This window comes from Paenibacillus sp. S29, assembly GCF_049319765.1.
In the GTDB taxonomy this organism is placed as follows: Bacteria; Bacillota; Bacilli; order Paenibacillales; family Paenibacillaceae; genus Paenibacillus; species Paenibacillus polymyxa_B.
In genome coordinates this window covers 115,344-230,686 of sequence record NZ_JBMOUI010000002.1, presented here as the reverse complement: position 1 = coordinate 230,686, position 115,343 = coordinate 115,344, and the positions used below count along the sequence as shown (strand labels likewise).

At 45.7% G+C, this 115,343-nt stretch carries 99 protein-coding genes, 1 pseudogene and 1 other annotated feature (1 of these 101 only partly in view); of the genes and pseudogenes, 22 read left to right on the top strand and 78 right to left on the bottom strand.

Going from position 1 to position 115,343, the window contains the following annotated elements:
* Positions 1–15: 15 nt before the first annotated feature.
* Positions 16–597 carry a YqhR family membrane protein gene (locus ACL9RM_RS04005; RefSeq protein ID WP_039270930.1) on the bottom strand — a complete coding sequence of 194 codons (582 nt, stop codon included), beginning with the start codon at positions 595–597 and terminating at the stop codon, positions 16–18.
* Between the two features lie 286 nt (positions 598–883).
* Between ACL9RM_RS04005 and ACL9RM_RS04000 the strand changes: the two genes are divergently transcribed.
* From ACL9RM_RS04000 to ACL9RM_RS03990, 3 genes are all read left to right on the top strand, one after another.
* Entirely contained in the window at positions 884–1,885 is a 1,002-nt protein-coding gene (locus ACL9RM_RS04000; RefSeq protein WP_039270929.1) for an ABC transporter substrate-binding protein, read from the top strand.
* Between the two features lie 175 nt (positions 1,886–2,060).
* A complete protein-coding gene (locus ACL9RM_RS03995) occupies positions 2,061–3,053 on the top strand; it encodes a DUF1385 domain-containing protein (protein ID WP_254325369.1) in 993 nt (330 codons plus the stop codon).
* Between the two features lie 7 nt (positions 3,054–3,060).
* Complete coding sequence (locus ACL9RM_RS03990; RefSeq protein WP_039270926.1) at positions 3,061–3,381, top strand: hypothetical protein; 321 nt, start codon at positions 3,061–3,063, stop codon at positions 3,379–3,381.
* 119 nt (positions 3,382–3,500) lie between these two features.
* Here ACL9RM_RS03990 and ACL9RM_RS03985 read toward each other — a convergent pair whose 3' ends face one another.
* The 3 genes from ACL9RM_RS03985 to mntR form a co-directional block, all read right to left on the bottom strand.
* Positions 3,501–4,490, bottom strand: coding sequence for a patatin-like phospholipase family protein (locus tag ACL9RM_RS03985; protein WP_039270925.1), 990 nt, complete (start codon positions 4,488–4,490; stop codon positions 3,501–3,503).
* Positions 4,491–4,585: 95 nt separating this feature from the next.
* Positions 4,586–6,328, bottom strand: a complete 1,743-nt coding sequence (locus ACL9RM_RS03980; RefSeq protein ID WP_250268737.1) for a family 10 glycosylhydrolase — start codon at positions 6,326–6,328, stop codon at positions 4,586–4,588.
* A 136-nt stretch (positions 6,329–6,464) separates the two neighbouring features.
* Positions 6,465–6,890, bottom strand: a complete 426-nt coding sequence (mntR, locus tag ACL9RM_RS03975; protein WP_007430946.1) for a transcriptional regulator MntR — start codon at positions 6,888–6,890, stop codon at positions 6,465–6,467.
* 251 nt (positions 6,891–7,141) lie between these two features.
* Here mntR and splB point away from each other — a divergent pair, with 251 nt between their 5' ends.
* Positions 7,142–8,206, top strand: a complete 1,065-nt coding sequence (splB, locus tag ACL9RM_RS03970; protein WP_039270921.1) for a spore photoproduct lyase — start codon at positions 7,142–7,144, stop codon at positions 8,204–8,206.
* On the opposite strand, the gene ACL9RM_RS03965 is transcribed toward splB, so the two are convergent.
* From ACL9RM_RS03965 to adhE, 8 genes are all read right to left on the bottom strand, one after another.
* Positions 8,199–8,915 (bottom strand): cytochrome c biogenesis CcdA family protein, encoded by a 717-nt coding sequence (locus ACL9RM_RS03965; protein WP_250262059.1) that lies wholly within the window; start codon positions 8,913–8,915, stop codon positions 8,199–8,201. The genes splB and ACL9RM_RS03965 overlap by 8 nt on opposite strands.
* 165 nt (positions 8,916–9,080) lie before the next feature.
* Positions 9,081–11,099 (bottom strand): methionine--tRNA ligase, encoded by a 2,019-nt coding sequence (gene metG / locus ACL9RM_RS03960; RefSeq protein WP_250268738.1) that lies wholly within the window; start codon positions 11,097–11,099, stop codon positions 9,081–9,083.
* A gap of 414 nt (positions 11,100–11,513) precedes the next feature.
* Positions 11,514–11,804: a membrane protein insertion efficiency factor YidD gene (yidD, locus tag ACL9RM_RS03955; RefSeq protein ID WP_061829057.1), complete on the bottom strand. Its 291-nt coding sequence runs from the start codon at positions 11,802–11,804 to the stop codon at positions 11,514–11,516.
* A 1-nt stretch (position 11,805) separates the two neighbouring features.
* Entirely contained in the window at positions 11,806–12,297 is a 492-nt protein-coding gene (locus ACL9RM_RS03950; protein WP_013310843.1) for a Fur family transcriptional regulator, read from the bottom strand.
* Positions 12,298–12,550: 253 nt separating this feature from the next.
* Positions 12,551–14,773: a copper amine oxidase N-terminal domain-containing protein gene (locus ACL9RM_RS03945; protein WP_250268739.1), complete on the bottom strand. Its 2,223-nt coding sequence runs from the start codon at positions 14,771–14,773 to the stop codon at positions 12,551–12,553.
* Between the two features lie 219 nt (positions 14,774–14,992).
* Positions 14,993–15,751 carry a pyruvate formate-lyase-activating protein gene (gene pflA / locus ACL9RM_RS03940; RefSeq protein WP_013310845.1) on the bottom strand — a complete coding sequence of 253 codons (759 nt, stop codon included), beginning with the start codon at positions 15,749–15,751 and terminating at the stop codon, positions 14,993–14,995.
* A gap of 51 nt (positions 15,752–15,802) precedes the next feature.
* Complete coding sequence (pflB, locus tag ACL9RM_RS03935) at positions 15,803–18,064, bottom strand: formate C-acetyltransferase (RefSeq protein WP_061829055.1); 2,262 nt, start codon at positions 18,062–18,064, stop codon at positions 15,803–15,805.
* A 328-nt stretch (positions 18,065–18,392) separates the two neighbouring features.
* The gene (gene adhE, locus ACL9RM_RS03930) at positions 18,393–21,005 is read right to left on the bottom strand and encodes a bifunctional acetaldehyde-CoA/alcohol dehydrogenase (RefSeq protein ID WP_250268740.1); all 2,613 of its coding nucleotides are present in this window, start codon (positions 21,003–21,005) and stop codon (positions 18,393–18,395) included.
* A gap of 258 nt (positions 21,006–21,263) precedes the next feature.
* Between adhE and ACL9RM_RS03925 the strand changes: the two genes are divergently transcribed.
* Complete coding sequence (locus ACL9RM_RS03925; RefSeq protein WP_013310849.1) at positions 21,264–21,980, top strand: Crp/Fnr family transcriptional regulator; 717 nt, start codon at positions 21,264–21,266, stop codon at positions 21,978–21,980.
* A 140-nt stretch (positions 21,981–22,120) separates the two neighbouring features.
* On the opposite strand, the gene ACL9RM_RS03920 is transcribed toward ACL9RM_RS03925, so the two are convergent.
* From ACL9RM_RS03920 to ACL9RM_RS03885, 8 genes and pseudogenes are all read right to left on the bottom strand, one after another.
* Positions 22,121–22,888, bottom strand: coding sequence for a DODA-type extradiol aromatic ring-opening family dioxygenase (locus tag ACL9RM_RS03920; RefSeq protein ID WP_250261059.1), 768 nt, complete (start codon positions 22,886–22,888; stop codon positions 22,121–22,123).
* 741 nt (positions 22,889–23,629) lie between these two features.
* Positions 23,630–23,974, bottom strand: a complete 345-nt coding sequence (locus ACL9RM_RS03915; protein ID WP_071641521.1) for a winged helix-turn-helix transcriptional regulator — start codon at positions 23,972–23,974, stop codon at positions 23,630–23,632.
* Between the two features lie 246 nt (positions 23,975–24,220).
* Positions 24,221–24,952 (bottom strand): ThuA domain-containing protein, encoded by a 732-nt coding sequence (locus ACL9RM_RS03910; protein ID WP_250268741.1) that lies wholly within the window; start codon positions 24,950–24,952, stop codon positions 24,221–24,223.
* 20 nt (positions 24,953–24,972) lie between these two features.
* Positions 24,973–25,941, bottom strand: a complete 969-nt coding sequence (locus tag ACL9RM_RS03905) for a sugar phosphate isomerase/epimerase family protein (RefSeq protein ID WP_061829051.1) — start codon at positions 25,939–25,941, stop codon at positions 24,973–24,975.
* A 77-nt stretch (positions 25,942–26,018) separates the two neighbouring features.
* Entirely contained in the window at positions 26,019–27,101 is a 1,083-nt protein-coding gene (locus ACL9RM_RS03900) for a Gfo/Idh/MocA family protein (protein WP_061829050.1), read from the bottom strand.
* Positions 27,094–27,861: a sugar phosphate isomerase/epimerase family protein gene (locus ACL9RM_RS03895; RefSeq protein ID WP_235309528.1), complete on the bottom strand. Its 768-nt coding sequence runs from the start codon at positions 27,859–27,861 to the stop codon at positions 27,094–27,096. The genes ACL9RM_RS03900 and ACL9RM_RS03895 overlap by 8 nt, the downstream gene beginning before the upstream one ends.
* A gap of 18 nt (positions 27,862–27,879) precedes the next feature.
* Entirely contained in the window at positions 27,880–28,050 is a 171-nt protein-coding gene (locus tag ACL9RM_RS03890; protein WP_233903743.1) for a hypothetical protein, read from the bottom strand.
* A 2-nt stretch (positions 28,051–28,052) separates the two neighbouring features.
* Positions 28,053–28,345, bottom strand: a pseudogene (locus tag ACL9RM_RS03885) (Gfo/Idh/MocA family protein); the annotation flags it as partial.
* 166 nt (positions 28,346–28,511) lie between these two features.
* Between ACL9RM_RS03885 and ACL9RM_RS03880 the strand changes: the two are divergent.
* Positions 28,512–29,330 carry an AraC family transcriptional regulator gene (locus ACL9RM_RS03880; RefSeq protein ID WP_061829048.1) on the top strand — a complete coding sequence of 273 codons (819 nt, stop codon included), beginning with the start codon at positions 28,512–28,514 and terminating at the stop codon, positions 29,328–29,330.
* Positions 29,331–29,414: 84 nt separating this feature from the next.
* On the opposite strand, the gene ACL9RM_RS03875 is transcribed toward ACL9RM_RS03880, so the two are convergent.
* The 5 genes from ACL9RM_RS03875 to ACL9RM_RS03855 all read right to left on the bottom strand — a co-directional run bounded on the left by ACL9RM_RS03875 (position 29,415) and on the right by ACL9RM_RS03855 (position 33,789).
* Entirely contained in the window at positions 29,415–30,899 is a 1,485-nt protein-coding gene (locus ACL9RM_RS03875; RefSeq protein ID WP_250268742.1) for an alpha-N-arabinofuranosidase, read from the bottom strand.
* 320 nt (positions 30,900–31,219) lie between these two features.
* Complete coding sequence (locus ACL9RM_RS03870; protein ID WP_029517224.1) at positions 31,220–31,498, bottom strand: hypothetical protein; 279 nt, start codon at positions 31,496–31,498, stop codon at positions 31,220–31,222.
* A 97-nt stretch (positions 31,499–31,595) separates the two neighbouring features.
* On the bottom strand, positions 31,596–31,916 hold the full coding sequence (locus ACL9RM_RS03865) for a hypothetical protein (RefSeq protein ID WP_250268743.1): 321 nt from the start codon (positions 31,914–31,916) through the stop codon (positions 31,596–31,598).
* 72 nt (positions 31,917–31,988) lie between these two features.
* Complete coding sequence (locus ACL9RM_RS03860) at positions 31,989–32,933, bottom strand: Gfo/Idh/MocA family protein (RefSeq protein ID WP_250268744.1); 945 nt, start codon at positions 32,931–32,933, stop codon at positions 31,989–31,991.
* A 166-nt stretch (positions 32,934–33,099) separates the two neighbouring features.
* Complete coding sequence (locus ACL9RM_RS03855) at positions 33,100–33,789, bottom strand: TerC family protein (protein WP_025722249.1); 690 nt, start codon at positions 33,787–33,789, stop codon at positions 33,100–33,102.
* A 352-nt stretch (positions 33,790–34,141) separates the two neighbouring features.
* Here ACL9RM_RS03855 and ACL9RM_RS03850 point away from each other — a divergent pair, with 352 nt between their 5' ends.
* Entirely contained in the window at positions 34,142–34,759 is a 618-nt protein-coding gene (locus tag ACL9RM_RS03850; RefSeq protein ID WP_250268745.1) for a TVP38/TMEM64 family protein, read from the top strand.
* Positions 34,760–34,940: 181 nt separating this feature from the next.
* Positions 34,941–35,912: a peptide-methionine (S)-S-oxide reductase MsrA gene (gene msrA / locus ACL9RM_RS03845; protein WP_250268746.1), complete on the top strand. Its 972-nt coding sequence runs from the start codon at positions 34,941–34,943 to the stop codon at positions 35,910–35,912.
* Positions 35,913–36,016: 104 nt separating this feature from the next.
* On the opposite strand, the gene ACL9RM_RS03840 is transcribed toward msrA, so the two are convergent.
* On the bottom strand, positions 36,017–36,820 hold the full coding sequence (locus tag ACL9RM_RS03840; protein WP_323873182.1) for a lipid II flippase Amj family protein: 804 nt from the start codon (positions 36,818–36,820) through the stop codon (positions 36,017–36,019).
* Between the two features lie 151 nt (positions 36,821–36,971).
* Here ACL9RM_RS03840 and ACL9RM_RS03835 point away from each other — a divergent pair, with 151 nt between their 5' ends.
* Positions 36,972–37,172 carry a hypothetical protein gene (locus ACL9RM_RS03835; protein ID WP_250268748.1) on the top strand — a complete coding sequence of 67 codons (201 nt, stop codon included), beginning with the start codon at positions 36,972–36,974 and terminating at the stop codon, positions 37,170–37,172.
* Between the two features lie 134 nt (positions 37,173–37,306).
* On the opposite strand, the gene ACL9RM_RS03830 is transcribed toward ACL9RM_RS03835, so the two are convergent.
* Positions 37,307–38,011: a YitT family protein gene (locus tag ACL9RM_RS03830; RefSeq protein WP_013310869.1), complete on the bottom strand. Its 705-nt coding sequence runs from the start codon at positions 38,009–38,011 to the stop codon at positions 37,307–37,309.
* Between the two features lie 460 nt (positions 38,012–38,471).
* Positions 38,472–39,362, bottom strand: coding sequence for a DMT family transporter (locus ACL9RM_RS03825; protein ID WP_250268749.1), 891 nt, complete (start codon positions 39,360–39,362; stop codon positions 38,472–38,474).
* Between the two features lie 302 nt (positions 39,363–39,664).
* On the opposite strand from ACL9RM_RS03825, the gene ACL9RM_RS03820 reads away from it, so the two are divergent.
* The 4 genes from ACL9RM_RS03820 to ACL9RM_RS03805 all read left to right on the top strand — a co-directional run bounded on the left by ACL9RM_RS03820 (position 39,665) and on the right by ACL9RM_RS03805 (position 43,949).
* The gene (locus tag ACL9RM_RS03820; protein WP_069289864.1) at positions 39,665–40,066 is read left to right on the top strand and encodes a hypothetical protein; all 402 of its coding nucleotides are present in this window, start codon (positions 39,665–39,667) and stop codon (positions 40,064–40,066) included.
* Positions 40,067–40,283: 217 nt separating this feature from the next.
* On the top strand, positions 40,284–41,747 hold the full coding sequence (locus ACL9RM_RS03815) for a spore germination protein (RefSeq protein ID WP_069289865.1): 1,464 nt from the start codon (positions 40,284–40,286) through the stop codon (positions 41,745–41,747).
* The gene (locus ACL9RM_RS03810) at positions 41,740–42,831 is read left to right on the top strand and encodes a GerAB/ArcD/ProY family transporter (protein ID WP_250268750.1); all 1,092 of its coding nucleotides are present in this window, start codon (positions 41,740–41,742) and stop codon (positions 42,829–42,831) included. The genes ACL9RM_RS03815 and ACL9RM_RS03810 overlap by 8 nt, the downstream gene beginning before the upstream one ends.
* Positions 42,828–43,949 (top strand): Ger(x)C family spore germination protein, encoded by a 1,122-nt coding sequence (locus ACL9RM_RS03805; RefSeq protein WP_250268751.1) that lies wholly within the window; start codon positions 42,828–42,830, stop codon positions 43,947–43,949. The genes ACL9RM_RS03810 and ACL9RM_RS03805 overlap by 4 nt, the downstream gene beginning before the upstream one ends.
* A gap of 14 nt (positions 43,950–43,963) precedes the next feature.
* Here the strand turns inward: ACL9RM_RS03805 and ACL9RM_RS03800 are convergent, their stop codons facing one another.
* A complete protein-coding gene (locus ACL9RM_RS03800) occupies positions 43,964–46,489 on the bottom strand; it encodes a transglycosylase domain-containing protein (RefSeq protein WP_250268752.1) in 2,526 nt (841 codons plus the stop codon).
* Between the two features lie 216 nt (positions 46,490–46,705).
* Here ACL9RM_RS03800 and ACL9RM_RS03795 point away from each other — a divergent pair, with 216 nt between their 5' ends.
* Positions 46,706–47,974, top strand: a complete 1,269-nt coding sequence (locus ACL9RM_RS03795; protein ID WP_250268753.1) for a DNA polymerase IV — start codon at positions 46,706–46,708, stop codon at positions 47,972–47,974.
* Positions 47,975–48,127: 153 nt separating this feature from the next.
* On the opposite strand, the gene ACL9RM_RS03790 is transcribed toward ACL9RM_RS03795, so the two are convergent.
* The 4 genes from ACL9RM_RS03790 to ACL9RM_RS03775 form a co-directional block, all read right to left on the bottom strand.
* Positions 48,128–48,415, bottom strand: a complete 288-nt coding sequence (locus ACL9RM_RS03790) for a stage VI sporulation protein F (protein WP_061829033.1) — start codon at positions 48,413–48,415, stop codon at positions 48,128–48,130.
* A gap of 111 nt (positions 48,416–48,526) precedes the next feature.
* Positions 48,527–50,575 (bottom strand): ATP-dependent DNA helicase RecG, encoded by a 2,049-nt coding sequence (gene recG / locus ACL9RM_RS03785; RefSeq protein WP_069289870.1) that lies wholly within the window; start codon positions 50,573–50,575, stop codon positions 48,527–48,529.
* 1 nt (position 50,576) lies between these two features.
* A complete protein-coding gene (locus tag ACL9RM_RS03780) occupies positions 50,577–51,446 on the bottom strand; it encodes a DegV family protein (RefSeq protein ID WP_235309509.1) in 870 nt (289 codons plus the stop codon).
* A 49-nt stretch (positions 51,447–51,495) separates the two neighbouring features.
* Entirely contained in the window at positions 51,496–53,280 is a 1,785-nt protein-coding gene (locus ACL9RM_RS03775; RefSeq protein WP_254325351.1) for a DAK2 domain-containing protein, read from the bottom strand.
* Between the two features lie 508 nt (positions 53,281–53,788).
* On the opposite strand from ACL9RM_RS03775, the gene rpmB reads away from it, so the two are divergent.
* The gene (gene rpmB, locus ACL9RM_RS03770) at positions 53,789–53,977 is read left to right on the top strand and encodes a 50S ribosomal protein L28 (RefSeq protein WP_013310881.1); all 189 of its coding nucleotides are present in this window, start codon (positions 53,789–53,791) and stop codon (positions 53,975–53,977) included.
* 224 nt (positions 53,978–54,201) lie between these two features.
* Here the strand turns inward: rpmB and spoVM are convergent, their stop codons facing one another.
* The 19 genes from spoVM to ACL9RM_RS03675 form a co-directional block, all read right to left on the bottom strand.
* A complete protein-coding gene (gene spoVM / locus ACL9RM_RS03765; protein WP_010345573.1) occupies positions 54,202–54,282 on the bottom strand; it encodes a stage V sporulation protein SpoVM in 81 nt (26 codons plus the stop codon).
* A gap of 390 nt (positions 54,283–54,672) precedes the next feature.
* Positions 54,673–55,341: a ribulose-phosphate 3-epimerase gene (gene rpe, locus ACL9RM_RS03760; RefSeq protein ID WP_250268755.1), complete on the bottom strand. Its 669-nt coding sequence runs from the start codon at positions 55,339–55,341 to the stop codon at positions 54,673–54,675.
* Positions 55,342–55,345: 4 nt separating this feature from the next.
* Positions 55,346–56,263 (bottom strand): ribosome small subunit-dependent GTPase A, encoded by a 918-nt coding sequence (gene rsgA, locus ACL9RM_RS03755; protein WP_250268756.1) that lies wholly within the window; start codon positions 56,261–56,263, stop codon positions 55,346–55,348.
* A 73-nt stretch (positions 56,264–56,336) separates the two neighbouring features.
* Positions 56,337–58,616 carry a Stk1 family PASTA domain-containing Ser/Thr kinase gene (gene pknB / locus ACL9RM_RS03750; protein ID WP_250268757.1) on the bottom strand — a complete coding sequence of 760 codons (2,280 nt, stop codon included), beginning with the start codon at positions 58,614–58,616 and terminating at the stop codon, positions 56,337–56,339.
* A complete protein-coding gene (locus tag ACL9RM_RS03745; RefSeq protein WP_069289875.1) occupies positions 58,613–59,389 on the bottom strand; it encodes a Stp1/IreP family PP2C-type Ser/Thr phosphatase in 777 nt (258 codons plus the stop codon). Before ACL9RM_RS03745 ends, pknB begins: the two co-directional genes overlap by 4 nt.
* Positions 59,390–59,395: 6 nt before the next feature.
* Complete coding sequence (gene rlmN, locus ACL9RM_RS03740) at positions 59,396–60,436, bottom strand: 23S rRNA (adenine(2503)-C(2))-methyltransferase RlmN (RefSeq protein WP_013310887.1); 1,041 nt, start codon at positions 60,434–60,436, stop codon at positions 59,396–59,398.
* Between the two features lie 187 nt (positions 60,437–60,623).
* Complete coding sequence (rsmB, locus tag ACL9RM_RS03735) at positions 60,624–62,039, bottom strand: 16S rRNA (cytosine(967)-C(5))-methyltransferase RsmB (RefSeq protein WP_061829025.1); 1,416 nt, start codon at positions 62,037–62,039, stop codon at positions 60,624–60,626.
* Complete coding sequence (gene fmt, locus ACL9RM_RS03730; RefSeq protein ID WP_250268758.1) at positions 62,036–62,995, bottom strand: methionyl-tRNA formyltransferase; 960 nt, start codon at positions 62,993–62,995, stop codon at positions 62,036–62,038. Before fmt ends, rsmB begins: the two co-directional genes overlap by 4 nt.
* A 6-nt stretch (positions 62,996–63,001) precedes the next feature.
* On the bottom strand, positions 63,002–63,499 hold the full coding sequence (gene def / locus ACL9RM_RS03725; RefSeq protein ID WP_235309507.1) for a peptide deformylase: 498 nt from the start codon (positions 63,497–63,499) through the stop codon (positions 63,002–63,004).
* Positions 63,500–63,631: 132 nt separating this feature from the next.
* Positions 63,632–66,208, bottom strand: coding sequence for a primosomal protein N' (priA, locus tag ACL9RM_RS03720; protein WP_250268760.1), 2,577 nt, complete (start codon positions 66,206–66,208; stop codon positions 63,632–63,634).
* Positions 66,208–67,512, bottom strand: coding sequence for a bifunctional phosphopantothenoylcysteine decarboxylase/phosphopantothenate--cysteine ligase CoaBC (gene coaBC, locus ACL9RM_RS03715; RefSeq protein ID WP_250268761.1), 1,305 nt, complete (start codon positions 67,510–67,512; stop codon positions 66,208–66,210). The genes priA and coaBC overlap by 1 nt, the downstream gene beginning before the upstream one ends.
* 90 nt (positions 67,513–67,602) lie before the next feature.
* Positions 67,603–67,806, bottom strand: a complete 204-nt coding sequence (gene rpoZ, locus ACL9RM_RS03710; RefSeq protein ID WP_013310893.1) for a DNA-directed RNA polymerase subunit omega — start codon at positions 67,804–67,806, stop codon at positions 67,603–67,605.
* 122 nt (positions 67,807–67,928) lie between these two features.
* The gene (gene gmk / locus ACL9RM_RS03705) at positions 67,929–68,501 is read right to left on the bottom strand and encodes a guanylate kinase (protein ID WP_061829021.1); all 573 of its coding nucleotides are present in this window, start codon (positions 68,499–68,501) and stop codon (positions 67,929–67,931) included.
* Between the two features lie 14 nt (positions 68,502–68,515).
* A complete protein-coding gene (remA, locus tag ACL9RM_RS03700; RefSeq protein ID WP_005548256.1) occupies positions 68,516–68,776 on the bottom strand; it encodes an extracellular matrix/biofilm regulator RemA in 261 nt (86 codons plus the stop codon).
* Positions 68,777–68,832: 56 nt separating this feature from the next.
* Complete coding sequence (locus tag ACL9RM_RS03695; protein WP_250268762.1) at positions 68,833–69,720, bottom strand: YicC/YloC family endoribonuclease; 888 nt, start codon at positions 69,718–69,720, stop codon at positions 68,833–68,835.
* Positions 69,721–69,755: 35 nt separating this feature from the next.
* On the bottom strand, positions 69,756–71,642 hold the full coding sequence (locus tag ACL9RM_RS03690) for a bifunctional homocysteine S-methyltransferase/methylenetetrahydrofolate reductase (protein WP_250268763.1): 1,887 nt from the start codon (positions 71,640–71,642) through the stop codon (positions 69,756–69,758).
* A gap of 147 nt (positions 71,643–71,789) precedes the next feature.
* Positions 71,790–72,812 (bottom strand): hypothetical protein, encoded by a 1,023-nt coding sequence (locus ACL9RM_RS03685; RefSeq protein WP_250268764.1) that lies wholly within the window; start codon positions 72,810–72,812, stop codon positions 71,790–71,792.
* Between the two features lie 396 nt (positions 72,813–73,208).
* Positions 73,209–74,042: a diaminopimelate epimerase gene (dapF, locus tag ACL9RM_RS03680; RefSeq protein ID WP_250268765.1), complete on the bottom strand. Its 834-nt coding sequence runs from the start codon at positions 74,040–74,042 to the stop codon at positions 73,209–73,211.
* A gap of 109 nt (positions 74,043–74,151) precedes the next feature.
* Positions 74,152–76,950, bottom strand: coding sequence for a calcium-translocating P-type ATPase, SERCA-type (locus ACL9RM_RS03675; RefSeq protein ID WP_250268766.1), 2,799 nt, complete (start codon positions 76,948–76,950; stop codon positions 74,152–74,154).
* A gap of 229 nt (positions 76,951–77,179) precedes the next feature.
* Between ACL9RM_RS03675 and ACL9RM_RS03670 the strand changes: the two genes are divergently transcribed.
* A complete protein-coding gene (locus ACL9RM_RS03670; protein WP_061829015.1) occupies positions 77,180–78,925 on the top strand; it encodes an Rqc2 family fibronectin-binding protein in 1,746 nt (581 codons plus the stop codon).
* 93 nt (positions 78,926–79,018) lie between these two features.
* On the opposite strand, the gene ACL9RM_RS03665 is transcribed toward ACL9RM_RS03670, so the two are convergent.
* From ACL9RM_RS03665 to ACL9RM_RS03625, 9 genes are all read right to left on the bottom strand, one after another.
* The gene (locus ACL9RM_RS03665) at positions 79,019–79,888 is read right to left on the bottom strand and encodes a PHP domain-containing protein (RefSeq protein WP_250268767.1); all 870 of its coding nucleotides are present in this window, start codon (positions 79,886–79,888) and stop codon (positions 79,019–79,021) included.
* Positions 79,888–80,844: a selenium metabolism-associated LysR family transcriptional regulator gene (locus ACL9RM_RS03660; protein WP_250268768.1), complete on the bottom strand. Its 957-nt coding sequence runs from the start codon at positions 80,842–80,844 to the stop codon at positions 79,888–79,890. The genes ACL9RM_RS03665 and ACL9RM_RS03660 overlap by 1 nt, the downstream gene beginning before the upstream one ends.
* A 210-nt stretch (positions 80,845–81,054) precedes the next feature.
* On the bottom strand, positions 81,055–81,492 hold the full coding sequence (locus ACL9RM_RS03655) for a hypothetical protein (RefSeq protein ID WP_023989315.1): 438 nt from the start codon (positions 81,490–81,492) through the stop codon (positions 81,055–81,057).
* Between the two features lie 230 nt (positions 81,493–81,722).
* Positions 81,723–81,983 carry a YlbG family protein gene (locus ACL9RM_RS03650; protein WP_023989316.1) on the bottom strand — a complete coding sequence of 87 codons (261 nt, stop codon included), beginning with the start codon at positions 81,981–81,983 and terminating at the stop codon, positions 81,723–81,725.
* 39 nt (positions 81,984–82,022) lie between these two features.
* Positions 82,023–82,463 carry a YlbF family regulator gene (locus ACL9RM_RS03645; protein WP_061829012.1) on the bottom strand — a complete coding sequence of 147 codons (441 nt, stop codon included), beginning with the start codon at positions 82,461–82,463 and terminating at the stop codon, positions 82,023–82,025.
* Positions 82,464–82,571: 108 nt separating this feature from the next.
* Entirely contained in the window at positions 82,572–84,596 is a 2,025-nt protein-coding gene (locus ACL9RM_RS03640; protein WP_235309497.1) for a helicase-associated domain-containing protein, read from the bottom strand.
* A gap of 6 nt (positions 84,597–84,602) precedes the next feature.
* Positions 84,603–86,423 carry a DNA repair helicase XPB gene (locus tag ACL9RM_RS03635; RefSeq protein ID WP_250268769.1) on the bottom strand — a complete coding sequence of 607 codons (1,821 nt, stop codon included), beginning with the start codon at positions 86,421–86,423 and terminating at the stop codon, positions 84,603–84,605.
* A gap of 177 nt (positions 86,424–86,600) precedes the next feature.
* On the bottom strand, positions 86,601–87,029 hold the full coding sequence (locus tag ACL9RM_RS03630) for a CBS domain-containing protein (protein ID WP_023989320.1): 429 nt from the start codon (positions 87,027–87,029) through the stop codon (positions 86,601–86,603).
* An 84-nt stretch (positions 87,030–87,113) separates the two neighbouring features.
* Entirely contained in the window at positions 87,114–88,319 is a 1,206-nt protein-coding gene (locus ACL9RM_RS03625; RefSeq protein ID WP_250268770.1) for a M20 metallopeptidase family protein, read from the bottom strand.
* 249 nt (positions 88,320–88,568) lie between these two features.
* Between ACL9RM_RS03625 and ftsW the strand changes: the two genes are divergently transcribed.
* Entirely contained in the window at positions 88,569–89,828 is a 1,260-nt protein-coding gene (gene ftsW / locus ACL9RM_RS03620; protein ID WP_061829008.1) for a putative lipid II flippase FtsW, read from the top strand.
* A 224-nt stretch (positions 89,829–90,052) separates the two neighbouring features.
* Here the strand turns inward: ftsW and ACL9RM_RS03615 are convergent, their stop codons facing one another.
* Complete coding sequence (locus ACL9RM_RS03615) at positions 90,053–90,418, bottom strand: Asp23/Gls24 family envelope stress response protein (protein ID WP_013310912.1); 366 nt, start codon at positions 90,416–90,418, stop codon at positions 90,053–90,055.
* 192 nt (positions 90,419–90,610) lie between these two features.
* On the opposite strand from ACL9RM_RS03615, the gene cax reads away from it, so the two are divergent.
* Positions 90,611–91,681, top strand: coding sequence for a calcium/proton exchanger (cax, locus tag ACL9RM_RS03610; RefSeq protein WP_061829007.1), 1,071 nt, complete (start codon positions 90,611–90,613; stop codon positions 91,679–91,681).
* A gap of 141 nt (positions 91,682–91,822) precedes the next feature.
* Here the strand turns inward: cax and ACL9RM_RS03605 are convergent, their stop codons facing one another.
* The 5 genes from ACL9RM_RS03605 to ACL9RM_RS03585 form a co-directional block, all read right to left on the bottom strand.
* A complete protein-coding gene (locus ACL9RM_RS03605) occupies positions 91,823–92,113 on the bottom strand; it encodes a YlaN family protein (protein WP_007431028.1) in 291 nt (96 codons plus the stop codon).
* Between the two features lie 141 nt (positions 92,114–92,254).
* Entirely contained in the window at positions 92,255–92,497 is a 243-nt protein-coding gene (locus tag ACL9RM_RS03600) for an HPr family phosphocarrier protein (RefSeq protein WP_061829006.1), read from the bottom strand.
* Between the two features lie 89 nt (positions 92,498–92,586).
* On the bottom strand, positions 92,587–93,702 hold the full coding sequence (locus ACL9RM_RS03595; RefSeq protein ID WP_069289891.1) for an aminopeptidase: 1,116 nt from the start codon (positions 93,700–93,702) through the stop codon (positions 92,587–92,589).
* Positions 93,703–93,778: 76 nt separating this feature from the next.
* Positions 93,779–94,603, bottom strand: a complete 825-nt coding sequence (locus tag ACL9RM_RS03590) for a hypothetical protein (RefSeq protein ID WP_165177530.1) — start codon at positions 94,601–94,603, stop codon at positions 93,779–93,781.
* 218 nt (positions 94,604–94,821) lie between these two features.
* The gene (locus ACL9RM_RS03585; RefSeq protein ID WP_250268771.1) at positions 94,822–96,807 is read right to left on the bottom strand and encodes a sensor domain-containing diguanylate cyclase; all 1,986 of its coding nucleotides are present in this window, start codon (positions 96,805–96,807) and stop codon (positions 94,822–94,824) included.
* A 435-nt stretch (positions 96,808–97,242) separates the two neighbouring features.
* Between ACL9RM_RS03585 and rpsD the strand changes: the two genes are divergently transcribed.
* Entirely contained in the window at positions 97,243–97,842 is a 600-nt protein-coding gene (gene rpsD / locus ACL9RM_RS03580) for a 30S ribosomal protein S4 (protein ID WP_013310919.1), read from the top strand.
* Positions 97,843–97,919: 77 nt separating this feature from the next.
* Here the strand turns inward: rpsD and ACL9RM_RS03575 are convergent, their stop codons facing one another.
* Both ACL9RM_RS03575 and tyrS read right to left on the bottom strand, forming a co-directional pair.
* Positions 97,920–98,789, bottom strand: coding sequence for an AraC family transcriptional regulator (locus tag ACL9RM_RS03575; protein ID WP_250268772.1), 870 nt, complete (start codon positions 98,787–98,789; stop codon positions 97,920–97,922).
* A 201-nt stretch (positions 98,790–98,990) separates the two neighbouring features.
* On the bottom strand, positions 98,991–100,244 hold the full coding sequence (tyrS, locus tag ACL9RM_RS03570; protein ID WP_250268773.1) for a tyrosine--tRNA ligase: 1,254 nt from the start codon (positions 100,242–100,244) through the stop codon (positions 98,991–98,993).
* 66 nt (positions 100,245–100,310) lie between these two features.
* Positions 100,311–100,577 (bottom strand) — a binding site (T-box leader).
* A 135-nt stretch (positions 100,578–100,712) separates the two neighbouring features.
* Here tyrS and ACL9RM_RS03565 point away from each other — a divergent pair.
* Positions 100,713–103,736, top strand: a complete 3,024-nt coding sequence (locus ACL9RM_RS03565) for a transglycosylase domain-containing protein (protein WP_250268774.1) — start codon at positions 100,713–100,715, stop codon at positions 103,734–103,736.
* Between the two features lie 123 nt (positions 103,737–103,859).
* On the opposite strand, the gene acsA is transcribed toward ACL9RM_RS03565, so the two are convergent.
* A complete protein-coding gene (gene acsA, locus ACL9RM_RS03560) occupies positions 103,860–105,575 on the bottom strand; it encodes an acetate--CoA ligase (protein WP_250268775.1) in 1,716 nt (571 codons plus the stop codon).
* 239 nt (positions 105,576–105,814) lie between these two features.
* Here acsA and ACL9RM_RS03555 point away from each other — a divergent pair, with 239 nt between their 5' ends.
* Positions 105,815–106,447, top strand: a complete 633-nt coding sequence (locus ACL9RM_RS03555) for a GNAT family N-acetyltransferase (RefSeq protein WP_250268776.1) — start codon at positions 105,815–105,817, stop codon at positions 106,445–106,447.
* Positions 106,448–106,459: 12 nt separating this feature from the next.
* On the opposite strand, the gene ACL9RM_RS03550 is transcribed toward ACL9RM_RS03555, so the two are convergent.
* The 4 genes from ACL9RM_RS03550 to ACL9RM_RS03535 form a co-directional block, all read right to left on the bottom strand.
* Positions 106,460–107,158, bottom strand: coding sequence for a 5'-methylthioadenosine/adenosylhomocysteine nucleosidase (locus ACL9RM_RS03550; RefSeq protein ID WP_061828997.1), 699 nt, complete (start codon positions 107,156–107,158; stop codon positions 106,460–106,462).
* A 114-nt stretch (positions 107,159–107,272) separates the two neighbouring features.
* Entirely contained in the window at positions 107,273–108,280 is a 1,008-nt protein-coding gene (gene ccpA / locus ACL9RM_RS03545) for a catabolite control protein A (protein ID WP_061828996.1), read from the bottom strand.
* A 107-nt stretch (positions 108,281–108,387) separates the two neighbouring features.
* On the bottom strand, positions 108,388–108,729 hold the full coding sequence (gene ytxJ, locus ACL9RM_RS03540) for a bacillithiol system redox-active protein YtxJ (RefSeq protein WP_061828995.1): 342 nt from the start codon (positions 108,727–108,729) through the stop codon (positions 108,388–108,390).
* A 101-nt stretch (positions 108,730–108,830) separates the two neighbouring features.
* Positions 108,831–109,277: a hypothetical protein gene (locus tag ACL9RM_RS03535; RefSeq protein WP_250268777.1), complete on the bottom strand. Its 447-nt coding sequence runs from the start codon at positions 109,275–109,277 to the stop codon at positions 108,831–108,833.
* Positions 109,278–109,616: 339 nt separating this feature from the next.
* Between ACL9RM_RS03535 and ACL9RM_RS03530 the strand changes: the two genes are divergently transcribed.
* Positions 109,617–110,153 (top strand): type 1 glutamine amidotransferase domain-containing protein, encoded by a 537-nt coding sequence (locus tag ACL9RM_RS03530; protein WP_023989335.1) that lies wholly within the window; start codon positions 109,617–109,619, stop codon positions 110,151–110,153.
* 249 nt (positions 110,154–110,402) lie between these two features.
* Here the strand turns inward: ACL9RM_RS03530 and ptsP are convergent, their stop codons facing one another.
* The 4 genes from ptsP to aroA all read right to left on the bottom strand — a co-directional run.
* Positions 110,403–112,148, bottom strand: coding sequence for a phosphoenolpyruvate--protein phosphotransferase (gene ptsP / locus ACL9RM_RS03525; RefSeq protein WP_250268778.1), 1,746 nt, complete (start codon positions 112,146–112,148; stop codon positions 110,403–110,405).
* Positions 112,145–114,028: a glucose PTS transporter subunit IIA gene (locus ACL9RM_RS03520; protein WP_250268779.1), complete on the bottom strand. Its 1,884-nt coding sequence runs from the start codon at positions 114,026–114,028 to the stop codon at positions 112,145–112,147. The genes ptsP and ACL9RM_RS03520 overlap by 4 nt, the downstream gene beginning before the upstream one ends.
* A 304-nt stretch (positions 114,029–114,332) precedes the next feature.
* Positions 114,333–114,767, bottom strand: coding sequence for a CoA-binding protein (locus ACL9RM_RS03515; RefSeq protein WP_061828991.1), 435 nt, complete (start codon positions 114,765–114,767; stop codon positions 114,333–114,335).
* Positions 114,768–114,800: 33 nt separating this feature from the next.
* Positions 114,801–115,343: the end of a 3-phosphoshikimate 1-carboxyvinyltransferase gene (gene aroA, locus ACL9RM_RS03510; protein WP_061828990.1), read on the bottom strand. Its footprint extends 750 nt past the window's final position; the window shows 543 of its 1,293 coding nt (coding positions 751–1,293); its start codon lies beyond the right edge, outside the window; it ends in the stop codon at positions 114,801–114,803.

The window sequence follows — 115,343 nt, the reverse complement described above, 5'->3', positions numbered from 1 at the left end:
AAGTTTTTGTTACGTTCAGCCCTCAGCTTTCTCAGGCTCGCGCTTTCTTTCATCCGTATACTCGACAGCAACCGTATATCCGATAAATAGTCCCCACAGCATAAACACACAAATTTCCGTATATAAGGAATTCCATGTTAACCGATTAGGAGGATTCATCATCCCTAGCTTAGGACCTGTTAATACAAATAAAACAACCCACCAAATCAGGCCATATACAATTCCGGGTAAAGGACCCTTAAATCTGCGCAGCAACAGAGTGTACACCAGTGAAGCTACGACGGATAATGCAATAAAAAACAGTAGCCCTACCAGGTGCCCCGCCATGGTGTTCATAAACGAATGCTTGAAAAAAGGCTCTGCGAGAAAGCCAGGCGCTACTACCGTAAAGTGCAACTTATAAAACAGCCAGCGCAGCAATCCCCAGAGCACACCCGCAAAAAAACCCAACTCAAGTGCAAAAGGAATGAGAGGCGTATGTATTTTGCCTGACTGCTGTCTGCCTCCACCACTGTCGTTATGATTACGTTGATCCTGAGATTCGCGAGACTGTTCCTGTTCATGGCCTATCTTGGGTATAGAGTAGGTTTCACTCATGTTGTTTAATCCCCTTTCAAGATGCAAACTTTTTTCATGGTAAAGACTATTGCAATCGAAGATGCATGTACTTCCATGGGATTCTGCATTCCCATTTTGCTAGGTAGTATGCTCAAAAGGAGGATATTTTAACAATGAACCGGAATGCAGAATAATAGCAGCTTACCAGTTAAGCGTTCGGACCCGTTTTTTGCATTGACAAAATTTCAATCCTCTATCATAATATAATGATGAAAATGATAATCATTATCATTTTCTAAAAACATATATACGGGAGAATGCTTCTATGAAAAAGGGACTCATTGGCATTTTATTATTAATGGTTTTTACGCTCACTTTGGCAGGTTGCGGAGCAGCCGACAAAGCATCGGATAAAGATCAGGCACCCACGTCGGGTAGCAAACCGACTGACACAGCGACCGGTCCTGTGACGGTAAAGCATAATCGTGGTGAGATCACGCTCAACAAGCCCGCACAGCGTGTCGTAGTACTGGAATGGACATTTACAGAGGATTTGATTGCATTGGGCGTTCAGCCGGTTGGTAATGCTGACAATGCCAACTACAAGGTGTATGTGACACCGGAGGCGGCTCTGGACAGCAGCGTGGTCGATGTCGGTACGCGTAACGAGCCGAACCTGGAGGCGATTGCTGCATTGAAGCCGGATCTGATCATTTCCAATGTTGATGGGAATGAAGCTATCTATGATCAACTCAAGGCCATCGCTCCGACGATCGAATATAATCTGAACGATGGTAACGGCTACGATCATGATAAAATGATAGAAATTTTTAATAGCATCGCAGTCGCTCTTGGAAAAGAAGAAAAAGCTAAGCAGGTGCTTGCCGAACTGGACCAGCATTATGCTGAAGCCAAAGAAAAGCTCGCCGCTGCTGGCAAGTCGGATTATCATTATATACTGACACAGGCTTTCACTTCGCAAAATGCGGCCAGCCTCCGTATGTTTTCGGATAATTCAGTCGTCGTGGCAACACTGGCGAAGATCGGTATGATTAATGATTGGAAACCGAGCAAAGTTGAACAGTATGGCTTTTCAACTGTAGGCATTGAAGCTCTGTCTGCCGTTCAGGATAGCAACTTTATCTATATTGTGCAGCCGGACGATAATGTTTTCGGTGCACCTATGAAAAATAATTCGGTTTGGAACGGTCTGAATTTCGTTAAAGAAAAACGTACCTATTCACTGAGCGGTACGACATGGACATTTGGCGGCCCTCTCTCTTCAAAAGGGCTGGTTGACCAGGTTGTCGGGGCGATTACGCAATAGGTTGTTTCCAAATATTCATTCGGTTTTATAATGATTAGCATTTATGTGAGCAGTCTGACGCTCCATAAATGCTTTTTTTATAAGCCTGTGGTTACATCAGTTTCATCTAACTAGATATTCCCTTCCAAATTCGATACAATATACAAAAAAGCATGTATTAAGAGAGGTGAGACGGTTGTCACAAGCATCCAAGCCTGTGAGCTACGGCGGTCAGGCAGTCATTGAAGGTGTCATGTTCGGCGGCAAGCGTGTCAATGTCACGGCAGTTCGCCGCAAAACTGGCGAAATCACATATTTGGAAGTACCACGCAAGGAGCAATCCTGGGTATCCAAATTCCGCAGAATTCCTTTATTGCGGGGGATTGTAAGCATCATCGACTCCAGCGCCAAAGGTACCAAGCATTTAAACTATTCAGCCGATGCGTATGCTGATGATGAAGTAGATCCGGAAGAACGCGCTGAGCAAAAGAAAAAAGAAGAATCTCGCTGGAGTCTGAGTATGATGATCGGTGTAGCGGCAGTCGGGATTATCTCCTTTTTGTTCGGCAAAATTGTGTTAACCCTCGTTCCGGTTGTTGTAGAAGACTTCCTGTTCGACGGCTTGTTTCACAGTCAAATTTTGCATAACCTCGCCGAAGGAGCTATTAAGCTGATTCTGTTACTGGCTTATTTATGGGGTATTTCCCAAACTCCGTTAATTAAACGATTGTTTCAATATCACGGTGCAGAGCATAAAGTAATTACTGCATTCGAAGCTGGGGAAGAACTAACTCCGGCCAATGTACAGAAATACAGTCGTCTACATTACCGCTGTGGTAGTAGCTTTATTATGCTGACTGTGATCATCGGGGTGCTTGTCTATTCCTTATTTACCTACGATAGTCTATGGGAACGTATGGGGCAACGGCTTTTACTACTTCCGATCGTACTGGGGCTTTCTTTTGAATTCCTCAAGCTAACCAATGCCCTTCGTGAAATTCCGGTACTTCGTTATTTAGGTTACCCCGGTCTGTGGTTGCAACTACTTACCACCAAAGAACCGACTGATGATCAAGTGGAGGTATCTATTGCCTCATTTAAGCGTATGCTTGAATTGGATGCTGAGTTGGAAAATGTACCTGTAAAGGAGACCTTCAACAGTCCGGTCCTTGATCCTGTGAAAGGATGAGTGAATAATGAACAGACATGCCGTTATTTTCTGGCTTACCCTTGCTTTGGGTGCATATGGAATTGTGGATATGCTATGGAGAGGAAGCTGGGGCTTTCTCATAAGTTTACTAATTCCCGTCCTTGTTTTTGCAGTTATATTTCTGCTATACAAATACCTGCCAGGACAACGTAGCCGTACTCCCAAAATTAAACCCTCTGTGCGCACCATGGCCAAAACAGCCAACGCACGTAAGCAGCAAACTACAGGCAAGCGCAAAGCGTATCCTTTTCATGTGATTGAGGGTTCCAAGGGAAAAAATGAAGAAGAACAACCTAAATATCATTAATGATAATCACATCCTTTAAAATGTAGCACAAAGGAGCCATCACCCGCGTATTCAAATATGACCGGGAAGAGGCTCCTTTTTTACACCCTTTTAAATTAACTTTAACTGCGAGTTAGTGTTTATTTCATAGCGTACATGGTATCCTTCATCAATTGATACTTGCTATACTGCTGCTGGTAAGAAGTAATGCTCCATTTGTGGAAAAAAGCATCCCCAGCCTGCACACCGGAAGCATACAACAAATCACTTTGCTCTGTAGAAATGTTAAATTGTGCAGTGCGTATACCCAATGTTGGAATCTTAATTGTCCGATACCGATTCTCCTGCTCAATATATCGCTCATCGTGTGCTGATAGCATGGTATCAAAAATAGCCTGCAGCATGGTCAATGGACCCCGTATATAAGAAACTTTGGTCTCCGTACCCGTTTTGCCCACCATTTGAAACCCTACCGTTGGAATCGTTTTGGCCTCACGTTCATTTACAGGCTCATCAAAAAGCCACAAAGGCAAATTGCTTAGTAAAGCCCCATCAACTACAAATACAAATTGCTGAGAAAAAGTCTTTCCCTTGGCAAGTGCAGAATCAAGCCTTAACATAACAGGATCAAAAAAATAAGGGATACTTGTGCTCATCCGAATGGCTTTAGCTACCTCCAGTGAAGAGGGATTGATACCAAAACGTTTGATATCCTCAGGAAGCACCAGAATGCGTCCATTCGTAATATCTGATGCAATAATGCGCAATTTTCCAGGAGGTAAATCCGCGAACGTACGCACTCCCTTAGCTCGTAACAGCTCACGTACCCAGTGCTCCAGTGCCTCCCCTGAGTAGAGCCCTTTTTTAAGAAAGATACGAGCTGCTGGTCCAACCCACTTAATATTGAACACTGGAGAACGTCGTAACAACTTGACCAAGGGGGTTTTCTCAATTACGGCTTTCATTTCATCCGCAGAGTATCCCGCCGCCAATAAAGCAGCTACAATAGAACCTGATGATGTACCTGCCAAACGATTGAATACAATTCCATGCTCCTCCGCAGCCTTAACTGCACCCGCCAGCGAAATTCCCTTAACCCCTCCACCCTGGAACACAGCATTGATCAGCATAGATCAAAAAACCTCCGTTCTCTTGGGAGTAAGCAGTTCTACTGCTTATGTATGAGAACGGAGGCCCAAATAGAACCTATATGATCCAATTTATATCACATTTGATAATAATTTTGAAGAAGCTGAATGAGTCCGTATGGATTTTTACGCAAATGCTGTGCACTAAAGTAAATATCGCCTCTGACCTGTTTATAATTTTCGTTCAGTTCAAGCTGCTTAATTAGCTCTTGAGCCGTTTGCCAGCCCTTTTCAGGGGTGCCGATCTTATACGGAGAATGACCGATATACAGCTTAACATCTGTGTTTTTGACCTCATTGGACCACCATGCGACAAGCTTGTCATATCCCGCCGCCGGGAAACCGATACTCCAGTAAATTTGTGGAGCTATATAATCAATCCATTCTTTGTTAATCCAGGTTCTTACATCCGCAAACGTCGTATCGTACGCTGTAACGCCTGCCTTCGTGTCTGAACCCGTTAAATCCTGAGATTTGTTACGCCATACCCCAAAAGGACTAATTCCAAATTGAACTTTAGACTTGCTGCCATGAATACTTTTGCCCAAATCGCGGACAAAACTGTTCACATTATCTCTCCGCCAGTCGCCCTTGTTAGAGATTTTGTTGGCATTATATGCTTTGAAGGTCGTATCATCATCAAAAGTCCCGCTGTAAGGATAAAAATAATCGTCCAAATGCACGCCGTCAATATCATATCCGTTCACGACCTCCATAATCGCCGCAATGACATGCTGACGTGCAGCCGGAATTCCTGGATTGATGTATAATTGGCTACCATTCTTAACAATCCAGTCCGGGTGTTGATTAGCCACATGGTTTGCAGCCAAACCGCTGGTTGTTCCTGTAGAATTCGCACGGAATGGATTAAACCAAGCATGAAATTCCATCCCTCGCTTATGCGATTCGCTAATCATAAATTTCAAGGGATCATAGCCTGGATTTTTACCTTGGGTGTTGGTCAAATACTTGCTCCATGGTACGAGACTCGAGGGATAGAGCGCATCACCGCTGGCACGAACCTGAACAAATACCGCATTGATGCCCATCCCCTGCAAATCATCGAGCATTTTAGTAAACTCCTGCTTTTGCTTCTCGGAGCTGCTTCGGGCAGCGGAAGAAGGCCAATCTCCATTAATGGTAGAAATCCATGCTCCACGCATGGAAGTTGAAGCCTTTACCTGAACAACATTTGCCTGCGAAGAACTTGAACCCTCCTCACTAGTAGACGTTGACGGTGAAGTGACAACCGCCTGCTCATCATCGATAGCTCCCTGATCTGTACTTACACTATCCTGATTGCTAGATGCAGACGTATCTGATATGGAGCCGCTGCTTCCCGCAGAAGTGTCCCCGCCAGTAGAGACACCTTCCTTACCACTGCTTAACGTAATGACTCGCTCTGAAGCTTGCCAATCTACTTTTAATCCCAACTCTTCCCCAACAAAACGCAGTGGCACCATGACTCTCCCGCTTGTCATACGTGCAGATGCATCCAGTCCAACTGACTTGCCATTCACCGTAGCGCTTTTTGCACCGTTCTCCATAGATATATTTTTGTTCTGTGCTGTAATCGTTACCGTACCGGACGATTCTGACCAGTTGACCTGAGCGCCCAATCCCTCACTAATCACTCGCAAAGGAACCATCGTAACATTGGCTCCCTGTACAATATACGGTGACGCGTCACTTTGCAGGGACTGTCCGTCCAATATAATTTCAATATCACCAGTTGGAGCTGCTTGAACTCCAGGAACGATGGCAGTCTGCACTGCTAAGAGTAGACCTGTAGCCAACGCCACTATTTTCTTTCGATTCATATTATTACAATCCTCCGCTAACCCTGTTAATTTTAACCCCTATCTTGTCCTGCTATATAATGGATAGACGCTAATAACCGGATATTTGTTGCGGTCGGGACAAATAAAAAAGCATCGTCCGTAAGGACAGATGCTTTTAGGAATCTCCACTCAATTCCTTGTGTATGTCATGAAGCTGGCGCAAGCGATCTTCATCCCGGCGAAAATATTCGACCAATGTTTCGATACGGGTGATGGAATCCCAGCTCAGATGATGCTCAATACCTTCCACATCTTTATATATCAGGTCCTTGTCAACCCCAATCATATCCAGAAATTGCTCTAATAACTGATGGCGATCAACCAACCGTTTGCCGACCTTTTTCCCTTTCGGTGTCAAAATCAGTCCCCGATACTTCTCATATACAAGATAATCGTCCTTATCCAACTTCTGAATCATTTTGGTGACAGACGAAGGATGCACCTCTAACCCCTCTGCGATATCCGAGACACGAGCATAGCCCTTCTCATCAATCAGTTGGTAAATGCGTTCCAAATAATCTTCCATGCTTGGCGTTGGCACTTGTTTCCCTCTTTTCTGTTATTGAACGGGCGCTTACCGCCTTCATTTCCTGCGTTAAACCTACTATGTAATGATACATGTTATCATTGCCCATTGGCAAGTCTCATCCCTTCACTCACAGCTATTGCCACGATTTGTTCAATTTAAGCCGGGCACACTAATATCGTCGTCCTGTATCGTTTATTTCTGCGGCAAAATGTTAAAGTTGGACACCAGAGCACTGTGGATTTATTTCGAAAGGAGCGTTAGCCATGTCTACGCTTGAGCGTACTCCTGTCCAAACCAGAGGAACCAAGCCATTTTTGCCTGACCTGGTGTTTTTCGAGCCAGACGCACTGAATTATCCCAAGGGCCAGCGTATTATGGATTGGGTTAAAGCCAAGGATATTCCGTATCGGATGACTACCTCTCACAACCGAATTACCAATTTACCAGGTGAAACTGAAGTTGAAAAGTACCGAATGGCAAAAAAAACTTTGGTAGTCGGTATCCGTAAAACGTTGACTTTTGACCAATCCAAGCCCTCTGCCGAATACGCTATCCCCATTTCGACTGGCTGCATGGGGCACTGTCACTACTGTTATTTACAAACAACCTTGGGAGCAAAACCGTATATTCGTGTATATGTCAACACTGACGATATCTTATCAGCAGCTAAAGCTTATATCGAGGAGCGTGCGCCTGAAATTACCCGTTTTGAAGCAGCTTGTACCTCCGATCCGGTTGGTTTGGAGCATATCACCGGAACGCTTGGAGACTTGATTCGTTTCATGGCAGATGAGGAATTTGGTCGTCTGCGTTTTGTTACTAAATATCATCATGTTGATCCATTGCTGGATATTAAACATAATGGTCATACTCGCATCCGCTTTAGCATTAATTCCGATTATGTAATTAAACAGTTTGAACCTGCAACTTCACGCTTCGAGGAACGTATTGAAGCCGCGGGCAAAATCGCACGAGCCGGTTATCCACTGGGGTTCATCATTGCACCCATCATCTGGTATGACGGCTGGGAAGAAGGCTACGGCGAGTTGCTGCGCAAATTGGGAGAAACCTTACCCGAGCATGCTACAAAAGATTTGACGTTCGAATTAATTCAGCATCGCTTCACCAAAACATCCAAAGCTGTCATCGAGAAACGGTATCCGAAAACCAAGCTGGAGATGGACATAGAGAAACGCAAGAAAAAATGGGGCCGCTGGGGACAAAACAAATATGTTTATCCCGATGAACAGCAAAATGCACTACGAGAGTTTATCACAGAGCGCATTTTTGAACATTTCCCTTTAAGTCGTATTGAATATTTCACATAACTAGCATCCAATCTGGGGTAATCCGTTGTAAAAATAGCGTTACATCAGTCATATGATCTGTTACCAGTAAAATGCCAGTGATAACAAGTAGTATGCCACCTGTTTTGATTAGGATGGAGGTATAGCGAGAGGATAGTCGAACAGAGCCTGCCAGCAAAGCTAATACAAAAAATGGAATCGCAAAGCCAAGCGCATAGCCTGTAATCAGCTTGAACCAAATGTGATGCTCTACTGCCGCCAAAGCGATAATAGCTGTTAGCATGGGACCAATACAGGGCGACCAGCCTGCCGCAAACCCAATTCCGATCACAAAGGAACCGGCATACCCGGCAGGCTTCCATGTCCAGCGAAGCTTATGCTCCCTCATTAGAATCAAAGGACGCACCACACCAAGAGATACCAGTCCCATTAGTAAAATAAGTAACCCTGCTACCACTCTTAGCGTATCCCCATAATTGGCAAACCATTCTCCAAGCAACCCGACACTTGCACCCAGTGAATAGAAAACGACCGAAAAGCCCAATACAAAAGCAAGTGTATGTCCCATCGTACGATAACGAACCTCGGCCTTGTGCCGTCCTTCAGCCAGTTCACGAGCAGACATCCCTGTCATATACGATAAATAAGATGGATACAGCGGTAAACAACACGGTGAAAAAAAAGAAACCAGTCCGGCTACGATCGCCAACCCGGCGTTGATATTTGTCATCATATACCCTCCCACCTGTCTTAAGTGAACACGAACAAACAAGCCCTGCCTACTAAAACATACGTGTAGCGGGAGCAAAATATGATGCAAGCCAAAAAGCGCATGCCCAGGAAGAATGATTCCCGGACATACGCTCATTACGTTCTTTTATTTTTACATAGCGTACTACTTTACAACTGCACCATTCGGCATACCTTCCGGTACGGTGGCCAGCGTAAGCTGATCTCCATGTGATGCTGCCAAAATCATACCTTGCGACAGCTCTCCCCGAAGTTTTACTGGCTTAAGATTGGTCACACAGATCACCTTGCGTCCAATGATATCTTCAGGCGTATAAAACTTCGCAATCCCTGATACTACTTGCCGCTGCTCATAACCAAGATCAAGTTGGAGCTTCAACAGTTTATCGGCCTTCTTCACAGGCTCGCAGGCGACAACCTGAGCAACGCGCAGTTCTACCTTGGCAAAATCCTCAATGCCAATCTCTTCCTTTGCCTCCGGCGCTTCCTGGCTCTCCTCAGATGCATTCTGCGGTTGAACTTGTGCTGTAGCTTCTTCCGGTTTCTTCCCCCCAGTCATTGCTTCCACGATAAAAGCAACCTCTTGCTCTGAATCCAGACGCGGGAAGATCGGATTACCTTTGACCAGCTGCGTTCCTTCCGGAATACGACCAAACTGCTTGCCACTATCCCATGTAGTCAGCTCACCTTGGCTAATACCGAGCTGTTCCCAAATTTTATGAGGAGCACGGGTTAAGAATGGCTGGAGTAAGATGGAAGCGATGCGCAAGCTTTCTACCAAATGCAACATAACAGATGACAATTCGCGACGTTTTCCCTCATCCTTAGCCAAGTTCCATGGTTGCGTCTCGTCAATATACTTGTTGCTGCGGCTAATAAATTGGCTTATCGCCGTTAATGCCACGGAAAACTCCATGTTTTCCATGGCTTCTTCTACTTTGCTATAAGTCGATGTTGCCATGTCTTCCAAAGCTCCGTCGAATGCTGTTACATTCGCTTCATAAGCCGGAACCTTGCCATCAAGATATTTATCTACCATCGCCACGGTACGATTCAATAAGTTGCCCAGATCATTTGCCAAATCCGAATTAACTCGATCCACAAAACTTTCTGGTGTAAATGTTCCGTCTGCCCCAAAAGGCACCTCGCGCAGTAAGTAGTAACGAAGTTGGTCCAGACCATAACGGTCAATCAATGTCACCGGGTCTACAACATTGCCTTTTGATTTCGACATTTTACCGTCTTTCATGAGCAGCCAACCATGTGCAAATACTTTTTTAGGCAACGGAAGATCCAGCGCCATCAGCATGATCGGCCAATATATCGTGTGGAACCTTACAATCTCTTTACCTACGATATGCACATTTGCAGGCCAGAATTTATCATACAACTCGGTATTGGAGGAGCCATAACCCAAGGCTGTGATGTAGTTGGAAAGTGCGTCAATCCACACATACACAACATGCTTCGGATCCCCCTTCACCTTAATGCCCCAATCGAAGGTAGTACGTGATACAGCCAAATCCTCCAGACCCGGCTTGATGAAGTTATTGATCATCTCTTTTTTACGTGATTCCGGCTGGATAAACTGTGGGTTCTCTTCATAAAATTGCAGCAACCGATCAGCATACTTGCTCATACGGAAAAAGTAACACTCTTCCTTGACCAGTTCTACAGGGTGTCCACTATCCGGGCTTTTTCCTCCAGCCACATTACCTTCAGCGTCCTTCACCACGTCAACCAGCTGAGTTTCTGTGTAGTACGTCTCGTCAGGGATGCTGTACCAACCTTCGTATTCTCCCTTGTAAATATCGCCTTGCTTCAGCAAACGATCAAAAATTTCCTGTACGACAGCCTTATGACGTTCCTCCGTAGTACGGATAAAATCGTCATTGGAAATGTCGAGCTTCCGCCACAGTTCTTGAATACCTGCCACAATATCATCTACGAAACGTTGCGGCGTTTTGCCTGCTGCACTCGCTTTCTGCTCTATCTTCTGACCATGCTCATCCGTTCCTGTCAAATAGCGCACTTCATAACCACGTAGCCGCTTGTAACGGGCCATTGCATCTCCCGCAACCGTCGTGTAAGCATGACCTATATGTAGCTTGTCGCTCGGATAATAGATCGGTGTCGTAATGTAAAATGTGTTCTCATTGGACATGTATGTTGCCTCCTGTTTTGTTCACGGCAGCTCGATAAGATCTGCTGACATGATGGTACTCCAATTCATGAATTTGGCACAAATTGGGCACAAAAAAGACCCCCGCCCCTATGGGACGAGAGTCACCTCACGCGTTACCACCCAATTTTCCTGTATCCTCGCAGACTACAGGCTTCACCGGTCACATCTGACCGCCCATTAACGCTGGAACACGCCTCCCCCTTACGCTTGCCTCCCAAGCACTAATAACTGTGGCAAATACGCTCGAAAAAGGTTCCTCCAGGACCATATTCAGGCTTCGCTCCAGACCGGTTTGCAGCTAACCCCGGCTCTCTGTACTGGACGGTTTACCCTACTCATCCCTTCGCAGGAAAACAATATTAACCAAAATATAACCAAATCCGCATAGCGCTGTCAAGTCAGACCCTTCTTGGAGTGGGTAGCCAAACGATCTTCGCTAGACCTATCTGTTCCCTTTTTTGCAGGAGGGACCAAATCTACGCCGCCCGGATGAAAGGGATGGCACTTGGCTATACGCTTAGCAGCAAGCCATGAACCTTTGAGCGCACCATGCACCTCTACCGCCTCCAGCGCGTACGCCGAACACGTTGGATAGAACCGGCAGGTAGCCGGCTTTAACGGTGAAATATAGGAACGATAAAACTTAATCGGAGCCTGTACCACTCTGCGTGTGGTGATTTTCATTTCAGTAGCCCCCGTGGCTGTGAGTGTGACTGCTCGTCTGTCTGAATCCCCCATCCGAATTACTGTCAGTATGCCCATTCTTCTGTTGACAATCTTTGCAATAACCAAAAATTTCAAACTTGTGCTCGACGATTTGGAATTGATCCGTTGTATCTGTCATTTGCATTGGGCAAAAAGAAATCGGTAATGTTTTCTGACAGCTCAAGCAAATCATATGGTGATGGTGATGATGCTCATTACAGCTCACCTTAAACTTCATTCCATCCTCAAAAGATACCTGTTCCAACACACCCAATTCCTGCATTACACGCAGATTACGATAAACCGTATCAAAGCTAAGTCCACTGTACTTCTTACCCATATATTCATAAACGTCTTTGGGGGACAGATACCCTTCATTCTCGGAAAATAACGTGGCCAACGTCTTGCGCTGATCTGTAATACGCAGCCCCTGAGCGGACATTGTTGCAATAATCTCATCCTTTGTCAGCATGCGTTTCACCCTCCCCTGTCTGTAGTTTCAGGTTTTCTGATGCAGGCTTAGGCTTGCATCTATTTATTATACCACGATTAAAGTCAATATTATAAGAGATATTCGTATCTATACATAAGAAAAAGACGCTCTCCGGCGCTACGATTAAATTCGCAGCAGGAGAACGCCTATATTCTGCAAGTGACATCGACTTTTAAACGGTGAATGACGAGACCCAAGGTCTAAGCCGGTATACAGCACCGGTTATTTCATATTAATTTTTAATAGCTGGCAAAGGCATAACTACTACGGAAACCGGCAAGTTACTTCCTGCAGCAGCAGTGAAATACATCTCTACACTTTCCTCGATATGCCCTGTGCGATACAGCACACTCATCTCATTTGGAGCCCATACTGCGCCGTTCGTCGGGATACCCACAACCTGATTGTTTACCATCGCATAGCCGGAATATTCGCCTCCACGCGGGTTGAACGTAATCAGTGAATACGGCGCTACACGATCCAATTTAACTTTATATACAACACCAAAATTACCAGCATTGGAAGCAGAAGAGCCGTCCAGACCGTCCGTACCAATCAGGTTCGGATCTACCTTATTATCACCAAGAACGATACGTTGAGCTGTTTTACCAACCTCTTCGGTATAATTGAGCGTGATATCCGAATTAGCATACGTTCCACGGTTATGAATACCGTCCTTAGGCAGTTTTGCCAGAGTAGGCAGTACGGTCATAGGATCTGCATTCGCATCCACCATAATGACCGTATATTGGATTGGTTGATCCGTGTATAGATCGGACAATAGAGAAATGACCTGCTTTTGCTTCATTTTTTTCTCGTTCAAATCCTGCAAAATAATACGGCTTTCACCCGGATTCAGAACCGTACTAGAACGTTTGCTTCCATCTATCATAGATTGAAAATATTTTTGAATTGAAACTTTACCCGCTGCCGTTGCAAATTCAGATGGTCCAGCAAAACCGGAATTTTCGACATTCAGGTTGGTAGCAGTAATATTGTTGTTTGTCGCAATCACGTACATTTTCACATCTCGACCCGTTTCATTCACATGATGGACGAGTATGCGCGTGCTGCCTGATCCGGTTTCCTGATACACAATTCCGTCCTGAAATACACGTTCCGGGCTGTTAGCACGGATCAAAAGACGCGGTGAGGATGTACTAGTCAAAGGAATGGTAGCCATGGTAGGCACCTGACTGCCGTCTACTGTATATTTATCACCAAATGGTGTGAAGATTTTATTGAAATCATCTTCGTTGTACAACAGTTCATTCGTAATTTTAATTGTTTCACTTTTGGTACCTGTTGCGCCGTGCTTATCAGTCACGGTGAGCGTGATTGTTACATCACCTGGTTGGAAGAAGGCAAGTTTCTTATTCTCCCAATCACGCTTAGTGATAGCATTCTCATCATCTGTACTCAGGTCAGTAATGGTGATTTTCTCACCCATCTTGTACTCTTTTTTATCAGTTGTAAACAGAGCCACTGGCTGCTGATTTGGTGGTCTTACTGTAATTGTAACTGAGTAAGGATCACTCCAGTTCCCAGCAGAGTCAAGAACAGAATAGGTAACTACATATGTACCCGGCTCCTGAAATACGTCCTGCTTACCTTCCCAACGTTGGTTCACAATGGGTAGACCTGTAGGAGAAGATTCCTTCGTCAAATACGTAACTTGGGTTTCGCCCGCATAGATATCTTTTTGTTGAACCGTGAAGGAAGCTTTAGGTTTCTGATTCAAATCCATGATAACTTGTTTAGTCGTATTATTCACAGTATAAGGAATATTTAAGGCCTGTGTAATCGAGGTCAATGGCACCATAAATACGTTCTTTTGCTGAAAAGCCGGTCCCTTCATTTGTCTGGCTTCACCGTTAACCGTATAAACCTTGCTGTCTGTTTTGAAGCGCATGACATTTGTTCCTTGTGTGATTACGGTTTCTTTGGTGGCAGTGTCATAACTAAACTGCAATCCGACACGGCTGACAAGTGAACGGATAGCTACATAGGAAACTCCGTCCTTCACGGTCATCGGCTGAGTTGCTGTGTACACCTGTCCGTTTTGTTCCATTTTCGCGCTGTTTAAGTACAAAATCAATTGATTAGCACCTATGGATGTTGGAGCTCCACCAGGATTGGTGATCGTTCCGTCTCCACCGTATACATCATTGGAAACGTTCGATCCGTTGGTTGTATCCGTAGGCAGGCCAGTCAATGGATCATTGGATACGCCTGTGTTATTAGGTGTCACCATGTCATTTTGTGTGCTAGTTCCATCTTGATCTCCGATGCTATTCTGAACGCCTGAATCAGCAACATTGGCCTGAGCCTGCTGTGCGCTAACCGAATCGGTGGATTGAACGGTTGTTGATGCTGCTTCTGCTCCTACAGGGGCTACTGCGGCCACCTGAGCTACCGCAAGGGCGGTGAGCATGGTCCATTTCTTGAAATTCATTGTCTGTCTCCTTCTATCACCAAATTATTATCATTCCCGTAAAAAGTCATACTATTAGACGCGTCAGTTGTTAAAAAGTTTCTGGAAATTTTGCTGATCATGAAAAAAAGGGAACTTTCTCCTGTGACTGCAAAAAATTCAACAACAAAAAACCGCCGCCCATCTGACCTGATGTGGCGGCGGCTTCATTACTAGGAAATAGCTTTTGAGCCATTTACATTATGATGGACGACAGACAGCATTCTTTCCAGCAGTCTCCAGACGACCCTCTTCAATGAGTCGGTAAGCACGTTGAACTTCTTCATCTGTAGGAGATGGAACTCCCTCCAACGGATACTCCTTACCAAGCATTTCCCATTTGTAAACACCCATTTGATGGTAAGGTAAAATTTCGAATTTCTCGACTCCGTTCAACGTTCCGATAAACCGTCCCAAATTCAATAAATCTTGCTCGTCATCATGAATACCCGGTACAAATACGTGTCTAATCCACATTTTGCGCCCTTGCTCAGACAACCAGCGAGCCGTACTCAGCATACGGTCGTTAGACTTGCCTGTAAGCTTAATATGCTTGTCATTGTCAATATGCTTAATATCCAGTAGCACCAAGTCTGTTACGTCCAGCAGTTCATGGATACGGCCCGCGTCATTAAATCCGTTACTGTCCAGTGTCGTGTGCAAATTCCACCGACGTTTCACTTCTTTGAACAGCTCTGCGACAAAATGAGCTTGCAGCGTCGGTTCTCCACCGGATACGGTCAATCCGCCTCCTGAAGAACGGTAATAGGCTAAATACGGCTCAATCTCAGCCAATACCTCCTCCAACGTCATCGGATTACCTTCATTCAAGGCCCAAGTGTCCGGGTTATGGCAATATTGACATTTCAACAAGCATCCTTGCATAAAGAGCACGAAGCGGATGCCGGGACCATCGACGGTCCCGAAGGTTTCCAATGAGTGTATGTGACCTTTCAACATGTTGCATCATCCTTCCCGCATCCGCTATGCGTGCGTCATTGTAATACTTATTTACATTGTACCGTGGAAAGTACGGTTAATAACGTCCAATTGTTGTTCACGAGTCAGCTTGATAAAGTTAACGGCATAACCGGAAACACGAATCGTAAGCTGTGGATAGTTTTCTGGGTGCTCCATTGCATCCAACAGTTGTTCGCGAGCAAACACATTGACATTCAGATGATGTGCGTGGCTTCCAAAGTAGCCATCCATCATCGAAACAAGGTTTGTTTTGCGTGTTTCTTCTTCTTTACCCAGTGCTTTAGGCACGATGGAGAAGGTGTTCGAGATACCATCCAGACTGTGTTCATAAGGCAATTTGGCTACGGAACTCAGAGATGCCAAAGCACCTTTTTTATCACGGCCGTGCATTGGGTTTGCCCCTGGTGCAAACGGTTCGCCTGCTTTACGTCCATCTGGTGTTGTACCTGTTTTCTTACCGTACACCACGTTGGAAGTAATAGTCAGTACAGATTGAGTAGGAACCGCATTACGATAAGCTTTATGCTTGCGAATCATGCTCATGAAGCTTTCTACCAGTTCCACAGCGATGTTATCTACACGGTCATCGTTGTTACCATAGCAAGGATATTCGCCTTCGATTTCAAAGTCAACGGCAATCCCTTTTTCGTTACGGATTGGTTTAACTTTTGCAAATTTAATGGCACTCAAGGAGTCGGTAGCAACTGACAGACCCGCAATACCACAAGCCATGGTACGGAGAATATCACGATCATGCAACGCCATTTCAATGCGTTCGTAGCTATATTTATCATGCATGTAGTGAATAACATTCAAAGTGTTCATGTACAGTTTTGCCAACCATTCCATCATAGGTTTGAAGCGGCTCAACACTTCTTCATAATCCAGAACTTCACCTGTAATGGCTGGGAATTCAGGCCCTACTTGAACGCCAGATTTTTCATCTTTACCACCGTTAATTGCATACAGCAGAGCTTTAGCCAAGTTGGCACGAGCACCAAAGAATTGCATTTGCTTACCGATTTTCATTGCCGATACACAACAAGCAATACCATAATCGTCTCCATAAATTGGACGCATCAGATCGTCATTTTCGTACTGAATGGAGCTAGTTTCAATAGAAACTTTCGCACAATACTTTTTGAAGCCTTCAGGCAATTTTTCCGACCACAGTACAGTCAGGTTCGGCTCCGGTGCAGGTCCCAGATTGTAGAGGGTGTGCAGGAAACGGAAGCTGTTTTTAGTTACCCGAGTTTCTCCAGTTACGGACATACCACCAATGGACTCAGTAACCCAAGTTGGATCTCCACTGAACAGTTCATTATAGTCAGGTGTGCGCAAGAACTTAACAATACGCAATTTCATAACAAAATGATCGACCAGTTCTTGAGCTTGTTCTTCTGTCATTGTACCCTCTTCCATATCACGTTGAGAGTAAATATCAAGGAAGGAAGATACACGTCCTAAGGACATTGCTGCACCATTTTGTTCTTTGATTGCTGCAAGATATCCAAAATATACCCATTGGAAAGCTTCTTTCGCATTGTTAGCAGGTTTGGAAATATCAAAACCGTGCTCAGCAGCCATTTGTTTCAGTTCATTCAAAGCACGAATTTGTTCGGAAATTTCCTCACGAAGACGAATTACGTCTTCTTCCATGGAATCAACTTCAAGGCTTTTCAGTTGCAGCTTTTTATCTTGGATCAAGAAGGCTACACCATACAAAGCTACACGACGATAGTCACCGATAATACGACCACGACCGTATGCATCTGGCAGACCAGTAATGATACCAGCTTTACGGGCTGCTCTCATTTCATCTGTATAAGCGTCAAATACACCTTGGTTGTGAGTTTTACGAATATGAGTGAAGATATCAATAATACTTTCTGGTACTTCAAAACCATAGGCTTTACAAGCGTCGATCATCATCCGAATTCCACCAAACGGCTGCAAAGAGCGTTTGAATGGAGCATCTGTTTGTACACCGACAATTTGCTCTTTATCCCGGTCTAGATAACCCGGTTTATGTGAAATAATAGTGGATGGCGTATTCACGTCTACATCAAGCACGCCGCCGTTTGCCAACTCTTTTTTAGTAAGATCGGATACAATATCCCACAATGCAGTTGTGTTGGCGGTAGGACCAACCAAAAATTCTTCATTGCCAACATAAGGTAAGATATTAGTTTCAATAAAATCGTTGACGTTGACTTCTTTAGTCCATTTGCCTTTTTTAAAACCTCTCCAGCCAGATTGTTGCTCTTGTAATTCTCTCTCAATCACCGACATGTAAATCCCTCCAAATTGTTTGGTCTTCCGGACTTGTGATTTTTTTCACGATAAAGCTATTTCTTGAGCCCGGCCTTTTCACCGATGCCTTACGCTCAGTGTCGGGACCTTTCTTACACCCTTATTGTAGAATAATGATAGAGTGTAGTATGTGACAAAAATCACAATATGAGTGATTTTTATCACTTTATTTTCCCTAGCTTCACGCCTATATCCTTAGCCTTGCCGTTCACCTCCCTTCCCAAACCAACAGGCCCTCTATATAGAGAGCCTGCATCGGTATTGAACGAGAAAATGCTTTTTCACAAGCCTCTTCGTACCTATTATATTATTGGTCAAAACGTCCGTAGAAGGCATTGCGATAGACATCAGCCAACTCAGTAACCAGTGGCAACTTCGGATTCGCAGTTGTACATTGATCTTCAAATGCGCGGTCAGCCAGATAGTCTACACGTGATTCGAAATCCTTCGCATCGAAACCGATTTGTTGGAACGATTCCTCGATACCAAGTGTTTTGTTAATTTTACGGATCGCTTCGATCAAGCTGTTAACCCCTTCTTCGGTGGTGCGTGCAGGCAGTCCCAGTATGCGCGCGATTTCTGCATAACGCTCATCCGCAACAAAGTGCGAATATTTAGGGAACGAAGCAAATTTTGTCGGTTTTTTCGCATTATAGCGAATGACGTGCGGCAATAAAATGGCATTCGTGCGGCCATGCGCTGTATGGTATTGTCCACCCCATTTATGTGCAAGACTGTGGTTAATGCCCAAGAATGCATTAGCAAATGCCATACCAGCAAGTGTAGAAGCATTATGCATTTTTTCACGAGCCAGCTTATCACCAGTCAGAGCCGATTGTTCTAGGTATTGGAATACCAATTGAATGGCTTTAATTGCCAGACCATCTGTGTAGTCATTAGCCATTACGGACACGTAAGCCTCGATAGCATGTGTCAGAACATCCATACCTGTGTCCGCTACAGCTGTTTTAGGTAGCGAATATACAAACACTGGGTCAATAATTGCCACATCAGGAGTCAACTCATAGTCAGCCAGTGGGTACTTCGTGTCGCCCAGGTTTTTGTCCGTAATTACTGCGAACGATGTAACTTCGGAACCTGTACCCGAGGTTGTAGGGATAGCTACAAATTGTGCTTTTTGACCCAAACGTGGGTACTTGTAAATCCGTTTACGGATATCCATGAATTTTTGTTTTAAGTTATTGAAATCAGTATCTGGATATTCATAGAACATCCACATGCCTTTAGCCGCATCCATTGGCGAACCGCCGCCCAGTGCGATGATGCAATCCGGTTGGAAACGTCTCATCATTTCAGTACCACGTTCTACCGTAACTGTCGATGGATCTGGCTCTACTTCAGAGAACACTTCGATAGCTACTGGTGTTTGGCGTTGATGCAGATAATGAATAACACGATCTACATATCCCAGTTGTACCATCATAGGGTCCGTGATAATGGCTACGCGTGTGATATCAGGCATTTTAGCAAGATACTGTGTCGAGTTTTTCTCAAAATAGATTTTGGAAGGTACTTTGAACCATTGCATATTCACCGTCCGTTTCGCCACCCTTTTCACATTAATCAGATTGACTGCCGATACGTTCGACGAAGTCGAGTTACGACCGTACGAACCGCAACCGAGTGTCAACGAAGGAAGGTTGGTGTTGTAAATGTCACCAATCGCACCATGTGTGGAAGGTGCATTTACAATGATACGTCCTGTTTGCAGACGGTTTGCGAAGCGAGCGATAACGTCCTCATTGTTCGAATGAATAGCGGACGAGTGACCCATGCCGCCGAATTCCACGACTTCAGCAGCGCGTTGAATACCTTGTTCTGCATTTTTTACTTTATAGCAAGCCAATACAGGACTCAATTTTTCCGCAGACAATGGGAATTTTGTTCCTACCCCTTCAATCTCAGCGACCAAAATTTTAGTTCCTGCTGGTACTGTGATACCACTCATTTCAGCAATTTTCACAGCAGACTGCCCCACGATTGCTGGGTTCACTGCACATTTCTCGACATTCATAGCTCCTTGAGTGAGCTTAGCTGCTTCTTCTTTATTTACAAAATAGCAGCCGTTAGCGATCATCAATTTTTTCACTTGTTCGAAGATTGGCTCTTCAATAATAACCGCTTGCTCGGAAGCACAAATCATACCGTTGTCGAAAGATTTAGAGAGGATGAGATCGTTCACAGCCTGCTTGATGTCTGCTGTTTTTTCAATAAAGCAAGGCACGTTACCTGGGCCTACACCCAGAGCAGGTTTACCGCAGCTATATGCCGCCTTAACCATGCCTGATCCACCAGTTGCCAGAATCAGCGCCACATCAGGGTGGTTCATCAGTACATTGGTCTTATCCATCGAAGGTGCTTCAATCCATTGAATACAATCAGCTGGAGCACCATGTTTAACAGCTGCTTCGAGCAAGACGCGGGCTGCTTCCGCACTACACGATTGAGCAGATGGATGGAAACCGAAAATGATTGGGTTACGTGTTTTAATGGCAATCAGCGCTTTGAACATCGTAGTCGAAGTCGGGTTTGTCACTGGAGTGATCCCCATGATAATGCCGACTGGCTCTGCTATCTTTTGAAAACTGTCAAAATCATTGTCCTCAATGACACCGACGGTTTTTTCATTTTTGATACTATGATAGACATATTCTGTTGCAAACATGTTTTTGGTGATTTTGTCCTCGTACACACCGCGTCCTGTTTCTTCAACAGCCATCTTCGCCAGGTACATGTGTTTATCCATCCCTGCGAGTGCCATAGCTTGTACGATTTCGTCAATCTGTTCCTGATTCATACTCATGAAAGCTTGCTGTGCCCGGTTCCCCCGGTCAATCAGCGTTTGAATATACTGCTCTGCGCTTTGCTCTTTTTGGATAACCTCGTTTTTAACAGCCATTTCCCTCATCCTCCTGTTATCTCGTGTACTATCTCTTGTTCACGCACTGATCGTAACACAGCTTTTCAAGATATATTGTGATTTTTTTCACAATCTATTTAAAATTTTATTTTATGAAGTGAATTAAATCACAAAGTTTGGAATTCTGCCACTTTTACCCCCTCTTCTTGCCCCAAAAACGCATTGCGCAGGTATATAATGAATTTGAATTGATCAAGTTGCAGATAAAAAACATAGGATACAAAGGGGAAATGGACGATGAGAAACCCTACAAATGTAATGGAAGCCCGCGGCAACACCTGTTGCTTCTCGGAGGCCAGCTTCAACCGGTTGCAAGTGATGATGAAAGATCGAGTTATGCCTGAAAGCTCGCATCTGTTCTGGGAAGGAGATACAGCGGATAAGCTGTTTTATATTAAGCGCGGACGCGTGAAAGTAACCAAAACAACGGATGAAGGTAAGGAACTTATTCTATATATGTATCAAAGCGGCGATCTTGTTGGTCAAGCTGATCCATTTTTCGGTACTAAGCATTCCTTTTCTGCTGAGGTTCTGGAAGACAGTGATATTGGCGTAATCGATCATACAGATTTGGAACTGCTTATTTGCCAGCATTGTGATTTTGCGATTGACTTTATGAAATGGATGGGTTCGCATCACCGTATTACTCAGACTAAGTTCCGCGATTTGATGATGTACGGCAAGCCAGGTGCTTTATGTTCAACACTCATCCGTTTATGCAATACCTATGGTGAGCCTCACGGCGAACATATCCTGATTCATAAGAAAATTACTCATACTGACTTATCTAATATGATCGGTGCGACTCGGGAAAGCGTAAACCGGATGCTTAGTGATCTACGTAAGAAAAATGCAGTAGAATACGATAACGGCATGATTGTTGTCAAGGATTTGGAAATGCTGCAAGGCGTGTGTCATTGTGAATTGTGCCCTCGTGAGATTTGCCGGATATAATAAATCGTTATTTATGTAAAAGGGAGTGTTATAAGCCATTATAGCTTAAATAACACTCCCTAATTTATTTCCACTCCCCTACTTATACAGAAGCAGTAGCTAAGCATTTTAACAATAGTCCTTCTTCTGGCAACACACTTTTAAAACTGTAAGCATAGATAACTTAAATTCCCCATCTCATAGCTTCTATGGATGACCTTGGCTTTGTTTGCAGGATTTCCACTCCCCATCGCAATAAACAACGGTACAAAGTGCTCTGCTCTTGGTACAGCCTGACGAGCATACGGTGCTTTGCTTTTATAGTGATCCAAAGCCTCTATATCTCTACTTTGCACTTTTTCAATAATCCAATTATCAAAATCTATAGCCCAAGGTTCTGTTTTCGTTTCCCCCCATTTGACGATACGCAGATTATGAACAGTCACGCCACTGCCAATGACCAGAATATCCTGTTCTCCCAGTCCACGTAGCACTTCACCAATGACATATTGTGCTTTGGGCGAGAGATATGGATTTACAGAGATCTGAACTACCGGAATGTCTGCCTCAGGATACATACGATGCAACAATGTCCAGGATCCATGATCCAGTCCCCTCACCCGATCAGTTTGTACGTCAATACCCTTTTGTTCATATAATTTTTTCAGCTTATTGGCCAGTTCGACAGAGCCATGTGCTGGATATTTCACCGCGTACAGTTCCGGTGGGAAACCACCAAAATCATAAATGGTATCGTACACGTCATCCATCGAACTGATCGTCAACGTTTGCGCTTCCCAATGAGCAGTAAAGATAACAACCGCTTTAGGACGAATGCTTTTCCCCAGTTGCTCTAAAAATGAAGTATAGTCCGTCTGTTCAATAGCAAGCATCGGTGAGCCGTGGGCCAAAAATAAAGATGGCATCATATAAATATTCCCTTGTCATCAATAATTTATTTTATTCATTAAGTAACTTTATGTAAGTTATAGTACATAAGTAACAGAGTTATGTCAACACAGACTCCAACATACACTTAGATCAGTGATTCCATAAATAAAGATTGATATAGGTATAAGGTCATAGTAATATGTAACTAATAAATTTTAAAATTTCACTATACTCCGATACAAAGGACTGGTTTCTATGGAGATACATACTTCTAATTGCCCAAAATGTGGTTCCGTTTTTCGTCAGAACCTTAGAAACCTGTGTAGTACTTGTATTCAGGAAGAAAATATATTCTTAGACCGCTGTTCTAACTATCTATGGAAGCATCCTTCTACTCATACCCGCCAACTCAGTGATGTAACCGGCACACCTATAGAATTACTCATAGACTGGGTAAGAGCAGGCAAGTTTCCCTCCACATACAGTCAGCTTGATTATCCTTGTGAGTCCTGCCGTTCCCCTATTTATGCAGGAAGACTTTGCCATTCCTGTCTGGGTACATTCCGTTCGGCCGCGCTGGATATTCAAACCCGTGTGCCCCGCCGTGCAACAGCAGCATTATTCTCAGTTGCAGGGCGCGTCAAAGGCTATTAAGCCGTGCTACCTATGCACATCATTTCTGTGATATGGATAAGTAGTCCTATACACAAAATAAAAAAACAGCCTTTTTCCTAGGAAAAGGCTGTTTTGCTATGAGAAACGCTTATTTAGTTTGGTGCTCATCTAATCCATTCCTCAGCCCAAAATTGAATCTGTTCCATAACCGGCTGAAGTGCACGGCCTTTGGTTGTTAGCTCGTATTCAATGCGGACAGGAGTTTCCGGATATACATGACGTGTAAGAATTCCTTCATTTTCTAAATCTTTCATCCGTTCTGATAACATTTTGTCACTCATTGTGGGAATCAGATTGGAAATATCCTTAAACCGCTTAGGACCGCTCATCATGGATTGAATAATTAATCCATTCCAACGCTTGCCCAAACATGAAAAGGCGGTTTCAAAACGCGGACACATTTTTGCACATTGCGGTTGACTCTCCAAATTTTTCACCTTCTTTTGCATTTCGGTTTGATAAAGCTTTCCTTTTGTTAGTATATATCATTTTAGCATACTTTATCCCGAAAGAAAACACTTTCTTCTTAAATTAAATACCTGCGCCGATAAAGTTGCCATGACCAAAACTGATTATACAACAAACCAACACAGCAGGTATATGTCTAAATCGTTAAATACAAAAAGGCGGAATCCCAAGAGGTTCCGCCTATCAATCTGTTCATTATACAGCTCATCCATATGTGATGATTGTCATTATACCAACACTCCACCGAGAGGCCTTACAGGTTCACTTCTACCATATATTGGTTTGTTAATACTTGTCGGAGAAGTCCAACGAATGCTGTTGGCGATAACTTTCAAAATATCAGGCTGGTAATAAGTCGGATAGGTCTCATGACCTGGGCGGAAATAGAATATCTTACCGCTACCTCGGCGGAAGGTACATCCGGTTCTAAATACTTCGCCGCCTTCAAAGTTACTAACAAATACCAGTTCATCCGGCGTAGGTATATCAAAGAACTCGCCATACATCTCTTCCTGCTTCAACAAAATTTTGGCATCTATGCCTTCTGCAATGGGATGTGACGGATTCACCGACCAAATAATCTCCTGTTCACCTGCCACCCTCCATTTCAGGTCACAGCTAGTGCCCATTAGGGCTTTGAATGGCTTGGAAAAATGGCCTGAGTGCAGCACGATCAAGCCCATTCCTTCCTGCACTCGCTCGACAACACGCGCCGTAACTTCATCGCTCACCTGATCGTGGGCTTTATGCCCCCACCACAGCAGCACATCTGTGGAATTCAGAATATCTTCTCCCAAACCATGCTCGGCATCATCACGCAGAGTAGCTGTTCGAATGGCAAATCCCTCTCCTGCCAGGCCGTCAGCCAACGCTTTGTGTATCCCATCAGGATATATCTGTTTGGCTTCATCATTCAACTTTTCGTTCAAAAATTCATTCCAAATGGTGACGTTAATCATCAACATTTCCCCCTATTAGGTTAGACCCACCACATCTCGCTCAGCGGTTCTTCAATCAGTACCTGGCGAAGATTGTGGACGGCCTTAGTAAAGCCTTCCTCCACGGACATCAGACCATCTTCATGCTCAATACTCACTACATAATCGTATCCCACCAGACGCAGGGCACTGATAATATCTGCCCAGGTTTTTACATCATGCCCATAGCCCACAGTTCGGAACTGCCAAGCACGATCTAGCATTTTCGTATATTCCTGCATATCGGTAAGTCCATATTTATTTACATTGATCGGATCAATCGTCGTATCCTTGGCATGAAAATGGTGAATGGCTCCCTCTCGGCCCAAAATTTGAACCGCCTGCACTGGGTCAATTCCCTGCCACCACATATGGCTCGGATCCAGATTAGCACCAATAACCTCTCCCGCAGCTTCACGCAAACGAAGCAAGGTCGCTGGTGTATGAACGGAGAAGCCCCCGTGTAGCTCCAGCCCAATTTTAACATGATGATCTGCTGCAAATTTCCCCGTCTCGGTCCAGTAAGGAATAATTTTATTCTCCCATTGCCACTTCAACACTTCCTGAAAATCATTAGGCCACGGAGCTACAGGCCAGTTTGGATATTTCGCATCCTCATGATCACCCGGACAGCCAGAGAAAGTGTTCACAACTGGAACTTCCAGCTTTTCTGCCAATCGAACGGTTTTAAGAAACGTATCATGATCAGCCTGGGCCAAATGCTTTTGCGGATGGAGAGGATTGCCGTGACAGCTAAGCGCACTAATCGTCAGTCCGCGGGACTCTACTGCCTTTTTGAAATTTTTGAGCGCTGTATCATTCTCCAGCAACTCATCCGGCTTACAATGCTTATCCCCAGGGTTGCCACCTGTACCGATTTCTACAGCATCCAATCCTTGAGAAGCCACATAATCCAGCGCCTCCTCCAGCGAACGTCCGCCAAACAACACCATAAATACTCCAAGTTTCAAAAGAAATCCCTCCCTGTATCATATGTGAAAAAAGCTGCTTTCATTATAATGATGGTCCATTCGGGATAATTACGGGCTTAGTCAAAATAGACAGCTTTTCCCGTACGAGCCGATTCATAGATAGCTTCCAAAATTTCAGTAACAACCAGTGCCTGTTCCGGCTTCACAAGAGGTTCTTTGTCGTCCAGAATAGATTCGATCCACAGACGGGCTTCGCGGTCTGCTTCATTTTCCGTTTCTCCAGAGTAAAAGGCAACGCCGCCTGCATCCAGATCTATTTTCGTATCAAACAAGCGGCTGTTCTTTTCCCCGTTAATGCGCAATCCATCCTGCATATCGGCTCCGCCTTCGGTACCGCATAACAGCGTCTTCGCTTCGCCAAATTCTACAACGTTCAATGCCCAGCTGGACTCTAGTACAATCGTAGCTCCATTTTGCATCGTAATAAAACCAAAAGCTGAGTCCTCTACCTTAAATTCCTCAGGATTCCAAGGTCCAAAGGCATTTGCTGCATCTTTACGATCCCCTAGCTTATGGAAGGTTGAACCTAGTACGCTTTTAGGCTTGTAATTATCCATCAGCCAGAGTGTCAGGTCGAGTGCATGCGTGCCAATATCAATAAGGGGACCACCGCCCTGCTTCTCTTCATCCAAGAATACTCCCCAGGTCGGAACAGCGCGACGGCGTAAAGCAATGGCTTTGCCCAGATAAATGTCTCCAAGCTCTCCTTGTTCGACCAATTGCTTCAGATACAAACTATCATCACGATAACGGTTTTGATACGCAATAGACAGCTTCTTACCTGTACGGTTGGCCGCATCGAGCATTTCCCGTGCCTGCTCTGCAGTTTTAGCCATCGGTTTTTCACACAGCACATGCTTACCTGCCTCAAGCGCCGCTACGGTAATTTCCGAGTGCGAGTCGTTGGGTGTACATACATGTACGACTTCAATGTCTTTATTTTCTAACAGCTTACGGTAATCGCTATAAACTTGCGAGCCTTCAACTCCAAACTTTTCTGCTGCCTCTTCAGCGCGCTCCTGAATGATGTCACAGAATGCAACGATTTCTGCACGCTTCTGCTTGGCAAGACTCGGCAAGTGTTTGCCGTTGGCAATCCCTCCACAACCAATAATCCCGATTTTGAGTGTTTTAGACATGAATATTTCCTCCCTGAGCTGCGTATTGTTGGAGCCATTTAATGCTGGTTTCAATGCTTTCGATTGGAGGGTTTGAGCAGAAATCCTGTTCTACGACGATCCAATCCACACCTGCCTGAATAGCGGCGTCTGTAATGGCCTGAAGCTGTACTTCGCCTTTGCCAAGCTCTACAGTTACTGCTTTTTGTTGCTCGTCACGTGCCATATCCTTTAAGTGAATGATAGGCAGGCGTCCATTATAACGTCCGATGTATTCCACTGGATCATAGCCCCCATAGTATACCCAACAAGTATCCATTTCGACCTGTAACAAATCATCGGAAACCGCATCATATAAAGCATCGAATACCGGGCGATCATTGATTTTTTCTGTCAATTCAAAATCATGATTATGATAAGCCAGTATCAAGCCCTGTTCTTTCACTTTTTCACCAATACGATCCAAATTAGCAAAAAGTTCATCCCACTGTCGCTGTTCTTCGGTTAAATAAGGAACGATTAGGTATTTATTTCCCAATTCTTTGTGGTATGCAATCTCTTCATCCAAATGATCCAGCAAACGAGAATATTGTATATGAGTTCCGACAACTTCCAGATTCAGCTCATCCAAAAGCGCTCTGACATCCTTGGCATTGCGTCCGAAAAAGGTATGGAATTCTACCCCTTTATAGCCAAGCTCTGCTACCTTGCGCAATGTACCTTCAAAATCCTGTTCAAGCTCTTCCCTTACTGTGTACAATTGCAATCCTACTTTAGCCATTCCCCTTCACCTCTTTAATTAGGATGAATTTTCCATTATATCTGTTCCATAATACAAATCCTCGTCCGGTTTGAACGTGCTTTCCATCGTAATGTGATTGCCTTCCAATGATGAGCGCTGAAAAGCATGCATGGCTTCTAACACATGGTAGGCCAGTTCAGCATTGGCACGATGGTCCGTGAATTTCAATGCGCCAAAGGCTTTTCACTGTACACATGCTTGCCTGCCTCTAGTTTCGCCACATCTGACCGTGCATGGCTGCCAGGCACGGTCAGATTAAATACAAGCTCAATTCAGGCTGACGAAGCAATTCATCCACTTTGTATACGTTTTCAATGTTGAATTCATCGGCCCTCTCCTTGGCCCTCTCATCCAGTAAATCAGCGACGGCCACCACTTCAATAAGTGGGCTCTTTTAGAGATTTTCAAGATATACCGAGCTAATAGTACCGCATCTGATAATCCCGGCCTTCATTCGTTCCACGTCGTCACACTCCTTGGCCTCCAACATGTACTTTCTCATCTAACATGTAAGCTTTACAGTTCACATAGTATTCTATTTCTGTTTCGTTTAAAATGAATAATATGATTAAAACATGAACAATCTGGTCAATATTTGAAACAGCCATATGCCCAAAGGAGTCATCATCATGTCTATCGTCGAGCCTTGTCAGGTTCTTACCGCAGGCTATTCCTTCCATCGAAAGCCCTTTTATTCGAACCAGCCTGATGGGATCAAAAATTATTTATTCCGTTTGCAAACAGATGGACGCTGCCAGGCCCGCATTAACGGGGAAATGACACGGATTGAGGCGGGTGACCTACTGCTATTCAATCCTACCGAGCCTTATGAACTGGATATTCATAGTGAGTTGAACCCCATGGGAGAGCAGGTCGTGGAAAGTGGAGATTATCACATTTTTTTCGGTGGTTCCTGGGTAGATGAGTGGTGGAACCATCATAAACGACCCAACAGAATTAAGGTTCAGCTCACAGAAGCCCTGCTTGGCCTATTTCGTCAGCTTGTGATGGAGCAACGACGTATTTCTAATCCTTATCCGGAAATATCAAGTTATTACATACGCATTTTATGTTTGGAGTTTGACCGTATGCTATCCGATCATCCTATCGCTACTCATCATAACTATCTTGCGTATCAGATTAAAAATTATATTGAAGAAAACGCATCCTCTAACTTCAAACTGGATGACGTGTCTTCACACGTCGGTATCAGCGTATCCCGAGCAGTACATCTGTTTAAGGAAACATTCGATACGAGCATTATGCAGTACACGCTGGACATCAGGCTAAACATGGCGAGAGAACGAATCATTTTCAGTCCCATGTCACTGGAACAAGCCGCCGAATCGTCAGGATTTGCAAATTACACGTATTTTCACCGTGTATTTCGTTCCCGCTTCGGTATGTCGCCCAAAGAATTCAGGGTGATTCACCGCGAGCAATTGTAGGACAAAGAGAGCGTTCACCTGAACGCTCTCTTTGTTCATAACCAATAATAGTGAATACTGCTTACATACCACGACCCAGTTTTTTTACGGAGCAATTGTCAGCATCACTACCGACATTGGTGGCAGTGTAACATCCAAATGCTGACCTTGCAGCTGATAGGATGTGAAAGTTTCCTTTTTCACACGCTCTGGCTGATCAAACGTATTATGTGCCTGCATATCGTCGCTGGCAAGGACAACACCGCTGATCTTTTTAATCTCTTCCAGTCCTCTTAGCTCCAAATTCAAGTTTGCCGACTCGCCCGGATGGACGTTGCAAAAGCTAATATGAATATTGTCATCCTGCGCCTTGGAGGCGGACACGCTTACTTGTGGGATGGAATCTCCGTCATATTCATAATCGGCTACCTTTACATGAACAGCCAGTGCTTGCGCATCCTGATGCACCTTAAACATTTCAAATACATGGTATGTCGGCGTCAACAGCATAGCAGGGCCTTCAGTCAGAACCATGGCTTGCAATACATTAACCATTTGAGCAATATTCGTCATCTGTATTCGGTCATGGTGATTATGGAAAATGTGTAGATGCAGCCCAGCTACCAGTGCATCGCGCATCGTATTTTGCTGATACAGGAAGCCTGGATTGGTTCCCGGTTCAGTCAGGAACCAGGTTCCCCATTCATCGACGATCAGTCCGACCCTTTTGTCAGGATCATATTGGTCCATAATGGCTGAATGACGAGTAATCAATTCATCCATATGCAATGATTTTTTCATCGTCTCGAACCATTCCGCTTCATCAAAACCGACTGCTTGCCGTTTCCCTTCCCAGTTTCCCGGGATCGTATAGTTATGCAGGCTCAAACCGTCCATAAGATGCCCAGCTTCACGCATCAACACTTCGGTCCAACGATAATCATCCACATTTGCCCCACCTGCAATCCGATAAATGCGGTTCTCGCCATAGTTACGGACATATGTCTGATATCGGCGATACAGATCGGCATAATATTCTGGGCGCATGTTACCGCCACAACCCCAGTTTTCGTTACCCACTCCAAAATATTTGAGCTTCCATGGTTTCTCACGGCCGTTTTCCTGACGCCATGCAGCCATAGGGGACTCTCCATCGAAGGTCATGTACTCTACCCACTCCGACATTTCCTGAACTGTACCACTGCCGACATTTCCACAAATATAAGGCTCTGCATCTAACAGTTCGCACAATTGAAAAAACTCATGTGTGCCAAAATGATTATTTTCAACCACACCGCCCCAATGCGTATTTACCATTCTCTTACGGTTTTCTTTTGGCCCGATACCATCTTTCCAATGATATTCATCGGCAAAACAGCCTCCCGGCCAGCGCAGCACAGGAATGTTCAGCTTTTTCAGGGCTTCCACCACATCATTACGAATTCCGTTTGTGTTTGGAATCGGTGAGTCCTCTCCAACCCATATGCCTTCATAAATGCAACGTCCAAGATGCTCAGCAAATTGTCCATAAATGTTTTTATTAATAATGCCTTGTTTCCAATCGGTATTAACAACAATAGAACCCTTCACAACAAACCCTCCCCAAAAATATTAAGATTGTTGGAACACCCGCACAAATGTTTGCGCTTTCATTTTGGCCTAAATATCACTCATACCACCGATTTTATTTCGATCATAATTTTTACACATCATTACTTTTAGTAAACATTAATATAAATATTAATAATTAAACAAAAACATTTCACGTGTTTAATATATTTTATTGTCTACTTTTTGTCAATCGTTAAGATAAGGTCCAATCAAACCAAAAAGCCTGCCATTAAGGCAGACCAAGGTATGACTATTTTAACCCGTAATCCAGGTTCAGCCGAGCCTGAGCATTGTATCTTTTAGGCTGTACCTATCCAGCGTGAACCATGGTAACTGGGACAATTTTGAGCTGCCGCCAAAGCACGTACACGAACAATACTTCCGCTGATACCACATGTATGCCCGGACATTAACTCTTCACATTGTGAGCAGGCCAGCAGTCTGGCTTCGTACACTTCATCATTTACACATTCCATTTTGGGTCTCATGTTGGTTAGAATTCTGGTAATTTGCTCTTCCGATATCGAGATATCTCTTTCACAGCCTTTACAGGTACTTGGCACAGGTATATCTTCCATCGTAAGCTTACCCTCCCCATCAACAATGTCTTAAGTAAATATAGTTGAGTCCATGATGCCATAAATGATAACAGTATATTCTTTATTCTGGCTAGTCTTATTTCCGTTCCGACGGAAGGCTCGCAGCCGCCTCAGATACGACCATTGCCAAGTCCTCATTTCCGAACATGGACAGTACCCCTAATACCGTATCCAGCCGAATATCACCCGCTTCTTCACGCGATACAGTCAACTTGCGTACTCGTAGCAGACGCTCGTTGCTATCCTGATGCGGATACGCTTCACTATATAGTTCCTCTGGCTCCAACCCGTGATTGATACACCATTGCGCAAACACAAGGATCATCATATCTTCTTCTTGCTTATAATTTTCAATGATGGCTTCTTCTAGCTGCTTACCACGGTTATCTTCTTCCATTCATTCATTTCTCCTTCAACCTAATTCTTGATGTCTGTCTGGACTGTTAAGATCACGTTCGGATGTTCCATATTAATTACTCAAACGGCTGATCAGCTCGTCAGCCAGCATATGGCTATCCAATACTTTTCCAGCCCGTACAGCACACTCCTCTGGACGATGAATATGCTCCAGAAAATGATTTACGACTCCGGTGAATCCCCGTCTTTCCAAAATCGTATCCCAGCTTCCAAAGGCTTGCGTTAGTGGTGAATGATTTTTTTGCATAAAAACAGCCTGTTCCATATTTGTTACTTCAACAGACCGTCCTGACCCGTGAAGCTCCAGCTTCTCTATGTCAGCTCCTGCCTGTCTACTCATACTATAGCTTCCGGTAGCATTCCCCAAACGTACGGTCCCGAACGCAGCATCCATATATCCTTCACTCGTCGTATTCAGACTACTATGCAGCAGCTCATAATCATCGCCACCCAGCCACAAAAGCAAATCAAGCATGTGAATTAAATCATCATAAACCGTCTGTGCCGCCGGTCTTCGATCATATCCAGTACGGTGTTTAATGGCCGCACATTGACTAAATCCACCTGCTTCCTCTAACCATGCTTTAGCAGCTACATAATGCGGGGCAAAACGTCGATTAAAGCCCACCGCCAGCAGCACAGCCTGCGCTTCCGCAAAAGCGGTCATTTCCAGATTCTGACGAACATCATAGGACAACGGTTTATCCACATACACGGCAATCCCTTTTTCAATACACGCCATAACCAGATCAAAATGAGCTTCGGTCGCGGCATGTATAAATACAGCTTCCGGTTCCCATGCTAGCAGCTCCTTCACATCTGTCGTTCCTCTTGGCAACCTATATTGCTCCATAATGGAACTCACCGGCTCCTGTGAACGGTTCATGACACCTACAATATCTACACCTTGGTGTGCTGCCAGTAACGGTAAGTATACTTTTCGAGCAATACCACCCAGTCCTGCAATAGCTACCCTTGTCTTCGTTTGCTTGTCCATATCGTTCCCACCTCTAATCACTCATTCATCTGTTGTCTAGTTTACATGGAAGTCTGCTGACAAGCAAAGAAAAGAGACTGCTCCCGGTCAGTTGGAGGACCTAACGGAACAGCCTCTATGGCATGAACGTTCAGCTTCAGCTAAGTTTACTTCAGTGTAAGTTAGCTTAGGCGTGCTGCGCTTGCTTTCTTGTTTTTTCACTTTTAATTTTTTTAACACGCATCCCAATGGCTACAACCAGAACCACAACCAGAACCTCAAATCCGTATTTAACGACCCCGTTCATAAACCAGTGTGCAATCAGCGGTTCCGCCACCACCATTTTGGCGGCAGTATAAGCCAGTACAGCAGCCCCGATCGTAATAACTACTGGGTAACGTTCAGTCAGCTTCAAGATAATCGTACTTCCCCACACCATGATTGGAACGGAGATTGCCAGACCCAATATAACGAGCAACATGTTTCCATGAGCTGCTCCCGCAACAGCAAGTACATTGTCGAGGCCCATCATTGTATCCGCGATAATAATCGTGCGGATCGCTGCCCACATTTGATTCGTAGCTGAAATTTCATGTTTTTTCTCTTCGACCAGCAACTTATAGGCAATATAGATAAGTGCGAGTCCCCCAATCAAACGCAATCCGTAAATTTGCAATAAATACGTGACCAGCACTGTAGCAATCACACGAATGATGACCGCTCCGACCGTCCCCCAAATAATGACCTTCTTTTGATTGGCCTTATCAACATTGCGAGCCGCCAAACCGATTACGATCGCATTGTCACCAGCTAGCACCAGATCAATGATAATGATGGATACTAATGCGGTTAAAAACTCAATTGACAAAAAATCCATACGTTTCTCCCACCTTTTTTTATTTATTTGTTATACTGTACATAGTTCAGCGCTTTATACTAAAAAAGCGCCATTTCACGGAATCCGGAAACGGCGCTTGACCCAAATTCGGCATCAAAAAAAGACCATTTACCCGGATTCCTAAAATCCTGGCAAAGGTCTCGCTTACAACATTACGTTGCCAATAAAGCCGGGGATTAAAAATCCCGTAATGACGACTTTACTCGTTGAGCTACTCCCCTTTGGGAACTATTCTGTTAGTGGCAGTATAGCACACATTATTGGGAATGTGAACCCTATTTTTTTCTGTATAAGCGATAAGCCGAACAGGGATATTGAAAGAGGTATGTAAATGAAAAAATGGCTACTCGTCACGGCTTATGTTTCGCTGATTTGCATCGCGTTTATCTACAGATATGATTGGCTCGCCTGGGCGGACAAGCAGACCTCCTTTCCAGTTCTGCTACTACTCGCATTTTTATTCGCGCTAATTCCGTTTGTGCCTTACAAGCTGATTATCGCCTCCATTGCTTATGCCGCAGGCCCCTGGCAAGGTGCTCTGATCTGCTGGCTTGGCACTACATTGGCTGCGTTGGTCGTTTTCACTGCAGTACGTACCCTGTTCCGTGACAAAGGACGTGCCTATTTGAAGCGGGTTCCCGCGTTGGAGCGCTTCAATCGAGTCATGGAGAGGGAACCTTTTGCTGCTGTTCTGCTGGCTCGCCTGATTCCAGTCATCCCCCAAGCAGCCGTAAATGTATACGCTGGAGTAGCAGGGTTTCCGTTCTGGAGCTTTATCCTAGGTACAGCTATTGGCAAGCTTCCCGCAATTGCGGTGTATGCTTATGCTGGCGGCACCTTTGCAGAACACCCAATCATCGGTTTGCTCATTTTGGTGCTATATACTGCGCTGATGGGCGGCGCCTTTATGCTCTACCGAAAAAGGCTTCAACGCGCCAACAAAACATAATGCGATGAGTTTGCCACCGTCTCTGTAGGAAGTTTCATTGCGATTTTTGAGGACAGAGCCAATTACACTACGGATTGGTTTTTTGACCTTTCGTTGGATTTTGCAAAAATCTCGTATATAATTTAATTGTAAGCTATTTAAATAACAACTAATTAAACATTCTCAGATTGGAGTGACAAATATGAGCACCAACAATCCACACACGGTAGAAAAAGCAACTTTTGCAGGTGGCTGCTTCTGGTGCATGGTTTCCCCTTTTGAGGAATTACCCGGTATTTTGAAGGTTAGATCTGGATACACAGGGGGACATACCGAAAATCCTACCTATGAAGAGGTGTGTTCTGAAACAACGGGACATGTGGAAGCCGTACAGATTACATTTGACCCACAAGTATTCCCGTATGAAAAACTGTTGGAGCTCTTCTGGCAGCAGATTGATCCGACGGATGAAGGTGGACAGTTTCACGATAGAGGTTCATCCTACCAAATGGCTATTTTCTATCATAATGAAGAGCAGCGAATTAAGGCAGAAGCTTCTAAAGAAGCTTTGACTCAAAGTGGCCGCTTCGACAAGCCGATTGCTACACCGATTCTGCCTGCGGCCACTTTTTATGAAGCAGAAGAATATCATCAGGACTATCATAAGAAGAACCCCGCTCATTACAAACGCTACCGCAAAGGTTCGGGACGTGAAGACTTTATCGAGCAAAATTGGTCCGGCAAGATTGATAAATCCGATCTTAAAGATCGGCTGACGCCTATTCAATACGAAGTAACACAAAAAAACGCGACCGAGCGCCCTTTTCAAAATGAGTTTTGGGATCATGAGGGTGAAGGCATTTACGTGGATATCGTATCAGGAGAGCCCTTGTTCAGTTCATTGGACAAATATGATGCAGGTTGCGGTTGGCCCAGCTTTACCCGTCCGCTGCGCAGCTACAATGTCAAAGAAAAAACCGATCTCAGCCATTTTATGATCCGTACCGAGGTGCGAAGTCGTGAAGCTGACTCCCATTTAGGGCATGTATTCGATGATGGTCCAGGTCCAGATGGTTTGCGTTATTGCATCAATTCTGCCGCGCTCCGCTTTGTGCCTCAAGAAGATTTGGAGCATGAAGGATACGGAGCATATAAGTCATTATTTGAAAAGTAAATAGCCATAGAATCATTGGGGCTGACCCGCGATCTATCTTTAATAGATGATCACAGGCCAGCCTTTTTGGGATATGGCCGCACATCATTACGTAAGCTAGCAATTTAACTCATTACCCATCCAAGCCAAATGGCTAGCGGTACTAGCAATAGCTGAGCTAATAAAGTACCTGCCAAACGCGAGATGATCATCCAGCCGTACATGCTGTTCATCCGAGTTAAGGGTAGCTCCCCTCGTAGCGTTTTCTCCGACAGAACCGCCAATCTTGGATCAATTAACAAGGTCAGTAATACCGTTGCGACGCCATTGATTAGGCCTGACGACATTGACATGGCTGTACCTTGAGCAGGCCACAGGAATGATGCATATAAAGCAGATACTACTCCAGTTGTATAAATGGCAGTAACAGCTATATTCAGAATAATTAGACGCTTGGGTATCGCTCCGCCAATCAGTGAGGTTAGCATGGACCAGGTAGGGCGCTTTATGTAGTAGCCTGCATGCTTCCAGCGACTTCGCAGCATTAAATGACGCACCAAAGCCGGAATAGATCCGGTATGCTCCAAATGCACAATCCATCTGGCTGACATGCGTACCACTGTTGGATACAATAAAATAGCAAGCATGGTTCCAACGGTTGCTGCCAGCAGTACCCCATGCATATATAGTTCCAGTCTAATATCCGTTCCGCCCACTTGTGCTGCAGCTTTAGCCTGATCGACCATCCCTCCGAGTAAAGGCCCCTGCGCCATGTTAGAGGTGCGTGATACCAACAGCAGCATTCCTGCAACGGTTAACGCCAATCCAATCCGACGCGCTCGCAAACCACCAAGCCGGAGAGCATAGGACAAGCTATCTGTAGTATGAATGATGATAGTCAGCAAAAAAACAAAACCCCAGGCAAGCAAATGCTTCACTCCTTTTCCTCGTATTCTGCACACCATTATACGCTTTTTTTCAAGATACATTTTACAATATATTCATTTCTTTGATTTCCGTTTGTATAAGCCGACAACGGGTAATACATAATACATCATCTGCTATAAGGAGTGTGCAACTATGCCTTGGAACAAACATGATTACCCTCCATCCATGAAAAACCTGGAACCTCGGGTGCGAGAAAAAGCCGTTGATATTGCTAACGCTCTACTCCGTGACGGCTATGAAGAAGGACGCTCGATTGCGATTGCCACTTCCCAAGCCGAGGAATGGAACGATAATCATCCAGCCGAGCAAGATGAGAAACCTAAAAAAACATGAAAAATAGCATTCAAGCAAAAATGTACACAACCATCATTCGCATCCATTCTACTTTAAAGCCTTCCTGATAGAAGCTGAATACAGCGAAAGGGTGTTACGAAAGAAGATTTCTCTCCTGACGTAACACCCTTTCCTTATTGACGAAGGCTGTGGACGACCGGCACTGTTTTGGCAACTACCTTTTTAGCGGGAATAGCCGCTGGCAGTACCTTTTTCACAGGTCGGTGCAGTTGGAACGTGGTCGTCCATGTAATTATTTTTCCGGCAAGCCACACAGCCAGTATTGTAAACATTGTTTCCTTCATAGGCAGATACAACAGTGATAATCCTAATACGATGATGTCACTGACAATAAACACGTTGCCGATTTTCCACCCGCGCCACTCACTGATCAGCAGAGATAAGATATCATCGCCCCCGGTTGCTCCACCGAAACGCAATACGATTCCGGCTCCCAAACCTGTAAGCACCCCACAAAGTAGAGCAGCTATCAGCAGATTTCCATGTAGATCTATAACCAGAGTCGAATACTTCTCAAATCCTGCATAAAACAGTGAAAAAGCGACGGCTCCGATTAACGCAAGCAGCATAAATCTTCTGCCCTTCAGTACCCATGCCAGCAATATGACGGGAATATCAAGCAGCAACATACTCCATGCTGGAGATATGCCAAACGCGTAATGTCCCAGCAGGGCCAAGCCTGCAAATCCGCCTTCTGACAAATGATTCTGAGCATTAATGTGATAGTACGTAAAAGCTAAAATGCATGTTCCGAGCAACATGACAGCAATCTGTCTCAATGCTCCATTGTTCACGATAGATTCGTAAGTTTTCCTCATACAGGCTCCCTCGGTTTCTCGTAAGTTTGATGTGGATGAACCCACTCTTACGGAAGCCACCGGATAAGATGTGCCTGGAGGACTTGGTCCTTCGCATGTACAATCCCCTCTTCCGCAGAGTTGGCTTTCGCAACTTGACGTTACTCCGCGGAAAAGCTAAGTATAAGACAGATCAAATCGTTTCCAAATCGTCCTTTGGGGAAGTATCCTTCGGGGACACATGGTATCCTGATCCTTTCTTTTGTGGAATAAAACTCCGACATTTCTGTGGTGCATATAATTCTATAATTTATTATACCACACCTTGTCACCTGCTAAACAGCTTGCTTTTTTGCTGCACCATATTTTATTTTATGTGTGAGCATGCTTTATTGTATGTGCGAATTAACGTATTATACCGAAGGTTTGGCGAATGTACATTTAATATAGCCCAAAGCGTATTTTATTTCTGTTTAGATTATTATCCACTTAATTTGGCGGTTCTACGCTGGTTGGCCATAAACACCCCTCCAAGTATAAGGACAAGTCCTGTAAGAACATTCCAGCCGATATGTTCATTCAGGAGCAAAAAGCCCCATACGATGGCACTTACTGGCACAAAATACGTCACCGAAGAAGCAAATTCCGCGCTCCCCCGCAAAATCATGTAATTGAACAAAATATATGCTACTCCTGATCCCAAAACTCCCAGCCCTATAAGGGAACCCAATACACCTGGATCAGAAACAATCGACAAACCAGGTCTCTCCACAATTGCCATCATAATACCACCCCCTACCGCCGCACCAAACAGTGTTGCAAAGGTAGCCTGATACATGGAAAGATTGGAGAGAAAACGTTTGGAGAGCTGTGTTCCAAATCCATAGCAGAGAGTCGCAAGCAGCATACACCCAAAACCCACAGGGTCAACAGAAATAATAGATGCAGGATTAATACCCAATAAAATAATAATTCCTACAAAAGCGAGCCCCATTCCTAACCACTGCATCCGATGAAAAATAGCCCCAAAAAAAACAAGCCCCACCAACATGGTCCATATTGGCGTGGTGGCATTCAATACAGAAGCCATACTGCTAGCTATTTTGGTCTCGCTAAAACCGATCAATGTCCATGGCAAAACCATGTTAACCAAAGCTACCAGAGTAACCGATTTCCACGGAATGCTTTTAATTTTAAACGGCCTGCGCATAAGTAGCATTAATAAGACGATAAAAATAAGTCCAAAGCTGGATCTAAGAAATACAATAGTCCACGGTCCTACTTGATGTAGCAACAACACCTTGATAAACATAAACGAACCGCCCCAAATGAGGCTCAACAATAATAAAGCTGCATATAACGAACGTGACAATATGTATACCTTCCTTCTCCACTTTCTTAAGTTAAATAGTAGAGGCTGACCGCAGTCAGAACGATCTCCTCTTTTATGTAAGTTTTTATCCATTAGCTTAACATAAACTCTGTTTGACTGTCATTGGCGATAAACTCAAGAATTCTTTACACAATGGCACATGGGTATCGCTCTCTACCACTTTTCCAATAATTGAGGATTGCTTTAGCCTTGGAAAAACACCTATGATGAGGTATAAACAGAACACATGTTCTATGTAATGATTATATATTGTATTCTTACTCGGAGTAAAGGAGATTTTTATGCCAAGCCAAAAGACACTGAACCACAAGAATAAAGCTCCTTTGCCTTCTGAAGAAGACGCAGGGCTAGTCAAGATCTGTGTACTTCTAACTCTTGTGCTGGATGTGCTGGAACGAGACATTCGTATTATACATACCTCCCCTCTAAAAATGCCTGATTTGTATGTTCGTAGCCTGACTGGAGTACAACAGCGTGTAGCTGTTCAATTAGCAGAGACAAAGGCGCGAATGAAAACACTAGGGGTTAAAATATACAGCGAAATCCGAAATCATGAAGGCGTAGAGGTTTTGTATATATGCCGCGGCTATCAAAGACGATTTTTCATGCTTTCATCCTTTGCCCGCAGCGAGGTCCGGCGGAAACTGGGACACTATCTAGGAATTGATCCGACGCAAGATTAAGCCCCCTTGTAATCTAGTCTCTAGTTCTTGCACGATTACATTTCATTCCTTGCAAAATAACCAACCCATTTCCCATTTTCAACCTAAATTCTAGTATAAAACTATTGCATTACGCGAAGTGAAGGTGATTCAAGAATGGATAAGTCACCAGATCATGGATAAATTCAATCCATATGGCACACATTATGCCTATCTCATCCAAAAAAGGAGGGCTCTCTTGGCTGGACATGACGCAGCTTCCGTTGAATTAAACAGAAATGTTTCCTTTATTGAGCAAGCCCTTTTTTATACGGATGATTTAAAAAAACAGGCAATTTCCGTTGACGGCAAAGACGGTATGCTGCTCTATATTGATTCGCTCGTAGATCAGGAGATGATTCAAACTCATATCCTGAGTGCCTTATATGAGAAAATCGATGCAGTCTCTCATCAAATGTTCACCACCTTAAGCAGTCAAAAAGACACCGACCTTCAAAATGCTGCTGACTCACTTATTCAGGGATATTGCATTTTTATGATAAATGGGGCGGAAGAATTTTTTATCCTTTCTTCCGAAAAGACATATACTCGCAGTACGGACGAACCAGAAAACGAAGGGGTTATTCGCGGACCGCACAATGGATTCATTGAGCAGTTATCCATCAATCTGAATCTGATTCGCAAACAAATTGTCACACCGTCGCTGGTTGTACGCTACTTCTATGTGGGATCTAAAACCCGGACTAAAATCGCTATTGTCTATGTTCAAGACTTGGCTAATCCTGAGCTAGTGGAAGCAGTAAAAACGAGAATTAAAGCGATCTCCTCCGATATGGTGCTCCCCCCCGGTTTTATTCAAGAGTTTATTGAGGACAACCCTTTTTCCCTCTTCCCTCAACAGCTCAGCACGGAACGACCGGATCGTGTGACCGCCAATCTAATGGAGGGACGGATAGCGATTTTGGCTGAAGGTAGCCCTACTGCTCTAATAGCTCCCGTCTCTTTTTTTGCATTTTACCAAAGTCCAGATGATTATCACGGCCGTTGGATTATTAGTTCATTTCTAAGAACGATTCGAATGATGAGCTTTTTGATCGCTTTTACGCTGCCTGCTATTTACATTGCGACAATTGCTTTTCATCCAGCTATTTTGCCACTAGAGTTGGCGCATACCATTAAAAAATCACTGGAAAATGTTCCATTCCCAGCGATTGTGGAGGCTATGCTGCTTGAATTGATCTTTGAGGTGCTACGAGAAGCCGGGGTCCGTCTACCCAGTCGGGTTGGCCAAACTATTGGAATCGTTGGTGGTCTCGTCATCGGAGATGCTATCGTTCGGGCTGGTCTCGTGTCGTATACGATGATCATCGTCGTCTCGTTAACAGCCATTTCTTCTTTTTTAGTGCCTTCTCATGAAATGAGCTCAGCGGTTCGTATCCTTCGTTTTCCGATGATGATTGCTGCAGCCTTGTTTGGATACATTGGCATTGCTTTCGGTTTACTTTTTCTTACTATCCACCTTTGCAAGCTGGAGACCTTTGGTACGCCCTACTTTGCTCCTCTTGCACCATTCCGGCTCGGTGATATGAAAGATGTTTTTATCCGCTTTCCAATTTGGACATTTCATCAGCGACCATATGATTCCCAAGCCCAAAAATTGAAGCAGCAGAACGACTCTAGGAGCTGGAAACGACGTGAATAAAGAAAGTACCATTGCATCGGGTCAACTTTTTTTTCTCATCATCAAGTTTGAGATTGGCGTAGACATTTTGTCACTTCCCTATCAGATGCACCTTTCAGCTAAAGGAGGGGGTTGGATATCTGTCATTATTGGCGGCCTTTTGATTCAACTCATTATTTTGATGTGCTGGCTTCTGCTAAGACGTTTTCCCTCCTCTTCGATTTATCAAATATTAACCCAAATTACTGGTTGCTGGATTGGAAAAGCATTGACTGTGGCTTACATTGCTTACTATCTGCTTATGGGTACCTCCGTTCTTGTGAACGCATATGACGTCATCAATCGCTGGATGCTGCAATATACTCCCCGTTGGGCTATACTTGCCCTGTTTTTGTTCAGTAGCATATATCTGGTTCGCGAAAATTTAAGAACAATTGCTCGAGTGCTTGTTTTAATTTCATTTCTGATTTTTCCCATGATGCTGTTAATTAGCTATGGTATAAAGCAGTCCAACCCGCTTTATCTGCTACCTCTGACTGAGGCGGGATGGCCCCGTATTATTGTCGGTTCAAAAGAAACGCTCCTAGCGATGTTTGGTTTTGAGTTCATTCTTGTCGTCTTTCCCATGGTTGAGGGCAAAAGTATAGGCAAGCTCAAGTCAATTTTGGCAGCTAACGCGATCGTGGTACTATTGTATTGTTTTACTGTATTTACCTGTACAACCGTGTTCAGCCCCCAACAGCTTGAATTAATGCCGGAGCCAGTCATTTATTTGCTCAGATCCATTCCACTGGGAACGATGGATCGGGTCGATTTTATTTTTCTACCGATTTGGCTCATTTCGATCTTTGGTGCTATAAGTGGTTATTATTATGCGGCGTCTTACGGAATAAGCTATCTATTCAAGCAAAAGAGCCACAAAAAGGCGGTTCCCTTTGTTGTGCTCGCCTCATGTTGTATTGCCTATTTGCCTCAACGAAGAGAAGATTTCGAGCTTATTGGTTCCATAGCTAATAACTCTGCTTATATTTTCCTAATTGTGTTCCCTTTTCTTCTGCTGATCCTATCGTATCTCTTCAAAAAAAAGGAGGGACCTGAAACATGAAAAAAAAGAGCAGAGCGCTTGGAATGCTAACTCTACTCATTTTTATAACAGGCTGCTGGGATCAGGACAATTTGAAGGATGCCCGAATGGCAAATGCATCGGCTTATGATCTCACTCCTGAAGGCATGTTGCTGCAAACGCTAGAAGTTGTAGACGATTCTCAAAGCAATCAAGGTAAAAGCACCAATGAAATTCACTCAGGCACCGGTCATTCCGTTCGGCAAAGCACAGACAAAATCCGGGCTAAAGTAACCGGGGATATCCGCTTTTTCAAATACGGAGTTATTCTGTATGGTACAAGCTTGGCCCGAAAAGATCTATATCCCTATCTGGATGTGCTGTATCGTGAGCCTGACCATCCGACTTCCCATGTCAAGGTAGCTATTGTAGATGGATTAGCTGGAGAAATAATAGATCAAAAAGGCATAGGTAACCTCTTAATTGGCGAATTTATAACCAAAAAAATCAGAAGCCTTGAGGAAATGTGTATGTTCCCGGAAATGACACTGGAGACATTGCTCCCCCCAATGCTTGATCCGGGTCAAGATTTTGTGCTTCCCTATCTTTCCAAAGAAGGAGAAGATATTGCAGCACGTGGAATTGCCTTATTTCACGGACAAAAATTCACAGGAAGCCTAAGTAATGAGCAAGGTGTTTTATATGTCCTGATGACTGGAAAGTGGAAAAATACAGCTCGCTTTGTAAAAAGGATACATCCAGGATCTGTCGGTGATGTGCAAAACTTTATTACGTATCAGGCTAACATTCAGAATGTCAAACGTAGCCTTAAAGTGAAAGTTCAGCGCGATGGACAAATTGATGTGGAGCTTAACCTGAAATTGCCTGTCGATATTGTTGAATATGCACGTAATCATCTTCAAGATAAAGCTAACGTACGGCGTCTAAACCGTCAACTTTCCGAAATCATGACCCAGGATGCGGAACAAATTATCCGTACACTTCAGGAAAATGGATGTGATGCCTTTGGCGTAGGCAGACAGTTGATCGCTCATCATCCAGCAGTATGGAAAAGTGTAGATTGGAATAAAGAATATCCCAATGTCCGTTTTCATCCGCAGGTCACTGTAGACATTGTCGGGAACGGCATTTTAAACTAAGCCGTTCCTGTCGTTTAGTTTTTGGGTTGATCAGATATTATTTCTGGATAAATAACTTCATCAGATTGGGTTTTGGGAGTCTCACTCTGGCTTTCCGATTCAGAAGGAGTCCCCTGTTCGTTTTCAACAGAAGGTTGCGAAGTATCTGTTGATGGCACATCGTTATTCTCATCAGGCATTTCTATCTCTGTGTCTGCTTCAGGAACAGCAGGATCCGTTTCCTCTGGTGGAATTTTCTCTTGATCTATTGCAGGTATCTCAACCTCTGGGACTTCTTTTTCCTTGATATCTGGTTTGGACGGGACCACTGGTCTAGCAGAACGCGGAAGCCGTTCTCTTCCAACTTCAGTAGGCACATACTTTTGATTAAACCAGTCAGTCACAAGTTGACCCGATTGACGGGAATAACGCCCTGGCAGCTTACCTGTAAGGCTAGAAACCGTAACTCTTACAACACCTTCCGGCCGTATAAAGTGCTTATTCTTAAAAAGTTCAGGCTGGTCCTTGACCGCCTCATTCATGATCAGTGCCCACACTGACTGTGCTCTGGAATGGCCTTCTTGAGATAATGTATTAACCTGTTGGCGGTAACCAGCCCAGACGCCTAATGTAACGTCAGGTGTGTACCCCATAAACCACACATCACCAAAGTTTTGTGTTGTACCGGTTTTACCGGCGATATCAATGGCACCGTAGCTTTTAAAAGCATTTTGCAGGCGTTTACCAGTTCCCCTCGGATCTGATATAACAGTTTTAAGCATATCCGTCATCAAAAATGCGGTTTGCTGCGAATATACACGCTTCGTCTGCGGTTTAAATTCATATATGATCTTCCCGTTGGCATCCGTAATTTTGCTAATCAGATGAGGTGCATTATATACACCCATATTGGGAATCGTTCCATATGCTGCAGTCAGTTCCTCGACGGATACCCCTTTGCTTAGTCCACCTAGAACCCCTGTCTGAGCATGTTCATCCTGCGGCTGAATCGTCGTAATTCCAAGAGAACGCACAAAATTCCAAGCGTTTGGAATTTTAACTTCATATAAGAACAGCCTCAGTGCAGGGATATTGATTGACCGATTGAGTGCTTCACGGGCTGTCATAAGCCCCTCGTACCGTCTGTTATAATTTTTAGGAATATGATAACCTTTACGCCCGTCTTTCAATATGATTTGTGAATCATCAATAAGACCGGCTGGCTGAGTGTAGCCCTTTTCCAAAGCAGGTAAATAAGCAGCAATAGGCTTCATGGCAGAACCGGGCTGACGTGTCATTTGAGTTGCATAGTTCATTTGCTCGGTATTAAAATCCCTGCCCTCGATCATACCGAGTATAGCCCCTGTTTTATGATCAATCATGATTGCTGCAATCTGCTCTAATCCCTTCTTCTTACTGTATGGAGAAAAGTTTTGTGGATTGGCTGCAATCTGCCGCATATTGTTATAAATTTTCTTATTTATCGTTGTATAAATTCGATATCCGGACCGTTGCAACTCTTCTCGCGTATTTTGAAGAAGCTCGGCATACTCAGGCTTGGAAATCTCGGCTGCTGTGATATCGGGATTTTGTTGGAGCGCTAACAATTGGGCGGCTTCCCGCTCTGTCTCCAGCATCAAATAAGGGAATGTGTTATAGCTTTTTTCGCGATGTGGCGCAAGAGTGGCTTTCACATCAAATTGAAGCGCCTCGTTATATTCGGATAGCGTAAGTTTACCTGTTGCCAGCATTCTTCCCAACACGACACGCTGGCGCTCCATCGCTTTATTGAAGCCTTCTTCATCAAAGTTCCCTTTACCATCAAAAGCGGAATAAACAGATGGCAGTTGGGGAAGACCTGCCAAATAAGCCGCCTGAGCAATATGAAGCTTATGTAGATCACTTACATTGAAAATCCCTAACGAAGCAGACTTAATTCCATATAAATTGTAACCAGCGGAACCATTACCAAAGGGCATTTTGTTTAAGTAAGCCGTTAATATTTTATCCTTACCCATAAAACGCTCCATACGCAGTGCCAGCAGCATTTCCTTCACCTTGCGACTGTCCGTCTTATCCAGACTGAGAAAAACCCTTCGGGCTACCTGCTGCGTCAGTGTGCTACCGCCTGTTTGGCGGTTTTCATTCAAAAGCTTCTGCTTAACAGCACGAGCTGTTCCCTTTAAATCCACACCACGATGCTCATAAAATTGGCTGTCTTCCGTTGAAATGAGGGCGTCCACAATAGACTGAGGGACATCCTTCAGATCAACGAGCTGTCGATCCTCCTCCATGCGCATTCTTCCAACCGGAGTTACCTGATCATTAAAAAATACAAAGCTGGTCAGAGCGTTCTCATTTACCTTTTCATATATCAACTGACGTGATCGTACAGGTTCATCATGAACCAGTGCCGCTACATAACCGGATATAAGACCTCCAGCAAATAGCACTCCAAGTACACCCGCAAACGAGAACCACTTGATATTAATCAGCAAAACTCTGCCAAAAATACGCCACCTACTGCGTTTTTGAGATGATGGTCGACGTTTTGGGTTCATAAAAATGGTTTTCTCCCCTCAATATTCATTCATTTCCACTTGTTTTTGCTCAAGATATTATGATACGCCATGTTAGGTTTTCCGTAAACTGTAACGTTCCAAAAAATACATTTGTATTAGGAACACTTGTTCTGTATATAATACTACTATAAGAGTATATATTCAAGAATATTTTGGAAGGATAATCCACACATTTCAGGAGAGGAGGTCGGATTTTTGGAGGAACGCAGAAATAGAACCATATTCTTATCGGACTGCCAAAGTTTTTATACTAGCATCGAAAAAGCAGATGATCCCAAATACCAACATAAGCCACTCGTTGTGGCCGGTGACCCTGCACTTCGTTCAGGCATTATTTTAGCTGCGTGTCCGCTGGCCAAAAAATACGGTATATCTACAGCAGAACGTCTGGGAGAAGCGGTGAAAAAATGTCCTGACCTTATCATTGTACGTCCGCGTATGCAGCATTATATCGATGTCTCATTAAAAATAACAGAAATTTATAATGAATATACGGATTTGGTTGAGGTTTTCAGCATTGATGAACAGTTTCTGGATATGAGCGGAAGCCTCTCCCTGTTCGGGGATCCGGTGAGTATTGCAAGTGAAATTCAGCAAAAGGTACTGGCGCAAACAGGAGTATGGATTCGAATTGGTATCGGCTCCAACAAAATGCTGGCTAAAACCGCAACAGATATATGGGCTAAAAAAAATGACAGTGGCATTTTCTTGTTGCCTGCATCCGATATTGCAGCGTTGCTATGGCCCCAGCCAGTACGTCTTATGTTCGGCATCGGTTCACGAATGGAACGGCATTTGGAGAAGCTTGGACTACACACCATTGGAGATATCGCACGTACTCCCTTACCTCGGCTACAGGACAAATTCCGGTCTCATTTCGGTAAGCAGTCCGATATTCAGGCAGAGGTAATATGGCGAACTGCTAACGGGATCGATCACAGCCCGGTCAAGCCGGAAACATTTAATACACCTCCCAAATCCATCGGTCATATGATGACTCTTCCTCGAGACTATCTCCAGCTTGCGGAAGTGGAAACCATCCTGCTTGAACTAACAGAGGAGGTGTGTCGGGACGCCCGCCGCAAAGGATATATGGGCTCGGTTGTGACTGTTCATTGTATATGCAGTCCCTACGAGGCACCAACCGGATTCTCCCGACAAATGAAGATACCCGATCCTACAAACCATACCCAAAAGGTATATGAAACCGTTAAAAAAATCTTTTATACTTTTTGGAATCATATGCCTGTGAAGCGCGCAGGAGTTACTTTAAGCGGATTGGTGGATGATCAACTGTATCAACTGGATTTTTTTGAGGATCAGGAGCGATCCCGTGCTTTGGAAAAGGTGACGGACACTTTAAAGGATCGGTACGGTCAGTCCATCATCATGCGCGCATCGTCGTTAACAGATGCCGGGCAGGCCATGGAACGGTCTATCAAAATTGGCGGTCATTACAAATAAAAAATCTCATGATAAGCTCACACTAGCTATTGCCCGGGGAATGAACTAACTAAAACAAACCAAAAAGGATCGCCTGATATCAGGCAATCCTTTTTTTATCTGTGCTTCACAAAAAACATGGAGAGCGCTTCGAAGCACCTCTTCAAATAGCAATCAACGGAACATTCCCCACAGCTTGATTAGATGGAATGTATTGGACGGATCAATTTTTTGTGCCAATACGAAGGCGGTCAATTGCTCCTCCTGCGCAGCCGTCAAACGCTCGTTTAAAATAGCAGAAGTAGTCTTCACAAGATGACGCACCTTAGCTTTATTTTGCAGGTCCGCTTTAGTCACACCTTCGATCTGCTGCTTAACCCGATCCTTGAGCGCACGATTTTTCATTTTCAACTTAATCCGCTCCACCAGTTGCGGACTGATTCCATATTGCTGATAGCTCAATGTTGCCACACCTCCCATATCATTCGGTCATTCCCAAATATATGACGGCCAGCCTGTCCATTGTGCCTATCTGTTTAAAACGTTTAGAACAACCTCATGATTCATGGTGGATTAGTCGATGAGATCCCCCTGGAAAATCTGCTCTTTTTGCAAATAACCGCGCAGTGCTTCATACTGCGGAGATGTCCAAAAGGACGCATCCTTGATCAGATCAGTTGCATCCTCACGCGCCTTTTCCAGCACCTCAAAATCCGCTACCATATCTGCTAAACGAAACTCGGGTAGCCCACTCTGCTTGGTGCCAAAAAAGTCACCCGGCCCTCTCAAATCCAGATCGCGTCTAGCTACCTCAAAACCATCGTCCGTATCGGTCATAACCTTCATCCGCTCCTGACCAACCTCCGACTTAGGATCAGCGATCAGTACACAATACGAGGCATGTGCTCCCCGTCCGACACGTCCACGTAATTGATGTAACTGGGACAGCCCAAAACGATCCGCATCCATAATGATCATTAGCGTCGCATTGGGGACGTCTACCCCCACCTCCACAACCGTCGTTGAAACGAGCAACTGAACCTCATTCGCATAGAAAGAACGCATAACTTCTTCCTTTTCTGCGGGAGTCATTCGTCCATGTAATAGCCCAACGCGGTAATGTGGAAAAGCCTGTTGCATTTGAATATGCAAATCAATGGCATTCTGTACGTCCAACTTCTCCGACTCTTCAATCAACGGGCAAATCAGATAAGCCTGCCGTCCCTGATCTACCTCGCGGGAAATAAAACCAAGTACCCGATCCATCAGTTCGTGCTTCACCCAATAGGTGGAAATTGGAATACGCCCCTTCGGCCGCTCTGACAACGTAGAAACATCCATATCGCCAAACGCAGTGATGGCCAGCGTACGAGGGATCGGTGTGGCCGTCATCGTCAGCACATCGGGATTATAGCCTTTGCGACGCAGTACACTACGTTGGTTCACTCCGAATCTATGCTGCTCATCCGTTACAACAAGCCCAAGCTGGCGAAAATATACATCTTCCTGAATGAGAGCATGGGTGCCTACTACAATGTCCAGCAGACCCATTTGGAGAGCAGCTAGCAGCTCCTTACGCTTCTTCCCGGTTGTACTCCCAGTCAGTAGGCCCACACTGATTCCAAAGGGCTCAAACAGCTTGTGAAGCGACCGCATATGCTGCTCGGCCAATATTTCGGTTGGCACCATCAGCGCTCCCTGAAAACCAGAACGTACTGTGGCAAATAAACCGATGGCAGCAACAACTGTTTTACCTGACCCAACATCTCCCTGAAGCAGACGGTTCATACAATAAGGTGAGCGTAGATCGTGCAGTATTTCAAGCTCTACCTTCTTCTGTGCATCCGTTAATTCAAAAGGCAAAGCTCTTACAAATTCACGAATCGTGGCGTTATCCACCGTATGTACCACCCCGTCCGCTCGACCACGATTTAGCGCCCGGAATGCCTGCATTTTCAGCTGAAATAAAAATAGCTCCTCATACACCATCCGCCGACGAGCCTCTTGCCCCTCGCGGTTGTCCTGAGGCTGGTGTATACCCGCGATAGCCTGCTTGCGCGGCATCATACTATATTTGCGTACAAGCAACTCAGGCAATATTTCGGGGATCATTTCGCCAAACTGCTGGAGCGTCTGATTCATCGTTTTTCGCATCCAGCTTTGCGTAATCTTGCCGCCTATAGAGTACACCGGTTGAAGCGTCCCCGAGCGGGCTACTCCTTTATCAGGAAACTCAGAATCTGCAACAGTCATCTGCATACGTTTGAGGTCCCATTTACCAGTCACCACAATTTCACGACCTGAGGTTAGCTGCTCCTTCATGAAATGCCGATTAAACCATGTCGCGGTAAACATCCAATCCTCGGCCATCAATTTACAAGTCAACCTTGATTTGCGCCCGTAACGCTGAAGCACCGGAATGCCCATAATTTTGGCCTGTACCGTAATCTTATCTCCGTCCTTCACTTCGCTTAGCGAGCGCAGTCGGTAATCTTCATACCGAAACGGATAATATTCCAGCATGTCCTGTATGTTAGAAATGCCAAAAGCGTGAAGCTCTCCCTCTTTGAGAGCACTCACGCCATGTATTTGTTTTAAAGGTATTTGATCCAATTGCAGCATATTACCTCTCATCTCCGGCCGGCCATACAAAAATACCAATCGTTCCTGGCCCTACATGGGTCCCAATCACAGCGCCAAGTTCAGTATATATTCGATCCCCCAGCTCAAAATGCTCTGCCAGCTGAGCCACGAACGCTTCTGCCGCTGAGCGATCTGCCGTATGACCCACAGCAATATTAATTTTTTGGCCTTTTAAATCCCGCTCCAGTAGTTCAATAATTCGTGCTGTCGCTTTTTTATGCCCTCTCGCCTTATCAACCGAATAAATAATACCTTCTTTGTCAATCGAAAGAATCGGCTTAATGTTAAGCAACGTACCAACCATTGCCGCTGCCTTGCCAATACGTCCGCCTTTTTGTAGGTATTCCAGGGTATCCACCAGGAAATATAAACAACGGCGCTCCCCACGACGTTCCACAGCCCGAACAATATCAGTCGGGGAGTGTCCGGCAGCCGCCAGCTCTGCCGCATAAACCACTAGCATGCCGTATCCGTATGAAGCTGATTTGGAATCCACCACAGTCACTCTATGTTCATGCTTCTCCAGCATGGATTTGCCCAGCAGAGCAGACTGATACGTTCCGCTCACACCCGAGGATAAATGGATAGAGATAACCTGGCTCTCGGGGTATTGCTCTAACAGCGTCGTGTATGTCTCCAAAAAACGGGCTGGTGAAGGCTGTGACGTCGTAGGCAGCTCATCAGCCCGTACTAGTTCGCTGTAAAACTGCGACGCTGACATCTCAATGCCGTCCAGGTAAGCTGTGCTGCCGAACATCACTGTCAAGGGTACAACAACTATACCGAGACGGTCTGCTAATTCTTGTGGAATATCAGCCGTGCTATCCGTCAAAATGATGGTACTGCTCATCGGTCAGACCTCCTTTTGTTGTGGACTTCCATGGGCGTGCTAAAGCACATCAGGTTTCCACTGAGAACAAATAAGGATAAATCGGCTGACCACCTTCATGAACTTCCACTTCAGCATCCGCATAATTTTCTTCAAGCCATGCAACAAGCTGATCTGTGTCTTCTTGATTTGCGTCTGAACCTGTGAGAATCGTAACAATTTCATCGCCATTCACCAGCATCTTCGCTAGCAAAAGACGGGACGTTGCCATTAAGTGTTCCTCGGTCGCTACAATTTTGGAATCCTGAATACCGATGTAGTGCCCGGCTGTAATATGCAGGTCATCAAGCGTCGTATCCCGTACCGCGTAGGTCACTTGCCCAGACTTCACCCGGGTGACTGCGTCACGCATATTGTCCTGATTTACCTCAAAAGCCTCTTCCTCCTGAAAGGCAAATGCTGCCGCAATGCCCTGAGGAATTGTTTTGCTCGGAATAACCGACACCATACGTTCCATCTCTAGCAGTTCACGCGCTTGTTCTGCCGCCAAAATAATATTGGAATTATTCGGAAGAATAAAAATATGTTGAGCCGCAATCGAACGCGCCGCATTAACGAAGTCCTCTGTGCTTGGATTCATTGTCTGGCCGCCAGAAAGGACAACATCGACGCCTAAACTTCTGAAAATATCAGCAATTCCTTCACCGGAAGCCACAGCTATAAAACCAAAGGATGCCAGTTCATGAGCGGGGGGCTCAGACGGCTCTTCCTCACGTGCAGGCTCTGTTGGTATTTCAGCAAACCACTCAGGCTCAGGAGCAACATCCATACCCGCAGACAACAAATCACGATGCTGCTCGCGCATATTTAAAATACGAATCTGTGTAATTTCTCCGTAACGCAGTGCCAAATTCAGCACTTCACCAGGAGCCTTAGAATGCACGTGAACCTTGATGACATCATCGTCTGAAATTACGATAATAGAATCACCATCTACGGATAACGCTTTCCGGAAGGCTTCTTCATCAAAATCGGTACCTTGCGCTTCGCCCAATTGTCGATTAATAAAAAACTCCATATCATACAAAAATTCAATATTATCCGTTTCGAGCTTCGCTTGCGCAGAAATCGGCGCATCTGGGGAAGGAACAACTGCAGTAGCAGTAGGTCTCTCCGATACGTGAGGAGCAAAAACCGGGCGTACATTATCACTTTTTGCAGTTGGAGACGTCACCAAGCCGCTTCCAAGATGTTGCATAAAGCCTTCATAAATATACACAAGGCCTTGCCCACCCGAATCTACAACTCCTACTTGCTTCAGTACGGGGAGCATGTCCTGCGTCATGGCAAGCGTTTCCTTCGCCTTGGCAAGCACTTCTTCCATCAATTCCGTGATGTCGTTCGTCCGGCGCGAGAAAAATACAGCATGCTTGGCCGCTTCCTTCGCCACGGTAAGAATTGTACCCTCCACCGGCTTAACCACCGCCTTGTAGGCCGCATCCACCCCGCTCTGCAATGCCGATGCGAACTGAAGGGTATTCAATTCCTCGTATGGGGCAGCGTAACGGCTGAAGCCACGAAACAACTGAGACAGGATAACCCCTGAATTGCCGCGGGCTCCCATCAGCAAACCTTTGGATAATATGCCGGACATGACACCGATGGAGGAAGAATCCCCCCTCTTTAATTCCGTTACGCCCGCGCTCATCGTCAAATTCATGTTAGTTCCCGTATCACCGTCTGGCACCGGGAATACATTTAGTGAATTGACATGTTCCGCATGCTGCTGTAATTGTTCCGCCCCGGCTAAAACCATTGCGGTAAAATCTGTTCCATTCAAAGAACGATTACTCAAGAGAATTCCCCTTCCTAGCTTAATACACTTGTTTTACTATCAACCTTCACCACACCTTATCCAGCTGTGCCTACAGGTTCAATTAAATTATACTAAAGCCAGACGACGAATACGAATGTCACACTTTCATAAGCTCTTGTACTCACGTCTGGTCGCTCTTCTACAGGTCATATAAAATGAAAAACCAGTCAACTGCCCAACATAAATCATCGGCTGGAATGATAACTATAGTCCCGCCTCTGAACCGCCGGCATGACTGGAATAAGAATTCACATTCCATTTAAATACAAAATAATCGCAGCAATAACTATCCCATATTGTACTATAATGCGAAAGAGAAATAAATAAAGTTTTTGAATCAGTTGACGGAGCTTTTTTGACTATGATATTATATTTAAGTATTGTTTTGTTCAGGTTAGTGACTTACAAAGTCCGGCTGACCCAGTCGGCCTGAAGAGAGACCCGTTCCATATGGAATTTGGTTATTTTCAGAATAGGAGGTGGAATCATGTCTCGTAAATGTTCTGTAACAGGCAAAAAGCCTGGCAGCGGTAACCACGTATCTCACGCTAACAACCGTAATCGCCGTACTTGGGGCGTCAACGTACAAAAAGTTCGCATTCTCGTTAACGGTAAACCGAAACGCGTTTATGTCAGCACTCGTGCATTGAAAGCCGGTAAAGTGACTCGCGTGTAGTCGTAAAAAAATATCGTTATAAACAAAAGGCACCTCGTTTTAAACGGGTGCTTTTTTGGTTATTCGAAAAGTAATATCCATCTGGTTCAGGAAAACAAAATGTCAGGCACCTTCCCGTGCGTTCCAATCTTTTACTACCGAGCTACCTATCTGTTATGCCCGGGAAGCGTGCCCTGTGTACCTCTAGCTTTCATCCTACATCCTGTGTTTACATTACGTTGAATTCAGTTTTTCTGGAATGTATTCAAAATGGCTTTAACGAATCCACCCAGAAATTTTGGCAGCTTGATTGTGTAAAACTTCATGCCTCACCCTCCCCATCATCCTCCTGCATCCGTTCTCTGTAGTTTATGCAACCTATCAAGGGTTGTTGCCCCACAAAAAAAGGCTACATGAGAATCCCGCTCATGTAACCATATTTATGCACAACCATCCCAGGCTATACCATCAGACAAGTCCGCGAACATAGAGATATGCTGAGAGTATGAAAATAAACAGGATATAATAAAGTACGCTGCACACCACAAAACCTATTCGTAAACCACGCCGTTCATTTTTTCGAAAATAAAACAGGACAATTAGAACAGCCAAAAGTGAAAGAACGGCATTCCAAGGAGCCTTCACTAGCGAGAAACAGCTAAGGGTCAATCCCGTCGCCATGCTCGCTACAGTCATCCACAATGCTTCGGTCAGCTTCACTTGGACAAACGTGCTGCACTGTCCCGAATCGCAGCAATAGCCGCTGCGCGGTCTTCTCTGCCGAATACCGCACTACCAGCCACCAGCACATCAGCCCCCGCTTCAAATACGGCTGGTGCCGTCTCCTCCGCAATACCTCCGTCTACCTCGATATGTACGTCTGGACGACCCAATTCGTTCAACCAAGCACGGATTTGTCTGATTTTATTTAACGTCTCTGGAATGAAGGACTGACCTCCAAAGCCAGGATTGACCGTCATTACCAGAATCATATCCACATTTGGCAGCACTTCCTTGATCGCATATGGTGAAGTACCTGGATTGAGAGCCACTCCAGCCAGAGCGCCTTGCTGCTTGATCAAGTGAAGGACGCCATGCAAATGAACACAGGCCTCAGCATGAACAGTGATGATATCGGCTCCTGCTTTTACGAAATCGCCAATATAGCGTTCAGGATGCTCAATCATCAGATGAACATCCAAGGGAAGAGTCGTGTGCGGACGAATAGCCTGAACGATAGGTGGGCCCAGTGTAATATTGGATACAAAATGTCCATCCATTACGTCCACATGAATCCAGTCTGCCCCTCCTGCCTCAGCTTCCGCAACTTCACTGCCCAAGCGAGCAAAATCAGCGGATAAAATCGACGGTGCTATTTTTAACATATACTCAGTACCTCCGCTTTTTTTCTTTTAATTCCTGATAGAACTGCAAATAGCTATCATACCGTCCCTGTGAAATATGTCCTTCTTCCAGGGCCTCTCTTACTTTACAACCAGGCTCGTGAATATGGGTACAACCCCGAAATTTACATCCTTCCGCATACTGCTGGAATTCACGAAAACAGGGAGATAGCTCATCCACACCCAGCTCCAGAAAATCCAGCTGGCTAAACCCCGGTGTATCTGCTACAAATCCTCCGTTGTCTAGAGGAATCAGCTCCACATGACGAGTCGTATGTTTTCCTCGGCCCAGCTTATTGCTTATGGCGCTCGTCTCCAGCGTTAACCCAGGCTCTAGAGCATTAAGCATAGAAGACTTTCCTACACCTGACTGCCCGGAAAACACGCTGATTTGACCAGCCAATAGCTTCTTAAGCTCAGCCGTCCCTTCTCCGGTACGGGCACTGGTTACCAGCACTTCATAACCGATCTTCTGGTACATCTCCTGAACGGCCAGTACGGTGTCATCCTCTGAAGGGCTGCCTTCATACAAATCGCGCTTAGTCAGACAGATAATTGTATCCAGCCCGGCGTGCTCAATATGGACTAAAAATTTGTCCAGTAAAGGCAAGTTTAAATCCGGCTCACGCAAGGAAAACAGCAGCACGGCTAGCGTGGTATTTGCTACCGGAGGACGTATTAGCTCCGTCGTACGCTTTCTAATCTCCTTGACCATACCTTCCCCGTTTTCAGTCAGTTCGTAAACGACCCGATCACCAACAAGAGGCGTAATCTCTTTTTTCTTAAAAATGCCGCGTGCTCTGCATTGTACCGTAGCTTCGCCAGATACCGGACGCCCATCCTGATCCAGGCTGGAGACATAATAATATCCGCTAAGCGCCTTGACGATCAGACCTTCAGGCATGTGTAAGATGTCCTCCTTCATAATGTTCAAGTTTCATTGCGTATAACAGGTTAAGCATCTTCCTATTGCAAGTTTACTGATGCTGAATAGCCTCAATCACTTTTTCCTTCTTTTTGTGGGAAGCGTGGCCTGGGTTGTTTTTATGACTAACCGCCAACTCACTGCGCGTACCCCCCGTGGAATTCGTTCCAGGAACAAAGGCGGAAGGGTCACCATTACCTCCTGTGCCCTCCTGATTGTTCGAGTCGCCCCCACTATTACCACTATCATTAGAATCTCCCCCGCTATCACCTTGCTCGCCGTTTCCACTTCCATTCTGCGAGGAAGTATCATCAGGTGTATCCGTTGGTGAAGCTCCGGCAGGCGGAGCAATTTGAGGCATCGTCACTGTTCCATTTTTTGCCTCAATATAAGAGACTGGATACGTATCAATAAAGTCACCATCTCTAAATACTGAGACAACACTGTCTTTGTTCGGAGCCATTAGCAGGTTGATAGTGAACACCTGTGTCGTATTAATTGTACGGCTTCCCCATTCCTGATTTTCTCCACGTGCATCCGTATAAGTGATACGAATTTTGCTGTTTTTACCCTCTTCCTTCGGCGCAACAGGCACATTAAATGGCAGCGTAATTGCTTCTGGTGGATAACCAGTGCTTACATAAAACGTAATTTCCGTATTTGGTGGCAACTCACTGCCTGCCTCTGACGGCCACTGTTTGGTTACTCTTCCTTTTTCCTGCTCATAGCTAAATTCTTCTTTAATCGAGCCAACCTTCAGCCCTGCCTTTTTGACCTCATTTTCCGCTTGATTCTGCGTCTTCCCTACGAGACTTGGCATTTTCACAGTGTCAGCGCCCTTGCTGACTGTGAGCACAACCTGGACTGAATCCTTATCAAATGGCTCATTGGCAGGGGGTGTCTGACTAAGTACAGTCCCTGCGGCCTGATCACTGAACTGCTCATTTTGCTGAATCTGCGTCTCCTTAATTTGCTGGGCGGTCAGCAGCTTAACAGCATTCTCGTAGCTTTGGCCTTTGACATCCGGCATCGGGGTGAGCGGCTTGGCAATCCCGACTTTCAGACTAATCTTGGTTCCTTCCTTGACTAAAGAATCTTCAGGATAGCTTTGATAAAATACAACTCCAGGCGCGATTCCCTCTTTGTATTCATGCTGGATTGGCTCCTCGATGAGTAATCCCGCTTTACTGAGATTAACCTTCGCTTGGTCTTCTGTTTGTGTCAATACACCTGGTACTTTTACCTCAGGCACGACGAGTACACTTTGCACATAGTACACCACTCCGCCCATGCACAGAAGTAACACCAACACTAGTGTTACCCACAAGATCGCTTTTTTTCTATTTTTCTTGGACGATTGCTTGCTCGGAAGCTGTTCAGACTCACGCGATTGAGCAGGTACATCATCCCCACTAGAAGACATCCCTAATTGTTGAGGCTTAATAGCCGGAATAACCCGTGTTTGATCCTCATCATCCAAATGTGTAAACTCCAGCTTGGATTCATTACGCCGTCCCGGCAGCAAACAGGTTTCCAAATCTTTTAGCATTTCGTCTGCCGATTGATAACGCTCTTCTGGATTTTTGCGCATGGATTTTAGAATGACATTTTCCACACTTTGCGGAATCAACGGATTAATTTTACGCGGTTCCTCAAATTCCTCTTGCAAATGCTTGAGCGCTACACTAATTGGACTTTCTCCCAGGAAAGGGAGCTGCGCCGTCAGCATTTGATATAAGACAATACCTAAAGAATATAAGTCCGATTTTTCGCCGGTGACGACACCCTTTGCATGCTCAGGTGAAAAATAATGAACAGAACCCACAACAGAACCCGTCTGGGTAATGGTCGTTGACGTAACAGCTCTAGCAATCCCAAAATCGGTTACCTTAACTCGTCCATTACGTCCAATTAATATATTATGAGGCTTAATGTCTCGGTGAATGATCTGATTTTGGTGGGCATGCTCCAGCGCATCACAAATCTGGGATGCAATCCGTACTGCTTCATCCACTTGCAATGGCGCACGTTCTTTAATAATCTCATTCAAATTTTTACCTTCGATGCACTCCATTACAATATAATGGATTTCATCCTCTTGGCCGACATCATAAATACTGACCACATTCGAATGCGAAAGCGAGGCCGCAGACTGCGCCTCACGCCGAAACCGGCGAATAAATTCCTCATCATGAACAAATTGCTGGCGCAACACTTTAACTGCAACATTGCGATTCAGCAAAATGTCTTGAGCCTTATACACCAGCGCCATACCGCCGCCACCGATGCGCTCAATAATTTCGTATCTTCCCCCTAGCAGGTGCCCGATCATGCGTCACACCCCTTTTCACTCAATGAAACCGTGTCATCGGGCAATTCAAACAAAGCCACAGTAATGTTATCGTCTCCTCCGGCAAGCAGCGCCAGATGTAGCAGACGATCCGCACGCTCCTCCAAAGGATTCTCTGCGGCACCTACTACTTTACTGATTTGTTCTTCCGTTACCAGATTGCTTAATCCGTCGCTACACAGTAACAGTACATCGCCTTTTTCCAGCGCAATGGAGTCAATATCCACTTTCACCTCAGAATCAGTACCCAGCGCCCGAGTCAGCACATTGCGACGGGGATGGTTCTCCCGTTCTTCCTTACTGATCTGACCGTTTTTGAACAGCTCATTAACCAAAGTATGGTCTTCTGTAAGCTGACGTACCGCTCCTTTGGATATGACATAGGCGCGACTATCACCGATATGTCCGATAATTCCGGATGCATCGTTTAGTAAAACCGCAACAACTGTCGTTCCCATATTATGATACTTGTCATCGCGTGCAGCCGTCTGGAAGATGACTTCATTGGCATGCAAAATAGCGTCGCTGAGCGCCGCCGTCAAAGAATGTGCGGATAATCCGCTCTCCAGCGTCGCCAAATCAGCGGCAAGTGTCTCTACCGCAAGGCGGCTGGCCGTATCACCGGCCAAATGCCCCCCCATACCATCGGCAACAATCCCAAGAATATAGCCTTGCTCCAAGTGCCTGATCCAGGCAGAATCCTCATTCACCGAACGTACACGTCCGACATGGCTGACATGAACTGTTTTGATCAAATGGTTTCACCCCAACTCCATATGCTTTGCACGCAACTGACCGCAAGCAGCGGCAATATCGTGACCCTGTTCACGCCGGATCGTCACATTGACGCCTTTTTCGGCAAGAATACGTTGGAAATTAAAAATATCGCTGCGTGATGTGCGCACATACTTGCGCTCAGGCACATGATTGACTGGAATCAAATTGACGTGACACAGCATGTCCTTTAACACATCCGCTAGCTCTTCAGCATGTTCTGCCTGATCGTTTACCCCGCCAATCAGGGCATATTCAAACGAAATTCTCCGCCCCGTCTTAGCAAGATAGTAACGTAGAGAATCCATAACATCTTTAAAGGGATAACGCCGATTTACAGGCATCAGCTTCGAACGAAGCGCATCATTAGGCGCATGAATGGATATTGCCAGATTAATCTGGGTATCCTCGTCGGCAAATTTATAAATATTCGGTACAATACCGCTAGTCGACACCGTGATATGACGTTGACCAATGTTCAGACCTTTTTCATGAACCATTGTACGCAAAAACGTCATGGTCGCTTCATAGTTTTCAAAAGGCTCGCCTGAGCCCATAATCACGATGCTGCTCACTCGTTCATTCGTTTTATCCAAAATTTTCTGAGCCTGTACTACCTGTGCAGTAATTTCACCAGCTGTCAGGTTCCGTTTGAGGCCTCCGAGCGTCGATGCGCAGAAAGTGCAACCAATCCGGCATCCCACTTGCGTCGTTACACAAATACTGTTTCCGTAATTGTGTCTCATAATGACCGTTTCAATGGCATGATCATCGTGCAAACCGAACAGGAATTTTACTGTACCGTCCTTTGATTCCAACTTTGTAATTTCACTAAGCGTCACAAAACTAAATTGCTCCTCAAGCTTCTCTCTCAGCGCCTTGGACAAATTCGTCATCTCGCTGAAATCATTGACCCGCTTCACATACAGCCAGTCAAAAATTTGTCCGCCACGAAAAGCAGGCTCGCCATTGTTCTTGGCCCAGTCCTGAAGCTCCTCCAGAGTTAAATCATATATAAAAGGTTTCATCAATGTTTGCACCCGTTCCTTCTTCATTAAGTTCTGTTTGATCGTAGATCGTATTTTTCATTCTTCCTATTTTAGCACAAATCCCTGGAGGGGTAAAAATTTTTCATCTTCATGCAAAAAACCGCCGGAAATGTTCCGGCGGAATGTGGAAATACTGGTGGGCAGCTGCCTGGAATTCTCTTCCGCGCTATTTCACCCGACGCAGGCGCGCGATATAAAACCCGTCGCTGTGAAAATGCTGCGGTAACAGCTGTACCGAGCCTCCCTGAATACTATCCTTTTCGTGGCTCACGTCCGGGAAGGAATGACCCTCTGCCAATTCATACTCTGGATGTTCGCTTAAAAACTGAGTCAATTGTCCTTCATTTTCGTCCGGTTCAATCGTGCATGTGCTATACACCAGAATACCACCTGGCTTCAACAATCCCGCCACACTATCCAGCAACTCATGCTGAAGCTGTGTAATGTCGCGAACATCCTGCGCAGTTTTGCTCCAACGCAGGTCCGGTTTACGACGAATTACTCCAAAGCCAGAGCATGGCGCATCCAGTAAAATACGGTCAAAAGAAGCTGGAGCATAGCGTTCTTTCAGTTCTAGCGCATCACCAGTGACTGTTTCCACAGCATCCAGGCCAAGTCGATTAGCCTGTTCACGGATTAATTGATGCTTATGGGCATGCAGATCATTCGCAACGATCCGGCCTTGATCCTTCATCAGCTCGGCCATATGAGCTGTTTTTCCACCTGGAGCGGCACAGCAATCCAGTACCAGCATGCCAGGCTCAGGAGCGACTGCTTCGGCAACGAGCATGGAGCTTTCATCCTGTACGGACAGCAAGCCGTCCGTATACCACGAGGTAAGCGCCATATTTCCACCGCTACGAACAACAATCCCATAGGGACTAACTGCGGAAGGAACGGCATCAAGCCCTTTTGAGCGCATCTCGTCCAGCAGCTGATCACGGCTGGTCATTGTCGTATTCACCCGTACGCTGACCGCAGGGGGCTCATTATTAGCCTGACAGATAGCCTCAGCAGTATCTGCACCGTATTGCTTAATCCAGCGCTTAACCAGCCACTGTGGATGGGAATGTTCTAATGAAATCCGTTCCTCTGGTGACAAATCGTCAGGAATACGCAGCTTGTCCGGCTCACGCAACATGCTGCGGAGCACGCCGTTGACCATACCGGAAATCCCCTGATGCCCACGACGCTTAGCAATGGTCACCGCTTCACTAACGACTGCATGATCTGGAACTCGATCCAGATAAACCACCTGATACACACTCATCCGCAGCAACGAACGTACCCAAGCCTGAAGCTTGGCCGTTCCTTTTTGAACAAATTTATTCAGGAAATAATCTAGTGTATTTCGGCGTGCGATTGTACCGTATACAAGTTCCGTCGCCAAACCAGCGTCACTTGCAGATAAACCTGCCTGCTGAAGCCGACGATTTAGCTCAAGATTGCTATATGCACCCTCTTGCTCCACACCGGTCAACACATCAAGTGCAACTTCCCGCGCCGTCTGATTGCGAGTCTTGCCGGATCTGGCACCCACTCCCTTGCCTTGGCCTCCCTGGCGGGAGTGACTCCCGCTCATCCGAGCACCGTGCCTGGCTTCATCTGTCCGCCGCGCGCAAAGGTTCCGGCATCCATAACCTTTTTGCCAGCCGGTTGAACCTGAGTCAGCCAAAGAGTTCCTTCGCCTGTCTGCACCTCAATGCCACGAGCAGTCAATTGAAGAACCGTTCCGGGTGCTGGAACATTTGAGCCACTCACTTCACTGTTTATGAAAGGCTGCTCAGCAGCCCAAATTTTAAAAACATTTTCCTCCCAAAGCGTAAACGCACCGGAAAAAGGAACCAGGCCGCGAATCCGGTTGTATATCTGCTGAGCATTGGCACTCCACGAAATACGCTCATCCTCGCGGTTCAGGTTCGGGGCATAAGTTGCCTCGTCCTCGTTTTGCTGCGTACGGTCTGATTGGCCTGCCAGCAACTTAGGCAGCTCGTCCTGCAAAAGCTTTGCTCCAGCTACGCTTAGCTTCTCAAAAATCGTACCCGAGGTATCCTCCGGCTCTATAGCAATCTCAACTCGCGATATCATATCGCCAGTGTCCAGTCCTTCCGCCATATACATCAGCGTCACACCCGTCACAGTTTCACCATTAATAATCGCACGCTGGATCGGTGCACCTCCCCGATAACGGGGAAGTAACGAACCATGCACATTCAGACAGCCGAACCGAGGCAGGTCTAGTACGGACTTAGGCAAAATTTGCCCATAGGCTGCGGTTACGATCAGATCAGGACACAGCTCTGCCACCTGAGCCACCGCTTCTGGCTGGCGCAGGCGGGTCGGTTGCAGTACAGGTAATCCGCGTTTTTCTGCCGCTTCCTTGACTGGTGTAGGCGTCAATATTTTTTTTCGTCCCTGTGGCTTATCGGGCTGTGTAATCACACCAACCACGTTATAACCGTTATCCAGTAACATGTTCAGCGATGGCACTGCAAACTCAGGCGTACCCATAAAGATAATACGAATGTCTTGACTCATCGAACCTCACTCTCCTATCTGACGGTTCGGTCCTGGCTGTTCCAGCGCAACCTCATATACTTTTTCTGCAATATCCGTGAACAAAATTCCATTTAAATGGTCAATTTCATGCTGAAAAGCACGAGAAAGCAACCCTGTCGCTGTAACGGTAATGGTTCTACCCTCGCGGTCCAGTCCCTTGACTGTAACCTTCTCGGCACGACGCACATCCCCGTTCAACCCTGGTATACTCAGGCAGCCTTCAGGACCCAATTCCTCCCCTTCTTCGGCCACGATCTCTGGATTAATCATTTTAATCAAACCATGCTCATCTCCAGCATCTACAACGATGAGACGCTTCAAAATACCTACTTGCGGAGCAGCAAGACCTACTCCCTCCGCTTCATACATCGTATCTGCCATATCGTCGAGCAGCTTTTGCACGTTAGGCGTAATTTTAGTGACTTCCTTTGCTACTTTGTGCAATACGTCATCCGGCTCCAACACTATAATTCTAATTGACATGACAACAGAACACCTTCCTCTTTATGCTTCATTTAGGCCTAACTGTATTCATCACAAACGCGACTGCTACATTATCCTATGTACGGACGGCTTGTCCGCATTAATTGTGCTAATAACTTTTGTGGCAACATTCTACATAAGCATTTGCGGATCAACATCCAGACTAATTAGCAACTTTTGTGCCTGTGCTGATTCGGCCATTTCATCAGCTACTTGCTGAGCCAAACTAATCGCATCGATATTTCCACGCCATTTTATCATACATTGAAATCGGTATCTATTCTTGATTCTCGAAATGGGTGAAGCTACTGGTCCCAAAATGTCGAGTACATCCGATGTAAGACGATCCATATTCCCGAACCATCCCCGTTGTCTGGCCCGTCCCTGTAGTGTTGCTGAATAATTCTCAGCCAGCCGGACCAGCACCGGGAGTTGTTCATGAGAAAAGGTCACCAAAATAAGACGACAATATGGTGGATAGTGCAAATTGCGGCGGTGTTTCAATTCTTCCCTCACAAAAGAAGCATAATCATGGCGACTTGCGTGAATCACCGAATAATGCTCTGGAGTATAGGATTGTACAAATACTTCCCCTGGCAATTGATGTCTCCCAGCACGTCCAGCTACTTGTGTTAACAGTTGAAAAGTCTTTTCCGCGGCCCGAAAATCCGGTAAATTGAGAGCCGAATCCGCAGTAATGACACCAACCAGTGTCACATCGGGAAAGTCCAGGCCTTTGGCAACCATTTGAGTACCGAGCAGCACGTCCGCTTTTTTATCACGAAATTGCTTGAGGAGCTTTTCGTGGGCATTTTTTTCTGTCGTTGTATCAACATCCATTCGAACAACACGTATACCGGGGAATAGCTTCGCCAGCTCTTCTTCCACTCGCTGGGTACCTGTACCGAAATAGCGAATATGCTCACTACCGCACTCAGGGCAAGTCTGAGGTACAGGCTCGGAATAGCCACAGTAATGGCAACGTAAATTGTTCGACCGCTGATGATACGTAAGCGAAATATCACAATGCGGACAACCCGCGACATAGCCACAGCTACGGCACATGACGAACGTGGAGTGCCCACGCCGATTCAACAGGAGTACCGTCTGCTCCTTACGCTCTAACCGCTCTGCAATTCCATTATGCAACGCACGGCTGAACATAGAGCGGTTGCCAGCACGCAGTTCCTCACGCATATCCATGATATGTACTTCGGGTAACGTGTTCCCCAATGCGCGAGTTGGCATTTCAAGCAGCAACGGCGCAAACTCGTCGTTGCTTTGTGAGCGAGCTGCATAGTAGCTTTCCAGCGACGGTGTAGCCGAGCCGAGAATAACAACAGCCCCATGCTGATGGGCTCTGCGAATGGCGACATCACGCGCATGATATTTAGGTGTCTCTTCCTGCTTATAGGACGTTTCGTGCTCCTCATCCATAATAATAAGACCTAACTCACGAAAAGGCGCAAATACTGCCGAGCGAGCACCAATCGCCACTTTCACACGGCCTTCGCGTATTTTGCGCCATTCATCGTACCGTTCCCCCCCGGACAACCTACTGTGCATCACTGCTACCTGATCGCCAAACCGGCCTTTAAAACGCTCAACCATTTGTGGGGTTAACGATATTTCAGGTACCAGCACAATGGCCTGCCGATTCTGCTCGATACAACGCTGAATCGTCTGTAGATAAATTTCCGTCTTACCGCTCCCTGTGACTCCATGCAACAAATAAGCTCCTTGCTCACGTGTGTCCAGCTGGCGAATAATCCGTTCATATACTGACTGCTGCTCTACTGTGAGAGGGAGTGGCTCTGTAGGCTTGAAGTGTCTGCCCCGGTAGGGGTCGCGGAACACTTCGACATCCTCCAGCAACACATAGCCCTTATCTTCCAGCGCCTTAACCGTTGCAGCCGAGACACTCAGTGAGGTCATGACTTCCTTCAGTGACAAAGGCAGAAACTCGCTACGTTCCAGCAAAAAAGCAAGTACCTCCCGCTGACGCTGCGCTTTGGCAGAAAATTGCTCCAGTGCCGTTGATGCCTCGTCTATGCCAATAGCCAGATCAACGGATTTCATGGTCTTTTTGCCAAGTTTGTCTTTGATAACTTGACTTTCCTGAAGTACACCCCGGCGTAACAGGGATTTAATAACCTCCGCTTCTTCAGGGAAACGTCGACTGAGTTGCTGCAATGGGACTTGCTCCTTCTCCTGAATGAAGCTAACAATCCGACGCTCCGTCGGATCACTCATACCATCGTCGATCAGAAGTGCCCATTCGAGTTCATCGCCCTGATTCGGTTGTATAGTACGTTGTGGATGCGTTAACTCATGCTGTTCCGCAATTGAGATATAACGTTCTGCTTTGCCCTTGAGCGCGGTAGGAATCATCACTTGCAGTGCCATAATTTGATTACAAGCATAACGTTCGCTCATCCACTTGCCCAGTTCGACTAGGTCGGCAGATAAGGGTGGTACCAAATCCAGCAGTTCCTGGATCGCTCTCATTCTGTATTTCGGTGGATCATCAGCTGGGACTACCGAGATGACAAAAGCCTGCACCGTCCGTTTGCCAAATGGTACAGCTACCCGACTACCCGGCTCAATCCAAGGTCTCATTGAGTCTGGTATCAGATAATCGAAGGTGCGGTCCGTATCCTTGGCAGGTACATCGACAATGACCTTGGCAACTAAATTGCCCGTCTCCATTAATGCAGCACCCCACCCATGCGTCCCGCGGCTATAGTAAGCAACTTACGCGCAACTTCTTCCTTTGACTGTACAGGAATACGCTCTACGATCCCGCTTCGGTCATAAATTTGAACAGCATTCGTATCGACGCCAAAACCAGCACCATTCACAGTTACATCGTTTGCCGCGATCAAATCACAATTTTTACGTTCTAATTTATCTATCGCATACGTCTCCAAATGTTCGGTTTCAGCTGCAAAGCCAATTAAAAATTGATGTTTCTTACTCCGTCCGAGTGATTCTAAAATATCGACGTTCTTCACTAGCTCTAGCGTAAATACACTATCTTTTTTCTTGATCTTGGTCTGTGCAATCTCACGTGGTCGATAATCTGCAACTGCAGCAGCCATAACGACCATATCGCTCGTTTCCCATTGTTTTAATACAGCGTCGTACATATCTTCAGCTGACTGGACTCTTTCAAGCATAATACCAGTAGGCGGTTCCGCGCTGGTATTGGCAGCAATCAAGTGCACCTCTGCACCCATCTCCTGAGCCACTTTTGCAATGGCAAAGCCCATTTTGCCAGATGAATCATTTGTGATATAACGTACTGGATCAATTCGCTCGATCGTGCCTCCAGCCGTTACAATGACTTTTTTGCCTGAAAGCACCGATTTATTCTCATTCACAAGTGACTCAGGCATTTGAGCCTCCATAGATTCGTCACCAAACCATCGTGGTTCAGACTTGATGGTGGTTTTTTGTTCCTGAGCTTGCTGATCAAAAAAACGCTCTATGGTTTGCACAATTGTGTCCGGCTCTTCCAAACGTCCTTTGCCAACGTAACCGCAAGCCAGTAATCCTTCACCAGGCTCAATCATCTTCACGCCACGTGATACAAGCGTCTCCATATTTTGCATGACTGCGGGATGAGTGTACATATGTACATTCATCGCAGGTGCCACCATAATAGGCGCTGTTGTAGCCAACAACGTTGTAGACAGCATATCATCAGCAAGACCATGCGCCATTTTCCCGATAATATTCGCAGTTGCAGGAGCAACAAGCACCAAATCAGCCGCATCCGCCAGATGAATATGGGATACGACTGACGGCTCTCTTTCATCAAATGTGTCACTGTACACCGGATTACGAGAGAGCGACTGCAACGTAAGTTCGGTAATAAACTCCTTGGCAGAGGCCGTCATAATCACATGAACATCGGCGCCCTTTTGCGTCAACCTACTACACAGCGCTGCCCCTTTGTAAGCAGCAATTCCGCCAGTTATACCAAGAATAATAACTTTTCCCTTCAACATCGTTAACTCCCCCTGACCTAAAAAAATAACAACCTTGCGGTTGTCAAAGGAATTGGCATTGCGCCCGGTTATAATAGTTGTGTATAATTCTTACTCGTCTTCGCCGCTTTCAAGACGCAGATGATCCGCGTAAATCTCTTCCAACGCCACTCCAACCTGTTTGTGGGATTTAGGATTCTTGAGAGTCGTCTTTTCACCCTCGCGCAACTGTCTGGCACGACGTGAAGCCGCTACAACCAACGAATACTTACTATCTGCCTTTTTCATCATTTCATCAATGGAAGGATACAGCACGAATAGACACCTCTTCATGTAGTTTTGGGACTGTATAAGCTGAACTCCAGTGTACACCTTCAAGCTCAGCTTATACAGTATTATTTCTCTTTAGGTACGCTTGGCATATGTAAAGCCCTCGTTTAAGGATGAACCTTACAATGTTCGGCGATAATAATGGATTCTATTCGTTTACAAGCGAAATCAATCTCATCATTGACGACCGCATAATCATAGTGACGCAACAAATTCATTTCATCCACAGCTACCGACATACGGTGGTCTATGGTCGCTTGAGTTTCTGTGCCCCGTCCCCGGATTCTATCCTTTAATTCGTCTAGCGAAGGCGGAAGCAGAAAAATGAATATGCCTTCTGGAAATTTTTCTTTAACCTTTAGCGCTCCCTGAACTTCAATCTCCAGAAAAATATCTTTTCCCTGCGCAAGGGTCTGATCTACAAAATCACGTGGAGTACCATAATAATTCCCTACATACTCAGCATACTCCAGCATTTCATCTCGTTCAATCATACCCAAAAATTCTTCACGCGTTTTAAAAAAATAGGTCACTCCATCCTGTTCGCCTGAACGAGGTGTTCGAGTTGTAGCAGAAACGGAGTATGTTATCTCTGGTAGCTTCTCACGCAATGCGTTGCCTACCGTCCCTTTACCGACACCCGAAGGTCCGGATATTACAAATAATAATCCCTTAGCCATAGTACACTCCATTTTTATTCGTCATTGTCATCATCTTTAGTGGATAGGCGATGAGCGACCGTCTCCGGCTGCACCGCAGACAGGATTACATGATCACTGTCTGTAATAATAACAGCCCGCGTCCGGCGGCCATAGGTAGCATCAATTAGCATATGACGGTCCCTGGCTTCCTGTATAATCCGCTTGATCGGAGCAGACTCCGGACTGACGATGGAGATAATTCGGTTGGCCGACACGATATTGCCGAAACCAATATTGATCAATTTAATTGCCATATTCAGGTCTTTCCCCCTATACATGTGACTCTTGCAGCCGTGCCGCTACCAGGTAGCTACTCAATATTTGCAGCCTGCTCACGAATTTTCTCGAGCTCTGCTTTCATCTCAACGACCAAATTAACCAATGTGAGATGATTAGCCTTGGAGCCGATCGTGTTGACTTCCCTGTTCATTTCCTGGATTAAAAAATCTAATTTGCGACCGGCCGGCTCGTCTGACAGCAGCAATCCCTTGCACTGTCCAAAGTGACTTTGAAGCCGGGTAAGTTCCTCGTCAATATTGCTGCGATCCGCGAATAACGCAATCTCCATTCCGAACTTATGTTCATCAAGCGTAAATGAACCGTCCTGAAGCTCTTTAAGCCTGTGTTTCAGCCTGTTACGGTAGTCGCTCACAACATGAGGAGCCAGCACCGTCATTTCATGATGCAGAGATTCCAGACGTAAAATACGGGATTCCACATCTTGCGCCAAATGCCCGCCTTCTCGCCTTCTCATCTCCAGTAAACCTTGCAAAGCTTCATTCAAAGCCCGCTGTAGTTGCTCTTCCCAGTCCTCTTCATCTCCATGGCAAGCCTCTCCAGGCTCACCCAGAACGTCAGGCAAAGCAAGAATATCGCCTATCCCTAACGTTCCTTTCACTCCATAACGATCCGCCAGCTGCTCCGCTGCATGCAGGTAAGCCTGCACCACAGTGTCATTCAACCGCGCGGCGGGCATCTGTTCTTCATCACGTTCCCTGTGGATGAAGACATCGATACGGCCGCGTTTAATCTGCTGTTGAACCGTTCTTCTCAAGCCATCTTCGTATCGAGTCCATTCGCGCGGAATTCTCATCATCACTTCGCAATAGCGGTGATTCACCGATTTCAATTCCAAGCGCACTTTATAGCCCTCATAATGAAGGATGGCTTGACCGTATCCGGTCATACTCAATGACATCGGCATCACATCCATTATACTATTGTAATTGATTATTATAGTCGAAACAAGGGGGCCTGTGCACGGCCTGATTTTTGCCATACGTAAGAAGTCAGTTCAGCTGTCATTTCATAGAACATAAATGGAGTCATAAAATAGATTCCATTAAAATGTTCCATTGCCGTATCAAGTAACTCCTTGGCAATAGACACGCCCATTGCTCGTCCTTCCGGACCCTCAAGACCAGACATACGTGCACGTACCTCATCGGATAACTGAATCCCTGGCACTTCATTGTGCAAGTATTCTGCATTGCGCCCACTAGCCAGCGGCATAATACCGATAAAAATCGGTACTTCCAAATGTCGTGTCGCTTCCGCGATGGCTGCAATCAACTCGTGGTCGTATACGGGCTGAGTCATAACATAATCGGCTCCGGAGGCAATCTTCTTCTCCAACCGCTGTACGGCTTTACCCAAATGCTTGACATTAGGATTAAATGCGGCACCTACCACAAAATTAGCTTTCTGCTTCAGTGGCTTACCGGAAAATGCGACTCCATCATTTAATTGCTTGATCATGCGTATGATTTCAAAAGAGGTCATATCATACACCGAACTGGCGCCTGGCAAATCACCGAACCGCGCCGGATCTCCAGTAACCGCCAGTACATGGTCAATACCGAGCGCGTCAAAACCCATCATGTGGGATTGAGTACCAATCAGATTGCGATCACGACATGCTATATGAATTAATGGGCGCAAGCCTGTTTCAATACTGACCAAATGTCCAAGCGCCATGTTGCTCATGCGAGTGACTGCAAGCGAGTTGTCAGCTAGTGTAAGCGCGTCGGCCCCTGCTTTCTTCAATGCATGAGCACCTTGCATAAACCTTGTAATGTCCAGATCGCGCGGAGGATCCAGTTCTACAATGACTGTATGACGTTCCTTAACCAGATCCACAATATTGGGCTCGCTGGTATGTTTGCCATTTCCTCGTTCCTCTTCATCTGCAATCTGCTCTGCCACTTGAAAGGACTCTTTCGACAAAGCTTCTTTTGAAGCCAGCGGAGGCGGTTGCAAACGGTTCAAGGCTTTGGAGATAGCTGCAATATGTTCCGGTGTAGTTCCGCAGCAACCACCGAGCAGCCTCGTCCCCAGGTCTACAAAGGACTTGGCACATTCTCCAAAATATTCAGGTGATGCACCGTATACATAGTGACCGTCCACATAATCTGCTAGTCCTGCATTCGGATATACGGACAGCGGTACAGACAAAGGGCCGTCCAGCTGCTCCATTACACTCATAATTCCCTGCGGACCCGAGTGACAGTTAAATCCAAGGATGTCTGCCCCCTCATTACGCAGCACCGAAAAAGCTTCCGCCACCAAAAAACCATCCTGGGTACGACCAACCTGATCAACTGCAAACTGACAAATTACCGGAATGTCACTGTATTTACGTACACTGTGAAGCGCAATGCGTATTTCATCCAGTGAATAAAACGTTTCGCACAAAATGCCGTCGACTCCTTCGGAGAGAAGGGCATCAATTTGCTGCTCATAGTTTCTTGCCAGCTCCAGTTTTGATATGTTAAGCCGTTTGCCCCCACATATGGAACCCACTGCACCTACCACATAATGTTCAGGTCCGGCCGCAGCTCTGGCAATTCTCACACCGGCACGATTGATCTCTTCTACCTTAGATTCCAAACCAAACCGGGCTAACTTATAATCATTTGCAGAAAATGTATTAGTCTCCAGCAATCGAGCTCCTGCACTTAAATATTGACCATGCACGTCTGATATAACGTCAGGCGAAGTGATGTTCAGTTCTTCGAAAGACGTATTTACTGGAAATCCTAGCTGGTATAAAAAAGTCCCCATTGCGCCGTCTCCGACAATAATTTCACGATTCAGCACAGTACGCAAATCCGGTTTCATGTCCTCTACTCCACCCCGCTCTTTATTTTCATACTAATGTAACATAAAGAGACTACAAACATAAGCCAAAAACAAAAAAAGCCGCCCCACCCCCCGACAATATGATATCAGGAGTGAAGCAGCTTCATTTATCTTTTCTATTTCCTACTATATTTTCCCATCGGAAGAATGGAGAGAGTACGCGTAAAAAGTCCCTTTTTTATTCACTTTAGCCACAATAGAATCCGTTCCCTTTTGCTGCTTGGAGAACGTATATTGATTCCCTTGAACTTTCACTTTATAGCCGGTCAAATTGATATTAAACAACATCTGAGCCTTGGGCTTGACTAGCTTCAAAGCTTCTGAAGCAGTATATTTCGGGCTTGCAAATGTTTTTTTGAAATCTGCGTCATCGTTCCAGTCTACCCCATAGGTGGATACGGCCAGCACTTTACCGGTTACCGCGCTAATTTTGACCTCACTCGCCTCGTTTGCATCCTCAAACGACCAGTATGAAAGTCCCTTCGTCTCGTCCTTGTACCGTGAAGCGTGCTGTACCTTGATTCGCTGTCCACTCACACGCTTAAATGTGTTCATTGCACGGTTCAGTAACACAGGGTCCACCTGCTTCAGGGCATAGTCTGCGTTGATGGTAATAGCGTTACCTCGATCCACATCCACATACAACGAGGAAGCTTGTTCTCCTGCACCCCAAAACACCCAGTAATTTGAAGGCTTGTTGGACTGATAAGGGGATTTGACCCGCCAAAATGCTTCAAATTGCAGAGGACGCTTGCTGTCAAACGCTTTGGCGCTGTTTAGCACTTTCGTCTTGAGTGGTGCGTTCATCGCCTTTCCCAAGCTGCTTATTTTATATCGTATGGTTGTAGAATCCACTCTGTTTTTTTCTTTATTATATTCTGTCTGCAACGTAGCAGTTCCGTCTTCCAGTTCGCCCTCTACAATCCAGGTTTTCCCCATATCTGTCACATCGTCAAATTGAAATGCTGTCTTTGAACCAATGAGTTCTTGCACCGCTTTTTCTAAACGGCTTACCACTGTCGGAGTTAGCGAGCCAACCTGCTTGTCCGTCGTTTCCGCGGCAGCAGGAATGGTCGCCGCCTGAACCGGAAGCGCGGTGGCTACAAATATGAGGACTGCAACTGCTGAAATCCAACGAAATTTCCGCACTATGAACGGCCTCCTTATTGTTTTTTCATTTTCTATATTATACATCGTTCAGGCGCCAAAAAAAGACAGAATATTGCCTTCTTCATCGTATTCCTTGTATACAGGGGCATGTAAGTCCAAAAAAAGAAGACCTCTAAGGTCTTCTCAGAGTGTCGAGAAAGTCCAGAGGACTTTTCGACACTTCTATTTTTATATGGGGAGACGCATCTTTTAAAACAAAAATCGATTTAAAACGATCTGAGGACCCTAGTTTTTAGACCACTAAGACAGTTTTAAACCCCCTGCAAAAAAACAGGGGGTTTCTCGACAGCCTGAGAAGACCTCTAAGGTCTTCTTTTCACTCACTTCTATACGATTCATAGGCCAGTTACACGCTATCTTTATAATTCACATGATTCAGAACAGACGACCTTCGTACACGATCTCAGCCGGGCCCATCATATATATGTGATTATCTTCCTCGCTCCATTCGATATCCAGATCGCCGCCCTTCAGGCTTACAATGGCGTGACGATCGCTGTATCCGTTTAGTACAGAAGCAACAAGCGTAGCACAGGCTCCGGTTCCACAAGCTAGCGTTGGTCCGGCTCCCCTCTCCCATACTCTCATATCTATATGCTTCCGGCTACGTACCGTGGCGAACTCAACATTTGTTTTTTTAGGGAACAACGGATGGCATTCCAGCTTTGGCCCCCAGGCTTCCAGCTCAAAGCTTGGCGCATCCTCCACATAAATGACACAGTGCGGATTCCCCATAGATACAGCCGTAAAGCGAAAACCACTTCCTCCAGCTTCAATAGGCTCGTTAATTACGCTAGTCCGCTCTAGTGTAGTTGGAATTTTCAAACCCTCAAGAATCGGCTCTCCCATATCTACCTTCACCCTACGAACAAGTCCGTTCTCTACAGTTAGTTCCACCTGCTGCACACCTGCACCCAGGGTCTCGATCGTGATCTGTTCACGGTTGATATGTTTACGGTCATATACGTACTTGGCAGCACAACGGATAGCATTACCACATTGCTCGGCCTCCGAGCCGTCCGAGTTAATGATGCGCATGCAGAAATCCGCTTTCTCTGACGGCAATATATATACCAACCCATCGGCGCCAACACCAAAATGTCGATCACATAGCCGAACAGCTAATTCCGAGGCGTCAGACGGCAAATCCTGATGCCCAAACCAAACGATAAAATCATTACCTAGACCGTTCATTTTTGTGAATTCCATAGCTTACCTCCGCCGTTGCTGCTGATATCATGTTCCTCATGAAGCTTTGATCCCATGATATCATACAGGACAATAGTGGGAAAGCGATGCGATATGCATGACCCGATTTCTAGGCTGAAAACTTCGTACGTCCCGCTGAAAAGTGTGTATTTCCGCCGCGACGACGGTTGCGTCGACCGCCCCATACACTTCCTGCTCCCATCAGAAACGTCGGAATCCCAGCTGCGACAATGGATAGCGCCCACTCACGCAAACCGAGCGGTACCGTTTTGAAAATAGGTTGCAGCATAGGCACGTACATAACCACTAGCATTAGCACTACGGAGGACAGCACGGCAAGCACGAGATAACTGTTTTGAAACGGATTACGATGGAAAATAGAACGGGAACTGCGGCAATCAAATACATGAATTAACTGTGCCAAGACTAGCGTAGCAAAGGCAACGGACTGTGCTTTGATCAATTGTCCTGCGTCATCCGGTGCAATACGTAATGTCAGCCAGAAGGCCGCTAGCGTACATAAACCAATCAACAAGCCACGACTAATGATTTTCCAGCCCAATCGACGAGCAAAAATATTTTCCTTTGCGCCACGAGGTTTGTGCTCCATAAGATCCTTTTCTGGCTGGTCCACCCCCAGAGCCATCGCTGGTAGGCCATCTGTCACCAGATTCACCCATAAAATCTGGATCGGTAACAAAGGTAATGGCAGCCCGGCCATCATGGCAAAAAACATCGTCAAAATCTCACCAACATTGGAGGCGAGTAGATAACGGATAAATTTACGGATATTCTCGTAAATATTCCGTCCTTCCTCAATTGCGGCTACAATGGTTGAGAAATTATCATCACTCAGAACAAGCGCAGCCGCTTCTTTGGTCACGTCCGTCCCCGTAATGCCCATGGCAATACCGATGTCCGACGCCTTTATCGCTGGAGCGTCATTGACACCATCTCCGGTCATGGCTACGACATGTCCGCGTCTTTGCAGCGACTTAACGATCCGTAGCTTGTGCTCCGGCGAAACTCGTGCATACACAGAGACGGTATCAACGGCTTTGTCCAGCGCCGCATCATCCATCGCAGACAATTCCTGTCCTGTCAACACATGGGATCCGCGCTGAAGAATGCCAAGCTGCTGTGCAATGGCCTCTGCAGTTGTACCGTGATCTCCGGTAATCATCACAGTGCGAATGCCAGCACGACGGCACTTGCCAATGGCTTCGCGAACCTCACGACGTGGCGGATCAATCATGCCTGTCAGTCCAATAAAGATCAGCTGTGCTTCAGCCTCCTCAACCGTGGAGACACGCTCATGCGAGCGGATATCACGGTAAGCGACACCAAGTACACGTAGCGCCTCCGAGGCCATTCCTTCGTTAGCCGCCAGTACCTTTTGGCGCAGCGTACCCGTTAACGGAACGACATTTCCTTCCCATAAAATGTAGGAGCACTGACCCAGCAGCACATCCGGCGCACCTTTGGCAAAGACGATGTGTCCTCCCTGGTGGCGTACGAGTACCGACATTCGCTTCCGATCCGAGTCAAAAGGGAATTCTCGCTCCCTTGTGTACAGCTCATATAGCCCTTGTCGCGTGACTCCGCCCTTGGCAGCTAACGTGACCAGCGCTCCTTCCGTCGGATCACCCTTCAGCTCCCAAACGGCGGCCGGCGTCGGCTCTTTGGTTTTCTTTTTCGAACGTAGCTCCTCTGTATCGGCTTGAACAATTTCCGCATTGTTGCAAAGTACACTGGCTTGTAGCAGTCTACGCAGAGATTGTCCGTTTTTAAGATCAGCAGGAAGGTCTCTATCCATAATATGCCCGTGTGGGTCATAGCCCTCTCCCGTAACTCCCCAGAAACGACCGTCCAGCCATAGCTTGGTGACTGTCATTTTATTTTGGGTCAGAGTACCCGTTTTGTCGGAACAAATGACAGATGCACAGCCGAGCGTTTCAACAGAAGGCAGCTTACGTACAATCGCCTTTCGTTTAATCATACGCTGCACACCCAATGCGAGCGCAATCGTCACAATAGCTGGCAACCCTTCCGGTATAGCTGCCACAGCCAAGCTCACTCCAGCCAAGAACATGCTCATGGCTGGCTGTCCATGTAAAATGCCTGCTACGACAACGAGCACCGTTAGCGCCAACGCTACGATAATCAAAATTTTGCCCAATTGCTCCAATCTGTGCTGCAACGGTGTCTCCTGCGACTCCGTATTTTCAATCAAGTCTGCGATCTTACCCATTTCGGTACTCATACCTGTACGTATAACCATTCCTTGTGCAGTTCCTCTAGTCATCATCGTACCCATAAAACCGATGTTTTTTTGATCCCCGAGTGGTACTTCGGCGGCATGAATAGGGCGGCAATGCTTACTCACCGGAACTGATTCACCTGTCAGGGCGGACTCCTCTACATCACAGCCGTTCGTGCTCAACCACCTTACATCTGCGGGAATGCGATCACCACTTTCCAGCAGCACAATATCACCCGGCACCAGTTCTCTGGCCTGAACTTGAATTCGTTTGCCGCCCCGCAACACTTTGGCGGTTGGGGCCGACAGTTGTCTCAAAGCTCGCAATGAACGCTCAGCTCTGAATTCTTGTACAAAGCCGAGAATTCCATTCAGTACAACAATAGCAATAATGGTAATCGCGTCCAAATATTCGCCAAGCAGTCCGGATATCAGGGTCGCTCCCATCAATACAAGCATCATAAAATCCTTGAACTGATTGAGCAGCAGCAAGATTGCCGAAACTCGCTTCCCCTCGCTCAGCTCATTCCATCCTGACCTTTCTCTTCGTTCCGCAAGCTGTTCCTCCGAAAGACCCTGCTTCGGGTCGACTTCCAGACTTGTTGAAAGCTGTTCATTGCTTAATTGGTGCCAGTGTGCTTGTTCCATTCTCCCCAATTCCCTCCCGGTCAGATAGTCCGTTTCCGTCGGTTGTGCGTAGGATGGCTGCCCGTTATTATATTTTTGTGCCGCGATTGCTGATAAGCTGGACAGACTTTCTAGATTCAATCTATTCGGACAGGACCTGAAATATCACAAAGCCGCTTAAGTTTTGTCCCAAAGTTATGTATCATAGAAGGAAGGCGAAAATACATTTGCTTCAAAGGAGAACATAATTATGGCATTGGACGGAATCGTAACCCGCGCTATCGTACACGAACTGCAAGGAATCCGGGGCGGGCGCATTAATAAAATACATCAGCCAAATGATCGCGATATCGTGCTGAATCTGCGGGCACAAGGCGGAAGCGTAAAGCTGCTGCTGTCGGCTAATCCGACCTTCCCGCGTGTACATTTTACAGAACAAAGCTTTCTTAATCCGACAGAAGCCCCTATGTTTTGTATGCTCCTTCGCAAACATTGCGAAGGAGGCGTTATTGAGAAAATCACGCAGGTGGGCATGGAGCGTATTATTCACATGGATATTCGTCAACGTGATGAACTGGGAGATATTTCACTCAAACGAATTATCATTGAACTGATGGGTAGACACAGCAACATTATTTTGCTTGACCCGGAAACAGGCGTGATGCTGGATGGCATTCATCATGTCACACCGTCTATCAGCAGCTATCGGGTCATTATGCCCGGCTTTCAATACACGGAGCCTCCTGAACAAAACAAGCTGAATCCATTAGAAACGGAAGAGGCAGCCTTCATATCCTCGTATCAAACTGCGATCGAGGCCGAAGAAGCTCCCAAACGCTGGATCGTGAACACTTTTACTGGACTCAGTCCCCTCGTTGCTGAAGAGATACTAACTCGAGTAACTAATGAAGTATCTGGTGATAGTGATCGTTCACTATGGAGTACATTCAGTCACATCATGGATGACGTGCGGAATCATCGTTTTCAGCCAGTATCTGGACTAAACGCACAAGATAAAGTGATATTCTCAGCCATTCCACTGACGTTGATCCAAGAAGAACGTAAGGAGTACGCTACTATCAGTGAGTGTATGGAGGACTTCTTCGGTGAAAAAGCAGAACGGGATACGGTTAAGCAAAAGGTCAGTGACCTACTGCGGTTTCTGCAAAACGAGCGGAGTAAAAACGTAAAAAAACTCGACTATCTCCATCAGGATTTGGCCGAGGCGGAAGATGCGGATCAATTTCGCATTTATGGAGAGCTGCTATTCGCTTCGCTGCATGAGGTGAAAAAAGGGGACAAAGAAGTGACGCTCACCAACTTTTATGATGAGGAACAGCGTCCAATGACCATCCCACTGGACCCGCTACTCAACCCATCGGATAATGCACAACGGTATTTTAAAAAATACAACAAATATAAAAACAGCTTGGCTGTCATTGACGAACAACTGGAGAAAACGCACGAAGAAATCCGTTATATGGACAATCTTCTTCAGCAGCTAGCCCACGCCTCTATGAATGACATTGAGGAAATACGTGAAGAACTGGTTCAGCAGGGCTATCTCAGAGATCGGGTCAAAAAAGGAAAGAAAAAGAAGAAAAACGACCGTCCAACCCTGCACGTCTATACATCATCCGAAGGTATCGAGTTACTGGTCGGCAAAAACAACTTGCAAAATGAATATGTGACAAATCGACTGGCCGGACCAAATGACACCTGGCTGCACACAAAGGATATTCCGGGGTCACACGTCGTTATTCGTGCTGAGCAATTCGGGGATACGACGCTGGAGGAAGCAGCTCAACTCGCCGCCTACTTTAGCCAGGCCAAGCAGTCCAGCAGTGTGCCTGTGGACGCCACCCTGATTCGGCATGTACGTAAGCCCAGCGGAGCCAAACCCGGCTTTGTCATCTACGACCATCAGCGTACGCTCTTCATTACACCCGATGAGGAACTGGTCAAAAAGCTGCCGAATCGCATCAAAAACGGCTAAGTCTCACCAGCCTATTAAATCCACAAAAAAAGCCCTTTGTTCTTTGCACGATACACTTCTTGTGTTCCATGCATAAGGCAAGGGGCTTTTTATTTACTTTTGTCCAACAGCAGCCTTCCTCAATTCCTCGACAACCTGATCTTCCACACTACGGCTACCCAGATCACCGTGGAAAATAACACCTTGGCGTGCACCGTGAAAATCCGAGCCGCCAGTTGCAATGAGCCCATATTGCGCCGCCATCGCAGTATATCGGCTCTCAGCCTCAGCATCATGGTCCGAATGTCGCACCTCCAAGCCCACAGGCTTCGCCTCCTCTATAATAGAGCGAACCAGCTCATCATTTCCGTACAAGCCAGGGTGGGCCACCACAGGTACCCCTCCTGCTTCACGAATCCAGTTTATGGCCTCCGCAGGCTCTACACGGGGTACAGACACATATCCGGGTGCTCCTTCCGCCAAGTAACGGTCAAACGCATCCCGCATATCCTTCGCATACCCTTTTTGAACCAGCGTATCTGCCATATGCGGACGTCCAATGCTTTCATCTGGTGCCAGCGGTCTGCCCATCGTAGCCACCACTTCATCCAGTGTGATTTCCACGCCCAGACTACGCAATTGACTCAAAATCAAATCATTACGGGTATCTCGCGCCTGGCGAAGCTTTTCCAACCGCTCCAAAAACACTTTATTGCGGTAATCCATAAAATAACCGAGTATGTGAATATCCTTACCGCCAGCTCGAGTACTAATTTCCACTCCTGGCACCACAGTAATTCCTATGCGGTTTCCCTCCTTCAGAGCTTCCTCCAGACCAGCTACCGTATCATGATCTGTAATGGCTACACCTGCCAGTCCTTTTTCCTTGGCCCAGCGCACATTATCTGCGGGTGGCTGCATGCCGTCAGATGCTTGGGTGTGTGTATGTAAATCATATCGTTTTACGTTAATCTGCTCCTTCATTATACATCCCCCTTCTCTTTCACCTTCGCCAGCTCGTCCTGCGAGTCCCTCAGCACGTCCGTTCCCTGATCATGACGACGCAAGTAAGACAGGAAGGTGACTACCGGAATCGGCAACAACGCCGACTTCAAATGAATTGCATAAAATTCTCGTTTGAACGCGATATCTGAAATGTTCACAATTTTCAACAAACCGAGCGCAACTTCATGCTTCACCGAAGAAGGTGATAGCATGGTAATACCCAGTCCAGCCTCCACCGCCGATTTAACCGCTCCAGTGCTCCCCATCTCCATTACAATACCAAGTCGAGAGGCATCCACACCACGACTTTTCAGCTCATCTTCTATCACTTGACGTGTACCCGATCCCTTTTCTCTGGCTACAAAGGGATGCTTAAACACATCTTCCAGAACCACTTTTTTAGCCTTGGCCAGCGCATGTCCTGAAGGCACAATCAGTTTCAGTTCGTCCTGCATTACAGGTTCTACCACGATATCCGGATGCTGGACTGGGGCCTCAATCAGTCCTAAATTCAACTGATGTTTTAGTATATCATCCATAATTTGAGTCGTATTCATCACATTCATTGCCATGCGTATATGAGGGTATTCCTGGCCAAACGGCCCCAACATTCTTGGTACAATATACTCACCAATTGTTAGGCTGGCGCCAATATGCAATCTTCCCTCCAGCATGTGAGTAAAAGCAGACATCGCCTCGTCAGCTTCCCTAATCAGTTGCATGCTTTTTTTCGCAAAAGGTAGTAGTGTCGCTCCCGCCTCTGAAAGCTCGATTTTTTTAGTCGAACGTTGCAGCAGCTTCGTGCCGAAATAATCTTCCAAAGACTGAATTTGCATCGTCACCGCAGGTTGTGTCATATGCAGCGCTTGTGCCGCCGCCGAAAAGCTCCCACGCTCCGCTACAGTATAAAAAATGTGCAACTGATGAAAGTTCATACTGACAGCCCTCTCCCCTCTGATCTCTCTATTTTACCATAAGAAAAACATCTGTCGAAGCATTTCCAAGTAAACTTACTGAATTGGGGGAGTTTTATTGCTGGAAATAAAAAAAGCATGCAGCTGATAACTGCATACTTTCTACTCAAAATTGACGGTAATCATAAGTTCGGAGATTTTTTCATCTAGAGCCAACCGCCCAATCACCGTCTATTTTTGCTTACGAGTGCTTTTCATCAGTGTCATGCGCCGCGAATGGCGTAGCCATGAATAGTATGACTTCAAATCCCTTAATTCAATGGTCTCCGACATTCGACCCAAAAAGGTAATGACAATCATCTTGTGAAGCGGATTCCCCGCAATATCCATCTCGCCGGGCAACTCTCCAAATTCGGCCACGACGACCAGATCACCATCAATTAAATATACATCCTCTTCGTTATGATAGTAGGACTCCATCCTGTTTTGCTTCAGGCATTCCCAAAGCCAGGCGGCGATATGATTCGTCTCGGACTGTTTCTGCTCTATCCGATCTAAGTAGCGAGTTTTCGCATGATTTGTAATCACGATATCGGCGACTTTTTTATCGCCCATCTCCACGTAGAACGGTTCGTATGTACTCCATCGCTGCATTGCTTTGTCACGCACGGGATCACTCTCCCCACCAGATAGGTCTTTATATCTACCAATATATTCATATGTTACCTCAACAGACCCGGGACTACAAGTTACAAAATTGAAGTTTATGGGCGGTTTTTAAAGATTTTTTAGGTCTAACAGCATTAAGACCATTATGCAAAAGTCCTGACTTTACAAAAAAAAGCCAGCCCGTAGGCTGACCTTTTAAGAATATTTTACAATTTATAGATATTAGAAACTTATATTTCATATTCTTTCATCTTTTCCTTATCGTCGTTGTACTCCGTCCTAATCTCATTTCGAAAAGAACGCTCGACCTTACGCACATAGGAAAGTCTGCGAATATTTTTAACGGTGTCTTCTGCCCGATCCGCATTCATATATATAACTACATAATGCATACGCTTTGAAATAAAGTGGACATTTCCGTATTTCTCCAGATTGCGGGCAGCCTTGATATCGCTTACCCAAATGATGTACCCTGTCCGCTCGGCAAACATTCGCTTCATCTCCCCTCCACTCGGTATCATTCCTATGACCTATCCACAGGAGCATTTCCCTCCGCTGCCACATCCGCCCTTTTTCACATTCGGATCATTGCTCGGCACCTTAATGGTCTCGGACACGGAATATGCAATCGTTTCAGACATGGCATGAAGCATATCATCCAGCGCCTTTTCAGCTCGTTTGAACTCCTTAACCTCCACGAATTGTTCCAGTTCCAGCTCAACGACCTGCACTGCATCCTTCGCTTCATGATAGTTCGGATGAAAATGCCCAAAACGCTCCGTTTCCGCGAATAGCTCCTTTTTGGCATCCAGCTTGCGTACACACGCCTGAATAGACGGATTCAATTCCACACGCTGTTTCCAATATAAATAATCCGATACCTCAAAGGATCGGTTGACCATATCGCCCAATTCATAGGCGTTAATAAGCACTTCTGCCATATTGACCGTATTCAATTCGGCTACGCTCATGAATGTTCATCTCACTTTATATAAAGTTCTACCCAGTAAAAGTAGACTCATTTATCATACCACATCCTTCTTTTGAGAAGAAGGAGTTTCATGCACTTCCTGGCTCTACTATGTAAAAGGAACCAGCAGCCGCATGTCTGACCATTCACTTGGCTGTAAGCTCGCTTGAGAAGGTGTTTCGTCATCCATTCCTGAGGCATACCAGCCTGTGACACTCCATGGTGCACCGGGAACCACCGCCTCCGGTATCCATTTAACCTCTTTCCCACCGATTCGCAGTCCCACAGCGGCCTGCCAACGTATCGCTTGCTCGATCAACTGCCGGGCAGTGGAAGTATGGTAACTCCTCCATTCTTTTGTCCATGAGGAGGGGACTGTAGATCTTTCTGGAAAATAGTCAGATGGATCAGGCAGCGTGTGCTCTTGTTCGTAAAAATGCAGCGTGCGCCCTGTATAAACCAAACCTGCTCTTCCCTCTTGGGAAAATATAGGACGGGCCTGAATCGGGTCGGACTCCATTTCACTGTTGGGACTGCCTGAACTTATGTTCTCTGTTTCCGAAATCAATGGGTAATGATGAGTTGGCTCGTCCACACCTTCCGGTTCACGACGTGGGCCTAATCCAATTGCAGCAAGCGTTTTTCGTATTTTGACAGCAGAGCTCGCCGGAATAATAAAGTCCCTATCGCCCAGCCGTTCCAGTAATCCTTCTAGCGCGGGATGGCGTGCAACTATGTCTGCATCCTCCTGTGTGCCACATCGCAAAAGTGTTACCTTTGCAAAAGCGGTCCGTCCGACATCACCTGCCCACTGTTCTACCGTCATACGTACATGATCAGGCACACCTGTTCGGCTGTATTTATCCAGAAGAGCAGGAATTGCTTTGGCTTCCATCCCTAACTCGATTGCCTCTGTAACACTTTCTCTGGTGAGCCGGTATACTACCATACGATCTCCTGTCACACGTTCACAGCAGCATTCCAGTCGCCAGCGCACATCATATGCCACATCTGGTGGAACCAATATTTCAAAATCAGGTTGTACATAAAAAGCACCTTGCTCTTGATGTGTATCCTCGTAATTATTGGGACGAAGCATTTCTATCACAGATACATTCCAGCGAAAACACAGTTCACCCGATACAGTCTGGCCCCAATCGCCCATTCCAAAAGCAGTCAGGGCCTTAAGCCAACCCTTCAATTCCTCCATGAAAGGTTCATTGAAATTATAATCAGAGCCCGTTTCTCCCGCAAACCCTTCCGGATTTGAGATTGTAGGAACAAGGTCTAAAAGGGCACCATTCTTGGAATCCGCTCTGCTCGTACTCTCATGCTGGATTAGGCCTACCTGAAGCATCCATTGCAGCAGAAACTTGATAGATATCCACCCTTCTGTCCCTACATACTGGGAGACGGCACACAGCATATAGCGAAAATGCTGCATAGACGCTTCGGCCTTGCCGTATCTTTCCATGAGTGTAGCAAAAATATGCTTGCGCATTTGCCAAGCAGACAAACGAATCCAAGTCGCCAGTTCCGTTTCCTGAATGCGAAAAGATACAGTTTCTTTCACTAACAGCCCCAAACTGAGTAGCAAATCCATCATTACCACCGTTTGCACTGGATACAGCTCTGCATGCGCATAATGCAACCCAAGACCCATCAGGTCATCTGGGCGAAAGGGGGTCAGTTCATTCAATTTTTGCAATGATCGCTTATGTATGGTTCCTTTGGCCGTCAAAGGGACACCTTGCACCGCAATACGTGACAACGCATGCAGTAATTCCGACTCCAGGCCTGTCATTGATTCATGTACCGTTATCGGATGATCCGAATGCATCATGTTCATTGGATTTTGCTCTAACAACATATCGTACAGATCCGGTAGCCGATGAACCGGAATATATAAAATTCGTTCGCCCCACGATTTGGTAACAGCCTCCAGCCAGCCTCGGGCACGTAATCCACGTAGTGCCAGTTTCGTTTCGACTCCGCTTAACACTCCCCGGGTAAGCTGTATAGGTTCTTCTTCCTTCATGGGCTGTCCCGCGTACCAGATAAAGCATCGCCTAAGCACCAGTAGCTCATCCGATGAAAGCTCATTCCAGCTGTCTTGCGTGTTCGTTACGCCCATTCTTGATTAGGCCTCCTTTTTCTTCCCACGATCAGGCTTAGCATTCCGGCCTCCGTTAGCCTCTGTCACACTAAATCTGCGAACCGCATATTCATAGCCTTGCTCGATCAGAAACAACTGACGACGAGCTGCAAAATCCGTCTCCTTGCTATTCTCCGTCACTAGCGCATAAAAATAAGCTTTATTCTCGCCCGACTTTGGTCGCAAAATACGGCCCAGTCGCTGCGCTTCTTCCTGGCGAGAGCCAAAGCTACCCGATACCTCTATGGCTACTGCCGCATCTGGCAAATCCACCGCAAAGTTTGCAACCTTGGACACCAATAGGGTCCGAATTGTACCCTTGCGGAACGCATCGAACCAACGCACCCGCTCGGTCTGGCTCATTGAACCCGTAATCAGTGGGACGCCCAGCTCCTGAGCCAATATACGCAATTGGTCCAAATATTGACCAATAATAAGCGTGGGCAAACCGCTGTGCTGCTGCATCAGGCTACGCACCGCCTCCAGTTTGACCGGATTTTCGGCTGCAATTCGGTACTGCTGTCTGCCCTCCGCACGCATACTGCGCTCCAAGAGTTCAGCTGTCATTGGAAGCCGTAGCTCCACACAATCGACCTGAGCGATCCAGCCCTGTCGCTCCAGCTCCTTCCACGGCATATCGTATCGTTTGGGTCCAATTAAAGAGAACACATCCCGTTCACAACCATCCTCTCGAACCAGCGTGGCCGTTAACCCCAAACGACGGGTAGCCTGAATGTCAGCCGTCGCCCGGAATACTGGCGCGGGTAGCAAATGAACCTCATCATATATAATGAGTCCCCACTTCCGCTCACTCAGCAGTTTCATATGCTCAAAATCCCCATCTTTGGTACGACGGTGTGTCAAAATCTGGTAAGTTGCCACCGTAATCGGACGCACCTCTTTTTTCTGACCACTATACTCCCCGATGGAATCGGCAGGAATATCCGTCTTTTGCTTTAACTCTTCTACCCATTGCCGTACAGAAGTGGTATTGGATGTTAGAATAAGCACCTCGCACTGAAACCGATTCATTACGGCCATACCTATCACTGTTTTTCCGGCTCCGCATGGAAGCACCAGTACACCACTACCCCCTAAGCCGTCCGCCCCTTCAAACGCATCAGCGGCCTTTACTTGATAATCACGAAGCTGCAACTTCGTTTGTCCCTTTCCCAAGGTAAAACTAAGCTGATTCCCTTCAAGATAGCCTGCCGTATCCACAACGGGATATCCCAAGCGCGTTAATTCCTGCTTGAGCAAGCCCCGATTTTCGGGCGGGACCGATGCGCTTACCTCGTCAACGCGAAGTAAACCAAGCTGTTTTAGCTCTTGCTTGGTCAGTAGCTCATCCAGTAAAGCGGGGGTCTCTGCTTCCAAGATCAAGCGATCACCTATTGTATAGCTGTTGGCTTTCCCTGTCTTTATACCTCCGTCTGGCTCATGTTCAGCACGGTATGCGCCAATCGTATCTGTGCTATAAGTTCGCTCTTCTTCCGTACCCTCCCTTGAAAGCGTCAACGTCCCATAACGAGAAACGAGCTGTTCAATATCCTTCAACAAATCACGTGGAATATCCCAACGAGACATGGAGTTCAAACTATTTTGAATGTCCTCAGCACTCCATCCGAGGGCAGCTGCGTTCCACAAAGACAGTGGAGTGAGGTGATATGTATGAAAAGCGGACGGGCTTTTAACCAACTCCGCATAAATCTGCAACTGTGAACGAGCCCGTTCTGAACCGGGCAAGCCCATTTCCAGCAGAACGGTAAAATCACGTTGTACAATACAAGGATGTTCTGGATTCATAACTACCTCCTGATAATCTAACCATACATCATTTTAAAGTTATATAATAAATAGCTTATCCGTTTATTCGCATATCAACCAGAACAGCAAGGAGCCCAACCCATATTCGGGTTGAACTCCTGATTAGAAGCTCGGGGTAAAGACCTCCCCAAACCAATGCCTACCTTAATTATTCTTCTAGTGGACCTGCTCGGAAATATGACTAAGCGCCTCTCCAGCGTTGTCTGCAAAAATATTACGAACAGCCAAATCCCCGATCGAGACAATCCCGATCAGACGGTCACCTTCCGTCACGGGCAAACGACGGATTTGCTGCTCTGCCATCAGCTCAGCTGCTTGATCCACCGACATGTCCGCACTAGCTGTACGAATACCTGTTGTCATAACCGTATCAACCGAACCCGAACCTGAATTTTTAGCCGCATAGCCGCGAACGACAAGATCACGGTCCGTTACTACACCGATCAACTTATCACTGCCTTCGCTTTCCACAACCGGAATAAAACCAGTATCATTGTCCTTCATTTTGACCGCAATTTCATAAATATTGTCCTGCGGGGTAACCGTTACGCATTTTTTAGTCATAACTTCCTGAACTTTTTTCATGGGTACTCCCTCCTTTTCAAGAGTAGGGTACCCCATTTCATTCAGCTCATACTCCAGATTGAACCGTTCCCAATTCAACTCATTTTAGCCCTTAATTGCCCCTGCTTTTCGTTCCGCAGCGTATCCCGTAGACATCGCAATAAACAAACGAACCGCGTTAATCATAGCATCCTCATCAAAATCAAATTTCGGATGATGGTGTGGATAAACTGCTCCTTTAACTGGGTTACCCGCTCCTACGAACATGAAGCAACCTGGCACACGTTCCAAATAATACGCAAAATCTTCAGCAGGCATCAGCTTCGACGCTTCCTGTACATTCTCCTCGCCAAAAACAGATTTTGCTTCATTAAAGAAACGAGATGCTTCATGTGCGTCATTGACAACTGGTGGGTATCCCATAATATAGCGAACCTGTGCTGTTGTACCGTATGTTGCGGCTGTAAGCTCTGTCACCTCATGCAGTCGCTCCTTCATTACCGTTCGTGTCTCCTCATCAAACGTACGAATCGTCCCACTCAAGCGACACGTTTCTGCGATCACATTTTGCGCAGAGCCCCCTTGGATGGTTCCCACCGTCAGCACAGCAGGTCGCAAAGGGTCGACTGAACGGCTTACGATACTTTGCAGTTGCATAACAAGAGCTGAACCCGCCACGACACTATCATTAGTGGACTGAGGCATGCCACCATGCCCACCCTTACCTGTGATTTCAATATAAAAATCGTCTGCCGCCGCCATCAGCGGCCCTGCGCAACTCGCGGCCGTCCCGACCGGAAAAGGTGTCCATAAATGGATGCCATAAATGACATCCACACCTTCTAATACACCATCCTTTATCACACTGACCGCTCCGCCAGGCAGCAATTCCTCCGCAGGTTGGAACAACAACCGAATTTCTCCTTGCAGCTCGTCCCGGTTCAGACTAAAATAGTAAGCCGTTCCAAGCAACGCGGATGTATGTCCGTCATGGCCGCAAGCATGCATGGCTCCGTCCACGCTGGAGCGATATTCACATTCCTTTTCATCCTGAATCGGAAGAGCATCCATATCGGCACGCAGTAAGACGACAGGCCCCGATTTAGTACCACGAATGGTACCTACAACACCGTGTCCCCCTACCTGACGGCGAATCTCGATTCCCCAACTCTCCAACTTATCCGCTACAAAAGCTGCGGTTTTGCTTTCTTGAAAGGAAATTTCGGGATTCTTATGTAAATGTCTACGCCATTCCACCATGTTTTCTTGCAAACGATCAAACCAGGTCTCGTCTATCACATGTTGTGTCATTCTGCTCCACCTCTCCTTTTAAAGCATCGGGCAAGTTCCCGATTAATCATGCAGCGTCACCACGTATGCACCGCTGCTCTCAAGTCTTCATTTTTATCCTATTGTAGCAGATATGGAATTGTTGCGATATCTGTTGCTCCAGGGAGCTTGCAGAAGCCCATCAAACATAATATGATAAAATGGATAAACGATAAAATGATAACCGTCTGCGAGGAATATACCTTGTGGCGAATACCGGGGGAAGCTGATATGAGAAATACGAAGCCGGAGACTCGAAGAAGAGGCACACCGGATTTCCAATTGCTGATCCTCACTTTGTTACTGGTTGGATTCGGTGTAATTATGGTATTTAGCTCCAGCTCCAGCGTAGCTCTGCTGAATAAAGAATACAATTTTGATTCTTTATATTTTGTGAAGCGCCAATCTGCTTTTGCTGTACTTGGACTTTTTATTATGTTGGTAGCTATGAATATTAAGATGGAAAAATATAAAAAGCTTTTTGTACCTTTATTTTTCATAACTATATTACTGCTAATCATCGTTCTTTTTACAGGCTCACTTAACGGCGCAAAAAGCTGGCTCAGGTTTGGTAGTGTTGGATTCCAGCCAACGGAGCTTGCGAAAATTTCCATCATTCTTTACTTATCCGCACTCATCGTCAAAAAAGGAGATCGCTTTAGAGATCTGCGGACTGGCTATATACCTGTAACAGTCATTGTAGGCTGTGTTGCAGGACTCATCATGCTTCAACCTGATTTAGGTTCCTGCTTCATTTTGGTTGCTACGAGTGGTCTGATTATTTATGCCGGGGGAGCCAGTGTCAAGCATATTACAGCATCAATCGTCCTGCTCGTGCTAGGTGCTTCCATCGTATTTGGTATTGGGTCGTTGTTTGGAGGAGATTCTGGAACCACAGATGGACAAGCTGCTGCCCAGCAAGATTATAAAATCGGGCGCTTTCAAGCCTTTCTTAATCCCGAGAAATATAGACAAGGTACGGGATACAATCTGGTACAGTCCTTGCAAGCTATAGGTGAAGGCGGCTTAAACGGGTCAGGCTTTGGTAAAGGTATTATCAAGCTTCACTATCTTCCTAATTCATTTAATGATTTTATCTTTTCCGTAATCGGTGAAGAATTCGGATTTATCGGAACAGCCATATTCCTGATGCTATATTTGTATTTCATTTGGCGAGGCATGATCATTGCTCTGCGTTGTCATGATCCGTTCGGAACGTTGGTAGGCACCGGCATCATGGGTTTGATCGCCATTCAGGCCTTCATTAATATCGGCGGTGTAACCCAAACGATTCCAATCACTGGCGTAACGCTTCCATTTATCAGCTTTGGTGGCTCCTCCCTACTTGTCATGATGTTTTCCATGGGCATTATGCTCAGTATTTCTCGTGAGAACACCAAACAAGCGGTGCAGGAACGCACCACAGGGGTAGCTGTCCGTAATGAAGTACCCAATCGCTTTCAAACTCGTAGAACCAACCGTTTTCGCTAAAAAAGAACTTCCAAGGTCCACTTACAACGGTGGCTTTGGAAGTTCTTTTGGTTATGTATAAAATACGAGAGCCCTCTGCAAAAATGGCTATACTGTTGATTCACAAAACGAAAACTGGCGATTCTATAACCACCAGTTTTCGTGTTTTATTCGGGTTATCCCACGGAATTTCCCGACATGTATACAATTGGTTAAAAACATCAATTTGTCGGTTCCTGATTCTTTTACACTGCGTCGTCCTTGAACGCGACACCTTCCACTTTTACGTTCACTTCCACAACCCGCAAACCCGTCATACTTTCGACGGCTTCTCGCACATTTTGCTGAAGAATTCGGGACACCTCATGAATAGGTGTTTCGTAGAGCACGATAATACGTAGATCAATGGCAGCTTCCAGCTGTCCAACCTCCACTGATACGCCTTTTTGTACATTTTTACCGCTCAGCCTTTTGGCCCAGCCTTCCGATAAACCGCCTGACATTGCAGCAATGCCCGGTGTCTCTAATGCGGCCATCCCGGCAATTTTACCTACGACATCGTTGGAAATCTTGATGTTTCCTGCTTCCAGTTGTTGAATTTGCTCTGCCATGACCTATGTCCCCCTTCATCCATCCTTTATTTGTATTGTAAAGCCTCAGCCACTCCAAATGCAAACCCTACGTATGAAAAACAACTTTCGTTTACAACCTATATCATTTTGGGTATATTAATTTAGAAAATCCATACAAGTGACAGCTTTCGCCAAACTTGTACACATCTATTGATATCGAGGTGCTCTTCATTGAAAAAATGGTTATCTCCCGCTTTGCTCATAGCGACATTTGCTCTTAGCGCAGTCGCTCATTACACCCATTGGAACGCTATAGCCCAATTTGTCATTTGTGCAATTTCTGTTGTATTCGTAGCCGGTTTTCTCGGCAGGGCGACCGAAAGTGTCGCGCATTATGCTGGCCAACGTCTAGGTGGGTTCTTAAATGCCACCTTTGGTAACGCAGCCGAACTGATCATCGCATTCTTTCTCGTTAAAGAAGGTCTTTACGATATGGTAAAGGCCAGTCTTACCGGTTCCATCATCGGTAATCTGCTGCTGGTGCTCGGAGCAAGTCTGTTCGCTGGCGGTTTGAAGTACAAAGTGCAAAATTTCAATGTATCGCTGGCTGGATTAAGTGGTTCTCTGATGATTGTGGCTGTTATTGCCTTGTTCGTTCCAGCTGTCTTTCTGAACACACACGTTATCACGGATAGCGAATCAGATACGCTCAGCCTGATTGTCGCAGGCACGCTCATTGTCGCGTATATTGCGTGGCTTATTTTTTCTATGATTACGCATAAGGACTATTTAGCTGACGTGACCGAACAAAAAGATGAAGAATTGCCACATGAGCATGCCCCTGTGTGGTCCAGAAACAAATCCATTGCCTATTTGGTACTCGCTACCGTCATGGTCGCTTTTGTCAGCGAATGGCTGGTAGGTACACTGGAGGTGTTTACGACCCAATTTGGGCTCAGCGAATTGTTCGTAGGTGCCTTCCTCGTCGCTATTATTGGTAATGCAGCCGAACATAGCGCTGCTATTTTACTGGCGATGAAAAACAAAATTGGTGCATCGGTCGAAATAGCTGTCGGCAGCAGTTTGCAAATTGCGCTATTTGTTGCCCCTGTGCTGATTTTTGTCAGTTACTTTATGGGAAACACGATGAATATTGTTTTCACCACTATTGAGCTGGTCGCCATTGCTGTCGCTGTATTTATCGCCAAATCCATTACCCAGGACGGCTCAACCAACTGGTATGAGGGACTCATGCTACTGGTAGTGTATGTATTGTTAGGTGTATCCTTCTTCCTTGTGTAGCTTTTAAGGTTTTAAAATGTACATTAGGATGGTGGAAGGGCGAGGCGCTTTTGCCATCCTAAAGGAACATTTTTTTAAAAAAAGGCATCAAAAAAAGCATGCTCTCAAACTCCGCATGCTCTCATCAATTCAACCGTCTTCCTAATTGGCCTTATTATTCATGGCCTCATATAGAATAGCCAGATTGCGTTCCAGCTCACTGACCAGCTGTTTACCTACCATTTCCGGAAGAAGTCCAGCGCGAACCGCAAAATCCACTTCCTTGGAAAATCCGTACATCTGAGTATCCAGCACTTCCTCATAGAGAGGGCAATAACGGGTTGCCAGATTCTCCATCTGTACTTCAATAAGCTTCTTTATTTTATCTGCATCTTCCTGAAGCAGATTAATAGCCTTGATATTCAATTGTTCCTGCAAATCAGATGAAGTCATGGATTCTTCCCCCCTATGTCTCAATGTCGCACAAGACGTCCTATCCTTAATATTAGACCAAATTGCAGGCTAATACAAGAACCTGACAAAAAAAGCATCCCTACAGTTACAGGTAGGGATGCTTTTGCTTCAAGAATAAAGTTAGCTGGCTACTGAAATATGAAGTCCGTGCTTCTTGAATACCTCGATGATCGCTTTCTTAGCTTCCTCCGCATCTGGTCCATGAACGTGTAGTTCATAGCTATGGCTGCTGACTAGGGTCGTAAACAAGCCCAGTATACTTTTCACATCAATATACTTATTTTCGGAATGAAGGACGATGGAAGAGGTGAACTTGCTCGCCGTCTGTGCAATTTCAACAACCGCCGCGTTATTATTGGACATAGAGATCCCTCGCTTTACTGAATTGTCATGTATCGTTACTCACCCATAATAATACATTGAAATCGCTTTCTCAGCAAGAACGGATATCGTTATTTTAAATTCTCAGGGTTTAATGGCTCCAGCTCAGGCAGTACAAAGATGCCGTCTTTACGAATCAAAACATCGTCAAAATAAATTTCACCACCGCCATATTCTGGACGCTGTATCAACACCAAATCCCAGTGGATCGATGAACGATTACCGTTATCCGCTGTTTCATAAGCTTGACCCGGTGTAAAATGCAAGCTGCCGGCGATTTTCTCGTCAAACAAAATATCCTTCATTGGATGTAAAATGTGCGGATTAAATCCGATGGCAAACTCGCCAATATAACGTGCTCCCTCGTCAGAATCGAGAATATCATTCAGCCGCTTCGTATCGTTACTCGTCGCTTCCACGATCTTACCATTTTCAAAACGGAATTTAACATTTTCAAAAGTAATACCATTATACAGGGTTTGTGCATTATAGCTGATAGTTCCGTTAACGGAATCACGTACAGGCGCGCTGTATACTTCGCCATCCGGGATATTGCATTGACCTGAACACTTGATAGCTCCGATTTGCTTAATAGAGAAATTCAAATCCGTACCCGGTCCGCTGATCCGTACCTTGTCCGTCCGATTCATCAGGTCTGCCAATGCATCTTGAGCTTTGTCCATTTTTGCATAATCCAGATTACACACATCGAAATAAAAATCTTCGAACGCTTCTGTGCTGATATTTGCCAATTGAGCCATGCTGTCATTCGGATAACGCAGCACTACCCATTTAGTGTGTTTCACCCGTTGTTCGCTATGTACCGCATGCTGATAAATGGAATTATACATTTTCATTTTATCTTCCGGCACATCTGACAGATCATTTACATTTTCACCTGCACGAATTCCGATGTAGCAGTGCATTTGCTTCATCCGGTTAAGGTCAATCTCAGCCCAGGTCTCCAGCATCTCCTTTGTCGCGTGACGAAGCATGGCGCTCTGTACCTTACGGTCTGTAAGTTGTACAAAAACATTCCCACCTTTTTTACCAACTTCATGAATGACGGCGTTAAGCAAGTCGCGCTCTGTACCAATCATTTCGATCAATACATTTTCTCCAGGCTGCACTTCAACAGAGTAACCGACCAGATTTTCTGCCAGCTTAAGTATTCTAGGATCTTTCATGTAGTGTCTCTCCTTCTCTATTTCATTCTTTTTGAACAATGGTTAATTCAAAATTCATTGTATCATGCCCGCCACGTTACTTGTAGTCCTTAAAAGTAACTCTGGTTATCAAAGCCTCTTGATGCAGTTCTTCATTCGCTCCTTGTCGGGAAATCCTGCATTCCGATGAAAGCTTTAAGGGTAAACCTGTTTGGCGATCTATGGTCAGATGATACACAGTACGCACAATGGATTGCTCCAGCTGGTTGCTCATATCCTCACAACTTTGTGCCCATATTTGGCTCAACTTCTTTTGCAGTTCTCGATTCGTTCCTGTATGCTGCGTTTTTAATATCCCGATTTGAGGGTTTAAAGTATTCATTTCTTTTATTAAACGATCTTTCAACCAGCGCTTTGCCGAAGCAGATTCCGGTTCAATCCTCAACACCCAAGTTCCCCGGGCAGCTCCCGTTTCCATACGAATGCTCTTATTCAGTGTATTTAATTCCTCAAGCTCCTGAATCGGATTGAAGCGATTTAACATACCATTTCCAACCAGAGGGGGATAACCGGATGTCAGCGCAACCCATTTTCCACTCTGACGAAGAAAACGTTCTTGTGTAACATCATGCTCGGACTTACCTTGTTGCAGAGCTGCGTAGCCACCTTGCTTACGAAAAGCCACTGCAGAGCCCCAGTGCATGGTCAATTCATCGTGATTTCTTAGCCTACCGCGATATTCAAACTGCTTATTCGTCGGCAGACCACTGTCAGCTCTAATTGCAGTCCGTCCAGTAAACGTTACCATCTCTTTGCCGGCCATTCCTGCAACAGCTCTCTTAAAAATCTGCTCAGGAGTATATTGTCGATCCAGTGCACAACCACTTAACACACCTATTACAAGGAACACACAAACCTGCATCACCCATTGCTTTCTCCAATACATCCATCATCCGTCCTATCCTGAACATAACTGTACTCATGAGCAATAAGCCTGCTTCAAGGCAGTTATGCTACCTGGTTCACTTTATCGTGTTTTCCCTATAATTCAATCATACACACGATATAGCTACGTCTAGGATTACCTGTCTGCAATGGGTTATGCAAGACAAAAAGAGAACATTCCCTATGGAATATTCTCTACACATTGGCTACATGATCAACAACTATTCGATTGCGTCCTTCATTTTTCGCTTCGTACAAGGCCATATCAGCCCTATAAAATAAAGATTCAATACTGATCTGCTCATCCAGCCAGTTCCATTCAGCAATCCCGCAAGAAACAGTCACCTGAGGCTCGGTTTCATGCTGCACACGGTAACGTATTTTTTCTGCATATTCGAGCGCCTGCTGAACCCCCAGCTGTGGTAAATAAATGGCAAGCTCCTCGCCGCCCCATCTTGCACATACATCCTCATCGCGAGTCGCCGAACGAACGATATTGCTGACGCTTTTCAAAATTTCGTCACCCGTCTGATGCCCATGCGTATCATTCACCTGTTTGAATTGATCAATATCTACCAAAATAAGAGATCCACAGAAATCCTTTTCCTGATGTTGCTGAATGATTTGGTCCACATAGTGACGTACATACAGACCTGTTAACATATCCATATTAGCCAACCGCCGCACTTCAGCGTGCAGCATAGCATTGGTTACCGCCAATCCGATATGAGGGGCTAGCATTTGCAGCATTTTGTAATTATCGTAAGAGAAAGAGTGTGGAAGCTTGCTGGACAATAGTATAACCCCTTTAGGAGTACCGCTGGTCTTCATAGGTACAACCATCAAAGACTGGGAGTCTGTCGCATCCATAAAATGAGAGGATATCTTTCCATCCTTTCTATAGTCCGACACAATCACTGGTTCTCCTGTTAAGCGTATCAGCCCAGCAAATCCATCTTCAAGAGGGTAACTTTCCAGTCTTAAGCTTTCCACATTACTCGACATGACTTTAAAACAGTTTCCATCCTGATCAAGCTGTACAATACAACAAAAGTCCGCCATGAACATTTTTAATAACTCCTGCACGGCAAATTCAAATATTTCATTTAACTTCAGGCTCTGATTCAAGCGCTGAACCAGTTCATTAATGAGACGCAATTCATGGATAAGTACATTCGATTGCTCAAGCAGCTTCGCATTTTCAAATGCAGTACCAGCCGTATCCGCCATCATGGCAATCAGCTCTACATCCACTTTTTTCATACTATCCGCACCCGATGGAAGAATCATATGGAAAACACCATATACACCCTGCTTGCCACGTAATGGGATGGCGATTTCAGTTATTTCATCTTGTGTACCGACAGGCTCGTTCACAGCCATTTGCCCTTTCATAAATGCACGGACGCATACATCTTCATCCCGTTCATGCAGCAGCAAAGGTTTGACCTGCGGATTGCGACTGTGTCGATCCTGACTCATGTACAAGGTGATATCTACATGGGGAAACAAATAGGCGATGCTCCCGAATACCTCATCCAGCACGCCTTCCACGTCAATTTTGTCATGCATCCGTTTTACAATCTGAAATAAAATAGAACGGCGTCTACCTTCACGATCGCTTCGATTCTGCATCCCAAGGATATCTTCCATAAATATGTACTCAAACTTCGAGTAAAAGCAGGATTTAAAATGTAAAGCAGCTACTAACAATGTGTCCTGATTTGAGACAGAATGTTGAGCAGGCCGTGTAAAACGAAGAGCGGCAAAGGGCTCCCTCTTATAATTACGGCATAGTATGGGAACCATAAACACAAACGCAAGGCTTCCATCACGAAGTTTGCGTTGGCTCACTTCCACCTCTCTAGATATGCAACAACGTTCGACCAAATCCAAATCCTCGTCATCATCTTCTTCCCTACCAGCAACACGAACACCTATAAAATTAAAAACAGCAGTATACTCTTCGTTAATCCAGGATATACCATTGCTCTGCTGTAACCAACTCCGATATCCTTGGACAAGAAGCTGATTAATATAGGGGAAATCATAGGGTGTCATATCCATGTTCTGGAGCCAGGCAAAAGACGTATATCCTTTATCATCAAACAGCGGAGCACCGCTAGCCTGGACTGTTTTACTGTCAAGCATTTGCTGATCCGTTGTTGAAAATTCCGACATATTAAGGCGCTCCTTCACAGCAAAGTTAGCTGTACCAAGACAGCGGCTATACACCACTATAGCTCATAATATGATCTATTTTACTCTCAACTTTAGAAATTTGCATCCATTTTTCAGAAATTCGTCCCACTTTTTTAGTTCTAAAGCCCTATCGACAAATTTTGACGTTTTCATTCTTTTTCTCTTCTTGACATTGACCTACTCTTACATATAGTATATATTATTGAAAAAGACTGTACGGCAGAACTATCTACTGTGCGGATCTTAAATTTTGGGCGTAACAGTTTGTGTCACCCTCATCTTTTTTGTTGCTGACAGGACAGCGGCTGAACTTTTCTGTCAGTAGTGCGTCTTACCTTAATAGGTAGCGCCGAACAAATTGGAGCGCAAAGAGAGCCCCACTCAAATTTTAATTATGAAGGAGTTAACTCTATAATGGCACGTTACACTGGTCCTAAATTTAAATTGAGCCGTCGTCTCGGTATTTCCCTGAGCGGCACAGGTAAAGAATTGAAACGCCCTTTCCCTCCGGGACAACATGGTGCAAACCAACGGAGAAAAATCAGCAACTACGGTATGCAGCTTCAAGAGAAACAAAAGCTGCGTCACATGTACGGCTTGGGTGAAAAACAATTCCGTACCCTGTTCAACAAAGCTCAACACATGCACGGTATCGCTGGTGAAAACTTTATGTTCTTGCTGGAAAGCCGTCTGGACAACCTTGTATTCCGTCTTGGCTTTGCTAATTCCCGTGCAGGCGCACGTCAATTGGTAGCTCACGGTCACGTTACTGTGAACGGTAAAAAAGTTGACATCGCTTCTTACCAAGTAAGCCCTGGCGACGTGATCGGTCTTCGTGAAAGAAGTCGTTCCCTGTCTTCCATCAAAGAAGCTTTGGAAAACCGCAACCACTTGGTAGCTTACCTGGAGTACAATGACGCAGCTCTGGAAGGTAAATTCATTCGTTTGCCTGAGCGTGGCGAATTGTCCCAAGATATCGATGAAAAACAAATCGTCGAATTCTACAACCGCTAATCCTTGCATTAGCACCAAAAAGCACCCGAATTTATTCGGGTGCTTTTTATATTCTCTATGCATCGAGCCTGAGGGTTTTATTCAATGGGGATGTATACCTTCATACTCAAATGATCTGGATAGGAGGAATTCATCACGTCCGTAATTTCAAAATCAGGCCCCTCCCTCCGTTCAAAATTAGAATTAGGAAGCCATGTGCCATAGATAAAGTCTCGTATATTCTGAACCCGTCCATCTGAACCCGAAGCGTCAAACTCAGCATACTTCCCTGCTGGAATCTCCATATATATGAAACCCTCTGCCAGTTCTTTTGACTCTTTTTCAACTGCCTCGCCCACCACAAATGAAAATGCACCGTTGTCTTCAAATCGACAGGCAACCCCATATGACATTCCCGGTGCAATTTTGTTCGGGATACACATAAAATATTCATTTGCTCCAAAGTGTCCATAAAATCCTGGGATTTCTTTATAGTGCTGCTCATTATTCAGGTTTGTTTTATATTCATATCCTACAATTTTGACCGTTTCGAGCTGCAATATCACCGGCTTATTCACATCCAAATCCCCCATCGTATTTTTTTGGTAATCCAGAAAATTGATTTTACTTTGCTCAGGAAGCTCAATATCACCGTTACGATACTTCCCAGGGGTGATCCCAAAATTCTTTTCAAAAGCGCGGGTAAAAGCCTCTTGTGAGTTGTACTGATACTCAATAGCAACGTCCAACACTTTTTGATTGGATTGTTTTAGCTGTTCAGCCGCCTCGGACAATCTTCTCCTTCTTATATATTGTTGAACCGTAAAACCCGAAATGGCCTGAAAAACCCGCTGGAAATGAAAAGCTGAAAAGCATGCCTGTGAAGCAATATCGGCAATTTTTAGATCCTCCCGGAGATTCAATTCAATAAACTCAATCGCACACTGAATTCGTTTAAAGTAGTCCATATAATCCTTCCCCGCACTTGTAATTGTTTTGGTTATCGATCCTACACCGAAATTGTGCAACCCACGTTTTCATTATGTATAACTCTTTACCTACATGTTTGATTATTTGTGCTAAGTTTACCATGACTTTTCACTTTGCAGAAATAAAAAAGCAACGCTGAGATCGATACAATCTCAACGCTGCTTTTGAATATATTTTCATTATCCAAGCTTGATTTTAGCAAATTTCCGTTTACCTACCTGCACAATGTCGCCTTCCTTCGGCATGTATGCTTCGTTCACATCGGTCCATTTCTCTTCGTTAATTTTGACCGAACCCTGCTGAATACTGCGCTTGGCTTCACCGTTAGATGCTGCAAAGCCCAGATGAGTCAGCAACTGGATCACACGAATGCCACCTTCTTCTAACTGATCAGCCGTCAAGGTGAACTCTTCAATATCGTCAGGCAGCGCACGTTGCTGGAATACGGTCACAAAATGCTGCTTCGCTGCTTCCTCTGCTTCTTCACCATGGTACATGCGCACTAACGTTCCAGCCAGCTTCATTTTGGCATCACGTGGATGCACTGAGCCGTCCTTAACACCTTTCGCCAGCTCTGCCAGCTCCTCGTTGTTGATATCCGTTGCAAGCTCAAAATATTTCAGCATCAGCTCGTCAGGAACGGACATGGACTTACCGTATATTTCGTTCGGCTCCTCATCAACACCAATGTAGTTCCCCAAACTTTTGCTCATCTTCTGGACGCCATCCAGCCCTTCAAGCAATGGTAATGTAATCGTAGCCTGCGGCTCAACTCCGTATTCTTTTTGCAGGGTTCTGCCCATTAGCAGATTAAACTTCTGATCCGTCCCCCCCAATTCAATATCGCTTTGGAGAGCCACGGAATCCATGCCCTGCATCAGCGGGTAAAAGAACTCATGGATGCTGATCGGCAATCCGTTTTGGTACCTTTTTGTAAAATCATCCCGTTCCAACATACGGGCAACCGTTACTTTGGCCGACAGGGTTACTACATCAGCAAAAGACATTGGCCCTAACCATTCGGAATTGTAGAATACCTTTGTTTTTTCAGGATCGAGAATTTTAAAAATTTGTTCCTTGTACGTTTGTGCATTACGCTGTACATCTTCCTCAGTCAGTTGCTTGCGAGTCTCCGATTTACCTGTCGGATCACCAATTCTGCCTGTAAAATCTCCGATAATCAGTTGCACTTGATGGCCTAATTCCTGGAACTGGCGCAGTTTGTGCATAACAACCGTATGTCCGATGTGAATGTCAGGCGCAGATGGATCAAGACCCAGCTTAATTTTGAGTGGCTCGCCGCTAACGACTGATTTGATAACCTTACGCTTCAGCTCATCCTCCGGAACAATTTCCGCCACACCCCGCTGTATCACCTCTAACTGTCGCTCGACCTCTACCTGTTGCTCCGGCTTCAATTCTTCCCACTTCATCCTGTATACCTCCTATTTTCCATCCAAAATATAACATATTAGACAAACCAAAAAGCCCCTTTCATCCCAAGGGACGAGAAGGAGCTGCTCGCGTTACCACCCTAATTAAAGAAACGCATGTCAAAGACAGACATTTCTTTCACTTCATTCCTATAACGGGCCTACACCCGGTACTGGATTACTATGATAGCTTCGCAAACCTGCAAATGCTTTCCATTCATCCAGACAGCTCCAGACGGTAATTCAAAGGAGGGACGCTACCGATTCACACCACCCATCGGCTCTCTGTACAACGTGAATCCGCCTTCTACTGAAGTCTTTCTCTGCTTTTCACGATATTTACTTTGACCTATTTATAACACACTGCTTTTATGTAGTCAACGACACCAAAAGACAGGCTTTTTAGCATATGGGTTCATTTTGTAATTTTATGCTATAATAATGGCTGTTATAAAGGAGGAAGACTTAATGGTTGAAGAAAAAAACAATGTATCAGAGCCAAAGCCTTCCCGCTTGCGGACAACCATGCGAAGGCTCGGCCGTGTCATAAAGTGGGTCGTCATCATCGGTTTTATGGGGGCACTATTTGCAGGAGGAGCCGCCGCCGGCTATGTTGCTTCTATTGTAAAAAGCGAACCCGTGCGTTCCAGATCCATGATCCTACAGGAAGTAGATAAGAATGCAATCACAGGCTTCGCTTATTTCAATGATGGCTCTCCCATCGGACAACTTCGGACAGAAGAAGATCGAAGACCTGTCACGTTTAAGGAGATTCCACAACTCGTCATTGACGCAGTCATTGCCATTGAAGATAATCATTTTTACGAGCATAAAGGTGTCGATCTGTCGGGAACGCTGCGTGCTGTGAAGCAAAAGGCGCTGCATGAATCCGTACAAACCGGGGGTAGTACCCTCACCCAGCAGCTTGCGCGTCGTGTCTTTCTAAATCTCGATCGCACGGATGACCGCAAGGTCAAAGAAATTTTGCTGTCTCTGCGCCTTGAGCGCTTCCTAAGCAAGCAACAAATTATTACGGCCTATCTCAATAAAGTACCTTTTGGTAATGGTTCAAGCGGTTACAACGTCTTTGGCATTAAAGCAGCGGCAAAAGGTATCTTTAATGAGAATGATCTGAACGAGCTTAATATAGCCCAGGCTGCCTATCTAGCAGGTTTGCCACAGCTTCCTTCTTCTTATTCTGCTTTCAATGGTAAGGGTGAGTTTAATGAAGCTGGCTTTAAAAGAGCCATCAATCGCCAGCACCTAGTACTCAGTCGAATGCTGGAGGAGAACAAAATCAATAAAGCACAGTATGATGAAGCGATGGCTTTTGATATCAAAAAATCTCTCGCACCACGCACTGTTAAAGCTTATAACACCTATCCATACCTTATGATGGAAACAGAACGACAAGCTGCGCAGGCACTCATGTCTGTCACCAATCCGGGTCAAGCAGCTAATGCCAGTGCAGATACCAAGACCAAGGATGATAACGATTTACTCAAAGAAGCCGAACAGCAACTTCGCACAGGCGGTTATATGGTGTACACCACTATTGATAAGAGCGTATACAAATCTATGCGTCAAATTGCAGAAAATAAAAACAACTTCTCTGCCACTAATAAAACCAAGGGTGACGAACAAGCAGCGGCTATTTTGATTCAGCATAAAACAGGCGCCATTCTTGGAATGATGGAAGGTCGGGACTTCCAAAAGGAGCAGATGAATTATGCCACCCAGATGGTACGTCAGCCGGGTTCGGCAATGAAACCGATTGCTGCCTATCTCCCTGCATTGGACAGCGGTCTTGTGCAGCCTGGTAGTATCGTGGATGATGCCCCTATTATTTTGAAAGATGGCAGTAATGGATATCACATTCCGAAAAATTCTAACAACCGCTATCAAGGATTGGTCACGGCGCGTTATGCACTGAATCAATCGCTTAATACGATAGCACTCAAGCTGTTTAACGAAAAAGTAGGGATTAGCAATGCTTGGGCTTTTGCTAAAAAACTGGGTATCACCACCTTGGAATCTAGTGATAACAACGCCCAAACGGGTGTACTTGGCGGCTTAGCCCACGGGGTGACCGTCGAGGAACTCACGAATGCATATGGAGCCATTCCAAATGGCGGTGTGTTTAATGATGCCTATATGATCGAAAAGATTGTGGATTCGCAAGGCAATATTGTATATAAGCATCAGCCTAATCCTGTGCAGGCCTTCTCACCGCAAACCGCCTACCTGATGACAGATATGTTGCGTACAGCCGTGTCGGAAGGCACAGGCAGACTGGTGAAGCGGAACTTTGATCAATCCGGTAAGATTCCGATTGCCGGCAAGACAGGCACTACGCAATCCTACACTGATGTTTGGTTCGAGGGCTTTACGCCTGACGTCACACTAGGTGTATGGGTTGGTTACAAGCAACCTGTCAATAAGCTTGAAACGAAAGTCCAAAAAGAGCGGGCTCGCCGCTTATGGGCTCTAATCATGAATGAAGTAACAGCTAAAGATGCTCAGCTGTTCCAAACGGACAGCTTCAAGAGACCTGACGGCATTGTAAGCCGTACAGCATCCGCATATGGTTCGGACATTTATAACAGTAAGTATCCACCTAAAAACAGTGAAAATGGTGTGAGCCGTGCGAAATATATTACCTACCAAGGTGTGAATTATATTCCACGCGATGGTACACCGGATGATATGTTATATGAACGGACCGTTAGGAAACGGGAAAAGTCAATCTCAGAATTGATTAAAGAGCTTCAGCAAGCCTTTAAGGTGATGAGACGACATAATTCGTTGTCCTACTATCTACCTCAGGATGCAGATAAGGAAGCTCCTACTCAGATTGATCCACGCAAGGACGATGGAGCAGCTCCTAACGCTCCATCTAGCGTCAACGTAAGCTATAGTGACGGTAAAGCCATAATCAGCTTTAGCCCAAGCGGAAACAGCGACGTCGTAGGATACCGTCTGTATCGTTCTACAGATGGGGGTAGCTTCCAACGGCTTGGCAAGGTCGTTATGGCTGACAGCTCCAAGGTGTTCTCTGACAGCCCTGGAGGCAGCAGCTCCAGCTACTACGTGACTGCCGTTGATGTGGGCGGTCATGAGTCCGGGCCAAGCACGAAAGCAAGCGCAGCACCTGTGGTGCCACCTGCAGATTCTGAGTCTCCAAACGTTCCGGGCGAGGGAGATGGAACAGGTGCGCAGCCTACAGAGGTTCCTACTGCCCCTGGACAGCCTCAAGCTAAAGCCGCTGGCTCATCCGTAGCGCTCCAATGGAGCGCAGGTAAATCTGCGGACGCTATTACAGGCTATAACGTGTATTACAGCGAAAACGGTGCGGAGCCTTTTACAAACATAGGCTCTACCGCATCTACCAGCTTTGAATATAAGTCAGGGAAAAAGCTAAAAGGTTGGTTTCGTGTCACTTCCATGAATGCCATGGGGGAATCGGCTCCTTCCGGAGCCGTCCGTCCATAACTGAAGACAAAAGCAGAAAGTGATAGGTTGGGTGAAGATGAGATTTGCCCTAACAAAAAGGGAGTCCCCTTAGCCATTAAGGCTTTGGAGACTCCCTTTTTTAATTCTAATATGCAGAGCACTTCAATCCTCTATGGTGGATAAGTCACCTGTAGGAAGGTTAAGCTCCCAGGCTTTCAACACGCGTCTCATAATTTTACCGGAACGGGTTTTGGGTAACTTTTCCTTAAACTCAATTTCGCGTGGAGCAGCATGAGCAGACAGCCCTTCCTTAACGAAGCGATAGATGTCCTGCTTTAAAGCTTCAGACGGTGCATAGCCTTCACGCAGTGCAACAAAAGCTTTGATAATCTCTCCCCGCACGGTATCTGGTTTTCCAATAACTCCGGCTTCCGCTACAGCAGGATGCTCCAGAAGCTTGCTCTCCACCTCAAAAGGGCCGATGCGCTCCCCGGAGGAGTTAATGACATCATCAATCCTACCCTGAAACCAGAAATATCCGTCCTCATCCATGTAAGCTGAATCACCCGATACATACCAACCGGGAAAGCGGAAATATTCCTGAAACTTGTTCGGATTGTTCCATATACGATTCATCATGGATGGCCATGGTGTACGGATCGCCAAGTGGCCCATCCGGTTAGGAGGCAACACCTGCCCTCTGTCGTCCAAAATAGCAGCTTGGATACCTGGGAGTGGCTTTCCCATCGAACCTGGCTTAATCGGCAGCTCAGGGTAATTACAGATCAACTGTGCTCCTGTTTCTGTCATCCACCAAGTATCATGAATGCGTTGTGTATACACTTGCCATCCCCATCGCACCACTTCTGGATTCAGCGGTTCCCCAACGGATAAAACATGCCGCAGACTGCTAAGATCATATTTGGAAACAACCTGCTCCCCTGCGCTCATCAGCATCCGAAACGCTGTAGGAGCACTATACCATATGGTCACTTCGTGACGCTCAATCGTGCGGTACCAGTCTTCCGGGCTGAAACGCCCCCCACGAATGACATTCGTCACTCCATTTAGCCATGGAGCAAAAATACCGTATGATGTTCCCGTGACCCAGCCAGGATCAGCAGTACACCAATACACATCATCTTCTCGCAAATCCAGCACCATTTTCCCAGTATAGTAATGCTGAATCATTGCATTTTGCACATGATACACGCCTTTGGGCTTGCCTGTTGAGCCTGATGTATAGTGAATAATTAATCCATCTTCACGATTCAACCATTCTGGCTCAAGTTCCTCTGAGGATGTGAGCATTTCTGTCTCAAAATCGATAATTCCCTGCTCGCGTTCATCCATATCACCAACCACAAAAATATGTCGCAGCTCAGGAAGCTCCTCACGTTTTACCCGTGACAGAAGCGCAGGTGTGGTCACTAATGCTACTGCCCCACTATCCTCCAATCGATCCTTAACCGCAGTTTCCATAAACGCCTCAAACAATGGACCGACAACAGCCCCTACCTTTAGAACACCAAGTAAACTAATAACCAGCTCGGGTGAACGCGGCATGAAAATAAACACCCGCTCCCCTTTACCAATACCGTATTTGCGAAGCACATTTCCGAACCTGTTAGAGCTAGCACGAAGCTGAGAGAAGGTGTAGGTTTCATGACGGTTTGAGTCACAATACAATAGTGCCGCTTTCTCCCCTCGTCCTTCCTGTACATGTCGATCAATGGCTTCATGTGCCATATTTACCTTGCCTGTTTCATACCACGTAAAATGACGCTCTGCATCTTCCCACTGAAAGTTGTTGTAAGCTTGTTCATACGGGCCCATGTTGGATGTGGGAACTACAGTCTGGAGTTCTTCAAACTTCATACGTTCAGCCTCCTCACAATAGATTAATGAGAATCACACAGAACAAGATAACGCTTACAAAATCAATAAAGCAGATGAAGTCCTTTGGTTTACTGATTGATTTAAATTGTGAACATTTTATGTCTAAAACAGTATATCATAGGTCAGGATGTGACGACCATCCTTTTCATTTAATTGTTTTTTTGCTATAAGTAGGGGATATGAGGAACGAGCTTATGGCGAACAAGGAGGGCGTACGCATGCAGCATTTAAAACTGTACCACTTGGATACGTTGGATTATAACGGACAAACAATCTATGTAGAAGGCCCCGTATCCGCGGATCAACTGCGTTCATTTCAAATGCACAAGCAATTAGATGCCTTTCGCAAACCAAAGGAACAGTTCGATGCATTAGTGGATATTTCGGAACTGCCAGAAGGCAGAATTATCATTGCCCACAACGGGGAAACTCTCCTGGGATATGTTACTTTTCATTACCCAGATGAGATGGAGCGCTGGTCGGAAGCTGGCATGAAGGATTTACTGGAACTTGGAGCTGTTGAGGTAGCCGATGACTATCGTGGTCTGGGCCTGGGTAGCCGAATGATTCGGATTGCCTTTGAGGACGGCCAGCTTGAATCCTATATTATTTTTACGACCGAATACTATTGGCATTGGGATTTAAAAGGCAGCGGCCTCTCCGTATGGGAATACCGCCGCATGATGGAAAGTCTGATGAAAACTGTAGATATGGTCTGGTACGCCACGGATGATCCTGAAATATGTTCACATCCTGCTAACTGTCTGATGGTACGAATGGGAAAGGATGTGCCCCTTGCATCACAGGAGCAGTTTGACCATATCCGGTTTGTCCGAAGATTCATGTATTAAAAAATTATACCATTAGCCCAAATGCTTGAGCATGAACTCCACAATACGATGCGAACGATGTGAAGCTTCTACCGTAAATTCAGCATAATTAACGTGAGCCGATCCATCAGCCTTATCTGACATAGACCGTAGGACAACATAAGGCACAGCGTTCATATGAGCTGTCTGAGCCACAGCTGCACCTTCCATTTCGGTACAAGCACCGTCCATTTCCTGATGCAATGCAGTCACTAACTCACGACTTGCAACAAATTGATCGCCAGAAAGTACCTTGCCGACAATATAACGATCGCCAAACGATTTGCAGGCTTGCTCAGCTAGACTTACAAGCTCGGGATCAGCCACAAACTCTGAGGTGTCCTGATAAGGAATGACCCCTCTGGCATAACCCAAAGGCGTTACATCCATATCATGCTGCATACATGTGGATGAGATGACAATATCCCCAATGTTTAAATCGGGATGAACGGCCCCTGCCACTCCCGTAAATATAATCTGTTCTACACCAAAATGATCAATCAGGATTTGTGTTGTTACTGCAGCATTAACCTTGCCTACACCGGATTTGCAGACAACGACTCTTTGCCCGTGAATGATTCCTGTAGTGTACGTGATTCCAGCCTTGACCGTCTTGCTTGCTTCCGTCATCGCTGCCAGCAGCAATTCAATTTCTTCATCCATAGCACCCATTAATCCGTAAAGTCGGCTCATTACGCATCCCTCTATTCTTGGTTTGATGATGATGTCCATAAGAAGCTTTATATCCGCGAAAAAAGCTCCATCAAAGGAGCTTTCAACGAAGGTATATCCTATTCAGCACTGCGTCTAGTCTAAATAATTAACTGACAACCGCAAAATAGTTTCATGCGGCAAAATAACGCGAGGGTTCTCCACGTTTTCCTTTTTCATCAGCTTGGTCAGCAAACGCATCGCTACCGCACCCAAATCGTACATCGGTTGCGCGACGGTTGTCAGCTGAGGACGAACCATAGAGGCCATACGAATATTGTCGACACTGATTACCGAAAAATCATCAGGAACTTTCAATCCCTCATCCTGAATACTGTGGATCGCACCAATTGCCATTTCATCCGTAGCAGCAAAAATCGCACTTGGCTTCTTCTTTAGGCCGAGAAAATATTTCATTGCTTCGACACCGGATTCATAACGGTAGTTCCCGATTCGCACGAGATCCTCCTGATAATCAATTCCGGCTGTTTCCAGTGCTCTCTTGTAACCTTGGAAACGTGCATAGCCGTTTGCAGGGTCTTGAAGCGTACCACTGATCATTGCGATTTGACGGTGTCCATGGCGGATCAACGTGTTTACTGCATCATAAGCAGCGGCTTCATGGTCGATATCGACCGAAGGATAGCTTCCTTTTTCATCACTCGTTGCACATAGAACAATAGGGACCGCAGCTGTATGGAACGCCTGAATATGCTCGTCCGTTACTGTACCACCCATGAACAGAAGACCATCCACTTGCTTTTCAAGCAATGTGTTGATGACACGAATCTCTTTTTCTTTTCGCTTGTCGGCATTACACAAAATAATATTATAGTGATACATATTCGCTATATCCTCAATACCGCGCGCAATTTCTGCAAAAATTGAGTTCGATATATCCGGTATAACCACGCCGACGGTCGTTGTCTTCTTGCTGGCCAGACCTCTAGCGACCGCATTTGGACGATATCCCAATTGTTCAATCGCTTCGTACACTTTCTTGCGGGTCTGAGGTTTCACATTAGGATTATTGTTAACTACGCGGGACACTGTGGCCATTGAGACACCAGCTTCGCGAGCTACATCATAGATCGTTACCGTCACATTCCTTCTCTCCATTGCCAATAAATTTTCAACCGAATCCTAGATCAACTAATTAGAACCATGATACGACAAAATACTACTTTATGCAACGACAGCACACATTCTATCTATGTGAGATGATCGTGGAGTGCACGGGCTGTAATATTCGAATGGGATGTATGCCAAACAGCCTCTCCGTCCTTGATTAAAATGGCCTGCGGGGATTCATGCTTCACCTGAAGCCTGTCCGCGGTTTCATTGGACACCGGCCGATCTTCTACTACATAAATGATACCGTATTCAATATTTTCGTTGGGAGCGCCATGCAAATAGGACTCCACTTCCTGATATGCGCCTGCACTTATCGGACAACGTGTGCTATGTTTAAAGAGAAGCAACGGCTTGTCTGATGACGCTTCCAGAGCCGTATTTAATTGTTGAACAGTAGTCATTTTTGTCATCGTCGCCATTGGATATACATTCCTTTCTGTGTCTTGTCGTATGGCCTATTCTCATCGTAACAAAAACAACATGTAAAATCCAATGGTGACCATGAAAATTTTCATATTTTTTAGTTTTTTGTATTCGTAAATACCGATTCACTGGTAAAACCGGATAATTGAACCAATTTTCTCTCTACATCATTCATCCAATCTTCGTCTCCCAGACTTCTCGCATAGCGATAAAGATCCAATAAGAGATTAATTCGAAGCTCCATCCGCTCCTCCAAAGCAGATTGCCAATCCACATTGGGATTGTCCGCTTCCTCCAGTACAAGCTTGCGAATGATTTCTGCCAGTTCATTGTTGCGAGCAAAAGATATTCTCCGTGCCGTAGGTTTGCTCCCTAGACTTTGTAATAGTGTCTTAATGTCTTTCGTCACATGCTGCAAAACCTCACTGGAAAAGCATGACGAGCATGAGAATACAGGGACGTGCAAAATTTCAACCTTGCCCGCATAGATTACCTTTCGCAGTTCCAGTCCCATCGGTTTGCCACATTGGCATTGCTTATGCATTTAACCACCTCATTACGTAGGATCAAACTATACGAGGATCTCGTCAGAATCCAAAATATATCTATCTACTAGTCTAATAAATATTTGTTAACTCCATTAAATCTATCATACCTTGTTTTATTTCGACTTTGGGACCTCAAATCCTTCCACAGATTGCAGCTATGAACAAATTACCAAAGCTTTGGCGGGTCAGAAAATGACGACAATTGCTGTTAAAAAGCAGACTACTAACATAAGAATCTGCGAAGGAATGGACTTCGGGCGTTCTTTTTCTTAAGATGTAAAAGTACAGATTACAAAACAGAGGTGTCATCATGTGACGCACGAAAGGATGGTTGGATGTCAAGACTTGCTGGAAAAAAGGTTATCGCCCTAGTGGATGAGGAATTCGAGGATCTGGAGCTGTGGTATCCGATTTACCGTGTTCGTGAAGAAGGCGCAGAAGTGCATTTAGCCGGTGCGGAAAAGGGTAAAAAATATATTGGAAAATATGGCGTACCTGCTGAAGCGGAATATGCCTTTGAGGAACTGAATAGCAGTGATTATGACGGGATTCTCGTCCCTGGCGGTTGGGCACCTGATAAACTGCGCCGCTATCCCAAAGTAATTCAACTCGTTCAGGAGTTTCATGCTGCTCATAAGCCGATTGGACAAATCTGCCATGCAGGCTGGGTACTGATCTCTGCTAAAATTTTGGATGGTGTTACGGTAACCTCCACACCAGGTATTCGTGATGATATGGAGAATGCAGGAGCTATTTGGAAGGATGAGGCAGTTGTAACGGATGGACATATTGTATCTGCTCGTCGGCCGCCTGATCTTCCACCTTACGGAAAAGCGTTCTGCGATTTGTTAGCAGATAACACCCGGAAATAAGAGAATAAGTCCTGCCACTCAGGGCTTGAATAACCCAATCTAATGGAATCAGGATAATTGCTAATTATGAATTTTCCATAATCACAAGAGGTTGTCAACAAGATGAAAAAAAGAACCTTCAAAACCATGAATAAAGTGGTTTTAAAGGTTCTTTTTCGTCTAAACCATGCTACGCCATTAAGGTTTGCTACGACAAACCTAACAGTACGGAGTTCGGCTCCTCCTGAAGCTGTATACGGACATTACATATTACTGCCGTCCAGGCCCGGCCGGAGTGCAGCTGACATTAGCTGCAGTGAGCTTGTCTTCGATCGCTGCACCAGTGGACATGCCAAAGCAAACCTGAGCGACTGTCGTTGCCTCAGATGCAGTCGTATTCAGCACACGATGCTTGACCCGCAATAAAGATTGGGGAGACATGCTGAGTTGATGTATCCCCAGTTCCAGCCAAAGAGGAACGGACCGTTCATCTCCAGCCATCTCACCACATACACTCACATCAATTCCTGCTTGATGTGCCGCTTGTGCAGTCATGCGCAGCATTCGAAGTACAGCTGGATGGTATGGATGGTACATATGTGCAATCTGCTCATTCATACGGTCAACAGCCAGCACATACTGAACCAGATCATTCGTTCCGATACTAAAAAAATCTGTTTCAGCTGCCAATAGATCAGCGATCATCGCCGCAGCCGGTACCTCAATCATAATTCCTCGCTGAATGTTCTGATTATAGGCAAGCCCTCTTGCATCCAAATCCGCCATAGCCTCCTTCAAAAGAGCATCTGCCTGGCGGACCTCCTCCACGGATGAAATCATCGGATACATTACCTTGATATTTCCCATTGCACTGGCTCGCAAAATCGCAGTCAACTGGGTTTTAAACAATTCCTTCCAATCCAGACTGATCCGTATAGCACGGTAACCTAGAAAAGGATTTTCTTCCTCTGGTAGTTGAAGATAGTCCAACGGCTTATCTCCACCGATATCCAATGTACGGATGACTACGGAGTGGTTTCCTGCCTTTTCCGCTATCAGCCGATATACTTCATACTGTTCCTCTTCATCTGGAGCAGATTTGCGATCCATGTATAAAAATTCCGTGCGGAACAGTCCTACACCTTGAGCGCCATGCTTCAAAGCCGCCTCCAGCTCTTTAATCGAACTAATATTGGCCGCCAGCCTCAGAGTGGTTCCATCCTTGGTCACGGCATCTACAGAAGCAAGTACCTGAAGCTGCTCTTTTCTGCGTCGCTGCTCGTCGCGCAAAATTTTATAATGATCAGTTACTGTTTTTTCTGGATTCACATAAACTTTGCCCAGGTCTCCGTCCACAACCATCATGTCTCCCGTTTGAACGGGCAAATTCAGATTGCTCTCTAGTCCTGAAACAAGTGGAATACCAAGTGCACGGGCCATGATCGCAGAATGCGAAGTTTTACCACCATTCATAGTTACAATCCCTAAAACATAGCTAGGATTCAAGTGTGCCGATTGGGAGGGTGAGAGCTCCTTGGCTACCAGAATATAGGGCTGTGTGTCCTTGGGAAGAGTCACCTCCGGTGCACCTAGCAAATGCTTGAGCAACCGGTTCCCCACATCTTTGATATCGATTGCCCGTTCCTTCATATATTCATCGTCCAGTAAATCAAACATTGTCACAAAATGATCAATGGCTTCCTTCACGGCCACCTCGGCCGCCTTGTACTGACGCTCAATAATTCCACGAATTTCATTCATGAATTCCGGATCTTCCAATATCGCAAGATGAGCATCAAAGATGCTGGATTCTTCTGGCCCCACCATCTCTCGAAACTCATCCTTAATAAACTGGATTTCACTTTTGGATGTGCGTATCCCTTCATACAAACGTTCAAATTCCTTTGCAAGATCTACCGCATCCATTTTTTGATCAGGTAAATCCCACTCCCAGCTCGGCAGGACAAATGCCTTCCCGATTGCCACACCTGCTGCGGCGCCGATGCCTTCTATCATGTTTCTACCCCTCCAACATTCCTGTCATGCAGCACAACGGACATTACCGAGGCCTGACCTTTTTTCACTGTTTTAAACGGAGCAAAGCTCCACGACTTGACGCGATCTGGATTCGTGATGACCATAGGAGTCACCAGCGATGGAGCTTGCTCTCGCAGCGCCTGCAAATCAAATTTGATCAGCAATTGCCCCGGTTCCACCGTATCGCCTGCTTCTACCATAGCAGTAAAATTCCCTTTTAGCTGTGAAGTATCAATCCCTATGTGAAGCAGAACCTCAAGTCCCTCTCGTGTGGAGATGCCTAAAGCGTGCATGGTCGGATACAAGTGCATCACAGTACCATACACTGGAGACACAAGTTCACCACGTTCAGGAACAAAAGCAACACCGTCCCCGACCAGCTTCGTCGCAAAAATTTTGTCAGGCACTTCATGAATCGGTAGCATTTTTCCATGTACAGGAGCGTTGAACAAAATTTGAGGGAGATCACGTTCCATCAGCTTCGCGATTTCCTCACGAATCAGTTCTGAATACGTTCCGAATACAACCTGCAAATTCCCCCCACCCAGATTGATAAGCCCGGCCGATCCCAAAGCCTTCATCGCTCCGGTATCAATCAGCCTGTCATTGTGGACGGTCAGCCGCAAACGTGTGATGCAGGCCTCTACCTGCACAATATTTTCCTTCCCGCCAAGTGCTTCCAAAATAAGCGGAGCACTATAAGGAATATTGCCGGCCCAATCCTCCAGAACCGAACCTTCCTCGCGCCCAGGAGTTGGAATACGGAACCGCCGGATAGCCCATCGAAACAGTACATAATATACAAGCCCGTACGCCACTCCCACTGGAATTAACAACCAGGCGTTATGTGAGAGATGAAAATTTAGAACATAATCTATAAAACCCGCCGAATAGGAAAATCCGTGATGAATATCCAGCTCAAAGGTAAGCCACATGGCCAGCCCAGACATAACTGCATGAACGAGGAACAAATAAGGAGCAGCAAACAAAAAGGCAAACTCAATCTGTTCCGACACTCCAGTAAAAAAGCAAACAAGCGCAGCTGTCAAAAATGTTTTTTGCACCTTTGGCTTCAAATCTTCACGCGCTTCCTGAATGATCGCCAGCGCAATGGCAGGGATGGCAAACATCATAATGGGGAACAACCCGGACATGAAATAGCCCGCTGTCGGATCGCCAGCAAAAAACCGGGGTAAATCGCCCTGTACAACGTTGCCAGACGGCGTTTTATATGTACCCAGTTGAAACCAAAAAATATTATTAAGCAGATGGTGCAGACCAAAGGCCGCCAGCAACCGGTATAGAACACCGTAGATAAACAGTCCAAAGCCGCCCAAGCTTGATTCCAGACCTACTATAAATTGCAGCCCTCTCTGTATGAGTGGGGCAATAATTAGCATGAGTCCTGCAAACACAGCCGAGAAGAGGCCAATAAGCAGCAGAACAAATCGGGTACCTCCAAAAAATTGAAGCACCTCGGGCAATTTGATGCTTTTGAAGCGATTATAGGCCACCCCTGAAATGACCCCCAAAATGATACCAATGAGCGTCGCCGGTTGAATGAGTCCGTTTCCAAATCTCAATGTGACCTGATCGTATATAGCCATACCAGCCAATGCTGCCAGCCCCGCCTGACCTGCCTGATTCGACATACCTAGGGCAACACCAACCGCAAATAAATATGGCAAAAAATAAAAAACCCCGTGTCCAGCCGCATTTGCCATATCAGACACCATAGGGAATCCCCATGTGGACCAAGGAAGGCTGCCGAGACTTAGCAATATTGCAGCGGCTGGTAGCACCATCGTCGGGAGCATGACAGCACGACCGAGCTGTTGTAAGGATCCGAGCCAATTCATGGCATTCCTCTCCTTTCTATCCCTGATGGTAAGCCGAATAAATACTTTTGTCAAAGCAATGATTCCATCTGCCAAAATATTTATTTACGCTACTACAGGTCAAAAAATTTATCATCACAACAGATAACACTATGAATCCGTTTAGAGCAATTTCATCATCAAGACATACATACATTATATGGATTCCTGAAAGTATAATATACTGTACCATATTCCTCGTTTCGCACCAAAAACCTTCAACCCTGTGAAGCAAGGGAAGAAGGTTTTTATTCATCTGCGTATAGCACAGATCACTGATCCATGTTTATCCTTTACGTACAGCTTGGGTCACTGAGTCCTCCACCTTAATGCAACGATCCATAATAACCGTCATTCCATGCTCCTGCGCAATGTCAGCGGCTTCCTGGCTTATAATTCCCTGTTGAAGCCACAAAATCTTAGCTCCAATAGCAGCTGCTTCACGCGCAACCTCTGCACAGTATTCACTGCGGCGGAATACATTGACCAGCTCCACAGGCTCAGGTACTTCAGCAAGGCTGGCATAACAAGTCTCCCCAAGAATCGTTTGCCCTGCCGCCGCAGGGTTAACTGGAATAATCCGGTATCCCCGCTTCTGCATGGCATAAGAAACCATGTATGAGGTACGGTCCGATTTATCAGACAAACCAACAACCGCAATATTGCCTACTTGTTCCAAAATGCTTTTAATCTCTTCTCTCGACGGATTTTCAAAAGCCATTCTGTTCCCTCCTATTCGCATCTTCGTTTGTTTTTATTTTACCCATTCTACAGAAGCACCAAGCGTCGTTAAATGGTCAAAGTACTGCGGATACGATTTGGCGACATGATGTGCATCCTTAATCACTAACGGCTTCTGTGCGCGCAAACCAACAATCGTCAAGGCCATAATAACACGGTGATCAAAATGCGCGTTAATTTCCACGCCACCTTCGACACCCTCCGGTCTGCCATGTACGATAATTTCTGCTTGACGTTCTTCTACCCGAGCACCAGCCTTGGTCAGCTCATTCAAATAATCGGTAATGCGGTCACATTCCTTATACCGTAAATTCTCCACGTTATAAAAACGGGACGTGCCTTCAGCAAATACAGCCGCAGCCACCATTGCAAGCACAGCGTCTGTTGCAGCATCACCGTCAAACTCAACAGCTTTCAATCGGCCATTGCCCTTCACAACGACGGTATCGTTCTCATGTGTCAGTGGCACTTCCATCATACGTAGCACATCTACGATAGCGCGTTCTCCCTGTTTGCTCTGCTCTTTAAGACGATGGATGGTAACATCGGAATTCGT

What these genes read in the sequence shown, in the direction of transcription:
- ACL9RM_RS04005 (WP_039270930.1), bottom strand. Translation starts at nt 597, where the DNA reads ATGAGTGAAACCTACTCTATACCCAAGATAGGCCATGAACAGGAACAG.
- ACL9RM_RS04000 (WP_039270929.1), top strand. Translation starts at nt 884, where the DNA reads ATGAAAAAGGGACTCATTGGCATTTTATTATTAATGGTTTTTACGCTC.
- ACL9RM_RS03990 (WP_039270926.1), top strand. Translation starts at nt 3,061, where the DNA reads ATGAACAGACATGCCGTTATTTTCTGGCTTACCCTTGCTTTGGGTGCA.
- ACL9RM_RS03985 (WP_039270925.1), bottom strand. Translation starts at nt 4,490, where the DNA reads ATGCTGATCAATGCTGTGTTCCAGGGTGGAGGGGTTAAGGGAATTTCG.
- ACL9RM_RS03980 (WP_250268737.1), bottom strand. Translation starts at nt 6,328, where the DNA reads ATGAATCGAAAGAAAATAGTGGCGTTGGCTACAGGTCTACTCTTAGCA.
- splB (WP_039270921.1), top strand. Translation starts at nt 7,142, where the DNA reads ATGTCTACGCTTGAGCGTACTCCTGTCCAAACCAGAGGAACCAAGCCA.
- ACL9RM_RS03965 (WP_250262059.1), bottom strand. Translation starts at nt 8,915, where the DNA reads ATGACAAATATCAACGCCGGGTTGGCGATCGTAGCCGGACTGGTTTCT.
- metG (WP_250268738.1), bottom strand. Translation starts at nt 11,099, where the DNA reads ATGTCCAATGAGAACACATTTTACATTACGACACCGATCTATTATCCG.
- yidD (WP_061829057.1), bottom strand. Translation starts at nt 11,804, where the DNA reads ATGAAAATCACCACACGCAGAGTGGTACAGGCTCCGATTAAGTTTTAT.
- ACL9RM_RS03950 (WP_013310843.1), bottom strand. Translation starts at nt 12,297, where the DNA reads ATGCTGACAAAGGATGAGATTATTGCAACAATGTCCGCTCAGGGGCTG.
- ACL9RM_RS03945 (WP_250268739.1), bottom strand. Translation starts at nt 14,773, where the DNA reads ATGAATTTCAAGAAATGGACCATGCTCACCGCCCTTGCGGTAGCTCAG.
- pflA (WP_013310845.1), bottom strand. Translation starts at nt 15,751, where the DNA reads ATGTTGAAAGGTCACATACACTCATTGGAAACCTTCGGGACCGTCGAT.
- pflB (WP_061829055.1), bottom strand. Translation starts at nt 18,064, where the DNA reads ATGTCGGTGATTGAGAGAGAATTACAAGAGCAACAATCTGGCTGGAGA.
- adhE (WP_250268740.1), bottom strand. Translation starts at nt 21,005, where the DNA reads ATGGCTGTTAAAAACGAGGTTATCCAAAAAGAGCAAAGCGCAGAGCAG.
- ACL9RM_RS03925 (WP_013310849.1), top strand. Translation starts at nt 21,264, where the DNA reads ATGAGAAACCCTACAAATGTAATGGAAGCCCGCGGCAACACCTGTTGC.
- ACL9RM_RS03920 (WP_250261059.1), bottom strand. Translation starts at nt 22,888, where the DNA reads ATGATGCCATCTTTATTTTTGGCCCACGGCTCACCGATGCTTGCTATT.
- ACL9RM_RS03915 (WP_071641521.1), bottom strand. Translation starts at nt 23,974, where the DNA reads ATGCAAAAGAAGGTGAAAAATTTGGAGAGTCAACCGCAATGTGCAAAA.
- ACL9RM_RS03910 (WP_250268741.1), bottom strand. Translation starts at nt 24,952, where the DNA reads ATGATTAACGTCACCATTTGGAATGAATTTTTGAACGAAAAGTTGAAT.
- ACL9RM_RS03900 (WP_061829050.1), bottom strand. Translation starts at nt 27,101, where the DNA reads ATGTCTAAAACACTCAAAATCGGGATTATTGGTTGTGGAGGGATTGCC.
- ACL9RM_RS03895 (WP_235309528.1), bottom strand. Translation starts at nt 27,861, where the DNA reads ATGGCTAAAGTAGGATTGCAATTGTACACAGTAAGGGAAGAGCTTGAA.
- ACL9RM_RS03880 (WP_061829048.1), top strand. Translation starts at nt 28,512, where the DNA reads ATGTCTATCGTCGAGCCTTGTCAGGTTCTTACCGCAGGCTATTCCTTC.
- ACL9RM_RS03870 (WP_029517224.1), bottom strand. Translation starts at nt 31,498, where the DNA reads ATGGAAGATATACCTGTGCCAAGTACCTGTAAAGGCTGTGAAAGAGAT.
- ACL9RM_RS03865 (WP_250268743.1), bottom strand. Translation starts at nt 31,916, where the DNA reads ATGGAAGAAGATAACCGTGGTAAGCAGCTAGAAGAAGCCATCATTGAA.
- ACL9RM_RS03860 (WP_250268744.1), bottom strand. Translation starts at nt 32,933, where the DNA reads ATGGACAAGCAAACGAAGACAAGGGTAGCTATTGCAGGACTGGGTGGT.
- ACL9RM_RS03855 (WP_025722249.1), bottom strand. Translation starts at nt 33,789, where the DNA reads ATGGATTTTTTGTCAATTGAGTTTTTAACCGCATTAGTATCCATCATT.
- ACL9RM_RS03850 (WP_250268745.1), top strand. Translation starts at nt 34,142, where the DNA reads ATGAAAAAATGGCTACTCGTCACGGCTTATGTTTCGCTGATTTGCATC.
- msrA (WP_250268746.1), top strand. Translation starts at nt 34,941, where the DNA reads ATGAGCACCAACAATCCACACACGGTAGAAAAAGCAACTTTTGCAGGT.
- ACL9RM_RS03835 (WP_250268748.1), top strand. Translation starts at nt 36,972, where the DNA reads ATGCCTTGGAACAAACATGATTACCCTCCATCCATGAAAAACCTGGAA.
- ACL9RM_RS03830 (WP_013310869.1), bottom strand. Translation starts at nt 38,011, where the DNA reads ATGAGGAAAACTTACGAATCTATCGTGAACAATGGAGCATTGAGACAG.
- ACL9RM_RS03820 (WP_069289864.1), top strand. Translation starts at nt 39,665, where the DNA reads ATGCCAAGCCAAAAGACACTGAACCACAAGAATAAAGCTCCTTTGCCT.
- ACL9RM_RS03805 (WP_250268751.1), top strand. Translation starts at nt 42,828, where the DNA reads ATGAAAAAAAAGAGCAGAGCGCTTGGAATGCTAACTCTACTCATTTTT.
- ACL9RM_RS03800 (WP_250268752.1), bottom strand. Translation starts at nt 46,489, where the DNA reads ATGAACCCAAAACGTCGACCATCATCTCAAAAACGCAGTAGGTGGCGT.
- recG (WP_069289870.1), bottom strand. Translation starts at nt 50,575, where the DNA reads ATGCTGCAATTGGATCAAATACCTTTAAAACAAATACATGGCGTGAGT.
- ACL9RM_RS03780 (WP_235309509.1), bottom strand. Translation starts at nt 51,446, where the DNA reads ATGAGCAGTACCATCATTTTGACGGATAGCACGGCTGATATTCCACAA.
- rpmB (WP_013310881.1), top strand. Translation starts at nt 53,789, where the DNA reads ATGTCTCGTAAATGTTCTGTAACAGGCAAAAAGCCTGGCAGCGGTAAC.
- spoVM (WP_010345573.1), bottom strand. Translation starts at nt 54,282, where the DNA reads ATGAAGTTTTACACAATCAAGCTGCCAAAATTTCTGGGTGGATTCGTT.
- rpe (WP_250268755.1), bottom strand. Translation starts at nt 55,341, where the DNA reads ATGTTAAAAATAGCACCGTCGATTTTATCCGCTGATTTTGCTCGCTTG.
- rsgA (WP_250268756.1), bottom strand. Translation starts at nt 56,263, where the DNA reads ATGCCTGAAGGTCTGATCGTCAAGGCGCTTAGCGGATATTATTATGTC.
- pknB (WP_250268757.1), bottom strand. Translation starts at nt 58,616, where the DNA reads ATGATCGGGCACCTGCTAGGGGGAAGATACGAAATTATTGAGCGCATC.
- rlmN (WP_013310887.1), bottom strand. Translation starts at nt 60,436, where the DNA reads ATGAAACCTTTTATATATGATTTAACTCTGGAGGAGCTTCAGGACTGG.
- rsmB (WP_061829025.1), bottom strand. Translation starts at nt 62,039, where the DNA reads ATGAGCGGGAGTCACTCCCGCCAGGGAGGCCAAGGCAAGGGAGTGGGT.
- fmt (WP_250268758.1), bottom strand. Translation starts at nt 62,995, where the DNA reads ATGAGTCAAGACATTCGTATTATCTTTATGGGTACGCCTGAGTTTGCA.
- def (WP_235309507.1), bottom strand. Translation starts at nt 63,499, where the DNA reads ATGTCAATTAGAATTATAGTGTTGGAGCCGGATGACGTATTGCACAAA.
- priA (WP_250268760.1), bottom strand. Translation starts at nt 66,208, where the DNA reads ATGGAGACGGGCAATTTAGTTGCCAAGGTCATTGTCGATGTACCTGCC.
- coaBC (WP_250268761.1), bottom strand. Translation starts at nt 67,512, where the DNA reads ATGTTGAAGGGAAAAGTTATTATTCTTGGTATAACTGGCGGAATTGCT.
- gmk (WP_061829021.1), bottom strand. Translation starts at nt 68,501, where the DNA reads ATGGCTAAGGGATTATTATTTGTAATATCCGGACCTTCGGGTGTCGGT.
- remA (WP_005548256.1), bottom strand. Translation starts at nt 68,776, where the DNA reads ATGGCAATTAAATTGATCAATATTGGTTTCGGCAATATCGTGTCGGCC.
- ACL9RM_RS03695 (WP_250268762.1), bottom strand. Translation starts at nt 69,720, where the DNA reads ATGTCATTGAGTATGACCGGATACGGTCAAGCCATCCTTCATTATGAG.
- ACL9RM_RS03690 (WP_250268763.1), bottom strand. Translation starts at nt 71,642, where the DNA reads ATGAAACCGGATTTGCGTACTGTGCTGAATCGTGAAATTATTGTCGGA.
- dapF (WP_250268765.1), bottom strand. Translation starts at nt 74,042, where the DNA reads ATGGAATTCACAAAAATGAACGGTCTAGGTAATGATTTTATCGTTTGG.
- ACL9RM_RS03675 (WP_250268766.1), bottom strand. Translation starts at nt 76,950, where the DNA reads ATGGAACAAGCACACTGGCACCAATTAAGCAATGAACAGCTTTCAACA.
- ACL9RM_RS03670 (WP_061829015.1), top strand. Translation starts at nt 77,180, where the DNA reads ATGGCATTGGACGGAATCGTAACCCGCGCTATCGTACACGAACTGCAA.
- ACL9RM_RS03665 (WP_250268767.1), bottom strand. Translation starts at nt 79,888, where the DNA reads ATGAAGGAGCAGATTAACGTAAAACGATATGATTTACATACACACACC.
- ACL9RM_RS03660 (WP_250268768.1), bottom strand. Translation starts at nt 80,844, where the DNA reads ATGAACTTTCATCAGTTGCACATTTTTTATACTGTAGCGGAGCGTGGG.
- ACL9RM_RS03650 (WP_023989316.1), bottom strand. Translation starts at nt 81,983, where the DNA reads ATGTTTGCCGAGCGGACAGGGTACATCATTTGGGTAAGCGATATCAAG.
- ACL9RM_RS03645 (WP_061829012.1), bottom strand. Translation starts at nt 82,463, where the DNA reads ATGAGCGTAGCCGAATTGAATACGGTCAATATGGCAGAAGTGCTTATT.
- ACL9RM_RS03640 (WP_235309497.1), bottom strand. Translation starts at nt 84,596, where the DNA reads ATGGGCGTAACGAACACGCAAGACAGCTGGAATGAGCTTTCATCGGAT.
- ACL9RM_RS03635 (WP_250268769.1), bottom strand. Translation starts at nt 86,423, where the DNA reads ATGAATCCAGAACATCCTTGTATTGTACAACGTGATTTTACCGTTCTG.
- ACL9RM_RS03630 (WP_023989320.1), bottom strand. Translation starts at nt 87,029, where the DNA reads ATGAAAAAAGTTCAGGAAGTTATGACTAAAAAATGCGTAACGGTTACC.
- ACL9RM_RS03625 (WP_250268770.1), bottom strand. Translation starts at nt 88,319, where the DNA reads ATGACACAACATGTGATAGACGAGACCTGGTTTGATCGTTTGCAAGAA.
- ftsW (WP_061829008.1), top strand. Translation starts at nt 88,569, where the DNA reads ATGAGAAATACGAAGCCGGAGACTCGAAGAAGAGGCACACCGGATTTC.
- ACL9RM_RS03615 (WP_013310912.1), bottom strand. Translation starts at nt 90,418, where the DNA reads ATGGCAGAGCAAATTCAACAACTGGAAGCAGGAAACATCAAGATTTCC.
- ACL9RM_RS03605 (WP_007431028.1), bottom strand. Translation starts at nt 92,113, where the DNA reads ATGACTTCATCTGATTTGCAGGAACAATTGAATATCAAGGCTATTAAT.
- ACL9RM_RS03600 (WP_061829006.1), bottom strand. Translation starts at nt 92,497, where the DNA reads ATGTCCAATAATAACGCGGCGGTTGTTGAAATTGCACAGACGGCGAGC.
- ACL9RM_RS03595 (WP_069289891.1), bottom strand. Translation starts at nt 93,702, where the DNA reads ATGAAAGATCCTAGAATACTTAAGCTGGCAGAAAATCTGGTCGGTTAC.
- ACL9RM_RS03590 (WP_165177530.1), bottom strand. Translation starts at nt 94,603, where the DNA reads ATGCAGGTTTGTGTGTTCCTTGTAATAGGTGTGTTAAGTGGTTGTGCA.
- ACL9RM_RS03585 (WP_250268771.1), bottom strand. Translation starts at nt 96,807, where the DNA reads ATGTCGGAATTTTCAACAACGGATCAGCAAATGCTTGACAGTAAAACA.
- rpsD (WP_013310919.1), top strand. Translation starts at nt 97,243, where the DNA reads ATGGCACGTTACACTGGTCCTAAATTTAAATTGAGCCGTCGTCTCGGT.
- ACL9RM_RS03575 (WP_250268772.1), bottom strand. Translation starts at nt 98,789, where the DNA reads ATGGACTACTTTAAACGAATTCAGTGTGCGATTGAGTTTATTGAATTG.
- tyrS (WP_250268773.1), bottom strand. Translation starts at nt 100,244, where the DNA reads ATGAAGTGGGAAGAATTGAAGCCGGAGCAACAGGTAGAGGTCGAGCGA.
- ACL9RM_RS03565 (WP_250268774.1), top strand. Translation starts at nt 100,713, where the DNA reads ATGGTTGAAGAAAAAAACAATGTATCAGAGCCAAAGCCTTCCCGCTTG.
- acsA (WP_250268775.1), bottom strand. Translation starts at nt 105,575, where the DNA reads ATGAAGTTTGAAGAACTCCAGACTGTAGTTCCCACATCCAACATGGGC.
- ACL9RM_RS03555 (WP_250268776.1), top strand. Translation starts at nt 105,815, where the DNA reads ATGCAGCATTTAAAACTGTACCACTTGGATACGTTGGATTATAACGGA.
- ACL9RM_RS03550 (WP_061828997.1), bottom strand. Translation starts at nt 107,158, where the DNA reads ATGAGCCGACTTTACGGATTAATGGGTGCTATGGATGAAGAAATTGAA.
- ytxJ (WP_061828995.1), bottom strand. Translation starts at nt 108,729, where the DNA reads ATGGCGACGATGACAAAAATGACTACTGTTCAACAATTAAATACGGCT.
- ACL9RM_RS03535 (WP_250268777.1), bottom strand. Translation starts at nt 109,277, where the DNA reads ATGCATAAGCAATGCCAATGTGGCAAACCGATGGGACTGGAACTGCGA.
- ACL9RM_RS03530 (WP_023989335.1), top strand. Translation starts at nt 109,617, where the DNA reads ATGTCAAGACTTGCTGGAAAAAAGGTTATCGCCCTAGTGGATGAGGAA.
- ptsP (WP_250268778.1), bottom strand. Translation starts at nt 112,148, where the DNA reads ATGATAGAAGGCATCGGCGCCGCAGCAGGTGTGGCAATCGGGAAGGCA.
- ACL9RM_RS03520 (WP_250268779.1), bottom strand. Translation starts at nt 114,028, where the DNA reads ATGAATTGGCTCGGATCCTTACAACAGCTCGGTCGTGCTGTCATGCTC.
- ACL9RM_RS03515 (WP_061828991.1), bottom strand. Translation starts at nt 114,767, where the DNA reads ATGGCTTTTGAAAATCCGTCGAGAGAAGAGATTAAAAGCATTTTGGAA.